The following is a 115343-nucleotide window of genomic DNA, read 5'->3' as shown; positions in this document are numbered from 1 at the left end:
AATCAGGTTTATTGGAATATTTGTATTCTTTAAAATGAGGAGTTTGGAGAATAAGTTCAAGAACACGCTTCACATTACGATTCAGTATGGATTCATCCAATTTTCCGGATTTCACCCCTTCGATAATCATATCATACTGGTTAGCCCTTCCCGGTTGGAGCATATCATTACCTGCTATCATCTGAGCCACGGCATCCTTCCCTCCAAACCAGTCAGTTACCACCATACCCTCGAAATTCCACTCATCACGCAATAAAGTGGACAGCAAGTCTGTATTCTCAGAAGCATAGGTGCCATTAATATGATTGTAAGAGGACATTACTGTCCATGGTGCCGATTCCTTCACTGCAATTTCGAACCCCTTCAAATAGATTTCCCGTAAGGCACGAGGAGTGATACGAGCATCATTAGCATTCCGATTGGTTTCCTGGTTGTTAACAGCAAAATGTTTGATGGAAGTTCCCACTCCGTTGCTCTGTATCCCTCTAACATATGCAGCAGCTATCTTGCCAGACACCAACGGGTCTTCGGAATAATATTCAAAATTACGCCCGCACAAAGGATTCCGATGGATATTCAAAGCAGGAGCCAGTAAAACATCCGCACCATATTCCAACACTTCATTACCAATTGATTTTCCAACTTCCTCTACCAAATCCTGATTCCAAGTAGAAGCAAGTAACGTACCGATAGGAAAATGTGTACAATAATAAGTAGCAGAATCCCCTTCGCGGATAGGATCTATACGTAAACCTGCAGGTCCATCAGCCAACACAATGGCAGGAATTCCCAAACGGGGTATCGGATAAGTAGTACCTGCTGCACCGGGAACCAACTTCTTTGTAGTGCCAATCACCGTACTGTCACCCGAAGTACCCACCATTCCGGTACCGATAACCAAATGTGCCTTTTCTTCCAAAGTCATGGCACCAATAACATCCTCAACAGAATCTTTACCCAATTGAGGAGCCGCAGGGCCACAAGCGCTCAACACGCCTGCAGCCAACAGCAAATAAAACAGTTGTTTTTTCATAGCCTAGTCAGATTTATTTAAACAACTTGGGAGCAAATACAGAGAGATAAATACGCCAGCAGGTCCATACATGTCCACCAGGAGTTTCCATAAACTCATATTTATATCCTTTTTTATCCAAATCAGCGCGATAAGCTGCATTGTTTCTATAAAGAAAATCGTCTTTACCGATACCCAACCAGTAAAGTTTGGGAGCCTTATCAAACTGAACAGCTAACTTTTTATCCATATCCTGATAAACCGGACTATTTTTCTGACCTGCACTCTGGACATTAAGGGCCGCAGAGAATAAACCTACATAGTCGAACATATCAGGATAGTTCAAAGAAATATTGGCAGAATGAAAACCACCCATTGAAAGCCCCGCAATAGCACGATGAGCTTTGTCCGCTTGTACACGATAATTACTTTCTACAAACGTGATAATCTCAGGGAAATAGGCTTCAAAAGCACCGTCCATGGTTCCATTCTTCATATGGTAAGGTTTATAGTATCCCAGACTACTCTCACCAGGTGCAGCCTCCATGGCAGCATGCCCATTGGGCATCACAACAATCATCGGTTCAGCCTTGCCTTGTGCAATCAAATTATCGAGAATCTGTGCAGCACGTCCAAAAGTTGTCCACTCATCTTCATCCCCTCCCATACCATGCAATAAATAGAGTACCGGATACTTCCTATCACCGGATTGTTCATAACCTGCCGGCGTGTAGATATTGATACGGCGATCCATTTTCATACCATCAGAGTGATACCAACGATGGGCCAATGTTCCATGAGGAACTTTATTTACCTTATATAAATCTGCCTTACCATTCCCTACAATAAACACATTGCTTGTGGTAGCAAAGTCACGATAGACATAAACATTGTTAGGGTCTATAGTCGGCACACCATCTACCATGAATTCATAGCTATAAAGTTCTGAATCCAACGGCTTGGTAGTATAGGTCCAAATTCCTTCTGAATTCTTTGTCATGTCTATCAAACCTGCTCCCACCATACCTCCAATGTGTTGTCCCTCCGCCTTTTCGGCAAAGTCACCGGCAATCTGCACCTTTTGGGCATCAGGAGCCTTAAAGTTAAAAGTCACTGTGTTATCTTTGTTCACAATTGCAGACTCGAGGTCTTGCGCTACAAACAAATTCTGCTGGGCAGACATTTGCAGTCCACAGGCTGCCATAAATGCGGCCAATATAATCTTTTTCATTTCAGTTCTTCAAATTAAAGTTCATTGATTCAAGTTCATTCTGCCACTGTAATAATCAGACGATGATAGCGGTTCATCTGTGGCGTACCGTTATCCGTAGCTTCCAAAATCAAGTGGATGGTATCACCGGGGTTGGCATCAGCCGGAACAGTAAAAGTTGTATTTGCAGAAGCAGGGTCATCTACCGCTACTTTGCCCCGATATGTACCGGCTGACACATATTGCCACCATTTAATGGTAAGGGCATCCTTATCCGGATCGGTTACAGTGTATTTAAGTTTCAGCTTCTCACCCGGCTTGGCACTCATGGCAAGCGCCCCTTTTATCACCGGTTCATGATTTGCGTCGGCATAGTTTGGAGTGACCGACCATTTAAAACGGGCAGCCAATCCATTCATTACCGGAGCAGTGAAGTCGGGCAAAGGATAGTGCTCGGCTCTATACTTTATCTGTTCCATGCGCGGAAGATTCTTCACCGAATCGGGAAGGACGGTTCTTCCACCGCACCATCCCCCATAAGTGGGGTCTTCGTGACCACGCAGGCCGTTACCTATCAAATTCAGGAAACAGTAAGTGTCGCCTTCAGCCAGATAGGACCCTTTCGGCTGGATTCCGGTCCAAACCACATAGCCTTGCTTTTTCAATTCATCAACCGTATAACCCGACAAACCGAAGAAATCGAACTTATCACCTTTCACCATCTGCTTACCGTCTCCCCAGACCCGATACATCTCGCCGAAAGGACCTTTACTGCGGATGTTCTCCTGCATCCATTCCGGAGAGTAGAAAATCTGATTTTCCTTGGAGGCTCTTAACTGTGCATTATAAGCCAGGCCGACTGTCATGCCCCCCATCTCCATTTGTCTGAGTTCCGGCCAGAAAGGTCGGATATACCGTGCATACGTATCATCCTGATCACCCGAAAGGGAAAGGACCACTTTTCCTATTATCTTCTCACGGATGCCTTTCCAGGCATCGGTATGCTCATAAATATCCTGAATGGACTTCAAGGCACGGGCGATGGTGCTGCCACCTCCCCAAGCATTGATGAATACCGGATCCGTACAATCATCGAGCAATACAGCTTTAATCAGCTCCGACCCCGGAGTGTCCTTGGAAATATCACCGTCGAACTCGATATTACCGATACGCACTTTAGACTTCAGGTATTCGGGAGTCGGATAAGACGAGTCGTGCACTTTCAGATTGGGATATACTTTCTCATAAGCTTCCACAGCATCGTCAATGAAACGTTCATCCGGATCCCAACGCCAACTTTCCATCGGTCCGTAGTCTATGCCATTACGGGAATATTCACGTCCCGGCACATACCACTTCGTGCCGTGCCCGTCACCTTTCCAATGGAACTGGCTGCTGGCATAAATCAAGCCTTCCACACGGAAATCCGTACTGAAAAGCAGGAAACGTATCAAAGAGTTCAGGTCATCAAGTTCCGGGTCACAAGTAATGATGACACGCGGTTTTGACGATTTTTCACCGGGCGTCTGCTGTCCGCTCATGCAAACCGGCATCACAGCCATAAGGCCTGATAGGAATAAGCATTTTAATTTATTCATAAACTAAGTTTTATTGATTAATTACCAACCCGGGTTCTGGGTCATATTCTTATTGACATTCATTTCAGTGGCAGGGAACGGAAGCAGTTCATGCTTACCACTCTTGAAGCCGGCAGAAGCATTTTTCTGCTCATCCCAGCTTACACGGCCGTCTTTGTAAAGAGCCGGTCTTTCCTGCCCTCTCTTGGCAAGTACCGTAGCAGCATCACCCCACCGAATCAAATCCTGGTAACGGCAGCCTTCCATCCAAAGCTCCAGACGCTTCTCCTTCTTGATATCATCCATAGAAACGTTGCCCAATGCAGGCAACTGGGCACGGTCACGCACTTTATTCACATATCCGGCAGCCTTACTTGCATTTCCGGACTGAAGACTCGCTTCAGCAGCAAGCAGCAGAACCTCGGCATAACGCATGGCACGGGTATTGTTAGGACAACGCAACCACCAATAGTTGATGACATCTGCTTCATAAACACGGTATTTCCAGCTGAAGTAACCGGCATTGTCCGGCATATAAGCTATGGCATTGCTCAATGAGATACCCATATCCTCCATTTGCCGGTATGTCTTGATAGAGGCATTCAACCGATAAGTATCTCCCATTTCGACAAACGCATCGTAGCTTTCCTTCGTCGGATTAAAAAATCCCCAGCCTCCATGAGAATAGATTTGAGTAGGCTCATTGAATGCAAGCATGTCTCCACGCCAATGCACATATACCCAAATCATGTTACTCATAATGCCGGTAACATTGTTGGCGTCGTAAACATAATTACTTTCAAACAGACTTTCACAATTCGCCTCGCCTTTGGTAGTCTGGATATTCTCATAATCACTGTAAAGGTCGTACTTCCCGCTATTGATTACCTCATCCAAAACTGTAACAGCAGCACCATAATTCTTCTGGAATACGTATGCCTTGCCCAACAAGGCTTGTGCAAATTGTTTGGTGATACGATAGGTAAAGTTGTCCAAGCTTGTCTTTTCCTCCAAATTGCCACTGTTGACAGCTTCGGTCAAATCTTGGTTCACCAATGCCCAAAGCGCCTCTGTATTACCATTTGCCTGGGAATATTCGTTTGCTTTCAACGGATGGTCCACCAACGGCGGAGTTCCCCAAAGACTGATCAATTCGATGTAGGACATCGCACGGAAAACCTTTGCCTCTGCACGTGCACGAAGCTTAACCTCAGAATCATCGCCTACATACTGCAAAACAATGTTGGCGGCATAAATCACTTTATAAAGATTCGTATACAACGTTTTAATATGGGAAAAATCAGAGTCGAACGTATAGGTCGACAGCAACTGCGCACTGGCAGCCGTCCAGCTTTCCCCTGCCGAATAGCAATCGTCAGAAAGAAGATTCTTCAGCCAGAACGCAGGCTCATAGGTGTCCTTCCAATTGCTATAGCAGGCTATAATGGCTTCTTCCGCATCGGCATCCGTTTTATAGAAATTTTCGAAAGTGCTTACCCCATGCTGCGAAATATCCAGATTGTCCTCACAAGAGGAAAAGAAAGTGCAGCCGGCAAGTAACAGACTTGATAAAATATATTTTGCTTTCATATTTCGTATTGAATTAAAGATTAAAATACTACGTTAAGACCGAGCACGACTTTCTTGCTGGACGGATAAGAGCCCATATCCAAACCCATCGCATTGCCTGTACTCGTAAATTCAGGATCAAATCCGGGATATTTGGTAAATGTGAAGAAGTCGTCTAAAGAACAATACAAACGAAGGTTACTCAAACCCACCTGCTTCAACAAATTCTTAGGCAGGTTATAGCCCAACTGTATCTGCTTGATTTTAAAATATGAGCCGTCGAATACAAATTTGGAGCTCTTTAAATACTTATCATAATTGCTGGGATTGGAACGGGCATATTTTGCATTGTCTCCCACAGCAATCCACCGTCCGTCATAGAATTCCTTCAAGGTATTCGCTTTCATACGGGAAGTACGGTTATAGCCGGCAAACACATCATTGCCATGAGAACCGGAACCAAAGATTGTCAGGTCAAGGCCTTTCCAGGCAGCTGTCAAAGTAATACCATAAGTAAAGTCGGGAATGGCAGAACCGATCTCTGTCTGGTCGGCATCTCCAATAATGTCATCATCATTCTTGTCTTTGAACATTGGGTCACCCGTTTGCGGATCAATACCCGTGCACTCATAACCGCGCATGTACCAAATGGGATGTCCTTCTTCAAAATAATTCATAGTGCCGATACCTGCACTTGTTGTACTGGCAATACGCTCCAATGTTTCATGAAGATAAGTTACTTTATTCTTCAAAGTAGCGATGTTAGCTTTTACACTATAACTGAAATCTTTGATATGATCACGCCATGAGAGTTCAAACTCAAATCCGCTGTTCTTGACATTTCCCGCATTCATAGGTGAAGTAGTGTTACCCACAATCAAAGAAGGAGTAATACCGGTTACAATCAAGTCTTTGGTTTTCTTCTCATAATAGTCAAATCCGAAGCTCAAACGGTCATTCAGCATCCGGAGGTCGATACCCAAGTCTATCTGTTCGGAAGTTTCCCACTTCAAATCATAGTTACCGGTTGCAGATGGCAACGAACCTGTTTCATAAGACACATCACCTGACATCGGATAATTGATTCCAGACAAAATCGTAGCATCATACATATAGTCTGCCAAACCGGCGATACTACCATTCTGTCCCCAGCTTGCACGCAACTTCAAATGAGAGATTGACTTGAGGTTTTCCATAAATTTCTCGTTGGAAAGTACCCAGCCGACAGACACAGCCGGGAAATAGCCCCAACGTTTCTGCAAAGGAAGGATAGACAAGTCGGCTGCATCCGCACGAAGGGTGAATTGGGCAAAATACTTGCCTGCATAGTCATAAGATGCCCGGCCAAAGTAAGAAAGATTGGCATACCTCCGCTTCTCTCCACCACTTACCGTACGAGTGGCAGTACCGGTCCGAAAAGCAAAATAGGCATAATTGGGATCCAACTTGGTAATACCCAAATCAACCTTGTCGCCGGAACGGCTACCATTGATTCCTCCCGTCACTCCAAAGGAAGTATTGGAAGAATAGGACATACCAAGCATCACGTTTACATTGTGCTTATCTGCAAATGTCTTGGTATAGTTGGCAAAGTTTTCCCATTGCCAGTACGTGGTGTTGGAGCTTGTCGCACTTACCGATACATAGTCCTGATAAAGGTCAGAGCAAGTAATGTTAGGCATAACATAGCCGTAGGAATTGCTGTAAGTATAACGGTATCCCAAACGTGAAGTGATGACCAACTCTTTGATCGGAGTAAAATCCAGATAAGTGGAACCGCTGAATACAAAACCATCCCTTTTCGTTGTGCCACGGTCACGCATGATATACGGATTGATATTATTGGAGTCGCCATAAGGGGAAATGGAATAATAATCACCATTGGCATTCTGAAGCAGAGTATGTCCCTGATTCATATAGTTAATCATAGTGTCGGGCAGTTTGTCCGGTGCATAGGTGACCGGCGTCAGAGGGTCAAGCTGAATGGCAGACAGCATCAGAGAACCGGTTGCCGAACCTTCGCTTACAGACTGTACATGATAACGGGAAAATGAATTGTTTGTCGTGAACTTCAACCAATCCTTTATTTTATAATCTGCATTGACAGTGCCGGTAATGCGGTCAAAAACATCCTTATTGCCAACAATGGGACCATTATTACTTAAATAAGAGAGTGAGGCGAATAATGAGCCATTATCATTGGCACCTTGGAAATTGACATTGTGACGCTGCATCATGGATGATTCAAATGTCTCTTCTATCCAATCGGTATTTGTCTTTCCATCCCAATACCTATCTATTGTTTCTCTGGGAATAAGATTACCTTCAGTCATATAATTGACATATTCCTGAGCATTCAGAATATCAGGAGTACGACCTAAAGACTGGGAGGACAACTGGAAATCATAAGAAATACGACGAACTCCTTTTTTTGCCTTCCGGGTGGTAATCAAGACAACACCATTACCGGCCTGGGCACCATAGATAGCAGCAGAAGCAGCATCCTTCAACACCTCCATACTCTCAATATCATTCGGATCGAGGTTACTGATGTCTTTCGTACGCAAACCATCGACCACATACAAAGGATCTGAACTGGCATTACTGCTATATCCACGGATACGAATGGCGGGATTCGAACCAGGAGCCGCAGATGCAGAAATAATTTGCACACCGGCTGTTTTACCCTGCAGGGCCTGCTCAGCATTGGTTATGGTACGATTTTCAAAATCTTCTGCTTTTACGGAAGAAATCGCCCCTGTTACGGAACTTTTCTTCTGTACACCATATCCTACAACAACCACTTCATCCAAAGTCTTGCTATCTTCCTTCAGTATAATATTCATAGTACCTGCAACGGCTTTCTTTTCCTGGGTCACATACCCGATATACGAAAAGACAATAGTGGAACCCTCGCTCGCTGATAAGGTATAATTGCCATCCAAATCAGTTATAACACCATTTGTCGTTCCTTTTTCCAATACACTTACACCAATCATCGGTTCATTAAGTTCATCGGTGATTCTGCCAGATACACTTACATGTTTCTGTGCAAAAACAGATGTCATACCTACCAAAAGGAACAGCACCAAGACCATTAACCTTTTCTGTTTAATTTGTCTTACAATCGTTTTCATTTATTATTATTTTGGGTTAACAATGAATTAAAATATCAGTTTGAAAGCGTAATCAGTACCAGCCCCACAACAAAGAGTACAAACATAGTCGCAATCATAGGTACAGTTCCTTTGGGAGCTCCTTTGAACTCTTTCCATACAAAGAATCCCCAAATCATGGCTACCACCGGTGCGGCATTGCTCAGCGCATAGGCTATGGCCGGATTGGCTGATCCGGCTCCCATAAAGCTGACCACCATACCGCTCATCCAGATAAAGCCGCCCAACATACCGATCAGGTGTGTACGGGTATCACCTTTCAGATAGTCCTTCATTGTGACCTTGTTTCCTTGAGCCGGATGACTCATGGCAAACGTATTGAAAATGGGAGTAGTGATAAGGACACCGGCGGCAAAGCAAAATACGCCGGTATAGGGAGTCAGTGTTCCCGTACCACCCGTTACATACTGAGGATTTAGTGATTTTACAACCAAGCCATAGAAGAACATAATGGCCAACCCCGCTACAATAGCCAATAAGATACCTTTTTTAGGAGTAGACGCCTGACTTGCCGACATCTTTCCATAAGCCTTGCCACAAATGCAGATGGCTATCACAATAACAGCTACTCCTATCCAAAGCAATGTCTGGTTTCCAGGGTATACTTCGCCAGCTAAAGATATCAGTAGATAATTAAAAATTATACCGCCTATCCAAGCTAAGCCCCCACCAATGGGAAAACCTACCGACATCCCAGCTACAGCAATGGCTGCTGTCAGAAAGATATTACCGAAATTCCATACAATACCGCCCAGGAGCGCATACTTCATACTATTCCAGTCCATTACTGCCAAATCCTCAAAGAAAGTACGACCTTCACTTCCCAAGTTACCCAATGTCAGGGCACCTAACAGAGCTGTGAAAAATAAACCGAAAGTCAAATCCCAGTAGAAAAGCTCAAAACTCCAGCTTTTCGATGTCACCATCTTCTGCGTATTCGCCCAAGAGCCCCAACAGAGGCAACAATAGACACAACACAGAATGGCCCCAATATAGTTGTCAACAAGTATCATAATTTATTTTCTGTTGTTTACCGTGTGTTTACCTATTTATTCATGCACATACAGATTCCACCCCAAATAACCCTCGATGGCCTCATTCAGAATATCCTTTACATCATTACGAACCATAGCCACATGATGTTCAAAACCATTCTTGCAAATATGTTTCATCAAAATCTGTAAGTTATCCACTTTGGTAACAGCTATACATCCATCCATTCCATACGGATCATCCGTGATTTCACCAGTACCCAAATAAGCCTTGATAACGCCTTTAGTATCATCAGTGGAAATACGGAAGAATGTGAAATCACCTTTAGTCACTTTGCCATATACAGCACCGAATGTATTGACCTTACCTAGCGTACGTCCCAGAACGCCAAGTGTACCAAGCTTTAAGTCATTTCTGACAAACGATTTCGGGAAATTACCGCAATGAGTACACACACATTTATTCCGGTCTTCCGCAAAATTATTGTTCCAGTCAAGTAATGCCGATTGACCTTGCGCTGCCAATGTCAAAGCATACATGGATACAGCACCGGCAATATCAACCTCACAAGCGGCAGGTAGTAGTTTTTCACCCAGCATACTCATTGTCACACAAGCTGCACAACCATAGTTCTGTTCCAAAGAGTCCCAGCACTGCACAGCCACAGCATCAATCTGATTGGCTTCAATCCACCGTTCTACAGCCACGCCAAACTTTGCCTGAAGCACTAGCTTGTCATTGTATTCTTTAGGAACTACTGCGTAGCACTTAATCTCTTCAAGTTTCTTCAGCAGTTCCACATCTGTATCCTCAATCTTACGGGCAGCACCGAGTATTTCAGAAAGATCGACAGGAACGACTGTAATACCACTCTTCTGCAACAGTTTTTCACTGGCACGTACCGTCTGAAAACCGGCTGGACGGGCACCGATAGCACCGACACGTGCATGGCGCAAACCATTGACCACACGACAGATACCGGCGAACTTATTAATATCCTTAGCCAATAGTTCAGAGTATATAGAATAGGTATGCAGCGTGGTATCTGTAAAAGGAATACCATATTGATACAAATTATTGCAAACAGAAATTTTACCACAGAAAGCATCACGGCGGCTGTCCAAGTCCACCTTGTCATTCTCGTCGTCACAGGCTTGTACCAAAATGGGAACATTCAAATCAGCCACACTGATAGCATTGATTATTCCAATCTCAAAGCCAAAGTTGGGTAGAGATACTATAATGCCGTCAATACGGTCACGATTTTGACGGAACAGTTCGGCACATTTCAATCCGTCTTCACGGGTTTCAATACTGCTACTGCCAGTAGGAGTAGCATCTTCAGGTAAAATTACATAGTCATAGCCTTCGTCTGCAAGTGTTCTCAACAGCTGTTTGCGAACATCTTTGGCCAATTCAGAATTAAAATAAGCACGAGTGCCGATAATTATACCGAAGCACATTCTTTCCTTGTTTTTCATCGTAAATAGTTGGTGTTAAAATTATACTTAGAAAATATTTATCCGATTAATTGATTTACTGCTTTCAGCCAGCCTTCACACCATTTCTCCATCAGTGGTAAGTTGCCCTGCGGTTCTATTCGGTAGCGGCTCCGGCGTAATACGGCCACTTGTTCAAAGCTCGTCCATATCTTGCGGGCCATTCCATTCATCACAACAGCTCCCAAAGCCGAGGCCTCCTCAACATCCGAACAATTGATCGGTACACGTAAACAGTCAGCCTGGAACTGCATTAAAAATTTATTTTTTGTAGGTCCTCCGTCAACCCTGATTTCTTTCAGTTTTATACCTGCCTGAGTGGTCATCGCTTTGACTAAATCATTAACTTGATAAGCTATGGATTCAAGCGCCGCCCTAAGAACATGTGGCTTCCCGGTACCTAAAGTCATCCCTAAAATGGCCGCCTTTATATCCCCTTGCCACCAAGGAGCACCCAGTCCGGCAAAAGCCGGTACAACATACACCCCTCCATTGTCTTCCACAGTAACAGCCAGTTCTTCTGCTTCATCGGGCGAACCGATCATCTGCAATCTCTGTTCCAACCACTTGATAGTACCGCCAGTACAATGAATATTCCCCTCAAAAGCATAGAACACTTTTCCAAGTGCGGCAAAACCTATGGAAGTGACCAATCCCCGAGGAGCTGTAGCAACCTTTTCGCCAATATTCACCATTACTGATGAACCGGTACCATAAGTGACCTTACCTAATCCCTCTTCAAAACACATCTGCCCAGTCAGTGCCCCATGCGAATCGCCCAATACACCGGCAATGGCAATAGGGCTCTTGAACAGCCCACCTACCGTAGTTTTTCCAAAAACAGCATCACAAGGCAACAATTCCGGCATCATGATTTTGGGTATAGTGAACAATTCCAACAAGTCATTATCCCATTGCATTGTATGAATATTCAATAAAAGGGTCCTGGAAGCATTCGTATAATCTGTCACATGGCGTTTACCATCGGTTAACTTCCAAATCAGCCACGTGTCAATGGTTCCCATCAATAAGTCTCCATTATCAGCAGCCTGACGGGCTCCCTCCACATTGTCAAGTATCCACTTCACACCACTAGCCGAGAAATAGGGGTCTAACAACAAGCCACTTCTTGCTTGTACAAACTCACTGTATCCTCTATTTTTCAAGTCATTACAGATATCAGCACCACGCATACATTGCCATACCACAGCATTGTATAGCGGTTTACCCGTATGTTTATTCCATACAACCACTGTCTCGCGTTGATTAGTGATAGCCAACGAATACATATTGTCTGCCGTTTCCTCTTCAATCAACTCAGCAATGCTTTTCAGCACATTCCGATAAATTTCTTCAACATCATGTTCCACCCATCCAGTTCGGGGATAATATTGTTCGTGAGTGACATTGACACGCTTCAGCATTTCACACCTCTCATTGAACAGCATAGCCTTGGTAGCCGAGGTGCTTTGGTCTATTGCAATTATCAAGTTTTTCATTTTAGGTATTATTAAAGGCTGATTATTTCTTACTTAAGGAAGTCAAGGGCAGTTTTCACGATACCAGGTGCATCCAACCCATAATGAGCAAAGATTTCGGAAGAACTCCCATGCACCACATTCTCGTCAGGAATCCCCAGAATTTTCACGGGTACGGGATTTTCGGAAATGATTTCAGTCACCATCGCTCCGAGGCCTCCATACTGACTATGCTCCTCAACCGTGATAATACGACCGGTTTCAGAAGCAGCTTTCAAAACAGCCTCCTCATCACAAGGTTTAATAAAGGACATATCCAGTACCCGGACTGAAATACCATATTTACGCAACTCCAAAGCCGCTTGATGTGCATGGTATACGGTTTCACCGGTTCCAATGATTGTCAAGTCGGTCCCGTCCAATAACATGTTTGCCTTACCTATGACAAAATCAAAATCATCGTTCTCATAGACATCAGGAACTGCTGCACGTCCTACACGAACATAAACCGGTTCAGGATAGTCAATCAAAAACTCAACCAGTTTTTTTGTCTGTCGGGCATCACAAGGCAACACAATATTCATACCGGGGAAAGTACGTAACACGGCAATATCATGCAAGCTATGATGGGTAGCCCCCAAAGCTCCGTAAGCTACTCCTCCACTTACTCCCAATATCTTTACGTTGTTCTGACTATAAGCCAAGTCTACCTTTACCTGTTCCAGACTGCGAGCCACATAAAAACATGCCGGGCCACACACAAACACTTTCTTTCCGCTATGAGCCAACCCGGCTGAAATACCCACAGCATCCTGCTCCGCAATACCACACTCCACGAATTGCTGTGGCAATTCTTTGGCAAAATCATTTAACGTCACCGAACCACGTGCATCCGTTGTCACAGCAATGATATCTTTGTCCATCCGGGCCAATGACAACAAAGTGTCGGTGAAACTTTTTCTGCAAGCTATCATATCAATTATATTCTAAATTTTTTATCCTTTCTGAAATTTCCCGAATAGCCAGTTCATACTGCTCGTTGTTCGGAACCCCATGATGCCATTTGGCCACTCCCTCCATAAAAGACACTCCCTTGCCTTTTGTTGTATGAGCCACCAGCAAATGAGGATGGTGATTTGCATAATCAATGGAACGGAAAGTCCGGATAATGTCTTCCATATCGTCACCATTCATATCCTTTACCTCCCAACCAAATGCCGTCCAACGGTCACGGATGTCATCAATCCCCATCACATCTTCCGTATCTCCACTAATCTGCAAATGATTACGATCTATTACAGCTACCAGATTATCCAGCTTGTACTGCCGGGCAGCCATTGCAGCCTCGTATATGGAACCTTCACCCTGCTCACCGTCTCCCATCAGCACATAGGTTTTATAATTCCTCTTATCCATTTTAGCTGCCATGGCTATACCCACCCCGACAGACAAGCCATGTCCCAAGGCTCCAGTATTCACTTCAATACCCGGAACTCCGATAGTGGGGTGCCCCGAAAGAATGGAACCATATTGCCCCAAGGTGTCCAAAATGCCTTCAGCCATGAACCCTCTGGATTCCAGCGTCACATACAAAGCCTCCACACAATGTCCCTTACTCAAAATGAAACGATCCCGCAAATTATCCTTAGGGTTACCTGCATCTACATTCATCACATCAAAGTAAAGAGCAGTAAGAACATTGAGGCAAGACAAGTCTCCACCGATATGTCCGGCTTTTGCTTTATAGATAATTTCAATTAATCTTTTTCGATTTCTTTCTGATTGAAGAATTAATTCTTTTGTTTTCATAGCTTATACACTTTCGTTTCCTTTGCAAAGGAAACAAAAGAAAAGCATAAATCGAAAGAAAACGAAAGATTTTCATTCCATATTAACATATTTTATGGCTAATAAGAAGGGAAAAGCAAATAAATAAAATATAAAACAAAAGCAAACGATAAAATAAAAGATAATTATTAGAATAAAAAAGAAGAAAAACAGTAAAAACGAACTTTCATTTGACTTTTTTTGACTACCTTTGCGAAAAAATTAAATGATTACACAATGCTCAATACTATAGACGAAGGAATCAAAGCGGTTCGGCAAGGAAAAATAGTGATAGTTGTCGACGATGAAAATAGAGAAAATGAAGGGGATTTTATCGTATCCGGCGAAAAAATCACCCCTGATATTGTCAATTTCATGATTACACATGGAAGAGGGCTTCTTTGTGTACCATTACCTCGTTCCCGTTGTGAAGAGCTTCAACTATACCCGATGTCGGAAGACAACACTTCTCTTTTGGGCACTCCGTTCACCATGTCTGTCGACCTGAAGGGCTACGGCTGTACAACGGGGGTTTCTGCCTATGACCGTTCTGCTACCATACGCGCTTTGGTTACTGGCAATATAAAACCATCGGAATTGGCACGTCCCGGACATATTTTTCCTCTCTACGGACATGAGAATGGAGTATTAGGACGCGACGGACATACAGAAGCCTTGCTAGACCTGACAAGAATGGCAGGATTGACACCCGGTGGCGCCCTCATTGAGATACTGAACCAGGATGGAACAATGGCTCGTTTGCCTCAATTACTTGAAATAGCAGAAAAGTTCCAGCTGAAAATTATAGCTATCAAAGATATCCAAGAGTATCGCAGGAACAACAAGATATAACAATATATAAAGTAGATATGGCACTAAACCAAAGAAGAGTCAAGATTTTGGACCTAATCCGCGAAGACGGACATGCAAAAGTTCAAGAATTAAGCAGGATTTTCAATGTTACGGATGTTACAATCAGACAAGACTTGGAAGCCCTTGAAAAATTAGGGTATATCCAAAGAGAACATGGTGGAGCTTTCCTAAAAGACGTAGGCTCATTTGCAAAAACCGGAAAGGTCTTCAACCAAAACCATATTGAAGAAAAAAGAGAAATAGCCCGAAAAGCGGTATCGTTTATCCGCGAAGGCGAATGCATCATTCTCGATTCAGGTTCCACCACTACAGAAATAGCCAAACTACTTACGCAATACAAAGAGCTCACTGTCATCACCAATGCACTGAACATAGCGTTGATATTGGGCGAAAATCCCGGTATCACCCTCATCGTGACGGGAGGAGAGTTCAAAGCGCCTACCCTTTCACTGACCGGAAAGATGGCAGCCGACTCACTCAAAGGTTTCCATGCCAACAAATTATTCCTCGCCACAGCAGGAATATCTCCGGACATGAGCCTGACTTATCCAAGCCTCAGCGACCTGATGGTAAAATCGGCCATGATAAAGGCTGCCGAAGAAGTCATCCTGGTAGCCGATTCTTCCAAAATCGGGATAAGCGCATTCGCAAGTTTAGGGTCGATAACTATGGTGAACTCCTTCATCACAGACAATCATATCTCGAAAGAGAATATTGAGAAAATGAAGGGGAAAAACATAAATCTCCTGATTGGATAATTGAAAGGGAAAAAGAGACCCGGCCCTCGTACCCATTTATATTATATTACAAATATAAGTACAATCTGCCTGTATTCCCATGCCTTTTCATCTCACTCACTGAACGAACCGGATTCAGTCAGGGACTGAAAGCCTTTCACTCAGGGACTGAATGCCATTCAGTCCTTGAGTCATTGCACCCCCTCTCAGAAGGTATCAGGAAGGAGGTATAGCAAACCACCCACCCCGTAAAAACAAGCAATAAAATTATAGGACATCCTCCTCTGAAAGCCGATATGCTTCCCTGACCACTTCCTGCGGATAGCCGCACATCTCGATAATCCGGATGGCATTACGTTCCGTCACCGGTCCCGGCTTCAACTTATAATCAAAAGACAATGTATTGTCGGCAACACACTCACAAAAATGAAACAATTCATATTCGTCCTCAAGTAAGGAAGCCAGTTCGACATCGTGAGTGGAAGCAAACACAATACTGTTCTTGTGCGCCAAAGCAGACAGCACAGCTTTGGCTATAGCTATCCGTTCCACCGTATTCGTCCCCTTGAACAACTCGTCCAGCAGGAAAAACCGCCAACACTCCTTTCCGGCTTCCAGCATCTCTCGAACAATTTGCACCTCCTGCAGAAAGAAACTTTTTCCCTCCATCAGACTATCCTCCAGATGGATAGCAGAATATAACGCAGTATCCATAGGAAAACGGAAACTGCGAGCAAAACAAGTATGGAGCACTTGTGCGGAAAGCAGGTTAAGTCCGATGGCACGGATAAAAGTTGTCTTACCGGACATATTGGAGCCGGTAACAAGGACAGATTTGCCACAGAGTGTAATGTCATTAGGGATACAACGTTCTATAAGCGGATGATAAAGCCCTTCTGCATGAAACGTTTCACCCTCGCTGCAAGCTTCCGGTAAAACATAATAAGGCAGCCCATTCCGGAGTTCGGAAACAGAGCAAAGCACATCCACCAATCCGAAATAGCGGAAAACCTCTTCAATCTGTTCCTGTCTACCCTGCAATAGAAAGAAAGCCTTGGAAACCGGAATAACTTCCCGCAGAAAAAACACATTCACTATCTCGGTGAAGAAATAAGCGAAAATGGCGATGTCGCTCTCCAGTCTGATACTGAAACGGAAAGTGGAAAGTTTCTTTCGCAACGGATGCAATGCCTGCAAAGTCTTTTGGATATCCCGATGCACGGATGCACACAACGGAATCTGTGCCAACTTCTCCGCTTGCCTGAGCAACTGCCATAACTGAGGAATGGAAAAGAAATAGCCCTGAATCCGCGCCTTGCTGCGATAGTGCAGTACCATGTTCACCAATACCGATGTGCACAAAATCCCCAAAACATAAAGCGAAGACGTAATGTAAACTATTCCCAACAAAACAAAAGGCGCGAATTGCAAGATAGTCAGCAAACGGTAAAAGCGGCGGGAATACACGGGATGGGAAATGGAGAATAGCGATGCAATGGTATAAGCATCCGGCGTATCCAGTTTCCGCAACTCCGACCGGATTTCTGCACGCAACTCCTTGTCAGCAGAAAGCTTACGAATCACTTCCTCTTGTTCCGAAATCTCCGAAAGACGGTTGTAATGCAACACGTCGTAGAGGTACTGTCGGCCCACACAAGAAGAGGTACGGTCAGCCCATTCGAAAAAATCATCCAGATTGAGGTCATCCCAGGTTTTCTGCGACACCAAATGTTCTGTCTCCCTCGCCGACCGGTACTCGTGGTATAGCGATATATCCGAAAATGACTGTTCCATCAAAGAATTATTTGGAATGATGCACAAAAATAATGAAAAGATTGCATTCTATCTAATTTCCTTGCTGCTTTCCCTATATTATGTTTACTTTGCGGATACAAACACTTTTCATTACTTCACCATTAAAATTATAACAAGATGAAACACACTTTTTTCACATTGACACTGTTTTTACTGGCCTTACTGTCAACATCATGCGGAAACAAGAAAGTAGCATATCAGAATCCCCTGCCCATGGCCTTCGGAGACCCGTTCCTACTGAAAGCTTCCGACGGCAAATACTATATGTACGGAACGGGCGGAGTATCGAACGGTTTTAAAGTATACTCCTCCGATGACCTGGTGACATGGACAGACGAGGGTCCCATCTATCAAGGCGGCACCTCCGACTCATGGGCCACCGACTGTTTCTGGGCACCCGAAGTGTATGAACGGGACGGCAAATACTACCTATGGTTCAGCGCCAACTGGAAGGAAAATCCCACTAAGGAGCAAGAGAACTTCCGTATCGGTGTAGCCGTAGCCGATAAGCCTACCGGCCCTTTCAAAGACCTGTTCAACCAACCGGTATTCGACCCCGGCTATCCTATCATCGACGCAAACATACTCTTTGACGATGCTTCCGGAAAGACCTACCTCTACTACTCCCGCTGCTGCTACAAACATGCCGTTGAAAGCGAAGTTTCAGCATGGGCTAAAGAAAAGGGCTGGTTTGACGAGATTGAGGAAAGTTGGATTTACGGCGTGGAACTGAAACCAGATTTCTCCGGTATCATCGGAGAACCGGTAGCACTGCTTTGCCCGCCCCAGACAATGGACGACCCTCAAGCGGAATGGGAGAACCGCTCGGTGACTTCACATGAAGTCAACAGACGCTGGACAGAAGGTTCGTATATCGTGAAGCACAAAAATCTTTACTATATGCTGTACTCTGCAAACTTTTTCGGAGGGAAAAATTATGCGGTGGGTTATGCTACCTCCCAGAACCCCTTAGGACCATTCACAAAAGCTGCCAACAATCCGGTGCTGCAAAAGAACACAGAGCAAGGCGGCATCGTGACCGGAACCGGGCATTGTATGCTCATCGACATTCACAATCGGCTCTACTGTGTCTACCATGGACGCACCGAAACCACCGGTGACGAACGAATGGTATTCATCGACCTCATAGACATCCAACCAGACGGGAAACTGGTAGTCCACGGACCGAATACGGATTTACAGAAAATCACATATTAAAGCTATCAGGCGCAGACTGTACAGCATTTCACGGTTCATTATTCCCCGTGGCTCTCCTATACATTCCGCGCCTGATGAAAATTAAAAAGGACATATCCATACACAACAATCCGCTCCATATTTGTTCCTGACTTCAATTCTATTTTCACCGGTATCCAATACAATGCCTTTCCATTCCAGTACATTTACGGAATCAGGTTTTGCAGTCCCATATGCTTTGCCATTGATATACAATTTGGCAGCTCCGCTATTGCTGAATACTTGCACATCAACGGTTTTGCGGGTTCTGTTTACCAATCGTTTTCCTGCGATATATACAAACTTATCTTCTTGATTCCAGTTTGCCTTATAAAAGTAAAAGGCATCTTTCTTTATTTTCCGGTCGTAAGTCACCAGCCCCTTATCGTTGCGTCCCATAATGGATCCCTCCCTACGGCCTGCCGCCGAAAAGTCGAACATGCACCAGATGAAGTTGCACCACAAGAATTCGCGTTCCTGAAGCTGTTTCCAATTCTCCACATGATAATAAGTCTGCCAGTTTTCGGGATGCCATTGCCCCCACGGTTCCGGATGCCTCAGCGAGTCCTCCTGCTGGAATACGCATGCCCCGGCACCATACTCGCTGATGCCCATCTTCCGCTCCGGATGTGCTGCATGCTCGCGGTCTATCCAGCGCCCCATGTCATCCATGTTGTCGCCATACCAGCCGAAATACTTGTTGAAAGCAATCAGGTCGGTGAATCCGTTGAAGTCGTCATCCTGATTACTGGCTCCCATAGTGGGACGGCTCGGGTCCAACTGACGGGCCAAAGCATGAAGCTCTGCCGCCATACGCGAAGGACGGTCCAGCCAACCGGAATTTATCTCATTGAACAGCCCCCAGAACAAAATGCAGGGGTGATTGTAGTTCTGTAAAATCAGTTCCTTCAATTGCAGGCGCAAGTTTTCATCATAAGCAGGATTATTCACATAAACATTGACAAAAGGAATCTCAGCCCATGCCACCAGTCCCCGCTTGTCCATCTGTTGATGCATGTATTTGGCTTGCGGATAGTGACAAAGACGCACGGCATTGCATCCCATTTCCTGCATCAAGTCCAAATCTTCATCATGGTCTTGCGGATAAAATGCCGAAGCGCGTTCTGCCCTATCCTGATGCCGGTTCACGCCATTCAAGCGATAAGGCTTTCCATTCAGGAAGAAACCTTTCTCCGCATCGGCATGAAAGTAGCGGAAACCTATCTCTTCTTCGCGGCGGTCTATCTCTTTTCCATCCTTACGCAATATCACCACTCCTTTATATAAATAGGGATTCTTCACTCCATCCCACAAATGAGGCCTTTCAAGCACTATGTCCATCATCACCTTTTTATCCTCACCCACCTCTGCACTGGCAACACGGCAAAGCAACTTTTCCTTGTCATATAGTCGAAACTCCACCTCGCAACCGGTCACAGTAGTTTCCCTTGCCGAAAGCAGTGCTTCAATTTTCAAATGGGCCTTTTTCTCCGATACATCGGACTGAGTGAAGAATACACCTGAAGAGGCATAATAAGCAGGTTCTATGCAGACATCCTCCGTCACCAGCAGTTCCACCCCCCGATACAACCCACCAAACATATTGAAGTCGCCGCAAATGGGAGCGACATCCATAGTCTGAGCATTGCTGACACGAATTTCCAATACACTTTCTGTTCCCGGGACCAGGAAATCAGTCAATTCTGCCACAAATGCCGTATAACCACCCTTATGTTGCATCACAAAATGATGGTCGATAAAAATGTCGGCAACCGTCTGTGCAGCCATCACTTTCAAGAAAAAACGTTTGCCCCGATAATGGGCAGGAACAGACAACTTACGACTGTAATTGCATAATCCCCTATAATAATCGGCATTGCCAAACATGCCATCGCCCGCATTCCAAGTGTGAGGCAAAGTAACCTTCACTATTTCCGAAGCAGGTGCCTGAAAACCCCGGTGGAAATTCCATCCTTCATTCAGTGGAATCACCTCTACGGCAAATACACATGTTGACAATATTCCCAAAGAGAATAAAAATAAAATGATGAATCTGTTCATTTTCGATAAAGTATTAGAAGGTTAATCATATTGGCAGGAACCAGTCCTTCCCTGCAAAGGTATGAAATAAATGTTGAATAATAAATGAGAAAAACACTTCAAGACACGCAAGACAACAAACGGATGGCATGTTTAAGACTTATACGACCGCGATGCAACATTACAGACCTATTAATGCAACATATTTACGTTTATTTAAATAAGATATTGCTATCTTTGAGAATTCAATTTCAGATTATATAGTATGTCTTTTACAAACTATTTACACAAATTAGTGTTCCCCCTCATTATTCTGTTACTGGCTTATCTGCCGTTAGCAGGACAAACTCCGTATGTATTTCGCCATCTGAAAGTAGAAAACGGGCTTTCAAACAATAACGTAAAAACCATATTGAAAGACTGTGAAGGCTTTTTATGGATAGGGACCGCCAATGGATTGAACCGATACGACGGATATAGCTTTAAAGTGTATCAACCCAAAGAAAAAGACATCCATTCTTTATTGTCTAACGACATCTGGAACTTACAGGAAGACGGTTTGGGCAATTTGTGGATTGGAAGCGAGGCAAGATATTGTATATACGACCGAGACAAAGACAACTTCATTACCGATATTCCCTCATACCTCCTTAAAATAGGCATCCAGATAAATGGTACCTACAAAGTACATGTTGACAAAAGACACAATTTATGGGTACTGCAAGGCCAAAATGCTTTTTACTTCAATTTTTCTCATAAAACCCTTAAAACATTCAAAATAGAAAACTTTCCAGAAGAAACTCCGGAACTGAGTATCAGCGATGATGGTGAAAACCTATATCTTCTTTGGAATTCGACCTTATTGAAACTAGAGAACAACGCAAAGAAATGTAAACGGGTAGATAACATCAGCTTACCCTCCAACTCTATTATCGAAAAGCACATATACACTGATTATCATGGAGGCATCTGGCTATATTCATATACCGATGAACAAATATTCTATAAGAAAAACATAAAATCGGAATGGAACCAAATCAAGCTCCATTCTAAAATAGAGACAAAAAGTAATGCGGTAAGGAGCATACTGGATGACTCGAACGGACATGTCTGGATAGGAACGGACCATAAAGGAGTATTCATTTATGACTACGTAAATGATAACCTTGTCAACCTCCTGAATACCCCTATGTCTTCCACATCCCTTGCTTCCAACAGAATAAATACAATCTACCGTGATGATTCAGGCGTCATTTGGTTAGGAAATTTCAAAAAAGGAGTTTCTTATTATCACGAAAGCTTCCATGAATTTATTGATACCCAGCATAAAGAATGCGGTGATATAGCCTCCATTTTAGAGGATAAGGCCGGAAACATTTGGCTGGGAACAGACGGGAACGGACTTTATGTAAAAGAAAAGCAAAAAGGATTTGCCATTCGCAAACTATCCATCCCCGACATAGCCATCATCAGTCTTCTCGAAGACCATAAAGGACGGATTTGGGCAGGAAGTTATCAAGACGGATTGTTCTGCTATGAGAACAACAGTATTCGCCATTTTACTCCAGAGAACAGCCAACTGCCATACAGTGGCGTATGGAGTATGAAGGAAGACCGATATGGAAACTTATGGATAGGTTATGTACTGGGAACTTTGGTTTGTTTTAATCCGGACGCAAATACTGCGACAAGTTATCTGCTGCCTGATGGGAATAATATCAATGTACTCAATATCTGTTATGACTATGGAGACAAAATGTATATCGGGACTACATACGGACTCTGTGTAATGGACATCGTGACGAGAAAACCCGAAATGATTTATGCCAATCGAAAAGAGACACAGCCATTCAAGCAACTCTTCATTTCCACTGTATTCAAGGACGACAGAGATATATTGTGGTTAGCCCATAAACAAGGATTGACTGCCTGGGACTTAAAAAATGATTCACTACACTGGTTCGACGTAAACAACGGATTGTGTGACAATCTCATTAACAGTATAACCCAAGACAATCATGGTAACATGTGGCTTGCAACAAGTAATGGATTGTCTATATTGGAAGTAACCCCGGACACCCAGGAAGGACTAGACTTTTCTTTCAAGAATCTTTCTACCAGAGACGGATTGCCAGAAAATCATTTCAACTCCCATTCCGCTTGTAAATTGTCCAGCGGAGATTTACTGCTGGGAGGCACCAGTGGCTATACATCTATAAATCCGAACAAGCTGACCGAAAAGAGCCGACCGCTGGCAAAGGTGTATTTTACAAATCTGACCATTGGCAATCAACATATAGAAGTAGACTCAATATATGAAGGGCGCAAACTATTAACAACTGTACTTGGCAGAGCCCCATCATTGTCTGTCAGATATGACGATTATTTAATCTCCATCGAATTTGCCGCAGGCGATTTGCTGAATGCTGATAAAATAAGATATGCCTATAAACTGAAAGGATTAAATACCCAATGGTACTATACAAACGAAAACAAAGTGGCTTTCACCACCCTTCCTCCTGGCAATTACAAACTATTGATTAAAGCTTGTAACAGTGACGGTATATGGAATGACGAAGCTAGTGAGTTGAATATAACCGTTTCATCTCCAATATATTTAAGTAATGTTGCTATCATCTTATACATATTGTTTGCCATTGGTATGATATCCTATGTAATATACCGATTCAAAAAGCATCACTACATAAGACTGGAGCAACAACGAGCAAAACTGGAGCAAGAACAAAAGTTGCTCCTGAATGAGATGAAGCTAAAGTTCTTTACAAATATAAGTCATGACTTACGTACACCACTGACGCTTATCATTAGCCCGTTACAAATGTTATTATCAGAAACCCTGGATGACGGAATACGCAAAAAACTAAATACAATCAATAAAAATGCACAGCTATTACTTACATCAATAAATTCTCTGCTTGATTTCCGGAAACTGGATGTAGGAGCCGAGACAGCCCATTACAAATCGGGAGATATTGTCAACTTTATCCGCGAGATTTGCAGTACTTTTCAAGAGTATGCTCTTGACCATACCATCAACTTCTGTTTCATGTGCGAAGTAGAAAACCTGAACATGTCCTTCGATCCGGTTAAAATAAAAAAAGTAATGAACAACTTGTTGTCCAATGCCTTCAAATACACTCCTGATAAAGGAGAAATCAATGTACATCTTTATCGCGAAGATGACAATGTATGTATCTGTGTGGCAGACAACGGACAAGGTATCATAGACAAAGACAAGAAACATATCTTCGAACGTTTTTATCAAGTGCAACAAACTTCGGAAAAAACCGGCAGTGGAATCGGCCTGCATATTGCAAACGAGTATGTACATCTACACAAAGGAACAATCTCCGTTACAGACAATTTTCCTAAAGGTTCCGTATTTACCGTTAAATTGCCTATCGTCACATATGCCAGTGAAAAGGAGGAATTACTTCCGGAACTGCTAAACAATGACAAAGCTCCGAATGAGCTTCCCGTTCCAAATGCGGAAGAATTGCGGTATACCATCTTGTTGGTGGACGACAACAAGGATTTCTGTAGTTTCATGTCTGAATACCTGTCCGATGAATACGCCATACAGGTTGCCTACAATGGAGCAGAGGCATTGAAGATATTAGAAAAAAACAGTGTCAATATTGTAATAAGCGACATCATGATGCCAGTGATGAATGGAACAGAGCTATGTCGGCAAATCAAAACAAACATGCAATGGTCCCACATTCCCGTTATATTGCTTACAGCCCGTATGGCAGAAGAATACAAAAGTGAAGGATTTGAGCAAGGAGCCGATGACTATATCGTAAAGCCTTTTGACTTCAAATTACTAAAGCTGCGCATCAGGAAATTTATTGAATGGACAGAAAAAAGCCATCGTAAATTCAGTCAGAAAATAGAAGTGACACCTAATGAAATAACAATCACTCCACTAGACGAACAATTTATTGAAAAAGCTATCAAAATAGTAGAAGAGCGCATGAGTGATTCCGACTTCTCTGTGGAAATGTTAGGAGCAGAATTGGGGTTGAGTCGTAGCCATCTCTACAAAAAGCTGATGTGTATCACCGGTAAAGGTCCGGCAGAATTCATCCGGATTATCCGTTTGAAGCGCAGTAAGCAACTTCTAAAGGAAAGCCAGAAACAAATTGCAGAAATTGCCTATGAGGTGGGATTCAGTTCTCCAAAAAGGTTCACTGTAAACTTCAAGAATGAATTTGGAATATCACCATCTGATTACATCCGCAGTCTAAAATGATAACTTGAAACATAAAGGTATGTTATTTGAGACATGATAGACCTATGCTATTATGATAACTTTCCATATTTGCAGTAGCTTTTAATAACAGTTATTTTTAAATCTTAAATTAAAGTATTATGAAGTTACACGCAAATGTATGCTCTCAATGGGAATGGACAAAATTGAGACAATTGCTTGTTATCGTGTTACTAGGTTTGGGTATTGTTTCCACGTATGGACAAACCAAAACAGTATCCGGTATCGTTAAATCAGAATCGGGCGGTGAGCCACTTGTAGGAGCCACCGTCAAAGTGAAAGAAACCAATACGGGCGGCATTACCGACATCGACGGCCGTTACACCATCCAGGCAAATCTGGGACAAACATTGATAGTCTCTTACATCGGCTACCGCACCAAAGAGGTGAAAGTAGAGCGCACCACCCGCATCGACATACTGCTGCAAGAAGACAATGAGATGCTGGACGAAGTAGTAGTAGTGGGATACGGTACGATGAAACGCAGTGACCTGACCGGTTCCGTAGTCAGCGTGACGGGTGACGAACTGAAAAAGTCCGTAGTCACCTCGCTCGACCAAGCTTTGCAAGGACGTGCCGCCGGTGTGCAGGTGACCCAGAATTCCGGAACTCCGGGTGGCGGTATCTCGGTCAGCATCCGTGGTATCAACTCCTTGAACGGCAACGAACCGCTCTACGTTATCGACGGTGTAGCCATCTCAGGCAACAACACCAGCAACAGCAGCGTGCTCAGTTCCATCAACCCTGCAGACATCGTTTCCATGGAAGTATTGAAAGATGCATCGGCCACAGCCATCTATGGTAGCCGCGCCTCCAACGGTGTAGTACTCATCACCACCCGTCAGGGCGACGAGGGCAAAACGAAGGTCTCCTACGAAGGTTACTATGCCTTGCAACAGCTTCCCAAGAAACTGGAAACACTGACACTCCCCGAATATGCAGTTTACCAGAACCTCCGCGCCGCCACCATCGGCTTCGGTGCACGCGAAGAGTTCAAAGACCCCTCACTCCTCAGCCGCGGTACCGACTGGCAGAATGAAATCTTCCGCACTGCCCCGATGCACAACCATCAGATAAACATCTCCGGAGGTTCGAAGAGCATGAAATACTCGCTCTCCGGCGGCTACATGCAGCAAGACGGTATTGTATTCGGTTCGGACTTTGAGCGTTTCTCTTTCCGCGTCAACATGGACAACGACATCAACAAGTGGCTCACCACCGGCTTGCGCGCCTCCGTAGCCCGTACACAGCAGACCAACAACGTAGACGGTTCGGGTGCCATCTACAATGCCCTGAACCAGCTCCCCGAAGTGCCTGCCCGCAACCCGGACGGCAGTTTCGGCATGCAGACGGAGAACATGTATGGAACTTACTTCTCCAACCCCCTCTCCGACCTTATCCAAAATGAAAACTATAGTCGCAACACACAAGTCTATGTCAACGCCTTTGCCGACATCAAGCTGTGGAAAGGACTCGTATTCCGCACGGAATATGCCGCCAACTTCAATTACAGCAACGACTATAAGTTTACCCCCTCCTACGACTACGAGCACTTCAAGCAGCAGTCGTCAGCAAGCCGTGGAGCCGGCAACGGAAGCAACTGGACATTGAAAACTTACTTTACTTATAATAATACCTTCGGCAAACACGGCCTCTCTGCCATGCTGGGACACGAAGCGCAAGAAAACAAGTACGAGTCGCTGAGCGGCAGCCGTACCAACTTCCTCTTCAACTCCGTACACGAACTGGATGCGGGTGATGCCACAACAGCAAAAGCCAACAGTTCCCGTGGTTCATCCGCCATCGAATCATACTTCGGCCGTCTGAACTACAACTACGACGACCGCTACTTGCTGACCGCTACGCTCCGTGCCGACGGTTCGTCTTCGTTTGCCAAAGAAAGTCGTTGGGGTTGGTTCCCTTCGGTAGCATTGGCTTGGAAAGTCAACAACGAAGCTTTCCTCAAAGATGTGGAAGCCATCAACTCACTGAAACTCCGCCTGGGTTGGGGTGTAGTAGGTAACCAATGGGCGGGTTCCTATGCCTACGGCGTCACCATGGCTTCGGCAGCCTCCATCTGGGGTACTGGTTTCTATGCAGGCAACTATCCTAATCGTGAACTGAAGTGGGAAGAAACAAACTCCTTCAATGTAGGACTCGACCTCGCCCTCTTCAACAACCGCATAGAGTTCATCGCCGATGCTTATTACAAGAAAACGGACAATCTGCTGATGCAAGCTTCTCTTCCTACCTACGTAAGCGGTCTGATTCGTGCACCGTGGGTCAATGCCGGTGCCATGACCAACAAAGGTGTAGAATTTACCCTGAACACGCACAACATCCAGACACGTGATTTCACCTGGACCTCAGGACTCACCTTCTCCATCAACCACAACGAAGTGACGAAGCTCTACTCCGAATCATCCGCTATTTCGGGAATCAACGGTTCGGAAACACTGACCTACACCATGGTGGGCGAACCGGTCGGGCAGTTCTACGGCTATAAAGTAATCGGTATGTTCAAGGAAGAAGGAGATTTCTACAAGAAAGGTGCCGACGGCAACTTCCTGCTCGACGAAACGGGCAACCGCATCCAAGTAGCCATCCCGAAAGACCAGACCATCGGCAAATCGGGCATCTGGGTAGGTGACTACATCTATGAAGACCGCGACAACAACGGTGTAATTGATGAGAAAGACCGCACGTTCCTCGGCAATCCGGCACCCAAATTCACGTTCGGCTTCAACAACTACCTTTCTTATAAAGGATTTGACCTCAACATCTTCCTGAACGGCTCGGTGGGCAACAAGGCTATCAACCTGATTCGCCGCACCTTCACCGATCCCATGCGTAACAGCAACCTGCTGAAAGAAGCTACCGGCATTGCCCAAATCGCCATGCACGACCCCGAAGTGGGCGACGAGGTACTTTCCAATGTTTACGTGGCCAACGCCGATGCAGCCAAAGTACAACGCATCACTACCAGTAGCGCCAACGACAACAACCGTATCTCCGACCGCTTTGTTGAAGACGCTTCCTACCTCCGCATAAAAAACATCTCGCTGGGGTACACCTTCCCACAGAAATGGTTGCGCCGTTTGCAGATAGACCATCTGCGCCTCTACGTCAACATCCAGAACCTCTGTACCATCACAGGCTACAAAGGCTACGATCCCGAAATAGGCGCTTTGAACTACAATGTATTGCTACGTGGTGTGGACGATGCGCGCTATCCTTCGCAACGTATCTATACATTTGGCCTTAACTTCAATTTCTAATGAGCCAGACAAATCATTTATCATTTAAAATCTCAATATAGTTATGAAACACAGATTTCTAACCCTTATATCATCGCTCCTTCTGCTTACGGCATGCAGCGACTCATTTTTGGAACGTGCTCCCGAAGGAAACTACGTAGATGTGACATACTACACTTCCGACGATGCACTCGAACAAGCCACTGCACCGCTTTACAACCGTGCATGGTTCGACCTCAACTCCCGCGCCATCGTGCCGCTGGGCAGTAACCGTGCCAACGATAACTTCAGTCGCTGGGGAGCTCCCGAGTTCACCAACTTCAAGGTGACAGCCCTGAGCGAAAACCTTGCCAATGCATGGACAGGTTTCTACTCGGTCATTACAATGGCCAATGCAGTTATCAGTGATGTGCAGACCAAATGTAGCAACAGCGTAAGCGAACGTGCCAAGCGCACAGCCATTGCCGAAGCCCGCCTGATGCGTGCTTGTGCCTACTTCTACATGGTTCGCCTCTGGGGACCGGTTATCATCATCGAAGACAACGACAAAGTGGTTGCCAATCCCATGCAACCGCTCCACCGCGAAGAAGATGTGCTGGAACTCGTTATTCGTGACCTCACTTATGCAGTCGAGAATCTTCCTGAAGTGGCAACCGCCAAAGGACGTGTCAACGCATGGGGTGCAAAAGGCATGCTTGCCAAAGTCTACCTCGCCCGCTCAGGCTGGAAAGGAGGCACACGCGACAACGCCGACCTGGAGAAAGCCAAGGAACTGGCCGCCGACGTGATAAACAACAGCGGCATCAGCCTTTACGAAAACTATGAAGACCTCTTCAAGTATAAGCACAACAACAATCCCGAATCGCTCATTGCCATGCAGTGGGTGCCACTGGGTGATTGGGGCGTATGCAACACTCTGCTTGCCGACCTCGCCGGCAACAGCAAGATGACCGGCGGTGTAAACGTATGGAGCAGCTATCAGGCAAGTATAGATATGCTCCAGCAATATGAGTTGGGCGACACTATCCGCCGCAACGCCACCTTTTGCACACCGGGTACATACTATTCATACATCTGCATTGCCGACGGTGGTTATACTTACGACGGCGCCACCTCTTGCATTAAAAAAGGTGTACCGGGCGGTCCGGACGACGACAATGACGGTTATATCCAGTCCATGAACTCTCCGCTCAACACCTACATCCTACGCCTTGCCGATGTTTACCTGACCTATGCCGAAGCTTGTCTGGGCAACAGCGAAGAACTGGCCGGTGGTCCCGGCCTGGAAGCATTGAACCAGGTGCGCGACCGTGCACGTATCCCCCGCAAGGAACGCGTAACCTTCGAAGACATCATTCGCGAACGCCGCGTAGAGTTCTCGATGGAGTATTGTAACTGGTATGACATGGTATCGTGGTATCACTGGAAACCCGACTACATGCTGAATTACTTCCAGAACCAACACCGCGGCTACACAGTAGACCTCATCGTGAAAGACGAAGACGGTTACCTCCACTTCGGCAAGAAAGAAGGCGACACTTTCCTCGAAGGCATAGAAAATTGGCAGGAACCGGGCGAGAACATCGAAATCCACCACGGCAACATCCTGATGCCTTATCCGGAAAGCGATGTCATCCAGAATCCGCTACTGAACGAAGAACCGGTAGCATACGAATTCAGTGAATAAACCAAGTTATACATTCATTATCTCAAATAACGACTTTAATATGAAATATATACATTTTCCTTTTGTGTTGCTCACCATCCTGTTGGCATGCAACCTTTTCACCGCCTGCAACGATGACGAGGGCGGCGGTGTTCCCGTAATCCACCACATCCGTCTTGTCGACCCAGAGAAGGCCGACAGTACGTTCACCGATGTAAATCCGGGCACCATGATTGTAGTCATCGGCGAAAATCTGAATGATGTGCGGAAAGTGTTCATCAACGAACAAGAAGTTTCGTTCAATAGCAACTACGGCACTTCCACCAGTCTCATCCTCACTATCCCCGGCGAATTGCAACTGACGGGTGCCAACCCCGAACTGAAAGGCGAACTGCGTATCGAGACCTCGCACGGCATTGCCACGTACTCCATGCATGTACTCTCGCCCGCACCCTACATCACCCGTGTAGCCACAACCTTCCCCGTGGAGACGGGCACGCCTCTGCGCATCGTGGGCGGTAACTTCTACGAAATTCAGCGCGTTTATTTCACCACTGCCGTAGACGACATCACCAATGCACCTGTTTCGGTAGAAGTAACGGACTACACGGTAAACAAGAACTTTGACGAAATATCATTCAATGCTCCCGCAGGCCTGATTGATGAAGGCAGTCTGGTAGTGGAGTGCTATACCGCATCCGCATTTACTCCCTTCCGTCGCACAGCCCTCCCACCAAGTATCAGCAAGGTAAGCTCCATGATGCCTATCACGGGTACCACAGTTACCGTACTGGGACAGAATTTTATGGATATCGCCTCCATCACAATGGGCAATCGCTCGGTAGATCTCTCTACTGTTACCGTAAGCGAAGCTAACGATATGCTTACCTTTACCATGCCGCGTGCACCGCAAGGCACTTGCTCACTCGCCATTACCACAATGGGCGGTACTGCCGAAGTTCCGGGCTTCTATCCTTTGGAGAATATAGTATTGAACTATGACAACATCGGTTGGTTCTCCTGGGGCGGGCAAGCTGTACCCGTCACTGCCGACGGTACAGCAGCTCCTTTCTTCTCGGATGGTAAATGCTACAGCATATCAGGGGAACTTTCAGCATGGAATTACTGGTGGGGCCAATTGCAGAACGGTGCCGTATGGGGCATTGACACAGCCTTCCTGCCTACCGATACACCGACTTCCGAACTGGCTTTGCAGTTCGAATGCTTCGTGGCAGTGGAATATGGCGAAGGTCCTGTATTCCGCATCTACCTCAAAGGGAATGAGGCTCACAACTACACGAACTATCGTCCGGTGAGCGACTTCACCGGAAAAACCGAAGTAGGCCAATGGATGCAGTGCAGCATTCCGCTCTCCGAACTGGTAGACGAAACCACTTGGGGCGAGTTCCAAAAACGTGACGGTGACGAGTTGGCACTCCAGATGACAAATCCCAGCGAAAACGGTCCATACAACATCGAAATGTATTTTGATAATTTCCGAGTTGTCAAGATACAATAATTTGAATTAAATTCTGGCACAGGATTACACAAAGTGACACCTTCTTTTAAACTCTTAGACGCTGATTCAATTGAATCAGCGTCTAAAAATAAATACACCGAAATTATTAAAACGAAATTTTACCGATACCATGACACAAATCTTCAAGAAAACCTTATTAACCAGCCTGGTTCTATTTCTGATGACAGCTTGCTCTGACGATAAAAAGGAGCTGAAAATCATCGTAGAGCCTACTTCTTTCCATTTTGAACAAACGGGTGGTAGCAAGAAATTCGGTATCACCCCCAATGAACCAGCCACTTTCCAAAGTTCGGAAGCATGGTGCAAAGTAACCTCGGAAAGCAGCACTCCCGTACAGGCAATCTATAACATAACCGTAGAACCCAACACTACGCCCGACGTGCGCAACGCCATCATCACCGTCAGCGTAAAGGAGCATATACAAGAAATCAACGTGGAGCAGGTGGCCTATATCCAAAGCGATGAACCGGAAAAATACACTGTACGCGAGAATCTCACAACCCACCAACTGATTAACGAAATGGGACTGGGCATCAACCTAGGCAACACGCTGGATGCCGTGGGCGACTGGATAGACCCAAGCAACATTCTCAATTACGAACAAGCATGGGGAAGCCCTATTATCACACAAGAAATCATTGAAGGATATGCCAAAGCGGGCTACTCATCTCTGCGCATACCGGTCAGCTGGGGCAATCTGCTGTCCGACGACTTCAAAGTGCATCCTGACCTGATGGACCGCGTAGAGAAAATCCTAAACTGGACCCTCGACTGTGGCATGGTGGCTATCATCAATATCCACCACGAAAACGAATGGATTAAACAAGTACCCACCGACAGCAAAGCAAAAGAAAAATTCACTTCCATCTGGAAACAGATATGTGAACGCTTCGAAAAGTACGGTGACCACTTACTGTTCGAGCCAATGAATGAAATCGGATACGATGAGATTTGGACTCCGTGGGGCGGTAGTGAAGCCGACAAGGCAAAGGCACTGGGATACGTGAACGACCTCAACCAGCTCTTTGTCGACATAGTAAGAAACAGTGGCGGCAACAACGCCAAACGTCATCTGTTGGTGGAAATCTACAACACCAACTTGGAGTATGCTTACGACCCCTTGTTCAAGATGCCGAATGATCCCGCAAACCGACTTGCTCTTACAGTGCATTACTATACTCCCGCAAACTTTGCCATACTGGGTGGAGGCGAGGTTGTCGATTGGGGTGTAGGCCGGGAAAGCTGGGGAACGGAAGCTGACTTCAAGGAACTGAACGACAATATGGACCTACTGAAGAAGAATTGCGTAGACAAAGGAATCCCCGTCATCATAGGCGAATATTGCGCCGACTCCAGAAACAGAACAAAGGAAGTGATAAGACTCTTCTGTGTTTCCGTAACCGAAGCCATCTACTCGCGCGGCATGTGCCCAATGCTATGGGACACTCCGGGGGGACAATACAACCGACAGACTTGCCAGTTCGACGACCCTCTCTTCTTAGAAGAAATGATGGCTATTCCGGTTAAATATCCACGGAATTAAACAAATATTCATAATCAATAATCAAATAAAAATGAACAGAATCAGCACTTGTTTCGCCAGCCTATTGCTTTCTTGTGCATTGACGGCACAAGCACAGCAATATCAACTGAATTCACCGGACGGAAAACTAATTGTCAACATCGAAGCCGGACAAGCCCTCAACTGGGCGATTGCCCACGACGGTACCACCGTTCTTTTGCCTTCAGACATTGCCATGCAATGCACTGAATCTGAGGGAAAGCCCATTGCTTTCACCTTCGGCAAAGATGTGAAGGTGACCAAAGCTACCCGCACTTCCGTCGACACTTCCTTCCCCACTCCTTTCTACAAAAAGGCGAGTGTGAAGGACACTTATAACCAACTCACGCTGAAATGCCGTAACGGCTATAGCATACAGTTCCGCGCCTACGACGACGGAGCCGCCTATCGTTTTGTTTCCGAACTGCGCAAACCTTTCTGCGTGAAGGACGAGATTGCCGAGTTCAACTTCGACCGCGATTACCACGCTTTCGTGCCCTATATTAACGACAATCGCGCCGGCGAGCGTTACTGCTACTCCTTCGAGTCCTACTACGATGAGGCCCCCCTCTCTCGCATGTACAAAGACTCGCTTGCCATTACTCCGCTGATGGTAGAACTGGAGAACGGAAAGAAAGCCGTCATTATGGAAGCCGGATTGTCCAACTATCCCGGCATGTTCCTCACTGCCAACCCACAGATGCCCCACGGAGTGAAGGCAGAATTCGCCCCCTATCCACTGGAAACAGTCATCGGAGGCTATGACCGCTTGAACCTCGTCCCTACCAAACGTGCCGACGTTATCAGCAAGCCCAACAATGCCCCCTACTTCTGCCCCAACGGGCGTCCCACAGGGAAACAGACCTATCCTTGGCGTGCCGTGCTTGTTGTTACCCACGACACACAACTCGCCAACAACGACATGATGCAACGCCTCGCACCCGAATGCCGCATCGCTGACACATCCTGGATTAAACCCGGAAAAGTGGCATGGGACTGGTGGAATACTTGTAACCTGACCGGCGTGGACTTCAAGGCAGGCATGAATACGCCCACCTATAAGAAATACATCGACTTTGCCGCCGAAAACCAGCTGGAGTATATCATCATCGACGAAGGTTGGAGCGGAAAGGAATCATTAATGGAAGACATCAGTCCCGAAATCAATCTCGAAGAACTGGTGGCATACGGCAACCAAAAGGGCATAGGCATCATCCTCTGGGCAAGCTGGCGCAATCTTACGGGAGGAGGCGACATCTCCCCTGCCGTGGAACAAGTTATCAGCCACTACGCACAAATGGGAATCAAAGGTTTCAAAATTGACTTCTTCGACCGCGACGACCAACTCGCCATCTCTTCTACCGAACAACTCGCAGCATGTGCCGCCAAGCATCACATGTTGCTTGACCTACACGGACTGAAACCCTTCGGCATCCAGCGCGCCTATCCCAACATCCTCAACTTTGAAGGTGTGAAAGGACTGGAAAACAGCAAGTGGGAGCCCATCGTGAACGGTGCACCCTTGCATGACTTCCCGCGCTACGACGTTACCGCCCCCTATCTGCGCCAACTCGCCGGTCCGATGGACTATACGCCGGGAGCTATGGTAAATGCCACCCGTTCCCTGTTCCGCTCCGTCAACGACCACCCCATGAGTCAAGGTACACGTGTACACCAGATGGCTATGTACACCGTCTTCGAAGCACCCTTGCAGATGCTTGCCGACAGTCCCAGCAAATACATGAAGGAACAGGAATGCACCGACTTCATCGCCAAGGTTCCCACTACCTTTGACGAAACCATTGCTCTTGATGGTAAAATAGCCGAATACATCACGATAGCACGCCGCAAAGGAAACACTTGGTTTGTAGGCAGCATGACCAACTGGACTCCGCGTAGCTGCACCATCGACCTCTCCTTCCTCAGCGAAGGCAACTACGAAGCCGAAATCTTTGCCGACGGCATCAATGCCGACCGTGAAGCTACCGACTATAAAAAAGAAGTACGCATCGTCACTGCCAAAGACAAACTCAATGTACAACTGGCACCCGGCGGTGGATGGACAGCACGAATTACAAAAAAATGAATCTGAGAAAACTGTTTCTGCCATTGTGTTCAGTAGCCTTGTGCCTGCAATCCTATGCACAAGACAAATCCTTCCTTAAGGATATGCTCTGGTATATAGACAACCCTTCTGTATTTGAAAAAGGACAAGAGGAAGGACACGCTTGGCATATGCCCGAAAAGAGCATGCTACTGAATGGGACATGGAAGTTTTTCTGGTGCGATACACCGGAAGGGATACCTGCACACTTTTTTAACCCCGAATTCCCGGATAAGCAATGGGGCGACATCAAAGTTCCCTCAAACTGGGAAATGCAAGGTTATGGTGACAAGCTGTTCAGAAATGTATCTGCTCCCTTCGGGGTGAATCCACCACATGCTCCCAAAGAGTATAACCCTACCGGACTATACCGGCGAACATTCAAGGTACCTGCAAGTTGGGCAGCAAAAGACCAGATATTTTTAAGGTTCGAGAAAGTGGCATCCGCTTCTTTTGTATGGGTCAACGGTCATGAAGTGGGCTACAATGAAGGAGCACAAGAACCTGCCGAATACAACATCACTCCTTATTTGAAGCCGGGCGAAAACACGCTGGCTGTCTGTGTACTAAAGTATTCGGACGGCTATTACCTGGAAGGACAAGATTATTGGCGACTGGCCGGAATCTTTGACGACGTATGGTTGTACGCCACACCTGCTGTCAGGATATTCGACTGGCAAGTAATCACAGAGTTTGATAATACGTATACCGATTCGCAGTTAAGTATTCAGGTAAAAATCAAGGACTACCAAAAGAAGCCAAATGAGAATTATGGATTGAAAGCTTACTTAAAGGATAAAAACGGCAAGATTATCTGTAACTTTTCCGCAGCTCCATTTGAAATGGACGCTGCGGAAAAGACAATACAGTTGCATACCTTGGTACAAGAACCCCGGAAATGGACAGCCGAGACACCCGAGCTTTATACGCTCGGTCTGGAATTATCCAATCCGGCCGGTCTGCAGAAAGACAAGATAGAAACGGTCATCGGATTCAAAAAGACGGAAATCAAAGACGGTGTTTTTTATCTTAACGGTATCCCACTGAAAGTCAATGCACAAAATTCGCACATGCAGCATCCCGAAGAGGGACATGTCATGGACGAAGCCACCATACGCAAGGATTTTGAATTGTTGAAACAGTTTAATTTCAATGCCGTACGTACCTCTCACTATCCTCCGGTGAATAAGTATTTGGAACTGGCCAATGAATACGGGCTTTATATCATAGACGAGGTGGGCGATGAAGCCCATGCCTCGGAATGGATTTCAAGTCTCCCGGAATACGAAGAGATGTATCGCGAGCGATGCCGCAGAATGGTGTTACGGGACAGAAACCATCCCTGCGTCTTGTTCTGGAGCGCAGGAAACGAAAGCGGTGAAGGTATCAACATTACCCACACCATTGAAGAAGGGAAATCGCTGGACCCCACCCGCTTCTGGATGTATGGCGGAAATGCATTCTCCCATCCGGCAGAAGATATTATCGGACCCCGTTACCCTACTCCTATGGAACTGGAAATGCAGGTAGGCATAGGAGAGGATTCCCGACCATCGTTTATGGATGAATACTTATCGGTTGCAGGCAATGCCGGCGGTGCCCTGGACGATTATTGGGAAGCCATCTACCGACATCCCCGCCTGATAGGAGGGGCCATCTGGGATTTTGTAAGTCCGGGACTGACCGAACGGATAAGGCAAGTGGACGACCTTTCGCCCTTCCATACTCCCGCCCATCTGATGGGAAATGCCCGCTTGGTGAAGGAAGGAAAGAACACGGTGCTGGACTTGAACGGTCACGACCAATGGGTAGAGGTCTATCGTGCAGACAATGTGGAGTTGAACAGTAATGAACTGACACTCACTTGCAGAATCTACCCCCGGAAACTGGTAAGCAGTTGCGGCTCATTCATCACAAAAGGCAATTATCAGTTCGGGCTGCAACAACGCGGTAAAGACAAACTGGAATTTTATATCTATACTGATAAAAAGCATTCCGTATGCGCCTCCTTGCCTACTGACTGGGAATACAACTGGCATCAAGTGACGTGCGTCTACGACGGACAGAAAATGTCCATCTATATAGACGGAGCAGAAAAGGCCTCCACACAAGCATCGGGCAATATCCGGAACTTCCCCTACCCCGTCAACATCGGTCGGAATGCAGAAACACACGGCCAAGAGACTTCGGTCTACATCTGCGATGCTCAAATGGACGAAGTCGGCATTTTCGCCAAGGCACTGACTTCCTCTTTTCACCCGGAAGAAGCCGCTCTGTGGCTAGATTTTGAGCAAGAGACGGAAAATGGTACATTCTACAGTTACGGCATCGGTGCACGTACGTACGGCAGCATCTGGCCCGACCGTAGCGTACAGCCCGAAATGTGGCAAATGAAGAAAACCGGACAACCTCTTTCTTTTTCCATGTCGGATGTGACAGAGGGAGTCGTTGAGTTATGGAATCGCAATCATTATACAAATGCTTCCCGATATGCCATACGATGGGAATTGAAAGAAGATGACAAGGTTATTCAATCGGGCGACTTGGCACTCTCAACAGCGCCGCTTAGCCAAGAGCTGGTGCACATACCTTATAAGAAGCCAGCCCTGATTCCCGGCAAAGAATACCGCCTGATGCTTCATGCCGTCCTGAAAAAAGATGAATTGTGGGCAAAAGCCGGACATGAGGTGGCATGGGAAGAACTTGAACTGCCTTGGAGCCTGCCATGCTCTTCGGAAGAAAAGGCTCAAGGCGTACCTTCCTATTCACTTTCGGAGAAAGAATTGGTTGTCTCCGGAGATGGCTTCAAATATGTATTCAACCGTACCGACGGACAACTGACGTCGATGGTTGTTCAAGATATGGAACTGCTGGAATCACCGCTCCGGCTGAATCTTTGGCGTGCCCCGCTGGCCAATGAGCTGGACAACTGGAATGCCTCCAGCGCCCGCTCCTCCAACTGGAAAGAAGGTTACGGATACACGGTAGCCACAGAAATGTATTCTGCAGGGATTGACCGCCTGACACATCAGCCCCTCTCTTTTTCGGTGTCCGAAACCACCGAAGGCGTACATATACACATCATTGATGCGGAATTGATGGGCAAAGGAGAAAAAGAGAAAAAAGACCTCTACATCGAAGGAGTACAGAACAACGGCATCATCAACCACTATGAGTATATTATCAATAGTGAAGGGACGATAGAGATACGCCATGTATTGAAGCCTGAAGGGAAAATGCCGCTTTGGTTTCCTCGCATAGGACTTACGCTGACCGTAAGCGATGCGCTCGACCAAGTGAAATGGTACGGCCGAGGACCGCAAGAGAACTATCCGGACCGGAAAACCGGCTATCCGATGGGGATATATGCCTCTACCGTACAAGCTATGTACGAGCCCTATCTAATGCCACAAGATTACGGATTGCGGACAGATGTACGCTGGCTGCAACTGACCACGGACAAAGGCATCGGCCTTCAATTCAAGATGAACGAATGGTTCAACTTCAACATTTATCCGTACAGCACAGACAATCTGACGAAAGCGATGTATACCTACCAATTGCAGAAGCAGAAAGGCATGACCCTGAATCTCGATTATGCCACTACCGGGGTCGGCTGTACGGCCCGCGGTGTATTCGGTGCTTACAAGGCGATGCCGCAGGAATATCGGAGAACCATCAGCATAAGACCTATGATGAAATAAAAATATTGTATCGGACTGGTAAGATTATGAAAAACAAAAATTACTTTATTCTATTAGTGTTGTTTTTAAGCGCTTTACAAATAAAAGCGCAGTATTCATTCGACAACGTGCTTTATGGTGCAGCCTACTATCATGAATATATGCCCTATAAGCGACTGGATGAAGATATCCGGCTGATGAAAAGAGCCGGCCTGACAGTAGTGCGCGTTGGAGAATCTGCCTGGGGAGTATTTGAGCCGCAAGAAGGAAATTTTGAATTTGAATGGATGGACCGTATTCTGGACAAGATGCATACAGCAGGAATTAAAGTCATATTGGGAACTCCCACCTATTCTATTCCTGCATGGCTGGCATATAAACACCCGGAAGTAATGGCCGAGCATACCATGGGAAACAAAGCCTACTATGGAATTAGGCAGAACATGGATTTCACTAATCCGACCTATCGATTCTACTGCGAGCGAATTATCCGCAAGATGCTGGAAAGGTATGCACAGCATCCGGCGGTAATCGGGTTTCAAGTAGACAACGAAACAGAAGCACGCGGAGTGAACAACAGAGACTATTTCTTCGGATTCAGAGACTACATTAAGCACAAGTTCAACAATGACTTGAACCTGCTTGCCAAGGAGTGGGGGTTGAATTACTGGGGGATGAACATCAACACTTGGGAAGAGTTCTATCCACGCGATGGAGTAACAAGCCCCTCTTATAAGAATGAATGGGAACGTTATAACCGGAAGGAAGTGGCAGATTTCCTGAATTGGCAGTGCGACCTTGTGAATAAGTATAAACGCAAAGACCAGTTTGTCACCCATTGTTTCATGCCCGACTTCCATAACATAGACCAAGTGGAAAGTTTCAAACAGATGCAATATCCTGCAATCAACATCTATCACGACGTACAAGATAAACAAGACGGCCAACGTATCGCTTATGCCGGTGACTACGTGCGCACAGTAGCCAAAAATAATTATATCGTCATGGAGACCAATGCACAAGGTATCGGATGGGATGCCCGGACTCAGTTTCCTCCCTACGACAACCAGTTGCGGCAGAATGTGTACGCACATTATGCTTCCGGAGCCAATATGGTGGAATACTGGCACTGGTCTACCCTGCACTACGGGCAGGAGACATACTGGCGAGGCGTGCTGGGCCATGACCTCCAGCCCAACCGCATATACAAGGAATTCACCACCACCGCCAAAGAGTTGGAAAGAATAGGCAGCCACATCGTGAACTTGAAAAAGAAAAACCGGGTAGCTATCCTCTACAGTCATGATTCTTATCATGCTCTCGGCTTCATGCCCTACACTTACAAGAGCAATTATCCCATTGATATGGTGCATAAAGCCCTCTATTTCCAAAACATAGAAACGGACATCATCCCTTGTGACAAGACAACCGATTTCAGCGGATATGACATGCTTGTCATTCCCCCTTTGTATGTGGCTACCGACCAATTGCTATTAGCCATTGATGAATTCGTACAGTCCGGCGGACACGTGGTAATGATGCACAAAAGCGGTTACTGCAATGAGCACTCCGCAGTTCGGGCCACCTTGGCTCCCGGGCCGCTACGCAAAGCCTGCGGCTTCCATTACCAGGAATTCTCCACTATCGGTGACTTATCATTAAAGGATAACCCCTTTCAATTAGAGGGAAAGAACCAGATAAGCGACTGGTATGAATTCCTGATTCCCGAGACAGCCACCCCGTTGGCTTATGCAGAGCATCCGTTCTTCGGCAAATGGCCCGTTGTCACCGAAAACAAGTATGGCAAAGGCAAACTGACCTACATAGGAGCCTACCCTTCGCAGGAATTGCTGAATGCCATCGTGCGAAAGGCAGCCATCCATGCCGGTATCATCTCTTCAGAGAGCGACGTGTTCCCCATCATACAGCGTTCGGGAATAAACAAAGCCGGAAAAGCCATCCGTTACTTCTTCAATTACAGCAGCGAGAGCAAAGAAATCACTCATAACTATCCGACGTCCAAAGAGCTGATTTCCGGCAAGACTGTAAAAGAAGGAGACCATATAACATTGCCCCCCTGGGGAGTTCTCATCATGGAAGTTTATTGACCATCAGAAAAAATGAGAAAAAATGAGAAAAAAGATATTTGCCTTTCTATTGCTAAGTGCCCTATATGCCGGCGCCCAAGAAGTTCCAGACTGGGAGAATCCTATTGTAGTCGGCATCAACAAAGAGCCGTATCATGCCACACTGACATTGCCTTCGCAAAAAGCCGATTGCAAAGAAATCATATCCCTGAACGGCAAGTGGCGATTCCAATGGTCTGCCGACCCGGGAAAGCGCCCGGCCGACTTCTACAAGAATGATTTCAATACCGACACATGGGATACCATCACAGTACCGGGAGCATGGCAATTGCAAGGTTATGGGAAACCTATCTATTCCAACGTAAACTATCCCTTCCAGAAGGATGCACCCAAAGTGACAAGCGAGCCTCCCGCCGAATATTACAGTTACGGGCACAGAAATCCCACAGGCTCTTATGTCACCACGTTCGAAGTGACGCCCGATATGAAAGACAAGTGCCTATACCTTCACTTTGAAGGAGTAAAATCGGCCATGTATGTCTGGGTAAACGGAGAGCGGGTAGGCTACAGCCAGAATTCGATGTCGCCTGCCGAGTTTGACATAACCGAATTTGTGAAGAACGGAACCAATCGTCTGGCAGTGGAAGTGTATCGGTGGTCGGACGGCAGTTATCTGGAAGACCAGGACATGTGGCGGCTTAGTGGAATACTCAGGCCGGTAGAGCTATGGGTACGTCCCCAGACAAATATCCGGGACTATAGGTTCAGCAGCGACTTGTCGGACGACATGCGTTCAGCTACATTCGGAACCGAAATTTGGATAAGAAACCAGACCGACCGCAAAGTAAAAGACCTGACCGTAGAAATAAACCTGGTGGGGAAAGACAACAGAGGAAATAAACTCGACAAAAAAATGGTGGCTCCCGTAGGTACTATTCAGGCCTTTTCTGAAACGAGCGTCACACTGTCCGAAATGCTCCGGGAGCCTCAACTATGGTCTGCCGAAAAACCGCATCTATATGACATCCACATCAAGCTTCGCAGGAAGAATGAACTTTTGGAATCGTTCGAATACCATTGGGGCATACGGAAAATAGAAATCGCGGGAGACGTCTTCAAAGTCAACGGGAAAGCCGTCAAGCTGAAAGGAGTGAACCGTCACGACTTTCATCCCCGTATGGGATTCTTTGTCGACAGCCAGACGATGGAAAGAGATATCCGGTTGATTAAACAAGCCAACATCAACATGATACGCACGTCCCACTATCCACATCTACCATTGCTGTACGAACTATGTGACAAGTATGGAATCTACGTAATGGACGAAGCGAACCACGAAAGTCACGCCTACGGTTTGGGGAACAAAGCATTAGGGGACAACCCGCAATGGACACTGGCCCATGTGGACAGGGCAGTGGCCGTGGTGGCAAGGGACAAGAACCATCCGTGCATCCTATTCTGGTCGTTGGGCAACGAGGGCGGAAGCGGAGCCAATTTGCGAGCCATGGCAGACACAGTCCGTGCCTTAGACCCCACCAGGCCGATATACGACGATACAGACCGCACGGTATCCGATGTCTATGACGAAGCCTATCTGCATCCCGACGCTTTGAAGGAACTTGGCAAGAAAATAACCGACCGCCCCGTATTCATGAGAGAATATGCCTACGCCATGGGAAATTCCATCGGCAACCTCAAGGAGTATTGGGATGTGATTGAAAAGGACGAGAGTATTATCGGAGCTGCCATTTGGTGCTGGGTAGACCAAGGCATTCCTAAAAAGCTGAACGGTGCACCGTTAAGTTTCGGCGAGAGCCCCTCGTCACTCCCATTACTGCCCGATGAATTCTGGGCGTATGGAGGAGATTTCGGGGACTATCCCAACGACGGTCCCACCGGCATTAACGGGCTGGTATCTCCCGACCGGGTGCCTCACCCCCATTACTATGAAGTACAAAAAGTATATCAATACATCAAGTTTGAAAAGAAGGGAACACAGCAAATCAAATTGACCAACGGGTATGCATTTTCCGATTTGGATGAATTCGATTACAGCTATGAGTGGATATGTAACGGAAAGGCTGTACGCAACGGCGACCTCCACTTGTCCGAAGGGAATCTGCTGGAGGTACCTTCAAGACCGGATAAGTGTGGGGAACTTTGCCTCAATGTATATGCCACGTTGAAGGAATCCACGACGTGGGCAGAGAAGGGCTTCAAAGTTGCCAAGGAACAACTTACGTATCATGACTATGAATTCCCACAATTGAAGGATGACGGCGGGAAGGCCACATTTAAGGAGACACCCGAAGCGGTGGAAATTATAGCCGCCGATGCCTTGTTCACCATAGAAAAAGGTACCGGTGCTTTGGTGAGTTGGCGAGTCAAGGGAGAAGAGTTGTTGCACAGTGCCTTGGAACCCTATTTTTGGAAACCGGCAAATGACATTCAGGTCCGCAACGGCTACAATGAACGTTTGAGCGCTTGGAAAAATGCAGAGCAAAAACGTATCGTAAAGGTATACCAAGCAACCGTAAACGATGGTATGGTGATAGTGGATGCCAGTCTCTCCCTCCCCCGGATAGGAGCCGGTTACCATCTCCGCTACACTGTGGACGGCAAAGGCCGCATACAAGTAGAAGCAACCTATCAGCCTGAAAAGGAAGATATTCCGCTGATGCCCAAATTCGGTATGCGCATGAGAATGCCCTCGGCGCTGAACCGGATAGCCTGGTACGGACGCGGCAAGTTCGAGAACTATCCCGACCGCAAGAGCGCTGCTTTCCTGGGAGTCTACGAGTGTGGCATACACGAATTTATCACGAACTACATCGTACCGCAAGACAATGCCAACCGGTGCGATACACGCTGGTTCATGCTGGGAGACAGTGAGCGATGGAAAATACAAGTCAAAGGCCTGCAACCCCTATGTTTCCGTATATGGCCCTACGGGGAAGAAGACCTGGAAGGGAAAGAGCATGCGCACGAACTGCCCGAACGCGACTTCATCAACCTGAATATCGACTCCAACATACACGGAGTAGGTGGAAACGACGGATGGGGCGCACAGACCATGAAGCCATACACCATTGACGGCAATCGCTCTTACCGGTATGGGTTTATCATGGAGTATATGGACAAAACAGAATAATCCGTTCATCAATGCATTCAAAAAGGGAATAAACATTTTGTAAACAACAATAAAGGTATGAAAAGAAACATCTTTAAAACAATTCTCCTATCCGCCTGCATCCTGCAAGGGGGCAGTGCATTGGCACAACAAGAGAAAGCAGAACCGGGCAAGTTCTCACCTACCTGGGAGTCATTGTCCCAATACGAAGTGCCCGAATGGTTCCGCAACGCCAAATTCGGCATATGGGCACACTGGGGTCCGCAATGCCAACCCGAAGCCGGCGACTGGTACGGTCGTGGCATGTACGAAGAGGGTGGTGCTGCCTACAAGTGGCACTTGGAGCATTACGGACATCCTTCGGAATTCGGCTTCAAGGATGTAATCAACGAATGGAAAGCCGAAAAATGGAACCCGGAGAGGCTGGTAGCCCTTTTCAAGAAAACCGGTGCCCGATATTTCTTTGCCATGGGCAACCATCACGACAACATGGACTTGTGGGACAGTAAATACCAGTCATGGAACTCCGTCAACATGGGCCCCAAGCGAAACGTACTGGGTGAATGGGAGAAAGCGGCTCGCAAAAACAAACTGCCCTTCGGTGTCAGCATCCACTCCTCCCATGCTTGGACATGGTATGAAACTGCACAAGGAGCCGACAAGAAAGGCCCATACGCAGGAATCTCCTACGATGCCCGCGTAGTGACTAAGGAAGACGGCAAGGGAAAATGGTGGGAAGGCTACGACCCGCAAGAGCTATACGTACAGAATCATGCCCTGAGCGGACATGCTTGGGTGGCATGGGACTGGCCCGAAGGAACCTCTGTCCCCCCACAGAGCTACTACGACAACTTCTTCGACCGCACAGTGGACATGATAAACAAATATCATCCCGACCTGGTCTATTTCGACGACAGCGTACTCCCCTTCTGGCCCATCAACGATACGGGGCTGAAAGTCGTGTCGCACTACTATAACCAAAACATGAAGCTTCACAAGGGCAATCTCAATGCCGTAGTCTTCGGAAAGAAGCTGGAAGCTAAACATAAAGAGGCCATCGTATGGGATGTAGAAAAAGGGGTTCCATCGGAATGCCAGGACAAGGCGTGGCAAACCTGTAGTTGCCTCGGTACTTGGCACTATAACCGCTCTGCTTACGAAGACAACTGGTATAAATCAGCCGAGACCGTCATCCACATGCTCATTGACATCGTCAGTAAAAATGGCAACCTATTACTAAGCGTACCAATGAAAGGAAACGGCACCATCGACGACAAGGAAGAAAAAATTCTGGAAGACATAGCCGCCTGGATGGAGGTGAACGGAGAAGGAATATTCGACACACGTCCCTGGTGTATTTATGGTGAAGGTCCCTCCACAGAAACAGCAATACCTTTGGACGGAGCAGGATTCAACGAAGGCAAGAACGCACCCTACACTTCTGCCGACATCCGGTTTGTGAAAAAAGGGAAATACTTGTATGCCCATATCATGAAATGGCCCTCAGACGGAAAAATACAGATAAAATCACTGGCTACCGGCAGTCCCTACTGCAAAGGAGAAATCGAAAAGGTAGAATTATTAGGAGGCGGAAAGGCAAAGTTCAGAAGAACTTCCAAAGGCTTGCTTATTGACCTTCCCAAAGACAAGACACCCAATCCTATTTCTTTGGTACTGAAAATCACTAACCGTTAAACTGCTGATATTGTATGAAAAAGGGATTTTTTTTAAGACTATTTGTCCTGCTGATGCTGACATTTTTCATAGCAGAACAAGGCAGAGCACAAACCTACCAACGCACCTCACAAGGCATAAAAAGCACTGTGCAAGGTATAAATATAGATATTAGCTTCTTCTCTCCTGTCACAGTGAGAATCTTAAAATCGCCTGACGGCTGGAAGTATACCAAAGAAAGTTTGTCGGTCATCGGGCAACCGGAAAAAGTAAAACTATCCGTCTCTTCGAAAGGGGGCATATTGACTATCAAAAGCCATCAGCTTACAGTCCATCTCAACGAAGAGACCGGACAAATAACTTTTGCCTCTTCCGATGGAAAATCGCTGTTGCAGGAACAAAATAAAGGCGCACGTTTTGATGATTTCAACGATGCCGGCACAAAAACCTTCAGCGTTTATCAATCGTTCACCTTAGAGAAAGACGAAGCTATTTATGGATTGGGACAATTGCAAAACGGCAAAATGTCGCAACGTAACCAGACCAAACGCCTTATCCAAGACAATCTTGAGGATGTGATTCCCTTCTTCCAGTCCGTCAAAGGCTACGGTCTCTTTTGGGACAACTATTCGCCAACCATCTTCAAAGACAATCAAGAAGAGACATCCTTCCTTTCTGAAGTCGGCGACTGCATTGACTACTATTTCATGTACGGCGAAAATGCCGATGGAGTAGTTGCCCAGATGCGCTACCTCACAGGACAAGTGCCCATGTTTCCATTATGGACATATGGATTCTGGCAAAGCCGTGAACGCTACAAAAGCCAAAAAGAGATTGTTGGCGTAGTGCAAAAATACCGCGAACTGGGTGTGCCCCTCGATGGAATTATCCAGGATTGGAGATACTGGGGAAGCAACTACCTGTGGAACGCAATGGATTTTTTGAACGAAGAATTCTCCGACCCCAAAAAAATGATGGAAGACATACACGGAATGAATGCCCACATTATCATCTCCATTTGGTCAGCTTTCGGACCACATACCAAACCCTATCACGAGTTGGATAAAGGGAACATGCTCTTCAACTTCCGCACATGGCCCGAATCCGGTTCCGAGAAGTGGCCTCCCAATATGGACTATCCATCCGGTGCCCGCGTGTACGATGCCTACCATCCGCAAGCACGCGACATCTATTGGAAGTACCTGAACGAGAACCTACGTTCTGTGGGTATAGACGGCTGGTGGATGGACTCTACCGAACCCGACCATTTTCACCCCATTCCTGAAGATTTTGACACGCCCACCTATTTGGGGTCATTCCGTAAAGTACGCAATGCCTACCCTTTAATGAGTGTAGGTGGAGTGTACGACCACCAGCGTGCCGTAACTTCGGATAAACGCGTATTTATCCTTACCCGCTCAGCCTTTGCCGGCCAGCAACGTTATGGTGCCAATACATGGACAGGAGATATCACAGCATCATGGGAAGTTTTGGAGAAGCAAATACCTGCGGGATTAAACTTCTCACTATGCGGCATTCCCCATTGGAACAGCGATATCGGCGGATTCTTCCTATGGCAATATCCCTTGATGCTGGATGACCCGGATTATCGCGAGCTTTATGCCCGTTGGATACAGTTCGGTACATTCTGTCCCATGATGCGATCACATGGGGAAGGTGCTCCCAGAGAAATCTATCAATTCGGCAAAAAAGGCGAGCCAATATACGATGCGATTGAGAAATACATTCGGTTACGCTACAGTTTGTTACCATACATCTACACAACTGCCTGGGAGGTAACTGCCAATCAGTCCAGCTTCATGCGTGCCTTGGCAATGGATTTTGCCCACGATCGCAACGTGTGGAACATCCACAATCAGTATATGTTTGGCAAATCCCTATTGGTATGCCCTGTAACCCAACCCATGTATACCCAAACAGTTTCGGACACCATCCGTGTAGAAGATTTCAGTACCGTTAAGTCTATGCGAATATATCTGCCTAAAAATACGGAATGGTATGATTTTTGGACCAATCAGAAACACTCCGGCGGACAATATATCGTGAAAGATACCCCTATTGACATTTTACCACTTTATGTGAAAGCAGGTTCCATCCTGCCAATAGGTCCCGAAGTGCAGTATAGCACCGAAAAATCATGGGACAACTTGGAGATAAAAGTGTATCCCGGTTGTAACGGCGAATTCACACTTTACGAAGACGAGAATGACAACTACAATTATGAAAAAGGAATGTACAGCACCATTACGATGAAATGGAATGACCGTACTCGCATGCTCACTATTGAAAATCGGAAAGGAGAGTTTTCCGGTATGTTGAAAGAACGGAAATTCAACATAGTAACTGCTGATGGCGCAAAAAAGGCAGTGGCTTATAATGGGAAAAAAGTAACGGTTAAAATGTAATGGTTTCTAAAAACAGCTATTAATTTGCATTATGGAAATAAATACTCGTATGAAAAAATATCATCATTATCTTACCCTTTTAAGTTTATTTATGCTGCTCGGCATCCTGAAATTGCAAGCAGCGATACAACTCCCTGCCATATTTTCCAACCATATGGTGCTACAACGTAACTCAGAACTTACTTTCTGGGGATGGGGTATTCCGGGAGAAACAATTTCCATCGCCCCCGAATGGATGAAAGGAGAAATAATCAAAACCCAAGTCAATAATACGGGGAAATGGTCAGCCCGTGTACCTTCCGGCGAAGCCGGCGGACCTTATGAGATTCGTTTCAGCGGCTCGTCAGAAGTAACCTTGACCGATGTCATGCTAGGCGAAGTTTGGCTGTGCAGCGGACAATCCAATATGGAATGGAGCGCCAACCACGGCATAAAGAACGGAGACGAGGAAACGGCAAATGCCCATTGTCCCAATCTCCGAATTTTTCACGTGGCCAGAATAGCCGCCCCGTTCCCTCAAGAAAACTGTTTCTCGCAATGGACACAGTGCACGCCCGAAACGATGCGCAGCACGAGTGCCCTGGCCTACTTCTTCGGCCGCAACATCCAGGAAGAGCTGGACGTGCCGGTAGGAATCATCGTAGCCGCATGGGGCGGAACCACCGCCGAGACATGGACGCCCCGCGAATGCGTAATGAGCGACCCGGTCTTGTGCGACTATCCGTATGAATCCAATCCTTGGTTTCCGGCTGAAACAGGCACGTTGTACAACAGCATGATTTATCCCGTGATGCCCTACGGCATTGCCGGATGCATCTGGTATCAGGGAGAAGCCAACCAAGGCCGTGCCAGCTCCTACGCCCGGGTGATGCAGCGGCTGATAGGCTCGTGGCGTACCGGATTTAACAAGGAATTCCCATTCTATCTGGTCCAGATAGCCCCCTTCCAATACCACTCCAAAGACAACGGACCGGCACTGCTACGCGAGCAGCAGGCCATGTTGCCCGAAATGCTGGACAAGGTCAAGATGATTACCGTGTCAGATTTGGTGGACAATGTGCAGGACATCCATCCACGTGACAAAAGAAGCGTAGGCAAACGTCTCGCCAATCTTGCACTGGACGATACATACCATATATATGCAGGCCCCTATAAAAGCCCGGTCTTTGAAAGCGCCTGCCGCAAAGGCAACCATGTGACAATCTCTTTCAAAGACATAAAGAACGGACTGGCCGTACACGGGAAAAGGATAGAGGGGCTGATGATGGCCGCAGCCGGCCAGGAATGGCAAGAGGCCCGGGCCAGGATAGACGGGGGAAAGCTGATTGTCCCGGTAAAAGGAATCGAAAGCCCGGTTTCCATTCGCTACTGCTTCAGTGACGCTGCTCAAGGCAACCTTTTTTCAACGGAAGGCATCCCCTTAGCCCCTTTCCGGGCAGACAGCATTGCCTCTTCTGAAAACATTCCGGTTTCTACAGACAGCGCTTTGGAAGAATCTTTTGAATTCTCGCCCAAGTTCTCTACCGGCAATGCCAATCCCCTTCTCGACTTCCAATACATGGCCGACCCCACAGCAGTGGTGCACGACGGCCGCATTTATGTGTACGGCACTAACGACCACCAGCAATATGATGTAGTGGGCCGTAACGGGAAAAACACCTATCAGCACATCCATTCGCTGACGATGGTCTCTTCTGACGACATGGTGAACTGGACTTATCACGGAGTAATCAATGTAAAGGCTCTGGCTCCCTGGGGAATGGCTTCGTGGGCACCTTCCATCGCTTCGCGCAAGGAGGCCGACGGCAAAACCCACTTCTATCTGTACTACTCCAACAGCGGTTCCGGTGTAGGTATGCTGACTGCCACTTCCCCCGTGGGGCCCTGGACAGACCCATTGGGCAAATGTGTGGTAGACGGTAATACTCCAGGACTCGGCAAGTGTAAAGCTCCCTTCGATCCGGGAGTAGTCATCGACGACAAGGGCATCGGCTGGCTCTCCTTTGGCGGGGGCGACAGCGACGACTACATTCCCGGAGACGCACGCATCGTGCGGCTGGCAAATGACATGAAGACGCTGGACAGCGAAATAGTTGAAATAAAAGCGCCATACCACTTTGAAGCAAACGAACTGAACTATCTGAACGGCACTTGGATTTACACCTACAACACCAACTGGAAGAACCGGGATGCATGGCCCCACAAGGATATAGACAAGCCGAGCCGGTGCTGCATGAGCTACATGACGAGTCGCACGCCACTTGAGACAGACAGCTGGACCTATCGGGACAACTACTTCAAAAATCCCGGCGACTATGGCATGTCCGACAGCAACAACCATACACATCTGGTAAAATTTCAAGGGAAGTACTATCTCTTCTACCACTCACTGGGCTTGCAGGACAGCCGCGACCTCAAAGTGGGTGTCCGCAGTATCTGCGTGGAAGAAATAGAGGTGGACGAAAAGGACCTCACTATCCACATGGGCACAGCCACAGCCAAGGGCGTTTCACAAATCAAGCCTCTCGACCCGTTTGCGCAGCAACAGGCCGAGACCACAGCCGCCACACGCGGCGTTGCCTTTGAACCTACCGGACAGACAGGCAACATGTCTGCCGTAGGAAACAAGAGCGGACAGGCCATCTGTGTCCGCGGTGCAGAATTCCCGCAATCACCTCAAGCCATACAGATGAAGATAAAAGGGAAAGGCTCCATCGAAATACACATGGACAGTCCAGACGGTCCGCTCCTATCCACCTTGACCTTTGATACCGATACGTGGCAAACATTGACAAAGCCGTTGGACAAACGGATAAAAGGCAAACACGACATTTACTTCGTATTCGGGAACGGAAAGTTCTTATTTGACGAATGGAAATTCACAAAATAATGAATCCGTCGGCAGAATCTGCCCAGTATCTCTTCACCCTTGTGATGATATCGCTGCACAATTCGAGCCAACACACAACAAGCCAGCAAGTTACTTTGCCAGCGTTTTGCCACCATATTGGCAAAGTTTTGCCATGCCTTTGGCAAAGCTTTGCCAATGTGGTGGCAAAACCTTGCCAACTTGTCGGCAAGAAAGACAAAAGCAACATCGCTGTCCGCAAAGAGGCGGAAGCACGTCCTCAATATAATTCCGCTAACGGGAAAGAGACAGATTGGTTCCATTAACGGGCAGAAGTTTTAAAAAATGGGAAGGATTTGGCACAATAGTTCCGCGCAAATTCTCATTTATCGAACAAAAATTGTATTTTTGCCTGCGACTGAAAAATCAGTAATATCATAGAATAGACAATTCCCGAACAAATATGAGCGAAGATTTTGAAGCACCGAAAGATGATTTGGACAAGGAACTCCCGGCCGGGAGCGAAGAACACTCGGATTACAAACCTGCGGACGCAAAGGATGCCAATATAAAGCACCAACTGAGCGGCATGTACCAGAATTGGTTTCTGGACTACGCCTCATACGTTATATTGGAACGTGCCGTACCCCATATCATGGATGGTCTGAAACCCGTACAGCGGCGTATCCTCCACTCCATGCGCCGCATGGAAGACGGGCGCTACAACAAGGTGGCGAACATCGTAGGACATACCATGCAGTTCCATCCGCACGGTGATGCTTCTATCGGCGATGCTCTGGTACAACTGGGACAAAAGGACTTGCTCGTGGATTGCCAGGGAAACTGGGGTAACATTCTGACGGGTGACAGCGCCGCTGCCCCCCGTTATATCGAAGCACGTCTCTCCAAGTTCGCACTGGACGTGGTATTCAACCCCAAGACCACCGAATGGAAACTCTCTTATGACGGGCGAAACAAAGAACCGGTTACACTACCGGTAAAATTCCCACTGCTGCTTGCACAAGGTGTGGAAGGTATTGCCGTAGGCCTGTCATCCAAAATATTACCACATAACTTCAATGAGCTGTGCGATGCTTCCATCAGCTATCTGCACAACGAAGAATTCAAGCTGTACCCCGACTTCCAGACGGGAGGCAGTATCGATGTATCCAAATACAACGACGGTGAACGTGGCGGTGCGATACGCGTGCGCTCCAAAATAGAAAAGATGGACAACAAGACACTTGCCATTAAGGAAATTCCTTACGGGAAAACGGTGGCCAGTGTATGCGACTCCATCGTAAAGGCCAGCGAAAAAGGAAAAATCAAGATACGTAAGGTAGAGGACCTAACATCCGGCAGTGTGGAAATATTAGTGCATCTAGCCCCGGGTGTATCATCCGACAAGACCATCGATGCCCTCTATGCCTTCACCGACTGTGAAGTGAGCATCTCTCCCAACTGCTGTGTCATCGACGACCAAAAGCCCCACTTCCTCACCGTGAGTGATGTATTGCGCAAATCAGTCGACAACACATTGGCACTGCTACGCCAGGAACTGGAAATCCGTAAGGGAGAGATACTGGAAAGCCTGCATTTCGCTTCACTCGAAAAGATATTCATTGAAGAACGTATTTACAAGGATAAGGAGTTTGAACAAGCCAAAAACATGGATGCCGCCTGCGAACATATCGATGAGCGCCTGACTCCCTACTACCCGACTTTTATCCGCGAAGTGACCAAGGAAGACATCCTCCGGCTGATGGAGATAAAGATGGCACGTATCCTCAAATTCAACTCCGACAAGGCAGAGGAACTGATAGCACGCATGCGAAAGGACATAGAGGAGATAGACTGCCATCTGGCAAACATCGTGGAATATACCGTCGACTGGTTCCGTATGTTGAAGGACAAGTACGGCAAAGCCTTCCCCCGCCGCACGGAACTGCGTAACTTCGACACCATCGAAGCAACCAAAGTCATCGAAGCCAACGAAAAGCTGTACATCAACCGCGAAGAGGGTTTCATCGGAACTGGATTGAAGAAAGACGAATTCATAGGCAACTGCTCGCCCATAGATGACGTGATTATCTTCTTCCGCGATGGAAAATATATCATCACACCGGTGGCCGACAAGAAGTTCGTGGGCAAGAATATACTTTATGCCAACATTTTTAAGAAGAACGACAAACGTACCATCTACAATGTCTGCTACCGTGACGGCAAGGAGGGGACAAGCTATATCAAGCGTTTTGCCATCACTTCCGTGGTGCGTGACCGCGAATACGATGTGACGCAAGGTACTCCCGACTCCCGTATCACCTACTTCACCGCCAATCCCAATGGAGAAGCTGAAATCATCAAGGTAACCCTGAAACCCAATCCCCGTGTACGCCGTATTATCTTCGAGGAGGATTTCAGCAACATCAATATCAAGGGACGGCAGGCCATGGGAAATATACTCACGAAACTCCCCGTACACAAGATAGCCTTGAAACAACGTGGAGGCTCCACGCTGGGTGGACGGAAAGTCTGGTTCGACCGTGATGTGCTACGTCTCAACTACGACGGGCGCGGAGAATATCTCGGAGAATTCCAGAGCGAAGACACCATCCTTGTCGTACAGAACAGCGGAGAGTTCTATGCCACCAACTTCGACTTGAACAATCACTATGACGATGGCATACGCGTATTGGAGAAATACGATCCGAACAAAGTATGGACCGCCGTACTCTACGATGCCGACCAGCAGAACTATCCTTACATCAAGCGTTTCTGCTTCGAGGCAACCGCCCGCAAGCAAAACTACTTGGGAGAAAACAAGAACAGCAGCCTCATTCTGCTGACAGACGAGTGCTACCCGCGTTTAGAGGTGGTGTTTGGCGGCCACGACAATTTCCGAGAGCCGATGGTGGTGGAAGCCGACGAATTCATCGCCGTGAAAGGCTTCAAAGCAAAAGGTAAGCGCCTGACCACCTATACTATAGAAACCATCAACGAATTAGAGCCTACCCGCCAACCTGAACCCTCGCAGAAAACCGAAGAGCAGGAAACGGATGAAGAACCGGAAATTCTGGACCCCGACCACGGTAAAAGCGAAGGGGACATACTGGACGAGATGACAGGACAGATGAAACTCTTTTGATGAAGGACGGAAATGAAGTATTAGTGGCTAACGATTACTAATTTGTAATTGATAATTTAATATGTACATATACAAGATAATAATCCTATGCGGACTGCTCTTGGGAAGTGTCGGACTGAAAGCACAAGAAGCACAATGCAGCATCGACCGGAAGCTACGGGCTGACTCCACCAACCGTAACCGTATTATCACCCGTGCCACCATGTATGGTGTCGGCTTCACCAACGTGTTCGACACTTATCTTTCACCTCAGGAGTATAAGGGAATCGATTTCCGTATCTCCCGCGAAAGCATGCGGATGACACGGTTGATGGACGGCAACGTGTCTCTGCAAACTTTCTTCCAGGCAGACTTGGGATATACACACAACAAAGTAGACAATAACAATACATTCTCCGGACTGGCCAACTGGAACTACGGCCTGCATTATAATTTTCCAATCACGGGCAATTTCAAACTGCTTGCCGGAGGAGTCGGCGACTTCAACGGTGGCTTTGTCTATAATCTGCGCAACGGAAACAACCCCGCCCAAGCACGTGCCTATATCAACCTTGCCGCATCTGGAATGGCTATTTGGGACTTGCGCATCAAGAACCGTCCCATCACACTACGCTATCAGGTAAATCTTCCTTTGGCAGGTATCATGTTCATGCCCAACTATGGACAGTCCTACTACGAGATATTTACGTTAGGACATTGGGACGGAGTAGTGAACTTCACCTCCCTGCACAACCAGCCCTCTCTGAGACAAATGCTGACCGCAGACTTTCCGGTGGGACGTGCCCGGATGCGTTTCGCTTACATATGGGACGCACAACAGTCCAAAGTAAATGAAATAAAGACACATACTTACTCGCATGTATTCATGGTGGGGTTCGTAAAGGAACTCTATCTGTTTCCTAACAAGAGAAAGTAAAAAGTGACAAGGTGATAAACGATAAGATGATAAGGATAATGTGCATGAAAAGAAGATATATTTTAATAATTTGGAGTATCCTACTCACGTTATTGCCCCTATTGAACGGATGTATTCGTGAGGAAGAGTTCGACAATACCCCACAAGGCAATTTCGAAGCCTTGTGGAAAATAATAGACGAACAGTACTGCTTCCTGGACTACAAGCAAATAGACTGGGATGCCATCCATGACAAGTATCAGCCACTCATTACCCCGGGAATGAGCTACGACGGTCTATTTGAAATATTAGGTAACATGCTTGCCGAGTTAAAAGACGGACATGTCAACTTGTACTCTTCTTCCAACATGGCGCGCTACTGGGACTGGTATCTGGATTATCCTCGTAACTTCAACGAAAGTATCATTGAAAAGTACCTGGGAAGAGACTACCGCATTGCTGGAGGCGCCAAATATACCATATTGGAGGACAACATAGGATATATCTATTACGGTGATTTCTCCAGCGGCATCGGAAACGGCAACCTGGATGAGATTCTGTTATACCTTTCCGCTTGTAACGGCCTGATTATCGACGTGCGCAACAATGGTGGCGGCAACCTGACAAACGCCACCCGAATGGCACAACGCTTCACGAATGAAAAAGTACTGACGGGATATATTCAGCACAAGACCGGCAAAGGCCATAGCGATTTTTCAGATCCGACTCCCATTTATGTGGAACCTTCCAACAGTATCCGCTGGCAAAAAAAGGTAATTGTCCTGACCAACCGTCATTCCTATAGTGCAACCAATGATTTTGTCAACTCCATGCGCTGTTTTCCCAATGTCACCCTGGTTGGTGACAAAACCGGCGGCGGGTCGGGCCTGCCATTCTCTTCGGAACTGCCCAACGGATGGGGGGTACGCTTTTCTGCCAGCCCGCACCTCGATGCCCAAAAACAGCATATCGAGTTCGGCATCGACCCGGACAAGAAAGTGGATATGAGCAAAGAAGATGAGAACAATGACTTGGACACCATCATTGAGGAAGCAAGAAAAATACTGAAAGTGACTTTCTAAAACGACTTTATCTACAAAACAATTTGCCAAAACGAAAATTCTTTCTATCTTTGCTCCCGCTAATCGGAATTATTCCGCGGATGTGGCGTAATTGGCAGCCGCGCCAGACTTAGGATCTGGTGCCGTGAGGCGTGTAGGTTCGAGTCCTATCATCCGCACAATCCCTATAATAAATTTCAAAAGACAAACAACTAAGAGGGGAGGATATTCATTAAGAAACATCCTCCCTAACCGCTTCAAGTACCTTTTTTATCTCATCAAAACACAATATTTAGAATACTTATTGTATCTTTGCTTCCAAGAAACACTTCGATTAACCTGAAAAAATGAAACAAAATACGATAAGACCGATGCTTTTCAAGTATTGGGTAGTGTGCCTTCTATTGTTCATCCTCTTCATCCAGGCCAGGGCTTCTTCCTTCATGCCCGCCGTCACCAACTATCTTGCCAAAGACTATGAAGCCGGTTATCAGAACTGGGCATGTGCGCAAGGCAGCAACGGCGAAATGTATTTCGGCAACAGCCAGGGGCTCCTGGTATATGACGGTTATCGCTGGACTCTCCACAAAGTGCCGGGGAACCATATTGTCCGTTCGGTGTATGTGAAAGAAGACCGTATCTATGTGGGGGCATTCGAGGAATTCGGCTATTTCAAGTATTCGGAGGCAGGCACTCTCCGGTACCATTCTTTGAGCAAATTCCTGAAAAATTTCCCCATGGAGAACAACGAGATATGGAACATTGTAGAGCTGGACGGTCGCATCTACTTCCAGTCGTTCAGCGCCTGGTTCTCCTACGACGGGAAGATGGTACACGCTTTCCGCAACAGACAGCAACAGCCGCTCTACTTCTACACCCAAAACGGACATATCTACACACAGATGATTGATGAGGACTTCTATGAATTCGACGGCAAGGATTTCCTTCATCTCTTCCCCCGCAGCCAAGTGAACGATGACAATGTAGTGGCATTACTGCCCGACGGGGACGACAGCTTCCTGATGGTCACAGAGAATAACGGATTGTTCCGCTACAACGGTGACATCACCCCCTGGAAAACAGACATTGATGCAGAGCTGAAGAAACAGCGGGTGAACCGCGCCGTCATGACCAATGATTCCATATTCATGATAGGTACAGTCTTGAATGGCATATACGCCATCGACCGCAAAGGACATTGCCTCTGGCACTTCAATCTGGATAACCGTCTGGACAACAACACAGTCCTGGGCTTGTTCTGTGACAAAGATAACAACGTATGGGCAGCATTGGACGACGGCATCGCATACATCCACCACAACTCACCCGTCATGCTGCTGACTCCTGCCAACCATGAAACCAAACTGGGCATGGTGTACGACATAGCCCACCGGGGCGACTGTTTCTATCTGGCCACCAACCAGGGCTTGTACGAATACCACCAGGTTACCGAGAATCTGCGCCTGCTTCCCCATACTGAAGGACAGAACTGGTATGTGAAGGACATTGACGGGCAACTCTTTGCAGGCAACAATGCCCATACCTTATTAATAGGCGAAAAAGGGAATGTTTCCGTCATAAGCAATACCAACAGCAGTACGTGTCTGATAAAGTGCACCCTCTATGGCGAAGAGATACTGTTGGAATCATCCTACGCCAATTTGCGTATCTATAAAAAGAAGAACGGGCAATGGACCTTTTCGCATGTCATAGACGGCTTCATTGCACCGGTCATGCACTTGGAGGTGGACCAAAGCGGTGTCATCTGGGCTTCACACATGTATCAGGGAGTCTATAAAATAGTCTTGAGCGATGACTTGTCGGCTGTAAAAAGCGTACGGCACATCTCCCATTTAGGCTCGGAATATATCATCGGCCCTATCCAAGTAATGAAAATGCGAGGACGTATCGTCTTTTCCAGTCCCAACGGCTTCTATACCTATGACGACATCACCCGGCAGATTATCCCCTTCCAAAAGCTGAATGCCATTCTGCCTTACATCAGGAATGCTCATTCTGTGGTATCCGTCACGAACGACCGCTTCTGGCTGTCCGGTTCACATGAGTACGTATTGGTAGAGTACGCAGAAGGAGAGTACATCGTGAAGCAGCGCATCCTCATCGAACTGTTTGATTCTCCATGCATAGAGAACTACAACAATGTGTTCGTCGACAATGACGTCGTCTATTTTAATCTGAACAACGGAATCGCCAGTTACAGCAAAAACACAGACAGCCTTAGTCCTACTCTGGAGTCCGCCCTCTCACTGAGCTCGGTCACTGCTTCCTCTTCCGATAAAAAGGAGAAACGCCTGCCTCTGTCTGGAAATGTCGAACTGGAAAGCAATTACCGGGATTTGCTGTTCTCAGTAAGCCTGCCGCATTACAATAAATTGTCCGTACATTTCCATTATGTCCTGCAAGGAGGACAAGGCATGGCGCTGACATCGGACCTGAAAGAGCCCGAAATCCGCTACGGTAGCCTGGATTACGGAGAATACACATTCCAGGCAGAAGCCTATAATGATTTGGGACAGAAAATCGGTGAGGTGGAATATCATTTTGCCATAGCCCGCCCTTTCTACCTCTCCTATTATGCCTTTGCGCTCTATCTCATAGTTCTCACAGCGCTTGTCTACTTTTTCTCCAAGTGGCGCGCCAACCGTGCCATGGAAAAGAAACGGAAGGAGTATGAGGCAGAGCAGGTGCAGCAGAACATCAAGATGCGCGAGCAGGAGCATCTGATAACTCTGCAGCAACAGCAATTGCTGGAAGCCGAGTTGTCGGCAAAGAGTAAAGACCTTGCCAGCATGGCACTGGGTGTATTTGCCAAGAACGAGGTCCTGGAGAAACTTCGTACTGTCGTACAAGAGTCCCTGGTGAAAGGGCAATATGGACGCAAGAACCTCGAATCTCTGCTGAAGCTCATCAACGAAAACATCGAGACACAGGAATTTTGGGATGTATTCCAGAACAATTTCGACCTGATTCATGAGAAATTCTTCCGTAATTTGCGCGAACGTTATCCCAGTCTTACCGCTACCGACCTCCGTTTTTGTGCGCTGCTGCGCCTGAATCTTTCTACGAAAGACATTGCGCAAATGACCAACCTCACTATCCGGGGAGTAGAGGCAGCACGCTACCGTTTGCGCAAGAAACTGGATATCCCCGACGGAACGGGATTAGTGGATTTTCTCATCGACTTGAAATAAAGCGGCTACAAATCATTCAATCACAACAAACTGATTATTAGAAACAAGTAACACGAAAACGTAGTAAAACGGTACCCATTTTTACCCTAAACGTATTATCGTGGTAGTGTTTTTTTTTGCCTTACTTACCGTAATTACTTCCTTTGCCGGCAGAATTATTAACTCTTAAATTTAGTTTATGAGAAGGCAAACTTTATTTCTTCTATTCATGATTTTGTTCTCATTGCCACTGACAGTTTTGGCACAAGGAACAAAGACAGTTAAAGGAACTGTTGTTGATCAGAACAACGAACCGATTATTGGAGCCACGGTTGTAGTAAAAGGCTCTACTATTGGAGCAGCTACCGACCTCGACGGTAACTATGTACTGAACGGCGTCCCCGAAGACGCAACTCTCGTATTCAACTATTTGGGCATGTTGCCGCAGGAGATAAGCGCTGCGGGGCAATCCGTCATCAACGTAAAACTACGTGAAGACGCACAACTGCTGGAAGAAGTCGTGGTTATCGGTTACGGCTCGGCCAAGGCAAAAGACCTGACAGCCCCGATTGATGTCGTTAAAGAAAAAGAACTCATCAATGTTCCCACCTCCTCCCCGATGGCAGCATTGCAGGGAAAGGTACCGGGTGTCAACATCATCAATTCGGGAACACCGGGCGACGGTCCTAAAGTGACCATCCGCGGTATGGGTTCTTTCGGCGACACCTCTCCCCTTTATGTAGTGGACGGCATGTTCTACGACAACATCAACTTCCTGAACAACTCCGACATTCAGGACATGACCATCCTGAAAGATGCATCCGCATCGGCCATCTACGGTGTGCGTGCCGCCAACGGTGTGGTAATCATCACCACCAAGAAAGGTACCCGCAACCAGGATGCCAAAATCACCTACAACGGTTATGTGGGCATCCAGAAAGCCACCAACCTGCTGGAGATGTGTAACTCCCACGAATATGCCACCATGATGCTTGAAGCCAATCCGGAAGCTTACCGGGCGATTTTTGAGAATTCAGTGGCCGAATTCGGCGGAAACATGGAAAACCTGCAATTCAATGCCGATACCAACTGGTATGACGAACTGCTGCGCACAGCCATGATGACCAACCACAGCCTGAACGTCTCCGGTGGTACGGAAAAGGCAACCTACTCTGCCGGCATGAGCTATCTGGCACAAGACGGTATCATGGACGTGGAAAACTACTACCGCCGTCTGAACTTCCGCGCCGCCCTTGACTACGAAGCCCGCAAATGGCTGAAGATAGGTTTCAACGGCGTGTTCAGCAACTCGCAGCAGCAACTGCCCAAGAATGCCGCATGGCAACAGGCATACAACACACCGTCCATCATCCCGGTGTATGACGACCGCCGCGACGACACGGTGTTCCCCAAAAAGTACACATCACCCGAGCAAGTGGGCCTGACCAACAACTTCAACAACCCCATAGCCACTGCCAACTATTACGACAACCGGAACGAGACCTACCAAGTGCTGAGCAACTTCTATGCACAACTCAACCTCATCCCCGACAAGCTGAACATACGCAGCAGCTACAGCTACGACTACTCGATGATTCGCGGTTCCGAGTTCACCCCTACCTACTATGTAGGCACCAACCAGAAGAAAGAGGTTACCGAACTCACCAAGAAGAACACCAACTACTACAAATGGATATGGGACAACGTTGCCACCTACACCGACAAGTGGGGCAAGCACTCCTTTACCGGCATGCTGGGCGCTTCCATGCGCCAAGAGCAATACCGCCTGCTCGAAGGTACTGCCACCAACGTACCCGAAGGTGCAGACGTATGGAAATACATCGCACTGGGCAACAAGGAAGGCGCTACGGTGAAAGACGACGGCTGGAAATACCGCGGCCTCTCCTATTTCACCCGGCTGAACTATAACTACAACGACAAGTACATGCTGATGTTCACTTTCCGTGCCGACGGCTCGTCCAAGTACAACGACAAATGGGGCTACTTCCCCTCCATCGGTGCCGCATGGGTCATCTCGCAGGAACCGTTCATGAAGAACCAGAACATCTTCGACTACATGAAGCTGCGTGCCAGCTGGGGTAAGCTGGGTAACGACAAGATTGCCGCCAGTGCAGGTTTCGCAAGCATACAGAACGTACAGTCCGTATTCGGCCCCAATACCGCCATCGACGGATTCATCAACACCACCAACTTCAGCTGGCTGGGTTGGGAAGTAGTGAACGAAACCAACGTGGGCATCAACTTCAGCACGCTGAAGAACCGCCTGAATGCCGACATCGACTGGTACTACCGCCTGACCGACAACGCCGTGATTTCGCCCAAGCTCCCGATGAGTGGCGAGCTGCTGGCCGGCAACAACGGACAGATTCTGAATACCGGTATCGACCTCTCCTTGAACTGGAACGACAAGATTGGCAAGGACTTCAATTACAACATCGGTGTCAATCTCTCTTATCTGCACAACGAAGTGAAAAGCCTGAAAGGAAACATGAAAATCATCAAAGGCGGAAAGACCGTGAATATGGTGGGCGAGACGATGAACTCATTCTATGGCTACAAGGTCATCGGCATCTACCAGACTCCTGAACAATGTGCTGCCGACCCCATCGCCGTGGCCAACGGACTGGAACCCGGCGACTTCATCTACGAGGACGTGAACGGCGACCATGTGATAGACGGAAACGACAAGCAGGTGTTGGGCTCATACGTGCCCAGCTTTACTTATGGCTTCAATGCCGGATTCTCTTATAAGAACTTCGACTTCAGCCTCACTACCTACGGACAAGCAGGCGGCGAACTGTGGAACCGTAAGCGTGCCCTGCGCTATGCAGCCGACTACTATAACTTTGACCGTGCACAGTATGAGAACCGCTGGACGGGTGCAGGCTCTACCAACGAACATCCGTCGGCCAAGGCTCTTCTCAAAACCTGGAACAAGTCGGACAGCAACAACGCTTCCTATTTCGTGGAAAGCTCCGATTACTTCCGCATCCAGAACATCACGCTGGGCTACTCGTTCAAGAACCTGAAGATAGGCAGCTACGTGATGCCGGGACTCCGCCTCTCACTGACCGCCGACCGCCCCTTCACTACCTTCAAGGCGAACAGCTTCACACCCGAAGTGTCGGATGCCGAAGGTTGGGATACCGAAGTATACCCTCTGACTTCAACCTATACTTTCGGAGTGCAAATAGATTTCTAAACCCTAAAACGTAAAACAATGAAATTCTTAAAGAAAACATTCGCATATATACTTCCCGCCATGATGGTGCTGGGAGGAGCCACCGCTTGCACCGATTTCATAGAAATCGATCCGGAGAACAAAGTTCCCGAACAAGGCGTGGACTTTACCAACAAGAACAATATGTACCAACCCGTAGTGGGTGCCTACTCCAAAGTACGCACACAGGGCATGCACTGGTGCAACGCACTATTGATGTTCACCCGCGACGGTGACGTGTGGTCGGGCCGTACCGATGACCAGGGCGATGCCGTGGCCTTCGGACGCAAGTTCAACTACAACAACTCATTCTGGGCACTGAACCAGGTATGGATGAACTTCTACGACATCATCCGCATCACCAATGCCGCCCTGCAAAGCCTCGACGGTTATGCCGAATATCTTGCTGCAGGAAGCGAAGATTACAAAACCTACGAATCCTATTGCGGCGAAGTACGTACCATCCGTGCATGGGCCTACTATTGTCTGGTGACCAATTTCGGTCCCACCGTCATCTACCGTGACAACCTGCAGACCGATTTTCGCCGTTCTACCGTAGAGGCCGTATATAATTATATGCTGGAAGATTTGAACTACGCCATCGACAAACTGCCCCGCATGCGTCCCAACCAGATGGAACACAAGGGAGCCGTGACAGCCTTCACCGCCCAAGCATTGGCCGCCCGCATCTATCTGCTGAAAGGAGACTATGCACAAGTGGAGACACTGACCGATGACATCATCAAGAACGGTGGATTCCGTCTCTACGACGACTTCTACCAGCTGTTCAAAATTCCCGGAAAGTTGTGTGACGAATCTTTGTTCGAATGCCAGGTAACAGACTACGGCAATGGTTCCGGCGATTACCTGGGCGTAGACCAATGGTTCAATTTCCAGGGTCCGAACATGGCAGAGAGGTATGATGAAGTAGTGAACGCAGACGGTACCATCAGCTACAAGCAAGCCGAAGGCACCAAGTCCATAGGCGGCTGGAATTTCATAGGCTATGAACCCGAGTTCGTGGCATGGGCCGAAGCCCGTGGCGAAGGTGTGCGTGCCGAAACTTCTTTCCTGAAAGCCCTGAGCAAGACGCGCGAGGGTTGGCAGGTAGGTCCCACATCGGCCACCAAGACCGACTGTTGGAACGGCAAAGGTTACCTTCCCTACAATCAGATGACTCTTCCACGTACAACCTACGGAGCCAACAACAATGTGCGTATCATCCGCTATGCCGAAGTACTGCTGATGAACTCCGAAGCCAAAGTCAGACTGGGCAAGGATGGAGACGCAGGCTACAACGAAGTGCGCCGGCGTGCAGGCATGAGCACCAAAACCGGTGTTACCCTGAAAGACGTGATGGACGAACGCCGGATGGAACTTTGCGGCGAATGGTGTGCCCGTTATGTGGACTTGGTGCGTACCGGCGATGCCGCCACCGTACTCGGTCCCAAAGGATGGACAGCAGAAAAGACTTATTGGCCCATACCGGCCAACCAGTTGGACGACCTTCCTGATTTGAAGCTGGAACCCATTGACGGAATTGCCGAATAAATCCGTTCCAATATGGTAAAAAGATTCCTAATCAGTTGTGGAATAGCCTTTGCCGCTCTGGCGGCAAAGGCAACCCCTGACGATTCCATCAAAGTGGTGAAGGGGCAAGTCAGTGACTATTACATCACTGTAACCCAAGACCGTATCGTAAAAGGACACGTACTGGACACCAACCGCCAGCCACTCGCAGGCGCCACAGTCATGTTCTTCGCAAGTCCCATGCACAATACCACTGCCCACGACGGCAGCTTTGCCATCAAAGGAGCGAAGAACGACGTGCACCTGTATGTCTACTATCCCGGGAAAAAGATAGTGAACAGAATCCTGGCACTGGATGAAACCGATATTGAGGTAGTGATGGAAGAAGAGGTACACAAGGCAACCGCAATCCGCCGTCCCGCCCAGGCGACCCGGTGGTATGACCCGCAGGCGCCTCTGTCGCGCACCTTCTGCAATCCGATGAACATCAGTTATAACTTCGAGCCTTTCAACAACAATGTGCGTCCCAACGGTTCGTTCCGTTCCTCTGCCGACCCGATGGCGGTGGAATACAAGGGAGAATACTTTCTGTTCTCCACCAACCAGGGCGGTTTTCACTATTCCAAGAACCTGGTGGATTGGGATTTCGTTCCTGCCGGCTTCCAACGCAAGCCTACGGACGACGACCAGTGCGCACCGGCAGCCTATGTAAGCGGTGACACGCTGTTCTATACCGGCTCCACCTACGAAGGCCTCGCCGTGTGGTACAGCACACACCCCAAAACGGGACGTTTCAAACGTGCCATCGAAAAGAATGTGCTTCCCACATGGGACCCCTGCATGTTTCTGGACGATGACGGCAGACTGTATATGTATTATGGCTCCAGCAATGAATATCCGCTAAAGGCGGTGGAACTGGACCGGAATGATTTCTATCCCATCAGCAAGATTCACGACGTGATGATGCTCCGCCCCGAAGAACACGGCTGGGAACGTTTCGGCATGAACAATGACGATGAAGTGACACTCCGCCCATTCACAGAGGGCGCTTACATGACCAAACACAATGGCAAATATTATTTCCAATATGGTGCTCCGGGCACTGAATTCAAAGTCTATGCCGATGGCGTATATGTTTCGGATTCCCCGCTGGGCCCGTTTGTCTACCAGAAGCATAACCCGATGTGCTACAAGCCGGGCGGTTATGTGCAAGGTGCCGGTCATGGAGGCACGTTTCGCGACGTGAAAGGCAATTACTGGCACGTTGCCACCTGCATGCTCTCCCTGAAGTACAAGTTCGAACGCCGCATCGGTCTTTATCCGGTGGCTTTCGACAAGGATGGTGTCATGTATTCGTCCACTGCCTTCGGCGATTATCCCAACTGGGCAGCACCGATGGACGTAAAGAACCCTGCAGAGCGTTTCACGGGATGGATGCTTCTGTCCTACGGCAAACCGGTGGAGGTATCATCTACGGATAGCATCCATGCAGCTTCCAACCTGACGGACGAAAGTATGCGCACCTACTGGGCAGCCCGTTCCGGCAACCCCGGCGAATGGGCCGGGATAGACCTGGGCAGTACAAAGAATGTACGTGCCGTGCAGTTGAACTTCTACGACCATAAAGCGGTTCAATACAACCGTGCCATGGATATTTATCACCAATACCGTATTTTTGCTTCCGAAGACGGAAAAGAATGGACATTGGTCATAGACAAGAGCGACAGTGACAAGGATTGTCCGCACGACTACATCGAGCTCAACGAGCCGTTGCGTGCCCGTTATCTGAAATACGAGAATGTGCACATGCCTACGGGAAATGTCGCCTTGTCCGGCTTCCGCGTCTTCGGGAACGGTGACGGCGATGTCCCGCAAGCCGTGAAAGGACTGACTGTGAAACGTGACAGGAAAGACCGCCGGAATGCCCTTATCTCCTGGCAACCCGAAGCAAGCGCCTATGGCTACAACATCTACTACGGCACCGCCGAAGGCAAGATGTACAATGCCATCACGGTACTGGGACAGACGGAATATGACTTCCGCGGACTGGATGCGGACACGGACTATTACTTCACTATCGAGGCGCTGAACGAAAACGGCCGCTCGCCATTGTGCAAGACGACAAAAAATTAAACACAAGAAATAAAGATATGAAAAAACCAATAATGATACATGTGCTGGCTTTGTTCCTGATTTCCACATTGGCGGGCTGTGCATCCTGCTCTTCCGACTTGAAGGAAAACGGGAAAGAGAACGGAAAAGAGGAAAAGCCCGACACAGAGGAAGTACGTCCCGAATCATTCGCTTCGGATGACGAAATGCTTGATTACATCCAGAAGGTACATTTGAACTACATGTGGGACGGTGCGGAACCGACCTCCGGACTGGCACGCGAACGCATCCACCTGGATGGGGATTATCCCGAAAAGGACCAGAATGTTGTCACCACCGGCGGCAGCGGATTTGGTATAGCCGGACTGCTGGTAGGCATCGAACGCGGCTTCATCCCCAGGGAAGAAGGCGTGAAGCGCCTGACCAAGATTGCCGATTACCTGAAACGCGCCGACCGCTTCCACGGCGTATGGCCCCATTGGTTGTACGGCCCTACCGGCAAGGTGAAACCTTTCGGACAAAAAGATAACGGCGGAGACTTGGTGGAAAGCTGCTTCCTGATGCAAAGCTTGCTTTGCGTACGCCAATACTTCCGCGACGGCAACGAGCAGGAAAAGGCGCTGGCAGAGAAGATTGACCAATTGTGGAAAGAGATGGAGTTCAGCTGGTATCAGAATGGCAAGGATGTCATCTACTGGCACTGGTCTCCCGAATACAACTGGGAAATGAACTTCCCGCTGGAAGGCTACAACGAAGCATTGATTGTGTATGTGCTCGCAGCCTCCTCCCCCACTTATCCCGTTCCGGCTTCAGCCTACCACAACGGCTGGGCACGCGGCGGCGGCATCAAGTCCGACTCTGCCCCCTACGGCCTGCCTTTGGAATTGAAACACAACGGAGCCGAGAAACTGGGCGGTCCCTTGTTCTGGGCACAATACTCGCACATCGGTCTGGACCCGCGCAACCTGAGCGACCGCTATGCCAACTACTGGAACGTGGTGCGCAACCATGCCCTCTCCAACTACCGCTACTGCGTGGAGAATCCCAAACAATACAAAGGTTACGGCGAGGACTGCTGGGGACTGACCGCCAGCTACTCTACCAAAGGCTATGCAGCCCACTGCCCGGGCGACAACGACCATGGTGTCATCACACCGACAGCAGCCTTGTCCAGTTTTCCCTACACACCGGAGGAATCCATGCGTGCACTGAAGTATTTCTATTCCAAAGGCGACTGGATTTGGGGCAAGTACGGATTCTACGATGCCTTCTCCGAGGGAAGTGACTGGACGGTGCCCCGCTATCTTGCCATCGACCAATGCACCATTGCCCCGATGATTGAGAACTATCGTTCCGGCTTGTTGTGGAAACTCTTCATGAGCTGTCCCGAGGTTCAGGAAGGATTGCAGAAGCTGGGATTTAAGGCTTAGGGATTTACGATTGAAGTTAGTATGCGACATGATGGAGCAGCTAAGCTTAAGTTGAATTTCTATATCACTATTCCCCTCCCCCTTCAGGGGGCCGGAGGGGATAATCAAAATTATATCATATGAAGAAATACACATTATTAGCAGCCTTGGCTTTCTCTGCCCTCACCGTGACGGCAACGCCCAAAGAAAACACATCCCAAGGCAATCCGCAGGAGATGGATAAATTCATTACGGAGCTGATGGGCAAAATGACGCTGCACGAGAAAATCGGTCAGCTCAACCTGCCGGTAACGGGAAACATCGTCACCGGACAAGCCAAGAGCAGCGACGTTGCCGGTAAAATCCGCAACGGTGAAGTCGGAGGTCTGTTCAACCTGAAAGGCGTGAAGAACATCCGCGAAGTGCAGAAACTTGCCGTAGAGAACAGCCGCCTGGGCATCCCCTTGCTGTTCGGTATGGACGTGATTCACGGTTACGAAACGGTATTCCCCATCCCCTTGGCACTCTCGTGCAGTTGGGACATGGAGGCTATAGAGAAATCGGCCCGTATCGCCGCCATTGAGTCGAGTGCAGACGGTATCTGCTGGACGTTCAGCCCGATGGTGGACATCTGCCGCGATGCCCGTTGGGGACGTGTATCAGAAGGCAACGGTGAAGACCCCTTCCTGGGTTCAGCCATTGCACAAGCCATGATTCGCGGTTATCAGGGCAAGGATATGAGTGCCAACAACGAGATAATGGCTTGCGTAAAGCACTTCGCACTGTATGGCGCCGGAGAAGCCGGCCGCGACTACAACACGGTGGATATGAGCCGCAACCGTATGTTCAACGAATACTTCCCTCCCTACAAGGCTGCCGTAGAAGCCGGTGTGGGTAGCGCAATGACCTCCTTCAATGAAATTGACGGAGTACCCGCCACTGCCAACCACTGGCTGCTGACCGACGTACTGCGCAACCAATGGGGCTTCGACGGCTTCGTGGTGACAGACTATACAGCCATCTCCGAAATGATAGACCACGGAATCGGCGACCTGCAGGAAGTATCCGCACGTGCCTTGACCGCCGGAACAGACATGGACATGGTAGCCGACGGATTTATCGGCACACTGGAAAAATCCCTGAAAGAAGGCAAAGTGACTGAGGCCGACATTGACAAAGCCTGCCGACGCATCCTAGAAGCCAAATACAAGCTGGGACTGTTTGCCAACCCGTACAAATACTGCGACGTGAAGCGTGCCGAAAAAGAAGTGTTCACTCCCGAGCACCGCTCCATTGCCCGCCAGATTGCCACAGAGACATTCGTGCTGCTGAAGAACCAGGACAACCTACTGCCCTTGCAACGCAAAGGCAACATCGCCTTGATTGGCCCGCTTGCCAACACCCGTGCCAACATGCCGGGCACTTGGAGTGTGGCAGCCACAGCAGACAAATACAGCACCCTGCTGGAAGGTTTCAAGAATTCTGTCGGCTCCAAGGCCAACATTCTCTATGCACAAGGCAGCAACCTGATGTACGATGCCGACTACCAGACACGCGCCACGATGTTCGGCCGTGAACTGCCCCGCGGCAATGACCAAGAACTGCTGGACGAGGCCCTGAAAGTAGCCGCACAAGCCGATGTCATTGTAGCCGCCCTCGGCGAGTCTTCCGAGATGAGTGGTGAGAGCAGCAGCCGTTCCGAACTGGAAATGCCGGACACACAGCGACACCTGCTGGAAGCATTGCTGAAAACGGGCAAACCCGTAGTATTGGTATTGTTCTCCGGACGTCCCGTAGTGCTGACTTGGGAGAATGAAAATGTTCCCGCCATCCTAAATGTATGGTTCGGAGGTAGTGAAGCTGCCGACGCCATTGCCGACGTAGTGTTCGGAGACGTTTGCCCCAGCGGTAAGCTGACCACCACCTTCCCGCAGAATGTGGGCCAGTTGCCTATGGCATACAACCACAAGAATACCGGTCGTCCTCTGAAAGAAGGCAAATGGTTCGAGAAGTTCCGCAGCAACTACCTGGATGTGAGCAATGACCCGCTGTATCCTTTCGGCTATGGCTTGAGCTACACCACCTTCCGGTACAGTGACATCACGCTCAGCTCCAAGCAACTGAATGCGGACGGCAAGCTGACCGCTTCCGTAACCGTAACCAATACGGGCAACTACGATGCGGATGAAATCGTGCAGCTCTATATCCGCGACCTGGTGGGCAGCATTACCCGCCCCGTGAAAGAGCTGAAAGGCTTCGAGCGCATCCACCTGAAAAAAGGCGAAAGCAAGCAGGTGACCTTCACCATTACCCCCGAATTGCTGAAGTTCTACAACTACGACATACAGTATGTATACGAACCCGGTGAGTTCCATGTAATGATTGGACCCAACAGCCGCGATGTAAAGACTACGAGTTTTGAGTTGAAATAGGTATAGTTTTGCTTTTAGGTAAGAGGGCAGTCCGCGAAAACCGGGCTGCCCTTTTTTAACACCGTCACCAAATCTTTTTTGCATTTTGATTGTTCAGAGGAGAAACTGAATGATTTATCCACTAAAAAATCAATGTAATGAAGAAGAACCTAAACCTTCCCAAGAAGAAAACCGGAAGACTGAGAAACCTGTTTCTGACGGTGTGCCTGCTGGCAAGTACCGCTGCATCGGCACAGGAGAAAACAGTAACCGGCACCGTGACCGACGCACTGGGTGACCCACTGATTGGCGCCACCGTATTGGTGCAGGGAACCTCCAATGGCGTGATTACCGACATAGACGGCCGGTACTCCATCCAGGCCACCCCGGAGAACACATTGGATTTTTCCTATGTAGGCATGGTGAAGCAAGCTGTCAAGGTAGGCAGCCAGTCGGTAATCAACGTCCAGATGAAAGACGACTCGCAGATGCTGGCCGAAACCGTTGTCATCGGTTATGGCAGCGCCAAGAAGCGAGACCTTACGGGCTCCATCACCAACATTAAAGGCGACGAAATCGCCAACAAGCCGGTGGTCAACCCCGTATCCGCACTGCAAGGCAAGATTGCCGGCGTGCAGGTGATAAACTCCGGCAAGGCAGGCTCCGACCCGGAAATCCGTGTACGCGGAACAAACTCCATCAACGGCTACAAGCCACTCTATGTGGTGGACGGACTGTTCAACGACAACATCAACTTCCTGAATCCGCAGGACATCGAATCCATGGAGATACTAAAAGACCCGTCGTCGCTCGCCATCTTCGGTGTGCGCGGTGCCAACGGCGTGATTATCATCACCACCAAGAAGGCGAAAGAGGGACAGACACGCGTCAATATCAACGGCTCGTTCGGTTTCAAGTCCATCACCGACAAAATTGCACTGACGGATGCCGAAGGCTTCAAACTGCTGTACAACGAACAGTTGAGGAACGAGGGCAACCCGGAATACAACTTCTCGGACTGGACGGGAAACACCAACTGGCAGGATGAAATCTTCCAGACTGGGTTCATCACCAACAACAACATCAGCATCACGGGTGCCTCGGACAAGAACAGCTTCTATCTCGGTGCGGGCTATGCTTACGAGCAAGGCAACATCAAGCACGAGAAGTACAGCAAAATCACGCTGAACATCAGCAACGACTATAAAGTGACGGACAACCTCAAGGTAGGTTTCCAATTCAACGGGGCACGCATGCTGCCCGCCGACACGAAGAGCGTTGCCACTGCCCTGCGCGCAGCTCCGGTGGCGCATGTATTCAACTCCGAGTACGGCCTCTACACCTCACTGCCCGGATTCCAGAAGGCACAGATGAACAACCCGATGGTGGACGTAGACCTGAAGGCGAATACCACGAAAGCCGAGAACTACCGTGGCTCGGGCAACGTGTACGGGCAATGGGATTTCCTGAAACACTTCCAGTTCAAGGCCATGTTCTCCCTGGACTATGCCTCGAACAGCACACGGACATACACCCCGGTTATCCAGGTATATGACGCAAGCGTCGAGGGAGACATAGCCACGCTGGGCAACGGCAAGACCGGAGTGTCCCAAGCCAAAGAAACGGAAATGAAGGTACAGAGCGACTATCTGCTGACCTACACCAACTCCTGGGGAGACCACAGCGTGACGGCCACAGCCGGTTTCACCACCTACTACAACAAGCTCGAGAATCTGAACGGCGCCCGTACCCAAGGGGTAGGCCTGGTCATTCCGGACAATCCCGACAAATGGTACGTAAGTATCGGCGACGCAGCCACCGCCACCAACGGCAGTACGCAGTGGGAGCGCTCCACCGTGTCCGTGCTGGCACGCGTGCTCTACAACTACAAGGGCAAGTACCTGTTCAACGGCTCCTACCGCCGCGACGGTTCTTCCGCCTTCTCCTACACCGGCAACCAGTGGCAGAACTTCTACTCCGTCGGCCTGGGCTGGCTGATGAGCGAGGAAGCATGGATGAAGGACATCACCTGGCTGGATATGCTGAAACTGAAAGGCTCATGGGGCACACTGGGCAACCAGAACCTGGACCGCGCCTATCCCGCCGAACCGTTGCTGACGAATGCCTACTCCGCCGTGTTCGGCACCCCGTCCGCCATCTACCCGGGCTACCAGCTTGCCTACCTGCCCAACCCCAAACTGCGCTGGGAGAAGGTGGAAGCCTGGGAAGCCGGTGCAGAAGCCAACTTCCTCCGCAACCGCCTGCACTTTGAAGGGGTGTACTACAAGAAGAAAACCAAAGACCTGCTGGCCGAAGTGCCGGGCATCTCGGGCACCGTACCGGGTATCGGAAACCTTGGCTCCATCGAGAATTCGGGCGTAGAGCTTGCCTTGAGCTGGCGCGACCGGATAGGCGACTGGAACTACAACATCGGAATGAACCTTGCCACCATCAAGAACAAGGTACTGAGCCTCGTGCAGGAAGGCTACTCCATCATAGCCGGAGACAAGCAGCAGAGCTACACAATGGCAGGATACCCCATCGGCTACTTCTACGGCTACAAGGTGGAAGGCGTCTACCAGACCCAGGAGGAGATTGAGCACTCTCCCAAGAACACACTGGCAACCGTCACCCCGGGCGACCTGAAATTCCGCGACGTGAACGGTGACGGAGAAATCACCACGGCAGACCGTACGATGATTGGTAACCCCACCCCCGACATCACCTACGGCTTCACGCTCGGACTGGGTTACAAGAACTGGGAGCTTGCCGTTGACATGATGGGGCAGGGCGGCAATCAGATTTACCGCACGTGGGACAACTACAACTGGAGCCAGTTCAACTTCATGGAGCAACGCATGGACCGCTGGCACGGCGAAGGGACCAGCAACACCCAGCCACTGCTGAACACCAAGCATACCATCAACAATCTGAACTCCGAGTATTACATAGAGGACGGCTCCTTCTTCCGCATCCGCAACGTGTCGCTGGCGTACAACTTCGACAAGGCGCTGATTTCGAAGATAGGCATGCAGGCACTGAAGCTCTACGTGAACATACAGAACCTGAAGACCTGGAAGCACAACACCGGATATACCCCGGAACTGGGCGGCTCGGCCATCGCTTTCGGGGTGGACGACGGCAGTTATCCGATGCCGGCGATTTATACGTTCGGATTTAATCTGACGTTCTAAAAGCCCTCCCCTAAATAAGAAAGAGTAACTTCAAACCTCCCCCGCCCCCTTCAAAGGAAACGGGGAATGAAAAATATAAATTTATGAAACTGATAAAATACATATTTACATTGCTGGTGGGTGCAACAGCCCTCTCACTGACATCCTGCAACGACTTCCTGGACCGCGACCCGCTGGGGCAGTTCACGGAAGATGACTCTCCTAACGCCCTTGTAGGCGGAAAGATATTCAACGTCTACTACCTGATGCGCTCGTACGATATCACTGCCGGTATTCCTGCTTTTATGGTGCACATGGTGCGCAGCGAGGACTCCGAGAAAGGCAGTGATGCCGGCGACGGCAGCAACGAGGCCGCCATGTGGGACGACTTCGAATACACTGCCTCCAACGGCCCTCTGAGTGCCTATTGGGGACAGAACTACAAAATCATCTACCAGTGCAACGAAATCCTGGACGACATTGAGAAGAGCGGACACAAGGACGACACCGAAGCCATCCGTAACCGTGGCGAAGCGCTCTTTTTCCGTGCCTGGTGCTACTTCAACCTGGTACGCGCCTTTGGCGAAGTGCCGCTGGTCACCATCAAGGTAGTGGAAGCCTCCGATGCCAACGTGCCCAAGACCACGGCGGAAAAGATATACGAACAGATTGACAAAGACCTGACCGAAGCCGAAGAATGCCTGCCCCTGCGGTGGGACAGCGACTATACGGGACGGCTGACCTGGGGCGCCGCACGCTCCCTGCACGCACGCACCTATATGATGCGGAACGATTGGGACAATATGTACACAGCCTCCACCGAAGTGATAAAGTCGGGCATCTACAACCTGAATACACCGGTCGACAAAGTCTTCACCGTAGAAGGGGAGAATTGCGGTGAGAGCATCTTCGAACTGCAATGCGAAGCCACCGACGCCATGAAAGAGGATGCCAGCATCGGCAGCCAGTTCTGCCAGGTGCAAGGGGTGCGCGGAGCCGGCGAGTGGGACCTGGGATGGGGCTGGCACATGGCCACCTCACTGATGGGCAAGGCCTTTGAGCCGGGCGACCCGCGCCGGAACGCCACATTGCTCTACTTCCGTCACAGCACGGACGAACCCATTACACCGGAGAATACCAACCAGCCTTATGGCGAGTCACCCGTATCCACCGCCATGGGTGCCTACTTCAACAAGAAGGCCTACACGGACCCAACACTGCGCCGCAAGTACAGCCGTATGGGTTTCTGGGTAAACATCCGCCTCATCCGCTATCCGGACGTGCTGCTGATGGCTGCCGAAGCCGCCAACGAGAAAGGGCTGACAGGCGAAGCCGCCGGGTATCTGGAACAAGTACGCGCCCATGCCCGCGGCACACTGGCAGACGTGCTTCCGAAGGTAGAATCTGCCAGCCAGTCTGTGCTGCGTGACGCCATTCGCCACGAACGCCGCGTAGAGCTGGCACTGGAACCCGACCGCTTCTACGACCTCGTGCGCTGGGGCATTGCCAAAGAAGTGCTGCAAGCTGCCGGAAAGAATTACCAGGACAAGAATGCACTACTGCCTCTGCCCCAGACAGAGATAGACAAATCGAACGGAGTACTGGTACAGAACCCCGACTATTGATACCCGGCCAAAGGAAACAGCCGATCCAATCAATGGCAAAAGGTCTATTTCATAACTTGCTCTCAATCAAAGCATTGCTACTGCAAAGAGCTGCAAACTTTTTGCAGTGGCACTGCAAAAGTGTTGCAGTAGCACTGCACAACAGTTGCAGTGTCGCTGCAAAGCAGTTGCAGTAGCGCTGCAAACCGTTTGCAGTATCACTGCAGAGAAATTGCAGCACCGTTGCAAAGAAGTCATAGCGCTACTGCAATAGAGTGACGGCAATCTAAAAACAATGAAGGGAACATACTTACAAACAATTAATTCAATATGAATATGAAGAAAATTTTCAAGAGAACAAGTCTGCTGCTCGCAACCGCTTTAATAGGTGTCACCGCCACCGTGCAGGCGCAGAAGTCTCCGCAGGACATGGACCGCTTCATCGACGCACTGATGCGTCGGATGACTGTGGAAGAGAAAATCGGCCAGCTCAACCTGCCCGTGACCGGAGAGATCACTACCGGTCAGGCAAAGAACAGCGACGTGGCCAAGAAGATTGAGCAGGGGCTCGTGGGAGGGCTTTTCAATCTGAAAGGAGTGGCCAAGATACGCGACGTACAGAAACTGGCCGTAGAGAACTCCCGCCTGGGCATCCCCCTGCTGTTCGGCATGGATGTGATACATGGCTATGAGACCATCTTCCCCATCCCCCTCGGCCTCTCCTGCACGTGGGACATGGCAGCCATCGGGCAGTCTGCCCGCATCGCCGCCATCGAAGCCAGTGCCGACGGCATCTCATGGACCTTCAGCCCGATGGTGGACATCAGCCGTGACCCGCGCTGGGGACGTGTATCCGAAGGGTCGGGCGAAGACCCGTTCCTCGGAGGCGCCATCGCCCGCGCCATGGTGTTGGGGTATCAGGGAAAAGACCTGAACGACCAACTGACACGGAACGACGAAATCATGGCATGCGTCAAGCACTTCGCACTGTACGGTGCCGGAGAAGCCGGACGCGACTACAACACCGTAGACATGAGCCGCAACCGCATGTTCAACGAATACATGTACCCCTATGAAGCAGCCGTCCGCGCCGGAGTGGGCAGTGTAATGGCCTCTTTCAACGAAGTGGACGGTGTGCCCGCCACCGCCAACCGCTGGCTGATGACAGACGTGCTGCGCAAACAATGGGGCTTCAACGGTTTTGTGGTGACCGACTTTACCGGTATCTCCGAAATGGTGGAGCACAGCATCGGTGACCTGCAGACCGTTTCCGCCCGTGCGCTCAACGCCGGTGTGGACATGGATATGGTGAGCGAAGGTTTCGTGGGCACGTTGAAAAAGTCGCTCACCGAAGGCAAAATAACCATGAAGACGCTGAATGCAGCCTGCCGCCGCATCCTTGAAGCGAAATACAAGTTAGGGCTGTTCGATGACCCTTACAAATACTGCGACCTCAGCCGTCCCGCACGCGACATCTTCACGCGCGAGCACCGCGACGCCGCACGCCGGATTGCCGCCGAAAGCTTTGTGCTGCTGAAAAACGAACCTTTTGAGGGACAAGGCAAGAAGTCTTCTCGTCCCGTCCTTCCTTTGGAGAAGCAAGGCACCGTCGCCGTCATCGGCCCCCTGGGCAATACCCGCAGCAACATGCCCGGTACCTGGAGTGTTGCCGCACGCCTGGACGACTATCCCTCTCTGTACGAAGGATTGAAAGAAATGACAGCCGGCCGGGTGAACATCACCTACGCCAAAGGCAGCAACCTCATCGGTGATGTAGCCTACGAGGAACGCGCCACCCTATTCGGCCGATCGCTGGGCCGGGACAACCGTACGGATAAGGAACTGCTGGACGAAGCTTTGAAGGTGGCCTCCGGTGCCGACGTGATTGTAGCCGCCCTGGGCGAGTCTTCCGAAATGAGCGGTGAAAGCTCGAGCCGTACCGACCTCGACATCCCCGACGTGCAACGCACCCTGCTGGAAGCCTTGCTGAAGACCGGAAAGCCCGTTGTACTGACCCTCTTCACCGGCCGACCGCTGACGCTCACCTGGGAGCAGGAACATGTGCCCGCTATCTTGAACGTATGGTTCGGTGGCAGTGAAGCGGCATACGCCATCGGCGACGTACTGTTCGGTGACGTGAACCCAAGCGGTAAGCTGACCATGACTTTCCCGAAGAACGTAGGGCAGATACCTTTATTCTACAACCACAAGAATACCGGTCGCCCGCTGGCTGCCGGCAATTGGTTCGAGAAGTTCCGCAGCAACTATCTGGATGTGGACAATGAACCGCTGTATCCCTTCGGCTACGGGCTCTCATACACCACTTTCCAGTACAGCGACATCGCCCTCAGTACCCCGGTCATGGGACAAAATGGCTCCACCACTGCCGTAGTCACCGTGACCAATACCGGCAAGCGTGACGGCGCAGAAGTCGTGCAGCTCTATATCCGCGACCTCGTAGGCAGCATTACCCGCCCCGTACGCGAGCTGAAAGGCTTTGAAAAGGTGTTCCTGAAAGCGGGCGAAAGCAAGACCGTATCCTTCAAGATTACCCCTGAGCTGCTCCGCTTCTACGACTACGACCTCAACCACGTGGCCGAGCCGGGAGATTTCGATGTGATGATAGGTGGCAGCAGCCAGGCAGAAAAGACAGCCCGACTGACACTGAAATAAAATAAAATATTTAATATTGCACTCTAAAAACAAGAAAACATGAGATATACTACTTTACTTCTTTGTTTTTGCAGCATTCTGCTCCTTGGCAGCTGCAAGAGCCAGCCCTCCGCACAGAACGGACAGCCGCTGGAAGTGATGACGTTCAATGTCCGCCTGGATATTCCTTCGGACAGTGTAAACAACTGGAATTACCGCAAGGGTGACGCCTGCCGTATGATAGCCTACTACAGCCCCGACTTGCTGGGCATGCAGGAAGTGCTTCACAACCAAATGGAAGACCTAAAACGCGGGCTGCCGCAATACACAGCACTCGGTGTGGGGCGCGACGACGGCAAGGAAGCAGGCGAATACTGCCCGATATTCTTCCGGACCGACCGGTTTACACTGGTGGAATACGGCAATTTCTCCCTCAGCGAGCAACCCGAAACTATCGGCATCAAGGGCTGGGACGCTTCCTACAACCGTGTCACCACCTGGGCGATACTGCAGGAAAAGAACAACGGACAAAAGTTTGTATATTTCAACACCCATCTGGACAACGACGGAAAGACAGCCCGCAAAGAGGGCGTGCAACTCATTCTCGACAAAATCAAGGAGATAGCACCGGACATGCCCGCCATCATCACCGGTGACTTTAACTGTACGCCCGGTGAAGAACCTCTGCAAACGCTGGAAAAGGGAGGAATGGAAAATGCCGCAAAGACAGCTGCCGTCACCTACGGTCCGTCCTGGTCTTTCCATGACTTCGGCCGTCTGCCGGTGGAGGAACGCGTACTGCTGGACTATGTCTTCGTGACCAAAGGCGCAAAGATAGACCGCTACCGCGTTATCCAAGACAAACCGGAGAACAGCTACCTTTCCGACCACTGTCCTATACTTGTTGAATTGACCGTGCAATGAATATAGATAAGTAAATGATAAAAAAACAAGTAAGCATTGGTACAATGAAAATACAATACTGTTTATTATTGTTCCTGCTGTTGCTCGGTTTCACGCAATGCAAAAGCCCCGCCGCCAAAGAAGACCGGCTGAGCGACGATGCCCTGATGGACACCGTACAGCGCCGTACCTTCAACTACTTCTGGGAAGGTGCCGAGCCCAACAGCGGACTGGCACGCGAACGCATCCACATGGACGGTGTCTATCCGGAGAACGACCAGAACGTAATCACGTCCGGTGGAAGCGGCTTCGGCATCATGGCTATACTTGCCGGTATAGACCGCGGCTATGTCACCCGCCAGGAAGGGCTGGAACGAATGGAGAAAATCGTCTCCTTCCTCGAAACCGCTGACCGTTTCCACGGTGCCTACCCACACTGGTGGTATGGCGATACGGGCAAGGTGAAACCCTTCGGGCAGAAAGACAATGGCGGCGACCTGGTAGAAACAGCCTTCATCATGCAGGCGCTGCTCTCCGTCCACCAGTACTACATCGACGGTTCGCCCGCCGAGCAAGCCCTCGCCGCCCGCATCGACAAGCTGTGGCGCGAAGTGGACTGGAACTTCTACCGCCAGAACGGCCAGAACGTGCTCTATTGGCACTGGAGTTCGGAATACGGTTGGGAAATGAACTTTCCCGTACACGGTTACAACGAATGCCTCATCATGTATATCCTTGCCGCCGCCTCGCCTACCCACGGCGTGCCTGCAGCAGTCTATCACGAGGGCTGGGCGCAGAACGGGGCCATTGTAGACCCTCATAAAGTGGAGAATATCGAGTTGCATCTGCGCTATCAAGGCACAGAAGCCGGACCGCTCTTCTGGGCACAATACTCGTTTCTCGGCCTCGACCCCATCGGGCTGAAGGATGAATACTGCGCCAACTACTTCGACGAGATGCGTAACCTGACGCTTGTGAACCGTGCCTACTGTGTCCGCAACCCCAAGCACTACAAAGGTTTCGGGCCCGACTGCTGGGGACTGACAGCCAGCTACTCCGTCAACGGATATGCCGCCCACGCTCCCAACGAACGCGACGACCAGGGAGTCATCTCTCCAACTGCCGCCTTGTCATCCATCGTCTATACCCCGGAACAGTCGTTGCAAGTGATGCGCCACCTCTACGAGATGGGAGATAAGGTCTTCGGCCCCTATGGCTTCTACGATGCTTTCAGCGAAACGGACAACTGGTATCCGCAGCGCTACCTCGCCATTGACCAGGGCCCGATAGCCGTCATGCTCGAGAATTATCGGTCGGGACTGCTGTGGAAGCTCTTCATGAGTCATCCGGATGTGCAGAAAGGGTTGAAGGAGTTGGGGTTCTCAACAGTCAGCAAGTAACTTACTATCATAAAAAATCCCCTTCTGAAACTTGTATTCTCTGATGAATAGCGAGGTACAAGTTTCAGAAGGGGATGTATTTACAACCTATTCACCGCCGCCACCGGAACCACTGCCACCGCTCTTCACATCATCATTGCTGATAGTGCGCGCAGCCTTTTTCACGCTTGCCTTCAACTCACCGATACGGTAGCTGACGCTTATGCCAAAGCGTTGGCGGCTGTACTTATAATTGCTTTCCCGTATAAAACCGCTGCCTTCGGTGGTGGAGCTTTGGTCCATATACTTCTTGAAGAAGTTGCTGGCAAAGGCAGACAAGGTGAGGCGCTTGTCCAAGAAGGACTTGTTGACGCTCAAGCCATAATCAAAGAAGCTGCTGCCCTTACCTTGCAGCATAATCCACGGCGTCTGTCCGAAGACATTCAGACTGATGCGCCAGTCATGGGGCAGCGTCTGCTGTGCACCGCCGTAGGCAAAGAGGCTCCAGCCATCGTTACGCATGCCTTCACTGCCCTCCAGATAAGAGTAATTGCCGCTCATGTTCATGTAGATACGTGTACGTGGAGTGGCATTCCAGTTGACGTAACCGTTCACACTGGCATAACGGGTCTTGCCGATGTTGGCATAGGTAGAATAAAGCACATCCTTGCCCGTGGGGTTCTTCAATCCCTCAATCTCCGTATCGGGCATGAGCCTTGTCACATTCTCAATACTGTTGTTGGTAAACGAGTAGCGGGCCGAGATATTGATATTGAACTTCTGTGTGAAGTTACTGTAACTCAAGTTGAAAGCATGGCTCTTCTCACTGTCCAGCTTCGGATTACCCTGGCTGATATAGGAGGGGTCCGTATCATTCAGATAAGGATTCAGAGACCAGATTCCCGGACGATAGATACGCATGTTGTACCCCAAACGCAGATTGGACATATCCGTCAGCTTGTAGCCGATAGAAGCGGAAGGCACTACGTCGTCGAAGTTCTTTGTGAAATCCTCGCCGCGGCCCACCAGATACTTCACATCTTGGATGGTATGCTCGTAGCGTAATCCCAAACGGCCCGAAAGTCTCTTCACCTTCAGTCCATATCCCAGATAGGCGGCGATAATATCGTTCAAATGCTTGTAGTGTGAGCTCTGGTCCTTGTTGTATTCATACTTTCCGGTATCGTCCGCATCAAAACGGTCGTCTTCGGAGGAGTTGTTGCGCAGAATGTACTTGGCACCTGCCTCCAATGTATGCAGCTTGCCGATAGGCGTGGTATAGTCGGCCTGGAACGTATGCTCCGTGGTATTCTGCTCACCGTCGTTATGCTGGTTCTTCAAACGGTTCAGATAGTCTGCCCAATCGGGGTTATAGCCATTGTCTATTTCATATTCCGTATAGGAATCCGACGTTTGCGGACGGGTGTTTATCTTGTAGGAGAACGTCAGCATGCGGTCCTTGACCTTGAACAGACGCTGGTAGTCGATACCTCCGTCGATGGAATACCAGGAAGACTTGCTGCGGTTGAAGGCAGAGTAGCTGTAAATGGGAGCAGCGTTTATGTTCTCCGGAAAAGTAGCGATGTAATCCGTAGAGCCGTTACTCTTGTTCCCGCCGCCCCAAAGTCCGAAAGACATGGTGACCAGGCGTAATGTATCTATTTCGTAGCTGGCCTCCATGCTGCCCGACTGGAAAGAACCGTGTCCCTTGTTGCTGCCGTCATAGTCCAGATTGGAAGAATTCTCCGTAACAGCTTCCGGTGTCACATGCTGGCTACCACTGCTGTAGTTGCGGGGCTGGTCGTTGTAATTGTAATTGTAGCGGGCGCTGACGGTCAGCTTTCCGCTCTTTATGGTACCGAATGCCCCGCCGCCTGCACCGCGGTTGCTGACGTTGGCACTGAACGTAGCCGTATAGCCTTCGAGTCCGCTGCCCACGGTGACGATGTTCAGAATACCGCCCACACCCTCGGCGTCATACTTGGGGCCGGGATTGGTTATCACTTCAATATGCTTGATACTGTTTGCAGGCATACTTTTCAGCACTTCCGTCGGGTTGTTGCTCATCATGTTGTTGGGCTTTCCGTTGACATATACCTTAAAGCTGCTACTCCCGTTCACCTGAATATTGTCCTCGCCATCCACCGTTACCAACGGTACCTTGCGAAGCATTTCCAGCACGGAGTTCGACTGGGCGTCAGGGTCATCCTGCACATTGTACTCTATCTTGTCAATATCTGCCTTCACCAGAGGCTTCTGTGCCACTATTTCCACCTGCCCCAGCTCATTGGAGGCATCTACGATATACAGCGTGCCGAAGTCCACCAGCTTCTCCCCTGCCTTCACAGAAAAGTCCTTCACGATGGGAGTACGTCCCACGGAAGTGATGGTCATCACGAAGTTGCCCGTACCGGGTACTTTCTCCTGGAACTGGCCTTTCATGTCCGTTACCAGCATTTTCAGCGCCTTTGCAGGGGCCTCTTTCTTCACGATTTTAATGGTAGCATAAGGTTCACCCTCCTGGGTGAGTGAGTCGAGCAAAATTCCTTTAACCTGGAAAGAAGTGTTTGCCGTGTTTTGCGCTGCAAGCAGTCCCGAAATCATCAGCATCCATAGCAGCACAGTCCATTTTGTTCTCATTGCGTTTTTATATTTAGTGACTATTCATGTTTATTGTCTTGGTATTAGACGTTTCCCGTTCGAGTTTTGTCACAATGAATTCGGCAAAAATAGCCCCTTTTTCATGCATTTACGAGACTTTCGGAGTTAAAAAAGCAAAAAGAAAGCAATTTAGAGAAAATAGAAGAAAAGTAACAGACAGATATTTGCGGCAATAACAGAGCCGAATCCCCCCAATATCCACGGCCGCAAAGGGCTTTTTCCACCGGCAAAGAATAACGCGTAGCACATGTTTACCGCTATATTGCTGACAATAGCCTGCATGCTGCAAGCCGTAATCACCAGCACCGCCACACTGCCCGTTCCTTGAAGCAGGTTCAGGATGAAAGGAGTAATGTCACTGAACCCCGAAATGAAAGAGAGCAAGTTCAGTCCACCCGTGCCGGCATACACCAGCGTATAGTGGGTCAAGATAGTGAACACCACAAACAGCATGGCAAAAATCAGCGCTACCTTGAACTCCAACGGATTACTGCTGTCCTCGTCCTCCGTGGTCTGCGTGCCGTCGTCCACCCGTTTCCGCTTGGAATGCAGATACCATGCCACGGCTGCCGTTACCACCGACATTATCAGCAGGTAGGGATAAATGGCCAGTAGCGTCTCCCGGCTGAAAATACCTATCAATATCAAGAAACGGAGGAACATCATGCTGACCGCCAACAACATGGCTGCCACATATTCGGGAGCATCCTGCACAGAAGCCTTACGGCTCTTTCGCGCCAGTACGGAAATGGTAGCCGTGCTGCTGTACAAGCCTCCCACGATGCCCGAAACCAGAATGCCCGACTCATGGAAAACGTAACGCTTCAACAGATAAGAAAGGTAGGAAATGCCCGATACAACCACCGTGGCCAGCCAAATACTGTATGGCGTCAGGTTGATGCCGGGAATAAGATTCTCATTGGGCAGCATCGGCAGGATAATGCCGCTGATGGCAAGGAACTTGGCAAGCGTAATCATCTCGTCGTTCTTCATGCGCTGGGCCAGTTCCGTGAAGGTGTGTTTCAGCTCGGTGAAGAGCAGGACGGTCACTATGACCATGACGTAGAACCACGACGGCTGCGTGGCCACAATGGGAGCAATACAGTAGGTGATGAGTGCAATAATGATGGTGGTTACTCCGAACACATGGTACTGTGACTGCTTCACATAATAGTTCAGTCCGAGCAGCAGTCCCAGAATGGCTCCTCCTCCCATGAACAGACGATAGCCCGTAGGGTCGAGGATATAGAGCAGATAGCCCAGAATGCCTATAAAAGTGAAGGTGCGGTCGGTACCGAAAAGCGTAGTTTCCCCTTCGCGCTTCAAGCTGATTTTACGCTGTGAAAGCCCGATGAGTAAAGAGAATACAGTGACCAAAAGGAAGGTGACCAGTTCTCTTGGCAGGTAGTCGTAAAGTTTCTCCATGACGATTAAACAAGTACGGCATACAATTGGTTTGCTACCATGTGGTGAAAGGGTGTTTCATCAGTTGCGAGTTATAGTAGCGGACATCTCCCGTCACCTCCCGTCCGATGAATGCAGGTTTCACGAAAGGCTCGTCTTCCGAGGAGAGTTCCACCTCGGCCACAGTCAGTCCCTCATTCTCGCCATAGAATTCATCCACCTCAAAGACGTGCTGTCCGCTGCGCACCAGGTAACGGGTCTTGTCGATGATACCCGGTTCGCACAGCTTCAGCAATTCCCGCGCTTCGCACAGCGGAATTTCCTTTTCCCACTCGTAGCGGCTGGTTCCCGATTCATTGGATGCACCCTTGATGGTGAGAAATCCCCGTTCATCGCGGATGCGCACCCGTACTGTCCGTCCACGTACACTGCTGATGTATCCTTGTACGATACGGCTGTGTGCATACGCTTGTGGCTTGTATTCTCCCGTCACGAGGAATTTCCGTTCTATCTCCTGCGGCATGTCGTTTCCAGTGATTTTATCAGCCCCAGTAAGAGTAAGCCACAAACATGGCGATGACCAATACAATGGCTATTACTCCCATCGTCATCATCACTTTCTTGGCTTGTTGCTCTTCCTTCTGGCTGTGCATTGCTTTCTTTTTACTTTTTCCCATGGTGTGTTTTATAGTTTAAAGTTCAACGATGAACAAAGTAAGAAGAAATTCGGGAAGAATGCAAATGAAAGGGAGAAAATTTATTCGCCACTTCCTGCAAACTCCATCAGGTAAGCTTTGATAAAGCCGTCTATCTTTCCATCCATCACACCATTCACATCACTGGTCTGGAAGTTGGTACGGTGGTCCTTCACGCGGCGGTCGTCGAAGACGTAGCTACGAATCTGGCTACCCCATTCGATTTTCTTCTTACCGGCTTCCACCTTTGCCTGCTCGGCCATGCGGTGTTGGAGTTCCTTGTCGTAAAGCATGGAACGGAGAAGGCGGAGAGCGTTCTCGCGGTTCTTGGGCTGGTCTCGTGTCTCGGTATTTTCAATCAGGATTTCTTCCTCTTCGCCCGTATATGGATCCTTATACTGATAGCGCAGACGGACACCGGACTCTACCTTATTGACGTTCTGTCCACCGGCGCCACCACTTCGGAAGGTATCCCATGACATGCGGGCAGGTTCGATGTTCACCTCGATGGTATCATCTACCAAGGGAGTGACAAACACGGATGCAAAAGAAGTCATACGCTTGCCCTGGGCATTGTAGGGCGAAACACGCACCAAGCGGTGTACACCGTTCTCACCTTTCAGGTAGCCGTAGGCATAATCGCCGGAAATCTCGATGGTACAAGTCTTGATACCTGCCTCGTCTCCTTCCTGCAGGTTGGCGATGGTGGCCTTATAGCCGTGAGTCTCGGCATAGCGCAGATACATACGCATCAGCATGCTTGCCCAGTCCTGGCTCTCCGTACCACCGGCACCAGAGTTAATTTTCAGCACACAGTCCATCTGATCGGCTTCCTCGCGAAGCATATTCTTGAGTTCGAGGGCCTCGACAGCAGTGATTGCCTTGGCATAGGCATCGTCCACTTCCTCTTCAGTCACCAGTTCGTCTTTGTAAAAGTCGAAAGCCAGTTGTACCTCGTCAGTCAAGGTCTTTACCTCATTGTAGCCGGAAATCCATTGCTGCAAGCCTTTCACTTTCTTCATCTGAGCCTCGGCAGCCTTCTGGTCGTCCCAGAAACCGGGAGCCTGGGTGCGGAGCTGCTCTTCTTCCACCTGTATCTTCTTTCCTTCAATGTCCAGATAGCGGTTCAACGCCTCGGTACGTTCTTTGATATCTTTCAGTTGTTCTGCGGTAATCATATATGCATTTACAATTTAGGAAGTGCAAAGGTACAAAAAAACACATAATTCCGCAATTGTCAATCCAATAAGTAATGCTAACGGCAAATGATTCCACCAGAACACCCTAAAGATTTATTCAAAAGACAAGGTGCCGAAAAAGGCCGGACAGTGGAACATGGGGCGTTCCAGCCCGATAGGACTCCAAGAAAGGAAGTGGGGAGTCTGGAGTTTGTCACCACACTTGTAGAAATTCCCTTTCATTGTTTTTCCGTCCAGAGAACCGACGGAATGCTGGAAGAAAGCGGAAACGGGAATAACCATGGCCAGTTCCCAGCTGCACTCGCCCAAACGTTCCTCGAAAGGTTCGCCGGCCAACGAGCTCCAACGTTTCACCATGCCCAGCACCTCCTGACTCGCCGTAGGACGGCGCTCATTGACTGCACCTCCCTGAATCAGCAGCCTGCCGGCGCAGTTACATTCGAAATTGTAATAGCGGTCGTCACCTTCGGGAGATACGAAGAATTCCACACAAGCATCTTCCCATACCCGGCCATTGTCTCCGGAGGCCACTGCACGCACACTGGCTTCCTTCACTTTGTAGTGGAGCAGGATTTCGCGCCCCGTATGGGCTATGCGGAAACTCACTTCCGGCTTGTAGGGATAATCTTTCCAGTTGACCACATCAAGAGGCTGAAACTCTATCCCGTTCTCGTCCAGCAAGGACGGCACAGCCTCACCTTCCGGTGAAGCCGTACACATTACTTTCTTTACGGACAAGCTCTTTCCACTCTGGGCATTGCAACAAACCATGCCTACCATTGAAAACACCAAGAGCAGAAGGAGTTTGCTCCCGTAATCTCTCACTATCATAAAACGTCCTTTCATTTCTTATTAGTAGAAGCCTTGTCTGCTACTGCTACATCCCAACCGGAAACAACGTCGCCGTAAAGATAGAATGTCACGTCAAAAGTAGTCTTGCTATTCTCATCCACCACTTGGTAGCAGCGTGTCGCGTCATAGGAATCCACCTCCTTGTACTCGCCCAATGCCAGCGGAGCCGGCTCTTCCTTGCCGGCAGCCTTGGCTATGATTTGCTGCATGCGTTCCTGCATCAGCTTCATAATGCCTTCATGCTTGAAGGGGTCGGGATCCGCCACTTCGGGATGGGTAGCCTTTATCACCCCGCCATTGGCGGCACGCACGGCTCTGACACTGTCCGTATAAGCCTTGAACTGCCTCTTCACCTCCGGAGAACGCAGTCCATGAATGGTAAATACGGCAATTCCCTGGGCGCCGTTGTTGAGAGCGGCATCCATGCATTCGAACATCATCGGGCCGTCGGTGGCGGTCATGCCGCAGTACAGTGTAGTCATATCGTTCTTGTCGCGTACATTCTCAACCGTACAGTCGGAAATGAAGCTGGCATCGCCCGTATAGAAGGTATGGTAAACCATCGGGAACACGATGTCGAGATTCCATTTGCCCCAGTCCTGGCGCACCATGCGTGAAGCCATCTTCGGGGTGGGGAACGGGGAGGCAGCCATTGTCTTGCCGTAGGAGTGCACCACTTCGGCAATCATATTGGCCACTTCGGTTATCTGGTCGCAACGGAACTGGCGCCACTTCACATCGAGGGAAGGGTCTTCCTGCTCGCGGGGGTCATAACCGTACTGCTCCTTGAACAACCTGAGCATTTCCGGATGGTAACCGTAATCCCACGCAGCGTATTCACGGTCCTGCACAATGCCATAATGGGGCCACAAGGTGGTGGGAAGCACCACATCCACAAAACGATGATAGTCGATGGCAATGCCATTCAAGCCTTCCACTTCGCAGTAGGCCTTGATTTTTTCCTTGATGAACTCGCGGACTTCGGGCAATGCCGGGCAGAGAAACTTGTAATAGCCTACATAGGCGGTAGTGTCTGCCAGGCTCTTGCCGTTACGATTCACGCTGAACCATTCGGGATGCTCCTTCAATATCTTGTCACGGTCGTGTTCCAGATTCATGGTCCATAACCAGGCATACACTTCGATTCCGTGTTTATGGGCAACCGGTATGGCAGCCCGGTAATCGTCGGGAGTCGGCGCATTCAGCATAATTCCATCCATGCCGATGTCGTTCATCACTTGGCAGATGGAGTCGAAGTTCATGCCGGGACGATAGTCCAGCCACGTCCAGAACATGGGATATTCCTTGGTTGTTTTCTTAGCTCCCTGCTGGCACGAGAACATGCCCAGCGCAAGGAACAGCAGCAAGAATGCAGGTAAAAAGCTCTTTTTCATTCTATCTAAATTTTAAGTTTAACATGCAGTTTTTCCATCACCCAGGTAACGCCGATTACCACAAAGGCAAAACAAAGGCAGTTGACCAGCCCCATGAATCCATGTGTGAACCAGTCCGGCAGGACAACACCGGTCACATCAGCAAAGCCATAGAAGACATAAGGCACCAGATAAGTGGTCAGCGTAGCCGTTCCGGCAGGGCGTATCAGGTTGAACCAACCTGTGACCTGATGGCTGACCAGATAGCCGAGCAGTGTGTAGAGCCCCACGGAAATGGCAGTCACATAGAACACCCAGGGAGGAGTGCCACCCATCTTGGCCACAATCCAGAAATGGTGTGTCCCAATTCCGACCAGCAGAAGCAGAACGGCAACCGTCAGCCCATTGCGGAGTTTCCAGCCGTCACCCTTGCCGGCATAGCGGGCGCTGAGAATGGAAAGGATGACACCTCCCATTGTAAATGCGGGCAAAGCCCCGTTGCCGATATGCAGGATGGACAACATGCCCTGATAGAAGTTGCGTTCGGGAAAGGCAAGGATAGCCTCACCGCCAAAGCCCTCGCGCAAAGGCGTACCCAGCAGGCATATCAGGATAAAGGCACCCCAGGCAGGCAGCAGATACTGCAACCGGTCACGGCTGAAGATATAGATTACGGCACATACCAGATAGGTCCAGCCGATGGAGCCCAATATTCCCCAATAGGCACCGAATACACCTCCCTGCGGATTGCGGAACGTGAAGGCAAGGTAAAGGAGAACCAATACTCCGATTATTTTAAAAGCACGGAAAAGGTTCTTCTGAGTGCCGGAAGCCGGTTTCGGATATTGGTTCCACACACCGATAAAGCCTATGGCCATCAGGAACCAGTATACTCCTATCGGATAGGGAGCTTCCGGTGAAAGCCGGAACTCCGAGTTCGTTATAAACGCCCCCATCACCAGCAAGGCAAAGGTGCGGGAAAGGATATGCCCCAAGGTGGACTCTGCCGAGAAGCCCTTGGCATATCTGCGCTCAATGGCGTAAGGTATGGACATTCCCACTGCAAACAAAAAGCAGGGGAATACAATATCCGCCAGTCCCATAAAATCCTCACCATAGACGGCATGTTCCAGCCAATGGGGTACGTCATGCACTTTCCAGAAGTCATTGACGAAAATCATGGTGAACATGGTCAACGCCCTCAGCATGTCAATGGCCGGATTGCGCCGTGAATAAACAGTCTTGTCACTCATATCATCTTGCTTTAGAATTCGGAAACCAACATCAGCCATCTGGCAGCCGAAGAGCCCCAGACTTCCTTATAAGTAGCCGTATTGAACTGCGGCCAGTAGGGAGCATCTTCATTGAAATAAGACTGCATACCTACGGGTATCTCTCCTACCGTTTCTCCGGGCAGTGCCGTATAGAGCTGCGGATAGTTGCTGCCCTCCCCATAAATCATGGACTGTCCGAAAGGATTCCTGCCTACAACCCAGAAGAGCTGCTGTTCTGCAATGTCTTTCAGTTCCTTGTCCTTCAGTACCCTGGCACAGATAGCGGCAGCTTTACCGGTAGACAAATGTACGGCAATATTTCCCTTAAACGAGAACCAGACGGGGAATATGCGCAAATAATGCTCTTTATCCAGACGGATACCGTTTTCGAGCTGTTCCTCGAAATCCTTATCGGCACCGCTGCGAATCCCTACCTGAACGGCGTAGAAGTTGGCGGAATCCTTCACTTCATCTTTGTGATAGATGCCACTGGGCACCATTCCATAAGGATATACATACTTCATGATATTCTTCAGATAACCGCCATAGAGTTTCATGGCACGAATCCACTGCTCATACTCGGCATGGCCGGACTGTGTCTCGCAAAGGGCGGCAAGGGCTTCCATATAGGCATAGTCGCGGGACTGGTGGGTATAGTGTACAATGGACTTCCTGGCCAAATCACGGTAGAAGAAGCCGCAGGTCTTGTCTTTGTCTTTCAGCGGTTCGGTGCGCTGGCACTGCAAGGTGTAGCGGATAGCCTTCACGGCCTCATCGGCATACTGCTGTTCGCCGGTCAGCTTGTAGAGCATGCTGGCTGCCCATGAAATATTGGCGTGATACTGGCTTTCGGATGCCATGGCGGCATGTCCCCCACCCTTCTTTATCAGTTCGGCAAAGCCCAACTCATTAAAGCGTTTCATGGCATAACCGAAGTCTTCCTTTGCAATCTTTTTCAGATTGCTCCTGAGGGCTTCATCCTTCTCAACCATCATGGAGGCATACGCTTCAATTCCTGCAAGCAGGAAGTTTTCCAAAGCTCCGTTATGGACAAGCAGTTCACGGCGGCCGGCATCGTCGTCGGTGCCTACCTCACCGTCAGTCCATAGATTGGTACCCCATGTCTGTGCACGGTAACCATCGCCCAGCCGGGTCTTCATCACATAGTCCATTCCCCACAAAGCCTCTTCCATCAGGCGGTTGTACAAGTCGACATTGCCTTTTTCTTTGGCGCGTTCGGCCATCAAGAGCAAGGAATAGGCTATTTCTCCCGTCTGTAAGGTCTGTTGGGACATGTCGGCAGCATCGTGCCATCCTCCGTTTATAGGAATAATATGTCCGTTGTAAGTGGCATGCAAGTCATTATGACAAGCCCCGTGCTTTCCGGGAACGGGATAACCGCAACGCTCGCAGAACAGGAAGTTCACCATACGCCAGGCAGAATCCTCCCACACATCCTGATGGATATAGAAAGGCAAGGTGGTGACATCCCCTACCTGAATGACGTAACGGCCTTGTGTCTTGAAGTCCGAGAAGTCTATCGTCTCGAACTCTCCCAGGCCGGTCTTTTCCTTACGAACAGGACCGGTATAAACGATGGCCTGCGTCGCGGCATCCTTCAACTGGAACTGTCCGCCGTGCTTTTCCACATTGACAATGGCGCTTTTGGGGCTCTCTATACTATAACCGGTAGTAGAGAAGATAATGCGGTTCTGTGCAGGCATCCAGCCTTTTACGGTTTCCGGGTTCTCCACCTTCTGAAGTTCCACGGCATCTACATCGAAGCGAAGGAAGTCGCCCATAGTACGTTCTTTGCCGAACACTTCGATGGCAAATGAAATCTTGGTTACCTTGTCGCGCGCCAGTCCAGACATCTCGACGAAGCATTCGTTCCATTGGTTATTTTTCAGATTGATTTCGTGGTAGCCTTCCCGACCGTAAATGTCGGGTACTTTTATTTCTCCGTCATTCTCCACATAAAGGTTGAGGTAGATGCTGCGTGCTCCTTCGCACGTGGGATAGATATAGAACTTCAGGCGGTTGTAACCTTCCCAGTTCACACCTCCTATATCATAAGAGGCCATGCAAGTACCGCGTCCCAACCCCCAGCCGAGAATCTTTTCCGGATGGGCGGGCGCTTCCAGGCGCAGGCTGTACTTGCCGGACTTGCTCCGTTCGTCAGTCAAACCAATCTTACCGATGCCCTTGTGCGACCATTTGGAGAAATCCTCCATATCACACAGCATCACAGTTTCCAACACTTTCTTTTTCAAGCCGAATGTCTCGAAAGCCTTTGTCTCGTCGAGCGGCAACGGACTGTGCACGTAGCCCGTGCTGACGATGTCGGCTTTCAACTTTTCATCTACTTGGGCATGAAGCAAAACAGCCGGGGCACAAAGCAGACCGGTCAACAAGCAGAGAGGTTTAATGAGTTTCTTCATAATATATTTTTTAAGATTAAATCAGGCTATTGAAAAATGGGGTTCAGTAGCCTGATTGTGCTAAGTTAAGAATTCCCCTTTATAGTAAGAACCGACGAGAAGGTTCAAACCCTAATGTAAAAGCGCAGGTTATTAGTTAATTATTCTAAACCAAGTCAGTTCAGTCGTATACTGAATGCAGCGCATTATAATAACACTGATAATCAAGAAGCTGCAAAGCGAGTACAAAACATCGATAAATTACAACAAATTATTAAAATATCATTGTACTCACTTCGTAGCGGATACATAAAAGAATTTGGGTACGGTGACCCTATATCAATATAACATAAGGAGAAGTATGAAAAACAGATTTCATACTTCCCCTTAAAAAAACATGCTTCAAAAAGTCCTCATCACTTAATCTCTATGATAATAATGCGGATTAGAAGTTCGGTTTATCTACATCCCAGAAGATGCGAGTACCGCCATTGTCCGGTCCGCCCAACATTTCGACGGCTTTGGCATAACCGGTAGGATTATTGCCTTTTTCATTGATGGTGAAGGGTAAACGGCGTGGGCCAAGATCTGTATCAATCTCACCTTGACTGTAGTTCACCATTACCGGGAATAATTTGGGATAACCAGTGCGACGTATCTCAGCCCAGCCATTCATACCTTCAGGATAAATAGCAATCCAGCGTTGTGTGGCAATCTTAGCAAATTTTTCCTCGTTACTCAAAGACTCGTCCCATTTAGCAGTCACCTTGCTCTGGCCTTCAATGCTGGCAGCGGGAATAACGGGGTCTACATACGCTGCAGCAGTAGTCGTACTGCTTAAATAATCGCCCACAGCGGCTCCCCATTGTTCGAACGATGTCCGTATACCCTTTTCATACAAGCTCTGAGCGGTGCCCTTACCATTTACATCCCAACCACGCAAAGCAGCTTCGGCTTCCAACAAAATGGTTTCGGCAGCAGTTGCCAAAATAGCAGGAGAGGTTTCTGTCAAGTTGGGTCGACTTACAATCGCCTTATAGGCATCCGAAAACCCTTCTTCTTCCAGTCCTTTAATACCAAGACGAATACCAAAATATTCACTCTTGCTGTTCTGTGTAGCATACTTATCAAGACGCGCATCGCCCATACCAGACAAGATAGAAGGAATATTAGCACCTAAAACACCATCTCCATAGTTGAATGCAATACCGTAAAGCGGATTGACATAACCGTTTCCTGCAATGCCGAAATTAGCATCATTGGTTTCAATCAATCCATTACTATCGTTCATGGCAGCTTCCGCCTCACTTTTTGCCCAAGCAGCATCATACTTCACAATACGCATGGCCAAACGCAAACGAATGGTGTTACACAACTGCGCCCATTTGTTCAAGTTACCTCCATAGGCATAATCAAACATCATAAACGAAGCCACATCCTTTTCTTTAGCAGTACGCAGCACGTCTGCAGCTTCTTTCAATTCTTCAAAGAATTTTTTATAAGCATCCTGTCCTGAATCATACTCACCACCAGTAGCCGATTCGCCATAGTGAGAATAGATAATACATCCGTATTGGTCGGCAAGACGCGACATAGCTATTACGCGGCAGATGGTATTGATAGCCTCGAAATGGGCATACGTCTCCATATCGTCTTTGCACTTGTTGGTGATTTTCAAGCTTTCCACCATTACGTTTCTATAAGCATAATCCCAACAGTTGTCATTCCATCCTGCATTCATGGCATAGGTCACATTACTTACATTGCCGGCAAATGCAGTAGCCGTACTGATATAGCCTGACCACAAATCGGCATTCAAATTTTGAATAAGCTGATATTCCCATACATTGACACCTGCATTTTTATTATAATAGATAGACTGCATCATGGGAATGAAGTGCATACCAATGTAGTTGTTATCTTGTTTTAGTTCTTCATCGCTCACTCCCTTCGGATTAGTGTTCATATCCTCGAACGCTCCCGTACATGCCGAGAATAAGGTAGCTGCCAGCAGCGCTACAGCTGTAAGTCTAAATATATTTTTCATAATCATATCTACTGTTTAAAAATTAACTTTCAAGTTGAACCCAATCGAACGGTTGGTAGGCATACCAAACACATCAACTCCTTGCAGACGGTTGCTGGTAGAAAGCATGCCATCAGGATCATATGGAGCATTGTTCTTGAAGAAGAACAGGTTGCGGCCTACAAGTGAAACCTGTGCGTTCTTAATGACACCAGTCTTTGCCAACCAAGCCTGAGGCAGACTATAGCCAATGGAAAGTTCGCGCAAACGTATGTTGGTAGCACTGTACATATAATGCTCGGTCACACCCGCACGGCCACCAACCTGATTATAGAAGCCTTCCACATCTGTAATTTGACGGCCTTCCAGCATCACGTAACCACGGTCACGAGCATCACCCGTTGCCTTGCTTACTCCCTGCTGATCGAGGTCGGCTTCCGTCAAAGACATCACTTCACCTCCAAAACGTCCATCAATCAAGAAGTAAAGAGAGAAGTCCTTCCACGTGATTGTATTGCTCCACCCCAAGTTAAAATCAGGAGTAGAATTACCCAGTTTCACCGGATTTGTCTTATCCACCAATGGAAGTCTATCACTATCTTTTTGTCCTTCTTTTGCAGGTTCATACTGAATATTGCCTTTTTCGTCACGTACAAAAGTAGTACCGTAAATGTCACCAAACGAACCACCTACTTCTAAACGACTCCATACATTGTTACTTTCGCCACCGCTAAATGTAAAATAACCAAAGTCATCACCAGCCAGTGCCTTTGCTTCGTTCTTATTGGTTGCAAAATTAACACCGGTTTTCCAGCGGAAATCCTTAGTCATGACAGGAGTTCCATTCAACATAACTTCGACACCGGTATTCTGAATATCACCGGCATTGATGTAATATCGGGCGTATTGTGAACCTGACGGAGCATCCAACGTAAAGAGTTGATTCTTTGTATTAGTCTTATAATAAGTGAAGTCGAACTCCAAGCGGCTATTGAAAAAGCGCCACTCAGTACCAAACTCAATGGAAGTAGTCATTTCCGGTTTCAGTTCTGCAAACGGAGCTGTACTGTTGAAATTGATGCTACCACTCTTTGTAATGGAGTTGAGAGGATTTGAAGTATAAGTATTCAAACCGTTACCCACCTTTGACCATGCACCGCGAATCTTACCTAAATCAATCCAAGAAGGTAATTTCAATGTTTCGTTCAGCAACCATGTCACACCTACTGACGGATAGAAAAAGCCTTTGTTTTTGTATTTGGTAAATGCCAATGTTGAAGTCCAGTCGTTACGTGCTGTCACGTCCACATAAATCTGATCTTTGAAGCCTACCTGACCGGTGAAGAACACACTCTGGCTTTGAGTATGGGTTTTCCAATCGGTCAATGAGCCCTTGTTCAAGGAGCAGTTCTGCATAGTGAATACGTTGGGCACAGAGAGTATACCCGGATAGGAATCGAAACCTGTACCGTTTCCTGTATAATCGTTGATGCTGGCACCTACCGAAGCATTGACACTGAAGTTAGTGAATTGCTGTTGATAAGTAAACAAAACATCCCCATAAGAAGAAAGGCTACTTGATTCACCGTAGATGTAACGACCGTTAGTTCCTGTTCCAGCCGGATTCATACCACACAACACCGGGCTGGTACCTGCATACATACGTGTATTATTCTTGTCTACAACATAGTCGGCACTACCACGAGCCTGTATACTGAACAGGTCATTGAACTTATACTTCACACTCAGATTCAACAATGTACGATAACGGGTATCCTCATTCGGAACCTTATTAATCAACCAATAGGGATTCTGCTCCATATCAGTACCTTGAGATTTATACCAGTTCTGGTCCATTATGTTACGACCGGCATTAAGAATCTGATAATTATCTTTGTAGTAGTTAAAGTCCTTTCCACCTTCAACACCACCACGCGGGAAGTGATAAAGACCTACCAAAGGATTCATGTAATAACCTCCCGAAGTAGTACGGTTATTCCCCCTTTGATACATCGCATTGATATTGGCATCAACAGTCAGTTTGTTATTGAGGAAGTTGGCAGTTTCGCGAAAATTGAAATTATGCTTCACCAAGCTATTACCTTCCACCACGCCCTTGCCGTAAGTATTAGCATAGGAAAAGTAAGTTTGCATAGCTTGCGAACCCATGCTCAACGAGAGCGAGTTGATAGTAGTGACACCTGTTTTGAAGAAATCGTCTGTATAGTCGGGACTACCTTTGATATCACTGCCCCAACTGGTTGACACACCCGTATAGTGATTCTGGAATTCGGGAATACCGTATGCAGCTATATCGAAAGTGGTGCTGGTATTGAAACTGATACTGGCGCGTCCTTCCTTGCCCTTCTTAGTGGTAATAATCACCACACCATTGGCAGCCGAACTACCGTAAAGTGCAGCAGCGGCAGGGCCTTTCAATATGTTCATGCTCTCAATATCATCGGGATTCAGATTGGAAATACCGTCGCCACGGTCGTAGTTACCACTGTCGTTGTCTCCGCCGATAGTAGTTGAGGTATTTTCGTTGGTAGATGAACCGAACGGTACACCGTCTATTACATACAACGGCTGGTTACTTCCGCTTACCGAACGGTTACCACGGATAATCACTTTGGAAGAACCTCCCAAACCGGAAGAACTCTTATTAATCTGCACACCTGCCGTCTTACCGGCCAATGCATTCATCATATTGGGGTCTTTCACACGTGCCAGTTCATCACCGTTTACCACCTGGGTAGAGTACGTCAGTGATTTTTCTTTCTTTGCGATACCCAATGCCGTTACCACCACTTCATCCAGCAGCTTGGCATCATTCTTTAATGTGACTCTTATCGTCCCCGGAGTGATGGGAACTTCTTGTGTTATCATACCTACGAAAGACACTTGCAGGATTTTCGCACCTGCGGGCGCATCTGTAATAGTGAATTTGCCGTCTAAGTCTGTTACGGCTCCGGTAGTGCTTCCTTTTACCAATACGGAAGCTCCGATAATCGGTTCATTGTCCTCAGCTGAAATAACGATACCGGTAATGGGGGAATTTTGGGCTGCTACCCAACCGATGGCTGCCAGCAGGCAAACCAAGGTCAGCATAATTCTTTTTTTCATAAGCTGTTTTTCGGAAAATAAATATTAGATTAAATGTGTGTTAAGTTAATAAACAGATTCTGATGGGGTCTGTCTTTCCGATTGACAAGCAGGGTTGAATGTCAATCTCATTTGTTTCTTTTTGTATGCTACATAGGCTATTAGAATGTTACGGTTAATACTCGAGCTTATTAAAATGTCTCTTATTCTGCAGATTTCTTTTTAAGCTTCGTATATAAAACCGGGTAGAGAACCGCAACCCTATCGAGAAACAGAAGTTTCTTTGCTAATAAAAGTTAATCGGGTTCGGAAGAAGAAGGAAAAACTAATACGATTTTCTTAATGTTGCCCTCACCGCCCTCACTCACTTCCCGAACCGCCCTGTTCATCGGCATTACATGGGTGAGTGAGGGCAAATAAAAAGGGTGAGGGCAAATTTTGCCCTCACCGGTGTTCGGTCTGTCCCGTTCCCTTGCTTTCTCTTGTCTCGTCCCCTTCTTTCTCTTGTTGTGTCCGCTTCTTTGTCTTATAGAGGCTTTGAGTTTCTGAGCGGCTCACTATAGTGGTCTGACTCGTTCACTATAGTGAATGGAGTTGTTCACCATAGTGAGCTGATTTGTTCACCCGAGTGAGCCGACAATGAACAAAGGCTGTTTCGGGGACAGACACCAAGCGTTTGAGGGATAAAGCAACGGGGAAAGACGGACTGAACAAGGGGAGCGTTCCGGACTACGTGCTTGAATCCCGTGACAGATGACAGACGGTTCTTCCCCTTTATCTTTGAAGAAGCTGTTTTGAAATGATAAATCCCCATTTATCTACCAGGCTGTTTTTTAAGCCTAACTAACGTGCACATACTCGAGAGTCCTATCTGCCAAGGGCAAGTCCATACATAAAACAAACCGTCCGGCCCGGAATGAAAATAATTCACTCCAAGTCGGACGGTTCAAAAACAAACAAATGGAAATCTATTCCTCGTACATCTTGTCAATCAGCCCCTTGTAGTTCTTTGCCACTACAGAGCGTTTCAGCTTCAGCGTGTTCGTCAGCTCGCCACGCTCCATGCTGAACGGTTCGGTCAGGAGCGTGAAGCGCTTCACTTGCTCATAATGGGCAAATTGCTGCTGCAAGGTATCGATACGGGCACGGAACAACGCCTGTATCTTGGGATGTTGCAGTAACTCATCCATATTGCTGTATGCAATGCCTTTCTCCTTGGCATAATCCTTCACAAAGCCATAAACGGGAACTATCAAAGCGGAAACAAACTTACGCTCATCGGCAATGACAGCAATCTGGTCAATGTAACGGTCAATAGCCAGCTTCGTTTCCAATGCCTGCGGCGAAATGTATTTTCCGTTGGAGGTCTTGAACAAGTCTTTGATACGCTCCGTCAGATACAGATGGCTATCCTTCAAATAACCGGCATCACCCGTGTGGAACCAACCGTCACGGTCGATGGCAGCAGCCGTTGCCTCCGGTTTCTTGTAGTAGCCGGTAGTGATAGTCTTACCACGAAGAAGTATCTCGTTGTTCTCGCCAATCTTCACCTCCACATCAGGCATCACCGTACCTACGGAACCAATCTCATAGCCTTCGTTGAGGAAGCAGGAAACGGTAGCCGTAGATTCCGTCAGACCATAGCCCACCACCATGTTTATACCTACAGAATGCACAAACTCGCAGATTTCATCGGGCACAGCAGCACCTGCCGTAGGAAAGAAATTACCGTTCTCAATACCTATCGTCTTCTTCAGCAGAGCATAAATGGTCTTTTCGTAGAACTTGTATTTCAGATGAAGCATCATCGGAGGAGTCTTTCCTTGGCGCAAATAATCAATGTTATGCGTCCTGCCCACCTTGATGGCATCCAACATCATCGCCTTACGCAGACCGGTTTCCTGGGAAATCTTCTCCTGCACACCGGCATAGACTTTCTCCCAAAAACGGGGTACACTGCACATCAGTGTAGGGCGTATCTCTTTAATAGTAGTTTGGATATCTTGTGGACGGAGATTGATGCAGACCTGCACTCCCCGATGTATACAAAGGTAGGTCCATGCCTTTTCGAATACATGGGTCAGCGGAAGGAAGTTCATGGAAACATCCTGGTCTGTCATGAAAGGCAATCGGATATCATGAATGCGGAAAGCCTCTCTATAATTGAAATGATGGAGCATGACACCTTTCGGCTCACCGGTAGTACCGGAAGTATAAAGGATATTGGCGAGGTCATCATCTGAGGCAGCTGCTGTACGTTCTTCTACAATGGCATTGTGCTGCAACTCTTCATCCATTGCCATAAATTCATCAAAATAGATGGAAGTCATGTCGCGCGGATCTTTCACCACAGCACGGTCGAAGATGATGAGCTGCTGCAGAGACTGGCAAAATCCGAACACGCTGAAAGCGGCATCGTACTGGAACTGCTCGCCTACAAACAGATAACGTATCTGTGCATCGTTGATGATATACTGTGCCTGGGCCGGTGAGCTGGTAGCATACAAAGGTATAGTCACCGCCCGGTTGGCGAATGCACCGAAATCAGTAAAGAGACATTCGGGTTTATTCTGCGAGAAGATACCGATATTCTCTTGTGGCTCTATTCCCAAAGCCACCATTGCATTGGCAGTCCGGCGTACAGTCTGTGAGAACTCTTTCCAAGAGATGGGTATCCATTGTGCAGTTTCATAGTCCCTGTATTTCAGGGCTATTTTGTCTCCATACTTCTCTGCCTGGCGATGCACCAGGACAGATAAATGATGATAAGTCATAACTTTTGATATTGGTAAATACGGTACAAAGGTAGTGGTTTCATTTGAAACTAATTTGATATTAGCGGGTAATTATTCAAACTTTACCTTTAAAGTATCCGACCATCCGTTAGCAAATTATCCACAAAAGATACTTTCTTTACCATTAAAACAATAGAAATATATTAAATATCTATATATTTGTGGTGATATACAAACTAAATCAAATTCAATGAACATGAAAAAAGTATTGCTTTTAATGGCTATGCTGACCATAGGTTTAGCAAGCATCAATGCTCAAGACAACCTCAGATGGGGAGCAACAGTCGGCATGAACTCCAGTAACTTCTCCATTACCGGTTTCGACAGTAAAATAGGCTTTCATGCTGGGGTAAAGGCTGAAGTAGGATTGCCTCAAATTTCAGAAGGAGTCTACCTCGATATGGGTGCATTACTTACGCTGAAAGGAGCCAAAATAGACGGAGGCTCTGCTGCTTCTATCAAGTTCAATCCCTACTACCTGGAAATTCCTGTACACATTGGCTATAAATATGCAGTGAATGAGAACTTTGCCATATTCGGCAATGCCGGTCCTTATTTAGCCATCGGTCTTTTTGGCAAAGCCAAGGCAGAAGGAGATATTCTTGACGAATATGAGTTTGATGATAACTCCACCAATGTATTCGGGGATGATGCCATGAAGCGTTTTGATTTCGGTCTCGGATTAAAAGCCGGAGTCGAATTCAGTCAGAAATATCAGATTTCCATCGGTTATGACTGGGGACTGGTAGAGAACATTAAAGATTCAGGCAACAAAAACCGCAACTTGATGATATCACTCAGTTGCTTCTTCTAAACAATATTGAAAAAACAGAAAGGACGTCGGTTTGGCGTCCTTTTCATTTTTTATCCGTAAGTTTGCGGCCAGATTATTTATTTACCGAATATGATTTACGATATACCGACTTTAACTTCCGAAGCAATCGGATTGCTCAAATCACTGATAGCCATTCCTTCCTTGAGCCGCGACGAGGAGAAGGCGGCAGATTATCTGCAGAACTATATCGAAATGCAAGGCATGGCAACAGGACGTAAAGGCAACAATGTATGGTGCCTCAGCCCGATGTTCGACTTAAAGAAACCGACCTTGCTGCTGAATTCCCATATCGACACCGTAAAACCCGTCAACGGGTGGCGGAAAGATCCTTTCAAACCAACGCTGGAAAGTAATGGAAAGCTCTACGGGCTGGGCAGCAACGATGCCGGAGCCAGTGTAGTCAGCCTGCTGCAAGTATTCCTGACATTGTGCCGCACCACTCAGGCCTACAATCTGATATATCTTGCCTCGTGTGAGGAGGAAGTATCAGGCAAGGGGGGAATAGAATGCGTATTGCCGGAACTCCCTCCCATACAGTTTGCCATTGTAGGCGAGCCGACAGAGATGCAACCTGCCATTGCAGAAAAAGGATTGATGGTGCTGGACGTAACTGCTACCGGAAAATCGGGACATGCAGCCCGAAACGAGGGAGATAATGCTATATATAAGGTATTGGATGATATTGCCTGGTTTCGTGATTACCGTTTCCCAAAAGAATCTTCCCTGCTGGGTCCCGTGAAGATGAGCGTAACCATGGTAAACGCCGGTACACAGCATAACGTCATTCCCGACCGTTGTACTTTTGTCGTAGACATTCGCAGCAACGAGTGTTATAGCAATCAGGAGCTATTCGATGAAATACAGAAACACATCACGTGTGAAGCCAAAGCCCGCTCCTTCCGGCTAAGCTCTTCACACGTAGCTCCGGAGCATCCGGTAGTGCAAAAGGCTATTGCCATGAAACGTACTCCTTTCGGCTCACCGACCTTGTCCGACCAGGCACTGATGCCATTCTCTTCTCTGAAGATGGGACCGGGGAAAAGTGCCCGTTCACACACTGCCGATGAATTTATCTTTGTCAAGGAGATAGAGGAGGCGATAGGGATGTATCTGGAGCTGCTGGAAGAAGTAAAAATTTAAATTATCATTATCTGTTCAGCCACGGCTCCGGATTCAGTTTTTCCTTCTCTTTCCTCAATTGGAAGTGTAGCACCGTACGACCATTGTCGGCCCCATCCGAGAAGATTTGTCCGAGAGTCTGTTTGGTGGTAACATCATCGCCCTGCTTCACCGAGGCCGATGACAAGTTGCAATAGACTGATATATAATTCCCGTGACGGACAAGGATATTGAACAGTCCGTTCAGTTTAAAGACAGCCGCCACTTTACCATTGAAGATGGCACGGGCTTGGGCACCCGGTTTCCCTTGTATATCGATGCCCTTATTGTCCAGCTTGACATTGCGCAAACCTTCCACAGAATACTGGCCGTAATGGCTGGTAATGATATACGCGCCGGTGATGGGCATCGGCAACTTACCGCGATTATTAGCAAAGTTCCCTGATAATTCACGGTCTGCCTTACTCATGGAGTAAGTTTCCAAAGGCTGTGCCTTCGGCTTTGCGGGCGTAGAGGCAGTTGCCGTTTTTTCGTTTTTTTCACCAGCCTTTTTACGTGCGGCTGCCTCACGGCGCGCTTCTTCTGCCGCACGCTTACGCGCTTTCTCTATTTCTTCCGCTATCAGACGGTCAATGCGTGCATTGAGCTGATTGGCTTCACGGCGTTTCTTATTCAGTTCGTTCTGTAAGCCCCGCTGTTTCTTTTTCAGATTGGCTACCAACAACTTTTGTTCCTTCTCCTGCGCTTCCAGCTTGACTTTCTCCTCTTCACGTTCTTTCAACAATCCTTCCTTGGCAACCTTCACTTGCTGAAGCTCAGTCTTCTTACGGTTCACCTGCTCCTGCTTTTTCAACACTTCCTCGCCTTGCAGGCGCTGATAAGTAGCATATTCACGTACATAGCGCATGCGTCGATAGGTCTGTGCCAGGCTCTTGGCAGAGAAAATGAACATCAGCTTCTCTTCAATGGAGCGGTTCTTATACAAATATTGAACGGACGATTCGTATTTCTTCTTCTTGTCCCTTAGGTCACGTTGCAGGCGGGTCAACTGACGTTCTAATGAAGACAACTCGCGCTCTATGGATTCCACATCATTATTGATAGTCAGAATATAGCGTTTGCGCTCTTCTATCTGTCCGGTCAGTGCAGCAAGACCGTTCAACTGGCTTCCCACATCCTTCTTGGTGGTTATCAACAGCGTTTCCGACTCTGCTATCTGTTTCTGCAAGGCACCACGCTTGCTTTCCAGTTCCTTAATCAGCTTGTTGGACTGGGCTAGGAGCGGAGAAACCGGCAAAAGGAGGAGAAAGAAGAGAAGGAGAAGCTTCATAAGTTATGAGTTATAAGTTATGAGGGATTATCTGACAATTATCAACTAATCAAAGGTCCATCAGCATTTCCAGCAGTTCTTCCAGCTCCACCTCTTTATATTTCTGTGAGAGCTGGGTAGGAGTCAGTGCAAAAGGCTTATCCGAGAAGTTGGAAAGTTCAATCTTTCCCTTTTCCAGAGAGGGTATCCCGAGTTCCTTGCCGGTAAGCACCTTCTTGCCATTGGGTTTGGAAGCAGCATAAAGCAGTTTCTCCAAATGGGCAAAATCCGCCTTCTTGGGCAGCACATCCTTCAGTTCCTTACGTGTTGCACGGACATAACGTTTTCCCATACGGTCTACCAACAGAATCTCATCCGGGGTGACTTCCATACGTGCCACCTCCGTACGAAGTATCGGCATCAGAAAGGAAATCTGCATGCATTCTTCCTTCTTCAACTTCATCGTACCGTTCACAGTAAGGGTGGCATCTTTATGGGGTACCGTCAGCTGCACTTTGGAGGAAAGGCAGGCAGATTCTCCGGACAGAGAACTTGAGTGACGCGAAGTCTTGCAACCGGCAAGCCCCACAGCCAGCAACAACAGCAAGGACAACAGGCGGCATATCCTTGCCATATCATTCAGCAGGTTTAGTTTCATCTGATATATATTTCTTTTTTTGTATTTTCTGTTTCAACGTATCAGAGCGATTGCCCTTATCCCAGGCTTGTTTCCAGTATTTCAAGGCACCTTCCGCATCGCCAGTCATGTAATAGATATCTCCGCAATGTTCCAAGACCACGTCACTGCTATCTTTATCATTCTTTATCGCCTCATCTATGTAGAGACGCGCCTCGGCATAATTACCTTTAACAAACAATATCCATGCATATGTATCGAGATAGGTGGAATTGTTCGGCTCGGCTTTCACTGTCTTGTAGCTCATCTCTTCCGCCTTGTCCAAGTCGCGGCGCTCCACGGAAAGATAATATGCGTAGTTATTCAAGGCACCGATGTTTGAAGGATTGTACACCAAAGCGGAATCATAAGCCGCATAAGCTTCCACATGCAGATTCTTGGTGTGATAAGCATCACCGATAATGGCATAAAAATCTGATACGACCTCCTTCTTGCTGTCGTCCTTGACATGCGACAAAGCCTTTTGACAGATGGCAAGGGCATCATCCGTCCGTTCCGCCTGGTTGTAGGCAATGGCCAGATAGAAATAGAACTCCAACATATCGGGATTGGACTCCACACCGGCTTCGCACAAATTCATTATTTCCTTGTAATCCTCCTGGCGCACAGCTTCCCCCAGCAATGTCATACGAGCCGCTGTGTTGGTAGGGTCTATCGCCAGAACCTGGCGCAGAACCGGTCCAGCCTCCTTGTTCATTCCTTTGGAAAGAAGATATTGGGCATACAGCAAAGGTAATTGCGCCTCATCGGGCTCCTGCTCCATGATACGGTTGAAGAGCGTAATGACACGTGTGCTGTCCTTGCCTGCCTGCTCGTTCTGCACGATGAACTGCCGCATCACATTCAGTTTGGTGTCCGAAGCCACTTTCTTGTTCAGCAACAGCGTGTCCAATTGCTGTTCATACAGCCCCTTCTGTCCGGTCTCTTCGTAGTAAGAAGCCAATGAGTACATGGCCATTGCATTGTCCGGCTCTTCGGCCAGCACCTTCTTGTAAATCTCATAAGCTTCCTGCTTTTTCCCGTTCTGCATATAGACATCCCCCAGCACAACTTGATAGCGCATATCGTTGGGATACTCTTCTACCAGACTTTCTATTTCATGAAAGGCGCTCTTGTCGTCCTTCTTTTGCAGATAGATGCGGAACTTCTCCATACTGAGCTGTTCATTCTTGCCCATCCGTTCCTCGAGCTTGTTCAGTATACCGATAACTTTGTCATACTCTTCCTGGCGGTTGTAAATCTCCAGCAAGTTGTATAGCGGGTCCAGCTTATCCGAGAAACGTACCGCCATATTTTCCAACAAGGCAGCGGCTTTCTCCGTTTCGTTTTGCTGCATATACAGATTGGCAAGTCCCTGGGCATACCAGTAATTATCGGGAGCATTCTCCACCGCCTTTTCCAACGCGGCTTGTCCCAACGGCACCTGCTTGAGGTACATATAATACTGGGCCATCTCATACAAAGCCGATGATGCGTTCGGGTTTATCGTCAGGCAATGTTGCAGGACATCGAAAGCCGCATCATAGTCTTTTTGGACTTTCAGACGGGCGGCTTCAAGAAAGAAGTAGTCGTAACGGCGCTGCTGTTCGGGGGTAAGCTCCTTTACGGGCGAAACGTCGGCTTTCTTCGACTTCTTCCGTTTCTTCAATTCCTTCCGTGCCTTTTCAGACCGACCGTACCCGCTCATTTTCTCCTTTGAAGCTTGAACGTTGGCAGCCTGCACTCCGTACGTAGTAAAGCAGAAGGTACCTATCAACAACGCAAGTATTATTTTTACTCTGATTCTCATCTATTTAATTATAAATTCTTAACCCGTAAAACGGAACAATATCCATTCATTTTTTACCCGTATGCCCGAAACCTCCGGCACCGCGCTCCGTCTCATCCAGCACTTCCACTTCCTGCCAAAGAGCTTGTTCGTGACGCGCTATCACCATTTGTGCAATCCTCTCCCCATCTTCGATGACGAAGGTTTCTGCAGAAAGGTTGACGAGAATAATACAAACCTCACCACGGTAATCGGCATCAATCGTTCCAGGGGAGTTCAGCACGGTAATCCCCTTCTTAATGGCCAATCCACTACGCGGACGCACTTGCGCCTCAAATCCTTCCGGAAGAGCGATATAAAGGCCCGTAGGCACCAGACACCGCTGCATCGGAGCCAGCGAAATAGGTTCGTTAAGGTTTGCACGGATATCCATTCCTGCAGACAGCTCAGTGGCATAAGCCGGAAGCGGATGCTTTGATTTATTGATGATTTGTACGTTCAACATGATGTTATTTACGATTTGACGATTTACTATTTACGATTGGGGCTACTTCTATTCTTACAATTCGAGTAATTCAAGTTTCGCAATTCATCTTCCTTTTACTATAAACTTGGGCGAAAATACGGCTTTTTATACAAAATAGTGATACATTTGCAGTTAAATAATAGTAACTTCAATCGTAAATAGTAAATCGTCAAATCTCAAATAACATCATGATGAATTGGAATACGCTCATATCTGCCAAACGCTTCGGACTGGAAGAGTTTCACCAGGAACGCCATGAAAACCGCTCGGAATTCCAACGTGACTATGACCGCCTTGTCTTCTCTGCTCCCTTCCGCCGTCTGCAGAACAAAACCCAGGTATTCCCTCTTCCCGGTAGTGTATTCGTCCACAACCGATTGACACACAGCTTGGAAGTATCATGTGTAGGCCGCTCACTAGGCAACGATGTATCGAAAGCTCTCATTGCCCGCCGTCCGGAACTGCAAGACAGCTACCTCACCGAAATAGGCTCCATCGTTTCCGCCGCCTGCCTGGCACACGACTTGGGAAATCCTCCTTTCGGACATTCGGGAGAACGAGCTATTTCCACCTTTTTTTCTGAAGGAAAAGGAATGTCCCTGAAGGGCCAACTGACACCTTCCCAATGGGAGGACCTTACCCACTTTGAAGGGAATGCAAATGCGTTCCGCCTGCTTACCCACCAGTTTGAGGGAAGGCGACAGGGAGGATTTGTACTCACCTACTCCACCTTGGCAAGCATCGTGAAATATCCCTTTTCATCGAGTCTTGCAGGCAAAAAGTCAAAATTCGGTTTCTTCATCACAGAGGAAGAAAGTTTTCGCCGCATAGCAGAAGAGTTGGGTATGGAGAAGCAGAACGATGCCCCGTTGAAATATGCCCGCCACCCGCTGGTCTATCTGGTGGAAGCCGCCGATGACATCTGCTACCAGATGATGGATATTGAGGATGCTCACAAACTGAAAATTCTGACTACACAAGAAACCAAAGAGTTGCTTCTTTCTTATTTCTCGAAAGAGCGCCAAGCACACCGGCTCAAAACGATGGAGATAGTAAGTGACACCAATGAACAAATAGCCTATCTGCGTTCCAGCGTTATCGGACTGCTTATCGGCGAATGCGTGCAAGCCTTTGTAGACAATGAAGAAAAGATTCTGAAAGGAGAATTTGAAGGAAGCCTCATCAACCATATATCCGAGGTACCAGCCAATGCCTACAAGCACTGTGCAGACATCTCCCTGAAGAGGATTTACCGTTCACGCGATGTACTGGACATTGAACTTGCCGGTTTCCGCATCATCAGTACCCTGCTCGAACTGATGATTGACGCCGTGCGTTCTCCGGAAAAGGCATATTCGCAACTGCTCATCAATCGCGTATCGGGCCAGTACAACATAAAAGCGCCTGCACTCTACGAAAGAATACAGGCGGTATTGGATTACATCTCCGGAATGACGGATGTATTTGCACTCGATTTATATAGGAAAATAAACGGGAATAGCTTGCCAGCGGTATAACAGACGACAAACATTCCTCCGGATAGTCCTATGATACAACCTTATTTGCTCCCGACGTAAGCTTGCACGCCTCCGGTTCGCTCGCTATGAACGACTCGATGTGGCGAATGCGCTTTTCTGCCAAAATCTCGTCCACGGCAATTAGGATACCCGTTTCCTCCACATCTCCGAAACCGTAATTGATGGCTGTACCGAACATACGCATGGTAGGGCTGAGACTCATATAGGCATTCACCAGCGGGGGAATATTATACCCCGCCTTACGGATTTCACAATTCAAAATCTTATAGTCTTCCTTAAAAGAGTCTTTACAGAAGAGAGCCGCCAATTCATTCTCGTCCGATTCCAGAAGCAACGGCTTCATCGGAGTAATCAGGTTGTCCTTATCCGCAAAGTGTTTCCGAAGAAAATAAAGAATCTTATCACGACTCTGACGATGATAGCTGGGATACATAGTCACCTTTCCGAAGAAATACTTCACATTGGGCATGACTACGGTCAGTGCGCCCAAACCATCCCACAGATTATCCAACGCAAACAGACCTTTACTGTCTGCACGCGTAGACTGATACTCCAACGTAACGAACGAACGTCCTAACTCGATGGTCGTAGGAAGATAGTCCTTCAAAAACTTATCCGAAAAGTTAAACATATGGGCAGTTGCCAGAATAGGGGCACCATGTTCATCAAAACGCACATCCGTACCTAAGATATAACGGTATCCACCCAAAATTTCTTCTGCTTCCGGATTCCAGACAATCAACTGCTTGTACGGGTTGTCCATGATGTCATATTCATCAATATCCATAGACTTGCCCGTTCCTCCTCCCGCAGCACGGAATGCAATCTCGCGCAAACGGCCGATCTCCTTCATTGTATTCGGAGAGTCTTGGGCAGTAATGATATATATCTGATTATGACTTCTATTGGTCATGCGCAGACGCTTTTCCTCAGTCAACTCCGCTTTCAACAGCTCCTTGCTTATCGGTGCAATAACATCTTCCATATTTTTCTGTTAGTAGTTCTTCTTTAATATAAATACGGTCTCTCTACAATTTATATACAATATCCTTCACATATTGCGCCCATCCGGCCGGGCTTTTCGATTTGTCGAAAGTTTGCCAGGGGATAGGCTTCCCTATGGTGATGGTAAATGTTTTATGGCGATTCTTCAGCATTTCATCTGCCAGGTAAAGCATGGCGATATTGAACTTGATGCCCAACATCTTACAAAAATTGGCAAGATTATAAAAGAAGTTGGAGTTCCGCCCCTCGAAGTGGATGGGAACTACATCACGGTGGGCTTCGACACTCTTCACGATAAAGGTCTTTTTCCAATCCAAGTCACGGATGACCCCATTCTGCCTACGCGAACAAAGCCCTGCGGGAAACATGATGAGCTGATTGTCCGAAGCAAATCCCGCCTCCACCATTCTGGGGAAGTCTTTGGCCTGCTTTCCCGTCTTGTTGATGGGGATGCAAAGCGGCGCCAGTCCGTGCAGGTTCATCAGCAGGTCGTTGACCATATATTTCACCTTGCCACCATAAAAGGAGCCCAGGACATAACCCAGTGCCACTCCATCCTGCCCACCCAGGGGATGGTTGGACACAAAAGTATAAAGCCCTTCTTTAGGCAGATTTTCCTCCCCCTTTACCACAATATTGGCATCAAGGAACTCCAGACAAGCTTTCAGGAAATCTACACCGACTTTATCTTTCGACTCCCGCAAAAAGACATTCAATTCCTCTTGATGAACGATGTGCTTCAAATAAGAAACCACGAACTTGGGGATATACTTAGACTGCTTCGGAGCCTTTTCCCGAAGTATCTTGTCTATGTCAATCAAAAATAAAGAGTCGTCAGCCATTCTTCTTTTGATGAAATGAATGCGCAAAATTAACTCATCTTTTTAATTAATCGCAAAAAAATGACAGAAAACTGCACCCGAAATCTATCAAATAGCACCTAAAAACTGTCAATTGATAGTTTTTCCCCTAAAGTATGTTTGAAATCCGTCTGCCTGAAAGAGAAAACTTCCGTAAACTTGCAATATCAAGATTAACGAAAAAAAACATAGCACATATGAACAATATAACATTTAAAAAAGACCTGCTCGGAGTTCAAGACGATTTATTGCGTTTTGCATACAAACTTACTTCCGACCGTGAAGAAGCCAACGACCTCTTGCAGGAAACATCCCTGAAAGCTCTGGATAACGAAGAGAAGTATACGCCCGATACTAATTTCAAAGGATGGATATACACCATCATGCGCAATATCTTCATCAACAATTACCGCAAAGTGGTGCGTGACCAGACTTTCGTGGATACCACGGACAATCTCTATCACCTGAACCTGCCGCGCGACGCCGCTTTTGAAAGCACAGAAAGCGCATATGACCTGAAAGAGATGCACCGCATTGTCAACGCCCTTCCACGGGAGTACAAGATTCCCTTCTCCATGCATGTCTCCGGCTTCAAATACCGCGAAATTGCAGAGAAGCTAGGGTTGCCCTTAGGCACGGTAAAGAGCCGCATTTACTTCACCCGCCAAAAACTACAACAAGACTTGAAGGATTTTGTTTAAGCACTCAGCATATAAAACCAGTGATTTCCATAAATTAAGAAGAGTACAGATTTTAGTTGTATCAAAAGAGAGAAAGGCAGGCCGGGACAATCCCGCGTCTGCCTTTCATGGTCTCGCCCCTTGTATTTCGTACACAAACTCATTCAAGCCGTTACGCTTTGCGACAATATTATTTACAAAAATCAGGATAGCAATCTCTGGCTACATCCCACTTTTCCACCTATCCGAGGCACTGAAAGCTAACCAAAGCCACCCGAAAACTGCCAATTGTTAGATTTTACCCCAAAGAGAGTTTGATTTCCGTCTATCAAAAAGAGAAATCATCCGTAGCTTTGCATCATCAATAAAACGAACAATAATTTAAAAAACATCCATTATGAATAATAGAACATTTACCCAAGACCTACTCGGAGTTCAAAACGACTTATTACGCTTTGCATATAAATTAACCTCCGACCGCGAAGAGGCCAACGACCTGCTTCAAGAGACATCCCTGAAAGCTCTGGACAATGAAGAGAAGTACACACCTGATACCAACTTTAAAGGATGGATATATACCATCATGCGTAATATTTTCATCAACAATTACCGTAAAGTGGTACGTGACCAGACATTTGTAGATACCACAGACAATCTCTATCATCTGAACACGCCGCACGACCTCACACTCGACAGCACAGAAGGCGCCTACGACCTGAAGGAAATGCACCGCATTGTCAATGCCTTGCCACGTGAGTACAAGATACCTTTCTCCATGCATGTCTCCGGTTTCAAGTACCGTGAAATCGCAGAAAAGCTGAACCTCCCACTTGGAACAGTAAAGAGCCGCATCTTCTTTACCCGCCAGAAACTGCAGCAGGACCTGAAAGATTTCAGATAAGAGAATACGGCAACCTAAGAATTGTTTATTAATTGGCCGGATAAAAAAGTAAATATGCTTATCTTTGGGCAATCATGGGACACAAACCAAGATACCTAAAGAAAAACCGAGTAATTAATAAACAACATGAAGAAACAGACAATCATTACAGCCTGCACATTTGCAGCAATGACAATGGCTACTCCTGCCGTTTTTGCCGTACAGCCGGCCATGAGTAACCACGTATGCGCCTCCGACGCTATCAAGAAAGACAACCGACCGGTAGAATCAAAACGACTGTTCCGTTCCAAAGCCGTAGAAGAACAAATTCAACGGATACAGCAGCTGCTGAAAAATCAGAAGCTGTCATGGATGTTCACTAACTGCTTTCCCAACACGCTGGACACCACCGTCCATTTCCGCAAGGACAAGAAAGACGGGAAGCCCGACACATTTGTCTACACCGGAGATATCCATGCCATGTGGCTCCGCGACTCAGGTGCGCAGGTGTGGCCCTACGTACAGCTGGCCAATGAAGACAAGGAACTGAAGACGATGCTTGCAGGAGTCATCAACCGCCAATTCAAGCTGATTAATGTAGACCCGTTTGCCAACGCCTTCAACGACGGCCCCATCCCCGACGGACACTGGAAAACCGACCTTACCGACATGAACGACGAGGTGCACGAGCGTAAATGGGAAATCGATTCACTGTGTTATCCGCTACGCCTTGCCTACCATTACTGGAAAACGACCGGTGATACAAGCATCTTCGATGCCGAGTGGATAAAAGCAATCCAAAACATCCTGACCACCTTCCGCGACCAACAGCGCCGTGACGGACGCGGTTCCTACCATTTCCAGCGGGTAACTGAACGCGCACTGGACACGATGACCAACGACGGCTGGGGCAATCCGGTGAAACCGGTCGGACTGATTGCATCTTCTTTCCGCCCTTCCGATGACGCCACCACCTTCCAATTCCTGATACCCTCCAACTTCTTCGCCGTATCTTCGCTGCGTAAGGCAGCCGAGATTCTGACTGAAGTCAATAACCGCCCGGAGCTTGCAAAAGAATGTACCGACCTGGCTGGAGAAGTAGAAACCGCCCTACGAAAATACGCTACCTACAACCATCCCAAATACGGCACCATCTATGCCTTCGAGGTAGACGGTTTCGGCAACCACCTTCTGATGGACGACGCCAATGTACCGAGCCTTATCGCACTGCCCTATCTGGGCGATGTGGACATCAACGATCCTATTTACCAGAACACCCGTCGTTTCGTATGGAGCGAGGATAACCCATACTTCTTCAAAGGTACGGCAGGCGAAGGCATTGGAGGTCCGCACATCGGCTACGACATGATTTGGCCGATGAGCATCATGATGAAAGCCTTCACAAGCCAGAACGATGAAGAGATTAAAACTTGCGTGAAGATGTTGATGGATACAGAAGCCGGAACCGGCTTTATGCACGAGTCTTTCCACAAAGACAATCCCGCCAAGTTCACCCGCGCCTGGTTTGCATGGCAAAACACATTGTTTGGCGAACTCATTCTAAAACTGGTGAACGAGGGCAAGCTAGACTTGCTGAACAGCATACAGTAAAAAAACATTTATCCCCCCTGGATTCTGTGGATGAATGTAATAATCAACCACTCCAGGGGGAATATTATCACTCCTCCCTCCCATCATCTTCCGGTAAGTAGTAACGTTCACAAAATAGACGGGAAGTTAACAAAAAAAGTTTCAGAAGTTAATACTAAAACAAGAAAGAGTTAAGAAAGAGCTTTATCCCAAACTTTGGTTTTTCCAAACCAAGCCTGGGGATAGAGAAACCAAGTCTTGGTTTAGATATCCGCAAAGCTGGGAAAGAAGTTTCCCACCCAAGACACCATTCCACCAACAAGCGACTTTCAAACCAAAGACCGTCATCCTCAACCGAATCTTTTCAAAAGAGACTACACGAATCCCCCACCAGCAAAGCGTTTCAAAAGCAGCTTCATTATCAAATGAATAAGCTATCAACAAGGTGTTGAAAACTTCTTCCTAAGATTTTAGTTAAAAGATTGTGGGGAATTGTGGGGAAATGTGTATTTTTACCGTCGCTTATTATAATAAGGTGAGAAATGATACAATTTTTAGGTAATATCGAGGCTAAGGCGGATGCAAAAGGAAGAGTTTTCATCCCGGCCACCTTCCGGAAACAGCTGCAAGCCGCTTCTGAAGAAAGACTCGTGTTGCGTAAGGACGTGTATCAGGATTGCCTGGTGCTCTACCCGGAAAGTGTATGGTTTGCCACTCAAAACCAACTTCGCTGCCGGCTGAATAAATGGAACGCCAAACAACAAATGATTTTCCGCCAGTTCGTAAGTGACGCGGAAGTCATGACCCCTGACGGGAACGGACGCATCCTGCTCCCAAAACGTTACCTGCAAATGGCGGGTATACAAAGTGATGTCCGCTTCATTGGTGTGGACAACACAATAGAAATCTGGGCTAAGGAACGTGCCGACCAACCATTCATGAACCCCGACGAGTTCAGCGAGGCTCTTGAAGAACTGCTGGGAGACGAAAATATTTGTTGTGACGAAAATAAGCTATAAACAACAGATGATGAAAGAAGAAACAACATATCACATCCCCGTATTGCTGATGCCGAGCGTAGATGCAATGAACATCCGTCCGGACGGCACGTATGTAGACGTAACGTTTGGTGGAGGAGGACATTCGCGCGAGATACTGTCCCGCCTGGAAGACGGCGGCCGGCTGCTGAGCTTCGACCAGGACGAGGATGCGGAACGTAACATTGTGAACAACCCGCATTTTACATTCGTACGCAGCAACTTCCGCTACCTGCACAACTTCCTACGCTATCACGGCATAGAAAAAGTGGATGCCATACTTGCCGACCTCGGCGTATCTTCCCATCACTTTGATGACAGCGAACGGGGATTCTCCTTCCGCTTCGACGGGGCACTGGATATGCGTATGAACAAGCGTGCCGGCCTAACCGCTGCCGACATCGTGAATACCTACGAAGAAGAAAAGCTGGCCGATATTTTTTATCTGTACGGCGAGCTGAAGAACAGCCGGAAACTGGCATCTGTCATCGTTAAGGCACGGGCTACGCAGAGAATTGCCACCATCGGCGAATTTCTGGAAATCGTCAAACCACTCTTCGGCCGCGAACGCGAGAAGAAAGAACTGGCAAAAGTATTCCAGGCATTGCGCATTGAGGTAAACCAGGAAATGGAAGCACTGAAAGAAATGCTGTATGCGGCAACAGAAGCGCTAAAGCCGGGAGGCCGCCTGGTGGTGATAACCTATCACTCCCTGGAAGACCGTATGGTGAAGAATATCATGAAAACCGGCAACGTGGAAGGCAAGGCCGAAAAAGATTTTTTCGGGAACGTATTGACCCCGTTCCGGCTAGTCAACAACAAAGTGATTGTACCGGACGAGGAAGAGATAGAGCGCAATCCGCGTTCGCGCAGCGCCAAGCTGAGAATTGCAGAAAGAGTAATGAATGATTAGTGACTAGCAATGGAAAAGAAGCAAGAAGAAAAGAATACGGAAAAGGTGAAAAAACGCACCTCACTGAAGAACATCATCGGAGGCGACATTCTGGCCACAGACTTCTTCCGCCGCCAAGCCGGATTGTTGTTCCTTATCATGGTGCTTATCATTATTTACATCAACAACCGTTACGAATGCCAACTGCAACTGATAGAGATAGACAATCTTAAAAAAGAGCTGATAGACATCAAGTACGATGCCCTGACACGCAGTTCGGAATTGATGGAGCGGAGCCGCCAATCGCGCATCGAGGAATACATCGCCACCAAAGAAAGCGATTTGCAGACTTCCACTAATCCACCGTACTTACTAAAATAATGGAGAATTGAGGATTAAAGTAATTTCAATAGTACATCGTAAATCGTTAAATCGTAAATAACATTGGCTGTAAATAAAAAAAACATAATGACCCGTTACTTCTTCGTCGTCCTACTCATGGGGCTGGTGGGGATAGCTATTGTTGTGAAAGGCGCCATGATTATGTTTGCCGAGCGACAGTACTGGCACGATGTAGCCGACCGCTTCGTAAAAGAGAATGTAACGGTGAAGCCCAACCGGGGAAATATCCTGTCCTCGGATGGCAAACTGATGGCAAGTTCGCTGCCGGAATATAAAATATATATGGACTTCATGTCCGGCGAAAGGGACGAGAAGCGCCGCAAAAAGGATCAGCAGCGCAAGGATTCTATCTGGAAAGCCAATTTCGATTCCATCTGTATCGG

At 48.2% G+C, this 115343-nt stretch carries 70 protein-coding genes and 1 tRNA gene (2 of these 71 running past the window's edge); 41 read left to right on the top strand and 30 right to left on the bottom strand.

All coding sequences use genetic code 11. The features are described 5' to 3' along the window. From CSD97_RS00770 to CSD97_RS00725, 10 genes are all read right to left on the bottom strand, one after another. On the bottom strand, positions 1–1033 hold the beginning of the coding sequence (locus tag CSD97_RS00770; protein WP_098031832.1) for a glycoside hydrolase family 3 C-terminal domain-containing protein. The gene continues 1304 nt to the left of window position 1, outside the view; only the first 1033 of its 2337 coding nucleotides appear in the window; the start codon lies at positions 1031–1033; its stop codon lies beyond the left edge, outside the window. Between the two features lie 13 nt (positions 1034–1046). Then, positions 1047–2243 carry an esterase gene (locus tag CSD97_RS00765; RefSeq protein WP_005824987.1) on the bottom strand — a complete coding sequence of 399 codons (1197 nt, stop codon included), beginning with the start codon at positions 2241–2243 and terminating at the stop codon, positions 1047–1049. A gap of 35 nt (positions 2244–2278) precedes the next feature. Then, positions 2279–3820: a DUF1593 domain-containing protein gene (locus CSD97_RS00760; protein WP_005824988.1), complete on the bottom strand. Its 1542-nt coding sequence runs from the start codon at positions 3818–3820 to the stop codon at positions 2279–2281. A 21-nt stretch (positions 3821–3841) separates the two neighbouring features. Further along, on the bottom strand, positions 3842–5389 hold the full coding sequence (locus CSD97_RS00755) for a RagB/SusD family nutrient uptake outer membrane protein (RefSeq protein WP_009037748.1): 1548 nt from the start codon (positions 5387–5389) through the stop codon (positions 3842–3844). A 20-nt stretch (positions 5390–5409) separates the two neighbouring features. After that, on the bottom strand, positions 5410–8466 hold the full coding sequence (locus CSD97_RS00750) for a TonB-dependent receptor (protein ID WP_016272477.1): 3057 nt from the start codon (positions 8464–8466) through the stop codon (positions 5410–5412). 74 nt (positions 8467–8540) lie between these two features. Continuing rightward, positions 8541–9557, bottom strand: coding sequence for a GRP family sugar transporter (locus CSD97_RS00745; protein WP_098031831.1), 1017 nt, complete (start codon positions 9555–9557; stop codon positions 8541–8543). 36 nt (positions 9558–9593) lie between these two features. Next, positions 9594–11018: a fucose isomerase gene (locus CSD97_RS00740; RefSeq protein WP_098031830.1), complete on the bottom strand. Its 1425-nt coding sequence runs from the start codon at positions 11016–11018 to the stop codon at positions 9594–9596. Between the two features lie 38 nt (positions 11019–11056). Next, a complete protein-coding gene (gene glpK / locus CSD97_RS00735) occupies positions 11057–12535 on the bottom strand; it encodes a glycerol kinase GlpK (RefSeq protein ID WP_009037744.1) in 1479 nt (492 codons plus the stop codon). A 29-nt stretch (positions 12536–12564) separates the two neighbouring features. After that, complete coding sequence (locus CSD97_RS00730) at positions 12565–13488, bottom strand: transketolase C-terminal domain-containing protein (RefSeq protein WP_098031829.1); 924 nt, start codon at positions 13486–13488, stop codon at positions 12565–12567. 1 nt (position 13489) lies between these two features. Further along, positions 13490–14323, bottom strand: coding sequence for a transketolase (locus CSD97_RS00725; protein WP_025836388.1), 834 nt, complete (start codon positions 14321–14323; stop codon positions 13490–13492). Positions 14324–14578: 255 nt separating this feature from the next. Between CSD97_RS00725 and ribB the strand changes: the two genes are divergently transcribed. Further along, the gene (gene ribB, locus CSD97_RS00720) at positions 14579–15193 is read left to right on the top strand and encodes a 3,4-dihydroxy-2-butanone-4-phosphate synthase (RefSeq protein ID WP_009037741.1); all 615 of its coding nucleotides are present in this window, start codon (positions 14579–14581) and stop codon (positions 15191–15193) included. Between the two features lie 17 nt (positions 15194–15210). Next, the gene (locus tag CSD97_RS00715) at positions 15211–15972 is read left to right on the top strand and encodes a DeoR/GlpR family DNA-binding transcription regulator (protein ID WP_009037740.1); all 762 of its coding nucleotides are present in this window, start codon (positions 15211–15213) and stop codon (positions 15970–15972) included. A 246-nt stretch (positions 15973–16218) separates the two neighbouring features. Here the strand turns inward: CSD97_RS00715 and CSD97_RS00710 are convergent, their stop codons facing one another. Continuing rightward, positions 16219–17745, bottom strand: coding sequence for a hypothetical protein (locus CSD97_RS00710; RefSeq protein WP_009037739.1), 1527 nt, complete (start codon positions 17743–17745; stop codon positions 16219–16221). Positions 17746–17883: 138 nt separating this feature from the next. Here CSD97_RS00710 and CSD97_RS00705 point away from each other — a divergent pair, with 138 nt between their 5' ends. Beyond that, a complete protein-coding gene (locus tag CSD97_RS00705; protein ID WP_098031828.1) occupies positions 17884–18984 on the top strand; it encodes a glycoside hydrolase family 43 protein in 1101 nt (366 codons plus the stop codon). 81 nt (positions 18985–19065) lie between these two features. On the opposite strand, the gene CSD97_RS00700 is transcribed toward CSD97_RS00705, so the two are convergent. Next, positions 19066–21063: a glycoside hydrolase family 2 gene (locus CSD97_RS00700; RefSeq protein ID WP_005830268.1), complete on the bottom strand. Its 1998-nt coding sequence runs from the start codon at positions 21061–21063 to the stop codon at positions 19066–19068. 244 nt (positions 21064–21307) lie between these two features. On the opposite strand from CSD97_RS00700, the gene CSD97_RS00695 reads away from it, so the two are divergent. The 28 genes from CSD97_RS00695 (at position 21308) to CSD97_RS00560 (ending at position 80039) form a co-directional block, all read left to right on the top strand. Continuing rightward, positions 21308–25318: a hybrid sensor histidine kinase/response regulator transcription factor gene (locus CSD97_RS00695; protein WP_016272474.1), complete on the top strand. Its 4011-nt coding sequence runs from the start codon at positions 21308–21310 to the stop codon at positions 25316–25318. 119 nt (positions 25319–25437) lie between these two features. After that, on the top strand, positions 25438–28614 hold the full coding sequence (locus CSD97_RS00690) for a TonB-dependent receptor (RefSeq protein WP_098031827.1): 3177 nt from the start codon (positions 25438–25440) through the stop codon (positions 28612–28614). A gap of 43 nt (positions 28615–28657) precedes the next feature. After that, complete coding sequence (locus CSD97_RS00685; protein WP_005830278.1) at positions 28658–30280, top strand: RagB/SusD family nutrient uptake outer membrane protein; 1623 nt, start codon at positions 28658–28660, stop codon at positions 30278–30280. A gap of 40 nt (positions 30281–30320) precedes the next feature. Beyond that, the gene (locus CSD97_RS00680) at positions 30321–31778 is read left to right on the top strand and encodes a glycan-binding surface protein (RefSeq protein WP_005834641.1); all 1458 of its coding nucleotides are present in this window, start codon (positions 30321–30323) and stop codon (positions 31776–31778) included. A gap of 130 nt (positions 31779–31908) precedes the next feature. Beyond that, entirely contained in the window at positions 31909–33342 is a 1434-nt protein-coding gene (locus CSD97_RS00675) for a cellulase family glycosylhydrolase (RefSeq protein ID WP_098031826.1), read from the top strand. A 31-nt stretch (positions 33343–33373) separates the two neighbouring features. Continuing rightward, positions 33374–35446: a glycoside hydrolase family 97 protein gene (locus tag CSD97_RS00670; protein WP_005834638.1), complete on the top strand. Its 2073-nt coding sequence runs from the start codon at positions 33374–33376 to the stop codon at positions 35444–35446. Beyond that, a complete protein-coding gene (locus CSD97_RS00665) occupies positions 35443–39168 on the top strand; it encodes a glycoside hydrolase family 2 TIM barrel-domain containing protein (RefSeq protein WP_227741076.1) in 3726 nt (1241 codons plus the stop codon). Before CSD97_RS00670 ends, CSD97_RS00665 begins: the two co-directional genes overlap by 4 nt. 26 nt (positions 39169–39194) lie before the next feature. Beyond that, positions 39195–41255: a beta-galactosidase gene (locus tag CSD97_RS00660; RefSeq protein WP_098031825.1), complete on the top strand. Its 2061-nt coding sequence runs from the start codon at positions 39195–39197 to the stop codon at positions 41253–41255. Between the two features lie 22 nt (positions 41256–41277). After that, positions 41278–44385, top strand: a complete 3108-nt coding sequence (locus CSD97_RS00655; protein WP_098031824.1) for a glycoside hydrolase family 2 TIM barrel-domain containing protein — start codon at positions 41278–41280, stop codon at positions 44383–44385. Positions 44386–44442: 57 nt separating this feature from the next. Continuing rightward, the gene (locus tag CSD97_RS00650) at positions 44443–46059 is read left to right on the top strand and encodes an alpha-L-fucosidase (protein WP_035447050.1); all 1617 of its coding nucleotides are present in this window, start codon (positions 44443–44445) and stop codon (positions 46057–46059) included. A 14-nt stretch (positions 46060–46073) separates the two neighbouring features. Further along, entirely contained in the window at positions 46074–48464 is a 2391-nt protein-coding gene (locus tag CSD97_RS00645) for a TIM-barrel domain-containing protein (RefSeq protein WP_009037730.1), read from the top strand. A 49-nt stretch (positions 48465–48513) separates the two neighbouring features. After that, positions 48514–51354 carry a family 43 glycosylhydrolase gene (locus tag CSD97_RS00640; RefSeq protein ID WP_229031904.1) on the top strand — a complete coding sequence of 947 codons (2841 nt, stop codon included), beginning with the start codon at positions 48514–48516 and terminating at the stop codon, positions 51352–51354. Next, entirely contained in the window at positions 51336–51638 is a 303-nt protein-coding gene (locus CSD97_RS18885; RefSeq protein ID WP_005830309.1) for a hypothetical protein, read from the top strand. The genes CSD97_RS00640 and CSD97_RS18885 overlap by 19 nt, the downstream gene beginning before the upstream one ends. Before the next feature lie 137 nt (positions 51639–51775). Further along, positions 51776–54457, top strand: a complete 2682-nt coding sequence (locus tag CSD97_RS00630) for a DNA gyrase/topoisomerase IV subunit A (protein WP_098031823.1) — start codon at positions 51776–51778, stop codon at positions 54455–54457. Between the two features lie 61 nt (positions 54458–54518). After that, a complete protein-coding gene (locus CSD97_RS00625; RefSeq protein ID WP_005830316.1) occupies positions 54519–55373 on the top strand; it encodes a DUF3316 domain-containing protein in 855 nt (284 codons plus the stop codon). A gap of 44 nt (positions 55374–55417) precedes the next feature. Then, positions 55418–56434 (top strand): S41 family peptidase, encoded by a 1017-nt coding sequence (locus CSD97_RS00620; RefSeq protein ID WP_085931088.1) that lies wholly within the window; start codon positions 55418–55420, stop codon positions 56432–56434. A 76-nt stretch (positions 56435–56510) separates the two neighbouring features. Continuing rightward, positions 56511–56592: transfer RNA gene (locus CSD97_RS00615), tRNA-Leu, on the top strand. A gap of 168 nt (positions 56593–56760) precedes the next feature. Continuing rightward, positions 56761–59625: a hypothetical protein gene (locus CSD97_RS00610; RefSeq protein ID WP_005830320.1), complete on the top strand. Its 2865-nt coding sequence runs from the start codon at positions 56761–56763 to the stop codon at positions 59623–59625. A gap of 178 nt (positions 59626–59803) precedes the next feature. Further along, entirely contained in the window at positions 59804–62827 is a 3024-nt protein-coding gene (locus CSD97_RS00605) for a TonB-dependent receptor (RefSeq protein WP_098031822.1), read from the top strand. 18 nt (positions 62828–62845) lie between these two features. Then, a complete protein-coding gene (locus CSD97_RS00600; protein WP_005830324.1) occupies positions 62846–64396 on the top strand; it encodes a RagB/SusD family nutrient uptake outer membrane protein in 1551 nt (516 codons plus the stop codon). 12 nt (positions 64397–64408) lie between these two features. After that, a complete protein-coding gene (locus tag CSD97_RS00595) occupies positions 64409–66508 on the top strand; it encodes a family 43 glycosylhydrolase (RefSeq protein ID WP_098031821.1) in 2100 nt (699 codons plus the stop codon). A gap of 17 nt (positions 66509–66525) precedes the next feature. Beyond that, entirely contained in the window at positions 66526–67917 is a 1392-nt protein-coding gene (locus CSD97_RS00590) for a glucoamylase family protein (protein ID WP_034525906.1), read from the top strand. Positions 67918–68036: 119 nt separating this feature from the next. Next, the gene (bglX, locus tag CSD97_RS00585; RefSeq protein WP_098031820.1) at positions 68037–70328 is read left to right on the top strand and encodes a beta-glucosidase BglX; all 2292 of its coding nucleotides are present in this window, start codon (positions 68037–68039) and stop codon (positions 70326–70328) included. Positions 70329–70465: 137 nt separating this feature from the next. Further along, positions 70466–73501, top strand: coding sequence for a TonB-dependent receptor (locus tag CSD97_RS00580; RefSeq protein ID WP_098031819.1), 3036 nt, complete (start codon positions 70466–70468; stop codon positions 73499–73501). Positions 73502–73584: 83 nt separating this feature from the next. Further along, positions 73585–75105, top strand: a complete 1521-nt coding sequence (locus CSD97_RS00575) for a RagB/SusD family nutrient uptake outer membrane protein (RefSeq protein ID WP_098031818.1) — start codon at positions 73585–73587, stop codon at positions 75103–75105. A 315-nt stretch (positions 75106–75420) separates the two neighbouring features. After that, on the top strand, positions 75421–77757 hold the full coding sequence (gene bglX, locus CSD97_RS00570; protein ID WP_098031881.1) for a beta-glucosidase BglX: 2337 nt from the start codon (positions 75421–75423) through the stop codon (positions 77755–77757). A 39-nt stretch (positions 77758–77796) separates the two neighbouring features. Continuing rightward, positions 77797–78660 (top strand): endonuclease/exonuclease/phosphatase family protein, encoded by an 864-nt coding sequence (locus CSD97_RS00565; RefSeq protein WP_008662722.1) that lies wholly within the window; start codon positions 77797–77799, stop codon positions 78658–78660. 44 nt (positions 78661–78704) lie between these two features. Next, entirely contained in the window at positions 78705–80039 is a 1335-nt protein-coding gene (locus CSD97_RS00560) for a glucoamylase family protein (RefSeq protein WP_098031817.1), read from the top strand. 87 nt (positions 80040–80126) lie between these two features. Here the strand turns inward: CSD97_RS00560 and CSD97_RS00555 are convergent, their stop codons facing one another. The 12 genes from CSD97_RS00555 to CSD97_RS00505 form a co-directional block, all read right to left on the bottom strand. Further along, the gene (locus tag CSD97_RS00555; RefSeq protein WP_008662721.1) at positions 80127–82658 is read right to left on the bottom strand and encodes a TonB-dependent receptor; all 2532 of its coding nucleotides are present in this window, start codon (positions 82656–82658) and stop codon (positions 80127–80129) included. Positions 82659–82808: 150 nt separating this feature from the next. Further along, positions 82809–84104, bottom strand: coding sequence for a DUF4010 domain-containing protein (locus tag CSD97_RS00550; RefSeq protein WP_005830344.1), 1296 nt, complete (start codon positions 84102–84104; stop codon positions 82809–82811). A 34-nt stretch (positions 84105–84138) separates the two neighbouring features. Continuing rightward, entirely contained in the window at positions 84139–84606 is a 468-nt protein-coding gene (locus CSD97_RS00545; protein WP_005834595.1) for a CYTH domain-containing protein, read from the bottom strand. Between the two features lie 19 nt (positions 84607–84625). Continuing rightward, positions 84626–84760, bottom strand: coding sequence for a hypothetical protein (locus tag CSD97_RS19175; protein WP_005830349.1), 135 nt, complete (start codon positions 84758–84760; stop codon positions 84626–84628). An 80-nt stretch (positions 84761–84840) separates the two neighbouring features. Next, the gene (prfB, locus tag CSD97_RS00540; RefSeq protein WP_005830350.1) at positions 84841–85956 is read right to left on the bottom strand and encodes a peptide chain release factor 2; all 1116 of its coding nucleotides are present in this window, start codon (positions 85954–85956) and stop codon (positions 84841–84843) included. Positions 85957–86070: 114 nt separating this feature from the next. Next, on the bottom strand, positions 86071–86823 hold the full coding sequence (locus CSD97_RS00535; protein WP_009037711.1) for a carbohydrate-binding family 9-like protein: 753 nt from the start codon (positions 86821–86823) through the stop codon (positions 86071–86073). After that, positions 86820–88223, bottom strand: coding sequence for a family 10 glycosylhydrolase (locus CSD97_RS00530; protein WP_005834590.1), 1404 nt, complete (start codon positions 88221–88223; stop codon positions 86820–86822). The genes CSD97_RS00535 and CSD97_RS00530 overlap by 4 nt, the downstream gene beginning before the upstream one ends. Before the next feature lie 5 nt (positions 88224–88228). After that, complete coding sequence (locus CSD97_RS00525) at positions 88229–89455, bottom strand: DUF5009 domain-containing protein (protein WP_098031816.1); 1227 nt, start codon at positions 89453–89455, stop codon at positions 88229–88231. A gap of 11 nt (positions 89456–89466) precedes the next feature. Continuing rightward, positions 89467–91917, bottom strand: a complete 2451-nt coding sequence (locus tag CSD97_RS00520; RefSeq protein ID WP_005834585.1) for a glycoside hydrolase family 9 protein — start codon at positions 91915–91917, stop codon at positions 89467–89469. A 424-nt stretch (positions 91918–92341) separates the two neighbouring features. Continuing rightward, complete coding sequence (locus CSD97_RS00515; RefSeq protein WP_005834583.1) at positions 92342–93943, bottom strand: SusD/RagB family nutrient-binding outer membrane lipoprotein; 1602 nt, start codon at positions 93941–93943, stop codon at positions 92342–92344. Positions 93944–93958: 15 nt separating this feature from the next. Further along, positions 93959–97048, bottom strand: a complete 3090-nt coding sequence (locus CSD97_RS00510; protein WP_005830357.1) for a SusC/RagA family TonB-linked outer membrane protein — start codon at positions 97046–97048, stop codon at positions 93959–93961. 947 nt (positions 97049–97995) lie between these two features. Next, positions 97996–99801: an AMP-dependent synthetase/ligase gene (locus CSD97_RS00505; protein ID WP_057256311.1), complete on the bottom strand. Its 1806-nt coding sequence runs from the start codon at positions 99799–99801 to the stop codon at positions 97996–97998. Positions 99802–100018: 217 nt separating this feature from the next. Between CSD97_RS00505 and CSD97_RS00500 the strand changes: the two genes are divergently transcribed. Then, entirely contained in the window at positions 100019–100636 is a 618-nt protein-coding gene (locus tag CSD97_RS00500) for a porin family protein (protein ID WP_005834577.1), read from the top strand. 90 nt (positions 100637–100726) lie between these two features. Continuing rightward, positions 100727–101797 (top strand): M20 family metallo-hydrolase, encoded by a 1071-nt coding sequence (locus CSD97_RS00495; protein ID WP_008662712.1) that lies wholly within the window; start codon positions 100727–100729, stop codon positions 101795–101797. Between the two features lie 7 nt (positions 101798–101804). On the opposite strand, the gene CSD97_RS00490 is transcribed toward CSD97_RS00495, so the two are convergent. From CSD97_RS00490 to dut, 4 genes are read right to left on the bottom strand one after another with little or no spacing between them, the layout of a single operon-like run. Then, positions 101805–103106, bottom strand: a complete 1302-nt coding sequence (locus tag CSD97_RS00490) for a peptidoglycan DD-metalloendopeptidase family protein (protein WP_008662711.1) — start codon at positions 103104–103106, stop codon at positions 101805–101807. Positions 103107–103155: 49 nt separating this feature from the next. After that, the gene (locus tag CSD97_RS00485) at positions 103156–103743 is read right to left on the bottom strand and encodes a DUF4292 domain-containing protein (RefSeq protein ID WP_008662710.1); all 588 of its coding nucleotides are present in this window, start codon (positions 103741–103743) and stop codon (positions 103156–103158) included. Then, positions 103721–105571 carry a tetratricopeptide repeat protein gene (locus CSD97_RS00480; RefSeq protein ID WP_098031815.1) on the bottom strand — a complete coding sequence of 617 codons (1851 nt, stop codon included), beginning with the start codon at positions 105569–105571 and terminating at the stop codon, positions 103721–103723. Before CSD97_RS00480 ends, CSD97_RS00485 begins: the two co-directional genes overlap by 23 nt. A 46-nt stretch (positions 105572–105617) precedes the next feature. Next, entirely contained in the window at positions 105618–106052 is a 435-nt protein-coding gene (gene dut, locus CSD97_RS00475; RefSeq protein WP_025831605.1) for a dUTP diphosphatase, read from the bottom strand. 212 nt (positions 106053–106264) lie between these two features. On the opposite strand from dut, the gene CSD97_RS00470 reads away from it, so the two are divergent. After that, complete coding sequence (locus tag CSD97_RS00470; protein ID WP_009037700.1) at positions 106265–107593, top strand: deoxyguanosinetriphosphate triphosphohydrolase; 1329 nt, start codon at positions 106265–106267, stop codon at positions 107591–107593. Between the two features lie 28 nt (positions 107594–107621). Here CSD97_RS00470 and CSD97_RS00465 read toward each other — a convergent pair whose 3' ends face one another. Beyond that, positions 107622–108599 carry a GNAT family N-acetyltransferase gene (locus CSD97_RS00465; RefSeq protein WP_005830370.1) on the bottom strand — a complete coding sequence of 326 codons (978 nt, stop codon included), beginning with the start codon at positions 108597–108599 and terminating at the stop codon, positions 107622–107624. A gap of 43 nt (positions 108600–108642) precedes the next feature. Beyond that, positions 108643–109461, bottom strand: a complete 819-nt coding sequence (locus CSD97_RS00460) for a 1-acyl-sn-glycerol-3-phosphate acyltransferase (RefSeq protein WP_005830371.1) — start codon at positions 109459–109461, stop codon at positions 108643–108645. A 215-nt stretch (positions 109462–109676) separates the two neighbouring features. Here CSD97_RS00460 and CSD97_RS00455 point away from each other — a divergent pair, with 215 nt between their 5' ends. The 7 genes from CSD97_RS00455 to CSD97_RS00420 all read left to right on the top strand — a co-directional run. Beyond that, positions 109677–110180 carry an RNA polymerase sigma factor gene (locus CSD97_RS00455; protein WP_008662699.1) on the top strand — a complete coding sequence of 168 codons (504 nt, stop codon included), beginning with the start codon at positions 109677–109679 and terminating at the stop codon, positions 110178–110180. Between the two features lie 376 nt (positions 110181–110556). Next, positions 110557–111060, top strand: a complete 504-nt coding sequence (locus CSD97_RS00450; RefSeq protein ID WP_008662696.1) for an RNA polymerase sigma factor — start codon at positions 110557–110559, stop codon at positions 111058–111060. 168 nt (positions 111061–111228) lie between these two features. Then, positions 111229–112650 carry a glycoside hydrolase family 125 protein gene (locus CSD97_RS00445; protein ID WP_085931532.1) on the top strand — a complete coding sequence of 474 codons (1422 nt, stop codon included), beginning with the start codon at positions 111229–111231 and terminating at the stop codon, positions 112648–112650. A gap of 521 nt (positions 112651–113171) precedes the next feature. Continuing rightward, complete coding sequence (gene mraZ, locus CSD97_RS00435; protein WP_005834563.1) at positions 113172–113648, top strand: division/cell wall cluster transcriptional repressor MraZ; 477 nt, start codon at positions 113172–113174, stop codon at positions 113646–113648. A 10-nt stretch (positions 113649–113658) separates the two neighbouring features. Continuing rightward, positions 113659–114579 (top strand): 16S rRNA (cytosine(1402)-N(4))-methyltransferase RsmH, encoded by a 921-nt coding sequence (gene rsmH / locus CSD97_RS00430; protein WP_008662693.1) that lies wholly within the window; start codon positions 113659–113661, stop codon positions 114577–114579. Between the two features lie 9 nt (positions 114580–114588). After that, entirely contained in the window at positions 114589–114939 is a 351-nt protein-coding gene (locus CSD97_RS00425; RefSeq protein WP_005830386.1) for an FtsL-like putative cell division protein, read from the top strand. Between the two features lie 87 nt (positions 114940–115026). After that, a protein-coding gene (locus CSD97_RS00420; RefSeq protein ID WP_061411071.1) for a penicillin-binding transpeptidase domain-containing protein crosses the window boundary here: on the top strand, positions 115027–115343 show its 5' portion. Its footprint extends 1822 nt past the window's final position; 317 of the gene's 2139 nt are visible here — the first part of the coding sequence; it begins with the start codon at positions 115027–115029; its stop codon lies off the right edge, out of view.

It is taken from the genome of Bacteroides sp. AR29, from assembly GCF_900217715.1.
GTDB lineage: Bacteria > Bacteroidota > Bacteroidia > Bacteroidales > Bacteroidaceae > Bacteroides > Bacteroides uniformis.
Note: the sequence above shows the minus strand (reverse complement) of the source record. Positions and strands in the feature narration are given on the sequence as shown.

Excerpts from the sequence above, each read along its gene's own strand:
- CSD97_RS00765 (WP_005824987.1), bottom strand. The coding sequence starts at position 2,243 with ATGAAAAAGATTATATTGGCCGCATTTATGGCAGCCTGTGGACTGCAA.
- CSD97_RS00760 (WP_005824988.1), bottom strand. The coding sequence starts at position 3,820 with ATGAATAAATTAAAATGCTTATTCCTATCAGGCCTTATGGCTGTGATG.
- CSD97_RS00755 (WP_009037748.1), bottom strand. The coding sequence starts at position 5,389 with ATGAAAGCAAAATATATTTTATCAAGTCTGTTACTTGCCGGCTGCACT.
- CSD97_RS00750 (WP_016272477.1), bottom strand. The coding sequence starts at position 8,466 with ATGGTCTTGGTGCTGTTCCTTTTGGTAGGTATGACATCTGTTTTTGCA.
- CSD97_RS00745 (WP_098031831.1), bottom strand. The coding sequence starts at position 9,557 with ATGATACTTGTTGACAACTATATTGGGGCCATTCTGTGTTGTGTCTAT.
- CSD97_RS00740 (WP_098031830.1), bottom strand. The coding sequence starts at position 11,018 with ATGAAAAACAAGGAAAGAATGTGCTTCGGTATAATTATCGGCACTCGT.
- glpK (WP_009037744.1), bottom strand. The coding sequence starts at position 12,535 with ATGAAAAACTTGATAATTGCAATAGACCAAAGCACCTCGGCTACCAAG.
- CSD97_RS00730 (WP_098031829.1), bottom strand. The coding sequence starts at position 13,488 with ATGATAGCTTGCAGAAAAAGTTTCACCGACACTTTGTTGTCATTGGCC.
- CSD97_RS00725 (WP_025836388.1), bottom strand. The coding sequence starts at position 14,323 with ATGAAAACAAAAGAATTAATTCTTCAATCAGAAAGAAATCGAAAAAGA.
- ribB (WP_009037741.1), top strand. The coding sequence starts at position 14,579 with ATGCTCAATACTATAGACGAAGGAATCAAAGCGGTTCGGCAAGGAAAA.
- CSD97_RS00715 (WP_009037740.1), top strand. The coding sequence starts at position 15,211 with ATGGCACTAAACCAAAGAAGAGTCAAGATTTTGGACCTAATCCGCGAA.
- CSD97_RS00710 (WP_009037739.1), bottom strand. The coding sequence starts at position 17,745 with ATGGAACAGTCATTTTCGGATATATCGCTATACCACGAGTACCGGTCG.
- CSD97_RS00705 (WP_098031828.1), top strand. The coding sequence starts at position 17,884 with ATGAAACACACTTTTTTCACATTGACACTGTTTTTACTGGCCTTACTG.
- CSD97_RS00700 (WP_005830268.1), bottom strand. The coding sequence starts at position 21,063 with ATGAACAGATTCATCATTTTATTTTTATTCTCTTTGGGAATATTGTCA.
- CSD97_RS00695 (WP_016272474.1), top strand. The coding sequence starts at position 21,308 with ATGTCTTTTACAAACTATTTACACAAATTAGTGTTCCCCCTCATTATT.
- CSD97_RS00690 (WP_098031827.1), top strand. The coding sequence starts at position 25,438 with ATGAAGTTACACGCAAATGTATGCTCTCAATGGGAATGGACAAAATTG.
- CSD97_RS00685 (WP_005830278.1), top strand. The coding sequence starts at position 28,658 with ATGAAACACAGATTTCTAACCCTTATATCATCGCTCCTTCTGCTTACG.
- CSD97_RS00680 (WP_005834641.1), top strand. The coding sequence starts at position 30,321 with ATGAAATATATACATTTTCCTTTTGTGTTGCTCACCATCCTGTTGGCA.
- CSD97_RS00675 (WP_098031826.1), top strand. The coding sequence starts at position 31,909 with ATGACACAAATCTTCAAGAAAACCTTATTAACCAGCCTGGTTCTATTT.
- CSD97_RS00670 (WP_005834638.1), top strand. The coding sequence starts at position 33,374 with ATGAACAGAATCAGCACTTGTTTCGCCAGCCTATTGCTTTCTTGTGCA.
- CSD97_RS00665 (WP_227741076.1), top strand. The coding sequence starts at position 35,443 with ATGAATCTGAGAAAACTGTTTCTGCCATTGTGTTCAGTAGCCTTGTGC.
- CSD97_RS00660 (WP_098031825.1), top strand. The coding sequence starts at position 39,195 with ATGAAAAACAAAAATTACTTTATTCTATTAGTGTTGTTTTTAAGCGCT.
- CSD97_RS00655 (WP_098031824.1), top strand. The coding sequence starts at position 41,278 with ATGAGAAAAAAGATATTTGCCTTTCTATTGCTAAGTGCCCTATATGCC.
- CSD97_RS00650 (WP_035447050.1), top strand. The coding sequence starts at position 44,443 with ATGAAAAGAAACATCTTTAAAACAATTCTCCTATCCGCCTGCATCCTG.
- CSD97_RS00645 (WP_009037730.1), top strand. The coding sequence starts at position 46,074 with ATGAAAAAGGGATTTTTTTTAAGACTATTTGTCCTGCTGATGCTGACA.
- CSD97_RS00640 (WP_229031904.1), top strand. The coding sequence starts at position 48,514 with ATGAAAAAATATCATCATTATCTTACCCTTTTAAGTTTATTTATGCTG.
- CSD97_RS18885 (WP_005830309.1), top strand. The coding sequence starts at position 51,336 with ATGGAAATTCACAAAATAATGAATCCGTCGGCAGAATCTGCCCAGTAT.
- CSD97_RS00630 (WP_098031823.1), top strand. The coding sequence starts at position 51,776 with ATGAGCGAAGATTTTGAAGCACCGAAAGATGATTTGGACAAGGAACTC.
- CSD97_RS00625 (WP_005830316.1), top strand. The coding sequence starts at position 54,519 with ATGTACATATACAAGATAATAATCCTATGCGGACTGCTCTTGGGAAGT.
- CSD97_RS00620 (WP_085931088.1), top strand. The coding sequence starts at position 55,418 with ATGAAAAGAAGATATATTTTAATAATTTGGAGTATCCTACTCACGTTA.
- CSD97_RS00610 (WP_005830320.1), top strand. The coding sequence starts at position 56,761 with ATGAAACAAAATACGATAAGACCGATGCTTTTCAAGTATTGGGTAGTG.
- CSD97_RS00605 (WP_098031822.1), top strand. The coding sequence starts at position 59,804 with ATGAGAAGGCAAACTTTATTTCTTCTATTCATGATTTTGTTCTCATTG.
- CSD97_RS00600 (WP_005830324.1), top strand. The coding sequence starts at position 62,846 with ATGAAATTCTTAAAGAAAACATTCGCATATATACTTCCCGCCATGATG.
- CSD97_RS00595 (WP_098031821.1), top strand. The coding sequence starts at position 64,409 with ATGGTAAAAAGATTCCTAATCAGTTGTGGAATAGCCTTTGCCGCTCTG.
- CSD97_RS00590 (WP_034525906.1), top strand. The coding sequence starts at position 66,526 with ATGAAAAAACCAATAATGATACATGTGCTGGCTTTGTTCCTGATTTCC.
- bglX (WP_098031820.1), top strand. The coding sequence starts at position 68,037 with ATGAAGAAATACACATTATTAGCAGCCTTGGCTTTCTCTGCCCTCACC.
- CSD97_RS00580 (WP_098031819.1), top strand. The coding sequence starts at position 70,466 with ATGAAGAAGAACCTAAACCTTCCCAAGAAGAAAACCGGAAGACTGAGA.
- CSD97_RS00575 (WP_098031818.1), top strand. The coding sequence starts at position 73,585 with ATGAAACTGATAAAATACATATTTACATTGCTGGTGGGTGCAACAGCC.
- bglX (WP_098031881.1), top strand. The coding sequence starts at position 75,421 with ATGAAGAAAATTTTCAAGAGAACAAGTCTGCTGCTCGCAACCGCTTTA.
- CSD97_RS00565 (WP_008662722.1), top strand. The coding sequence starts at position 77,797 with ATGAGATATACTACTTTACTTCTTTGTTTTTGCAGCATTCTGCTCCTT.
- CSD97_RS00560 (WP_098031817.1), top strand. The coding sequence starts at position 78,705 with ATGAAAATACAATACTGTTTATTATTGTTCCTGCTGTTGCTCGGTTTC.
- CSD97_RS00555 (WP_008662721.1), bottom strand. The coding sequence starts at position 82,658 with ATGAGAACAAAATGGACTGTGCTGCTATGGATGCTGATGATTTCGGGA.
- CSD97_RS00550 (WP_005830344.1), bottom strand. The coding sequence starts at position 84,104 with ATGGAGAAACTTTACGACTACCTGCCAAGAGAACTGGTCACCTTCCTT.
- CSD97_RS00545 (WP_005834595.1), bottom strand. The coding sequence starts at position 84,606 with ATGCCGCAGGAGATAGAACGGAAATTCCTCGTGACGGGAGAATACAAG.
- CSD97_RS19175 (WP_005830349.1), bottom strand. The coding sequence starts at position 84,760 with ATGGGAAAAAGTAAAAAGAAAGCAATGCACAGCCAGAAGGAAGAGCAA.
- prfB (WP_005830350.1), bottom strand. The coding sequence starts at position 85,956 with ATGATTACCGCAGAACAACTGAAAGATATCAAAGAACGTACCGAGGCG.
- CSD97_RS00535 (WP_009037711.1), bottom strand. The coding sequence starts at position 86,823 with ATGAAAGGACGTTTTATGATAGTGAGAGATTACGGGAGCAAACTCCTT.
- CSD97_RS00530 (WP_005834590.1), bottom strand. The coding sequence starts at position 88,223 with ATGAAAAAGAGCTTTTTACCTGCATTCTTGCTGCTGTTCCTTGCGCTG.
- CSD97_RS00525 (WP_098031816.1), bottom strand. The coding sequence starts at position 89,455 with ATGAGTGACAAGACTGTTTATTCACGGCGCAATCCGGCCATTGACATG.
- CSD97_RS00520 (WP_005834585.1), bottom strand. The coding sequence starts at position 91,917 with ATGAAGAAACTCATTAAACCTCTCTGCTTGTTGACCGGTCTGCTTTGT.
- CSD97_RS00515 (WP_005834583.1), bottom strand. The coding sequence starts at position 93,943 with ATGAAAAATATATTTAGACTTACAGCTGTAGCGCTGCTGGCAGCTACC.
- CSD97_RS00510 (WP_005830357.1), bottom strand. The coding sequence starts at position 97,048 with ATGAAAAAAAGAATTATGCTGACCTTGGTTTGCCTGCTGGCAGCCATC.
- CSD97_RS00505 (WP_057256311.1), bottom strand. The coding sequence starts at position 99,801 with ATGACTTATCATCATTTATCTGTCCTGGTGCATCGCCAGGCAGAGAAG.
- CSD97_RS00500 (WP_005834577.1), top strand. The coding sequence starts at position 100,019 with ATGAAAAAAGTATTGCTTTTAATGGCTATGCTGACCATAGGTTTAGCA.
- CSD97_RS00495 (WP_008662712.1), top strand. The coding sequence starts at position 100,727 with ATGATTTACGATATACCGACTTTAACTTCCGAAGCAATCGGATTGCTC.
- CSD97_RS00490 (WP_008662711.1), bottom strand. The coding sequence starts at position 103,106 with ATGAAGCTTCTCCTTCTCTTCTTTCTCCTCCTTTTGCCGGTTTCTCCG.
- CSD97_RS00485 (WP_008662710.1), bottom strand. The coding sequence starts at position 103,743 with ATGAAACTAAACCTGCTGAATGATATGGCAAGGATATGCCGCCTGTTG.
- CSD97_RS00480 (WP_098031815.1), bottom strand. The coding sequence starts at position 105,571 with ATGAGAATCAGAGTAAAAATAATACTTGCGTTGTTGATAGGTACCTTC.
- CSD97_RS00470 (WP_009037700.1), top strand. The coding sequence starts at position 106,265 with ATGATGAATTGGAATACGCTCATATCTGCCAAACGCTTCGGACTGGAA.
- CSD97_RS00465 (WP_005830370.1), bottom strand. The coding sequence starts at position 108,599 with ATGGAAGATGTTATTGCACCGATAAGCAAGGAGCTGTTGAAAGCGGAG.
- CSD97_RS00460 (WP_005830371.1), bottom strand. The coding sequence starts at position 109,461 with ATGGCTGACGACTCTTTATTTTTGATTGACATAGACAAGATACTTCGG.
- CSD97_RS00455 (WP_008662699.1), top strand. The coding sequence starts at position 109,677 with ATGAACAATATAACATTTAAAAAAGACCTGCTCGGAGTTCAAGACGAT.
- CSD97_RS00450 (WP_008662696.1), top strand. The coding sequence starts at position 110,557 with ATGAATAATAGAACATTTACCCAAGACCTACTCGGAGTTCAAAACGAC.
- CSD97_RS00445 (WP_085931532.1), top strand. The coding sequence starts at position 111,229 with ATGACAATGGCTACTCCTGCCGTTTTTGCCGTACAGCCGGCCATGAGT.
- mraZ (WP_005834563.1), top strand. The coding sequence starts at position 113,172 with ATGATACAATTTTTAGGTAATATCGAGGCTAAGGCGGATGCAAAAGGA.
- rsmH (WP_008662693.1), top strand. The coding sequence starts at position 113,659 with ATGAAAGAAGAAACAACATATCACATCCCCGTATTGCTGATGCCGAGC.
- CSD97_RS00425 (WP_005830386.1), top strand. The coding sequence starts at position 114,589 with ATGGAAAAGAAGCAAGAAGAAAAGAATACGGAAAAGGTGAAAAAACGC.